At 67.0% G+C, this 105555-nt stretch carries 97 protein-coding genes and 1 tRNA gene (1 of these 98 cut by a window edge); 48 read left to right on the forward strand and 50 right to left on the reverse strand.

The features are described from left to right. Positions 1-1447 carry the 5' portion of an FAD-dependent oxidoreductase gene (locus EH231_RS34700; protein ID WP_124712263.1) on the reverse strand. Its footprint begins 104 nt before the window's first position, so only the first 1447 of its 1551 coding nucleotides appear in the window; its start codon is at positions 1445-1447; its stop codon lies beyond the left edge, outside the window. A gap of 48 nt (positions 1448-1495) precedes the next feature. On the opposite strand from EH231_RS34700, the gene EH231_RS09080 reads away from it, so the two are divergent. After that, entirely contained in the window at positions 1496-2077 is a 582-nt protein-coding gene (locus EH231_RS09080; RefSeq protein ID WP_090431322.1) for a type II toxin-antitoxin system RelB family anti-toxin, read from the forward strand. Between the two features lies 1 nt (position 2078). Here EH231_RS09080 and EH231_RS09085 read toward each other — a convergent pair whose 3' ends face one another. From EH231_RS09085 to cobC, 4 genes are read right to left on the reverse strand one after another with little or no spacing between them, the layout of a single operon-like run. After that, the gene (locus EH231_RS09085) at positions 2079-3188 is read right to left on the reverse strand and encodes a bifunctional RNase H/acid phosphatase (protein ID WP_124712264.1); all 1110 of its coding nucleotides are present in this window, start codon (positions 3186-3188) and stop codon (positions 2079-2081) included. Next, a complete protein-coding gene (locus tag EH231_RS09090) occupies positions 3185-3913 on the reverse strand; it encodes a zinc ribbon domain-containing protein (protein WP_090431327.1) in 729 nt (242 codons plus the stop codon). The genes EH231_RS09085 and EH231_RS09090 overlap by 4 nt, the downstream gene beginning before the upstream one ends. Before the next feature lie 52 nt (positions 3914-3965). Continuing rightward, complete coding sequence (locus EH231_RS09095) at positions 3966-5099, reverse strand: Nif3-like dinuclear metal center hexameric protein (protein ID WP_124712265.1); 1134 nt, start codon at positions 5097-5099, stop codon at positions 3966-3968. Continuing rightward, positions 5096-6130, reverse strand: a complete 1035-nt coding sequence (gene cobC, locus EH231_RS09100) for an Rv2231c family histidinol phosphate aminotransferase CobC (RefSeq protein WP_124712266.1) — start codon at positions 6128-6130, stop codon at positions 5096-5098. Before cobC ends, EH231_RS09095 begins: the two co-directional genes overlap by 4 nt. Before the next feature lie 74 nt (positions 6131-6204). On the opposite strand from cobC, the gene EH231_RS09105 reads away from it, so the two are divergent. From EH231_RS09105 to EH231_RS09115, 3 genes are all read left to right on the forward strand, one after another. Then, on the forward strand, positions 6205-6882 hold the full coding sequence (locus EH231_RS09105) for an HAD-IA family hydrolase (protein WP_124712267.1): 678 nt from the start codon (positions 6205-6207) through the stop codon (positions 6880-6882). Between the two features lie 64 nt (positions 6883-6946). Continuing rightward, entirely contained in the window at positions 6947-7384 is a 438-nt protein-coding gene (locus EH231_RS09110; RefSeq protein WP_234940484.1) for an arsenate reductase/protein-tyrosine-phosphatase family protein, read from the forward strand. Beyond that, positions 7384-8214 (forward strand): SURF1 family cytochrome oxidase biogenesis protein, encoded by an 831-nt coding sequence (locus tag EH231_RS09115; RefSeq protein ID WP_124712269.1) that lies wholly within the window; start codon positions 7384-7386, stop codon positions 8212-8214. The genes EH231_RS09110 and EH231_RS09115 overlap by 1 nt, the downstream gene beginning before the upstream one ends. On the opposite strand, the gene EH231_RS09120 is transcribed toward EH231_RS09115, so the two are convergent. After that, complete coding sequence (locus EH231_RS09120; RefSeq protein WP_124712270.1) at positions 8168-9139, reverse strand: cobalamin biosynthesis protein; 972 nt, start codon at positions 9137-9139, stop codon at positions 8168-8170. The two genes, EH231_RS09115 and EH231_RS09120, sit on opposite strands and share 47 nt — an antisense overlap. Positions 9140-9175: 36 nt before the next feature. On the opposite strand from EH231_RS09120, the gene EH231_RS09125 reads away from it, so the two are divergent. The 3 genes from EH231_RS09125 (at position 9176) to EH231_RS09135 (ending at position 10985) form a co-directional block, all read left to right on the forward strand. Next, positions 9176-10012: an oxygenase MpaB family protein gene (locus tag EH231_RS09125; RefSeq protein WP_124712271.1), complete on the forward strand. Its 837-nt coding sequence runs from the start codon at positions 9176-9178 to the stop codon at positions 10010-10012. A 13-nt stretch (positions 10013-10025) separates the two neighbouring features. Next, positions 10026-10418 carry a VOC family protein gene (locus tag EH231_RS09130; protein WP_090431343.1) on the forward strand — a complete coding sequence of 131 codons (393 nt, stop codon included), beginning with the start codon at positions 10026-10028 and terminating at the stop codon, positions 10416-10418. A gap of 63 nt (positions 10419-10481) precedes the next feature. After that, positions 10482-10985 carry a hypothetical protein gene (locus EH231_RS09135; RefSeq protein ID WP_090431345.1) on the forward strand — a complete coding sequence of 168 codons (504 nt, stop codon included), beginning with the start codon at positions 10482-10484 and terminating at the stop codon, positions 10983-10985. A gap of 15 nt (positions 10986-11000) precedes the next feature. Here EH231_RS09135 and EH231_RS09140 read toward each other — a convergent pair. The 4 genes from EH231_RS09140 to EH231_RS09155 form a co-directional block, all read right to left on the reverse strand. Then, positions 11001-11075 (reverse strand) — tRNA-Val (locus EH231_RS09140). A gap of 66 nt (positions 11076-11141) precedes the next feature. Then, positions 11142-11603, reverse strand: a complete 462-nt coding sequence (locus tag EH231_RS09145; protein WP_090431347.1) for a peroxiredoxin — start codon at positions 11601-11603, stop codon at positions 11142-11144. A 28-nt stretch (positions 11604-11631) separates the two neighbouring features. Next, entirely contained in the window at positions 11632-12072 is a 441-nt protein-coding gene (locus EH231_RS09150; protein ID WP_090431349.1) for a DUF3052 domain-containing protein, read from the reverse strand. Positions 12073-12219: 147 nt separating this feature from the next. Next, positions 12220-12792, reverse strand: a complete 573-nt coding sequence (locus EH231_RS09155; protein WP_234927195.1) for an Rv2240c family protein — start codon at positions 12790-12792, stop codon at positions 12220-12222. Positions 12793-12937: 145 nt separating this feature from the next. Between EH231_RS09155 and aceE the strand changes: the two genes are divergently transcribed. The 7 genes from aceE (at position 12938) to EH231_RS09190 (ending at position 22668) form a co-directional block, all read left to right on the forward strand. Beyond that, positions 12938-15727, forward strand: a complete 2790-nt coding sequence (gene aceE, locus EH231_RS09160; protein WP_124712272.1) for a pyruvate dehydrogenase (acetyl-transferring), homodimeric type — start codon at positions 12938-12940, stop codon at positions 15725-15727. Positions 15728-15846: 119 nt separating this feature from the next. Next, on the forward strand, positions 15847-17130 hold the full coding sequence (locus tag EH231_RS09165; RefSeq protein WP_090431353.1) for a PucR family transcriptional regulator: 1284 nt from the start codon (positions 15847-15849) through the stop codon (positions 17128-17130). Between the two features lie 172 nt (positions 17131-17302). Beyond that, positions 17303-18232 (forward strand): ACP S-malonyltransferase, encoded by a 930-nt coding sequence (locus EH231_RS09170; RefSeq protein ID WP_090431355.1) that lies wholly within the window; start codon positions 17303-17305, stop codon positions 18230-18232. A 107-nt stretch (positions 18233-18339) separates the two neighbouring features. Further along, positions 18340-18636 (forward strand): meromycolate extension acyl carrier protein AcpM, encoded by a 297-nt coding sequence (acpM, locus tag EH231_RS09175; RefSeq protein ID WP_003884427.1) that lies wholly within the window; start codon positions 18340-18342, stop codon positions 18634-18636. After that, complete coding sequence (gene kasA / locus EH231_RS09180) at positions 18633-19883, forward strand: 3-oxoacyl-ACP synthase KasA (RefSeq protein WP_090431357.1); 1251 nt, start codon at positions 18633-18635, stop codon at positions 19881-19883. Before acpM ends, kasA begins: the two co-directional genes overlap by 4 nt. A 78-nt stretch (positions 19884-19961) precedes the next feature. Next, positions 19962-21215 (forward strand): 3-oxoacyl-ACP synthase KasB, encoded by a 1254-nt coding sequence (kasB, locus tag EH231_RS09185; RefSeq protein ID WP_090431359.1) that lies wholly within the window; start codon positions 19962-19964, stop codon positions 21213-21215. A gap of 31 nt (positions 21216-21246) precedes the next feature. After that, positions 21247-22668, forward strand: a complete 1422-nt coding sequence (locus tag EH231_RS09190; protein ID WP_090431362.1) for an acyl-CoA carboxylase subunit beta — start codon at positions 21247-21249, stop codon at positions 22666-22668. 88 nt (positions 22669-22756) lie between these two features. Here EH231_RS09190 and EH231_RS09195 read toward each other — a convergent pair whose 3' ends face one another. After that, positions 22757-23506, reverse strand: a complete 750-nt coding sequence (locus tag EH231_RS09195) for an SDR family oxidoreductase (protein ID WP_090431364.1) — start codon at positions 23504-23506, stop codon at positions 22757-22759. Positions 23507-23593: 87 nt separating this feature from the next. Between EH231_RS09195 and EH231_RS09200 the strand changes: the two genes are divergently transcribed. Beyond that, positions 23594-24472 (forward strand): LysR family transcriptional regulator, encoded by an 879-nt coding sequence (locus EH231_RS09200; protein ID WP_206429642.1) that lies wholly within the window; start codon positions 23594-23596, stop codon positions 24470-24472. On the opposite strand, the gene EH231_RS09205 is transcribed toward EH231_RS09200, so the two are convergent. From EH231_RS09205 to EH231_RS09215, 3 genes are all read right to left on the reverse strand, one after another. After that, a complete protein-coding gene (locus EH231_RS09205) occupies positions 24469-25593 on the reverse strand; it encodes a T6SS phospholipase effector Tle1-like catalytic domain-containing protein (protein ID WP_124712273.1) in 1125 nt (374 codons plus the stop codon). The genes EH231_RS09200 and EH231_RS09205 overlap by 4 nt on opposite strands. Before the next feature lie 80 nt (positions 25594-25673). Then, positions 25674-27221 carry a glycerol-3-phosphate dehydrogenase/oxidase gene (locus EH231_RS09210; protein WP_164480816.1) on the reverse strand — a complete coding sequence of 516 codons (1548 nt, stop codon included), beginning with the start codon at positions 27219-27221 and terminating at the stop codon, positions 25674-25676. Next, positions 27218-27805 carry a TetR/AcrR family transcriptional regulator gene (locus EH231_RS09215; protein ID WP_124712274.1) on the reverse strand — a complete coding sequence of 196 codons (588 nt, stop codon included), beginning with the start codon at positions 27803-27805 and terminating at the stop codon, positions 27218-27220. Before EH231_RS09215 ends, EH231_RS09210 begins: the two co-directional genes overlap by 4 nt. Before the next feature lie 50 nt (positions 27806-27855). Between EH231_RS09215 and EH231_RS09220 the strand changes: the two genes are divergently transcribed. Both EH231_RS09220 and EH231_RS09225 read left to right on the forward strand, forming a co-directional pair. Beyond that, positions 27856-29436, forward strand: coding sequence for an FAD-binding oxidoreductase (locus tag EH231_RS09220; RefSeq protein ID WP_124714225.1), 1581 nt, complete (start codon positions 27856-27858; stop codon positions 29434-29436). 26 nt (positions 29437-29462) lie between these two features. After that, positions 29463-30332: a diacylglycerol kinase gene (locus EH231_RS09225; protein ID WP_205868071.1), complete on the forward strand. Its 870-nt coding sequence runs from the start codon at positions 29463-29465 to the stop codon at positions 30330-30332. Here the strand turns inward: EH231_RS09225 and EH231_RS09230 are convergent. Both EH231_RS09230 and EH231_RS09235 read right to left on the reverse strand, forming a co-directional pair. Beyond that, positions 30242-31198, reverse strand: coding sequence for an alpha/beta hydrolase (locus EH231_RS09230; RefSeq protein ID WP_164480818.1), 957 nt, complete (start codon positions 31196-31198; stop codon positions 30242-30244). The genes EH231_RS09225 and EH231_RS09230 overlap by 91 nt on opposite strands. 130 nt (positions 31199-31328) lie before the next feature. Continuing rightward, positions 31329-31976, reverse strand: coding sequence for a TetR/AcrR family transcriptional regulator (locus EH231_RS09235; RefSeq protein ID WP_090431374.1), 648 nt, complete (start codon positions 31974-31976; stop codon positions 31329-31331). Positions 31977-32082: 106 nt separating this feature from the next. Between EH231_RS09235 and EH231_RS09240 the strand changes: the two genes are divergently transcribed. From EH231_RS09240 to EH231_RS09260, 5 genes are all read left to right on the forward strand, one after another. Further along, positions 32083-32967, forward strand: coding sequence for an SDR family oxidoreductase (locus tag EH231_RS09240; RefSeq protein WP_241177917.1), 885 nt, complete (start codon positions 32083-32085; stop codon positions 32965-32967). Beyond that, on the forward strand, positions 32964-33893 hold the full coding sequence (locus EH231_RS09245) for a patatin-like phospholipase family protein (RefSeq protein ID WP_090431378.1): 930 nt from the start codon (positions 32964-32966) through the stop codon (positions 33891-33893). The genes EH231_RS09240 and EH231_RS09245 overlap by 4 nt, the downstream gene beginning before the upstream one ends. Next, positions 33890-35344: a flavin-containing monooxygenase gene (locus EH231_RS09250; protein WP_090431380.1), complete on the forward strand. Its 1455-nt coding sequence runs from the start codon at positions 33890-33892 to the stop codon at positions 35342-35344. Before EH231_RS09245 ends, EH231_RS09250 begins: the two co-directional genes overlap by 4 nt. 121 nt (positions 35345-35465) lie before the next feature. Further along, positions 35466-37730 (forward strand): DUF4185 domain-containing protein, encoded by a 2265-nt coding sequence (locus tag EH231_RS09255; protein ID WP_090431381.1) that lies wholly within the window; start codon positions 35466-35468, stop codon positions 37728-37730. A 3-nt stretch (positions 37731-37733) separates the two neighbouring features. After that, the gene (locus EH231_RS09260) at positions 37734-38258 is read left to right on the forward strand and encodes a hypothetical protein (RefSeq protein ID WP_090431382.1); all 525 of its coding nucleotides are present in this window, start codon (positions 37734-37736) and stop codon (positions 38256-38258) included. Positions 38259-38262: 4 nt separating this feature from the next. Here EH231_RS09260 and EH231_RS09265 read toward each other — a convergent pair whose 3' ends face one another. The 3 genes from EH231_RS09265 to EH231_RS09275 all read right to left on the reverse strand — a co-directional run bounded on the left by EH231_RS09265 (position 38263) and on the right by EH231_RS09275 (position 40646). Next, positions 38263-38775: a DUF3145 domain-containing protein gene (locus tag EH231_RS09265; protein WP_029108676.1), complete on the reverse strand. Its 513-nt coding sequence runs from the start codon at positions 38773-38775 to the stop codon at positions 38263-38265. Between the two features lie 113 nt (positions 38776-38888). Beyond that, positions 38889-39719, reverse strand: coding sequence for a serine hydrolase domain-containing protein (locus tag EH231_RS09270; protein WP_164481178.1), 831 nt, complete (start codon positions 39717-39719; stop codon positions 38889-38891). Between the two features lie 42 nt (positions 39720-39761). Further along, complete coding sequence (locus EH231_RS09275; protein WP_090431384.1) at positions 39762-40646, reverse strand: chemotaxis protein CheY; 885 nt, start codon at positions 40644-40646, stop codon at positions 39762-39764. Between the two features lie 101 nt (positions 40647-40747). Here EH231_RS09275 and EH231_RS09280 point away from each other — a divergent pair, with 101 nt between their 5' ends. From EH231_RS09280 to EH231_RS09295, 4 genes are all read left to right on the forward strand, one after another. Then, entirely contained in the window at positions 40748-41836 is a 1089-nt protein-coding gene (locus EH231_RS09280; RefSeq protein WP_090431386.1) for an S-(hydroxymethyl)mycothiol dehydrogenase, read from the forward strand. Next, positions 41833-42465, forward strand: a complete 633-nt coding sequence (locus EH231_RS09285) for an MBL fold metallo-hydrolase (protein ID WP_090431388.1) — start codon at positions 41833-41835, stop codon at positions 42463-42465. The genes EH231_RS09280 and EH231_RS09285 overlap by 4 nt, the downstream gene beginning before the upstream one ends. 213 nt (positions 42466-42678) lie before the next feature. Beyond that, the gene (locus EH231_RS09290; RefSeq protein ID WP_164480819.1) at positions 42679-43821 is read left to right on the forward strand and encodes a beta-mannosidase; all 1143 of its coding nucleotides are present in this window, start codon (positions 42679-42681) and stop codon (positions 43819-43821) included. Positions 43822-43886: 65 nt separating this feature from the next. After that, a complete protein-coding gene (locus EH231_RS09295; RefSeq protein WP_164480820.1) occupies positions 43887-45260 on the forward strand; it encodes a styrene monooxygenase/indole monooxygenase family protein in 1374 nt (457 codons plus the stop codon). Positions 45261-45275: 15 nt separating this feature from the next. On the opposite strand, the gene EH231_RS09300 is transcribed toward EH231_RS09295, so the two are convergent. Further along, positions 45276-46016 carry an SHOCT domain-containing protein gene (locus EH231_RS09300; RefSeq protein WP_124712276.1) on the reverse strand — a complete coding sequence of 247 codons (741 nt, stop codon included), beginning with the start codon at positions 46014-46016 and terminating at the stop codon, positions 45276-45278. A 46-nt stretch (positions 46017-46062) separates the two neighbouring features. Here EH231_RS09300 and EH231_RS09305 point away from each other — a divergent pair, with 46 nt between their 5' ends. After that, positions 46063-46305: an LPXTG cell wall anchor domain-containing protein gene (locus EH231_RS09305; protein WP_124712277.1), complete on the forward strand. Its 243-nt coding sequence runs from the start codon at positions 46063-46065 to the stop codon at positions 46303-46305. A 2-nt stretch (positions 46306-46307) separates the two neighbouring features. After that, positions 46308-47345 carry a class I SAM-dependent methyltransferase gene (locus EH231_RS09310; protein ID WP_090431394.1) on the forward strand — a complete coding sequence of 346 codons (1038 nt, stop codon included), beginning with the start codon at positions 46308-46310 and terminating at the stop codon, positions 47343-47345. 19 nt (positions 47346-47364) lie between these two features. On the opposite strand, the gene EH231_RS09315 is transcribed toward EH231_RS09310, so the two are convergent. After that, positions 47365-48915, reverse strand: coding sequence for an acetolactate synthase large subunit (locus tag EH231_RS09315; protein WP_090431396.1), 1551 nt, complete (start codon positions 48913-48915; stop codon positions 47365-47367). A 187-nt stretch (positions 48916-49102) separates the two neighbouring features. On the opposite strand from EH231_RS09315, the gene EH231_RS09320 reads away from it, so the two are divergent. After that, positions 49103-49930, forward strand: a complete 828-nt coding sequence (locus EH231_RS09320) for an SDR family NAD(P)-dependent oxidoreductase (RefSeq protein ID WP_124712278.1) — start codon at positions 49103-49105, stop codon at positions 49928-49930. Next, on the forward strand, positions 49927-50577 hold the full coding sequence (locus EH231_RS09325) for a TetR/AcrR family transcriptional regulator (RefSeq protein WP_090431400.1): 651 nt from the start codon (positions 49927-49929) through the stop codon (positions 50575-50577). The genes EH231_RS09320 and EH231_RS09325 overlap by 4 nt, the downstream gene beginning before the upstream one ends. Before the next feature lie 241 nt (positions 50578-50818). Here EH231_RS09325 and EH231_RS09330 read toward each other — a convergent pair whose 3' ends face one another. Continuing rightward, a complete protein-coding gene (locus tag EH231_RS09330) occupies positions 50819-51613 on the reverse strand; it encodes an MBL fold metallo-hydrolase (RefSeq protein WP_090431402.1) in 795 nt (264 codons plus the stop codon). A gap of 535 nt (positions 51614-52148) precedes the next feature. On the opposite strand from EH231_RS09330, the gene EH231_RS09335 reads away from it, so the two are divergent. Continuing rightward, entirely contained in the window at positions 52149-52790 is a 642-nt protein-coding gene (locus EH231_RS09335; protein WP_124712279.1) for a hypothetical protein, read from the forward strand. Between the two features lie 256 nt (positions 52791-53046). On the opposite strand, the gene EH231_RS09340 is transcribed toward EH231_RS09335, so the two are convergent. Beyond that, complete coding sequence (locus EH231_RS09340) at positions 53047-54834, reverse strand: Hsp70 family protein (protein ID WP_124712280.1); 1788 nt, start codon at positions 54832-54834, stop codon at positions 53047-53049. A gap of 63 nt (positions 54835-54897) precedes the next feature. Further along, entirely contained in the window at positions 54898-55971 is a 1074-nt protein-coding gene (locus EH231_RS09345; protein WP_164480821.1) for an NAD(P)H-dependent amine dehydrogenase family protein, read from the reverse strand. A 125-nt stretch (positions 55972-56096) separates the two neighbouring features. Here EH231_RS09345 and EH231_RS09350 point away from each other — a divergent pair, with 125 nt between their 5' ends. Beyond that, a complete protein-coding gene (locus tag EH231_RS09350; protein WP_124712281.1) occupies positions 56097-56843 on the forward strand; it encodes a 3-oxoacyl-ACP reductase family protein in 747 nt (248 codons plus the stop codon). 3 nt (positions 56844-56846) lie between these two features. On the opposite strand, the gene EH231_RS09355 is transcribed toward EH231_RS09350, so the two are convergent. Both EH231_RS09355 and EH231_RS09360 read right to left on the reverse strand, forming a co-directional pair. Next, positions 56847-57917, reverse strand: coding sequence for a glycoside hydrolase family 183 protein (locus EH231_RS09355; RefSeq protein ID WP_124712282.1), 1071 nt, complete (start codon positions 57915-57917; stop codon positions 56847-56849). Positions 57918-57935: 18 nt separating this feature from the next. Continuing rightward, complete coding sequence (locus EH231_RS09360) at positions 57936-58460, reverse strand: hypothetical protein (RefSeq protein ID WP_164480822.1); 525 nt, start codon at positions 58458-58460, stop codon at positions 57936-57938. Between the two features lie 143 nt (positions 58461-58603). On the opposite strand from EH231_RS09360, the gene EH231_RS09365 reads away from it, so the two are divergent. From EH231_RS09365 to EH231_RS09390, 6 genes are all read left to right on the forward strand, one after another. Continuing rightward, the gene (locus EH231_RS09365) at positions 58604-60133 is read left to right on the forward strand and encodes an ABC transporter substrate-binding protein (RefSeq protein WP_164480823.1); all 1530 of its coding nucleotides are present in this window, start codon (positions 58604-58606) and stop codon (positions 60131-60133) included. Between the two features lie 41 nt (positions 60134-60174). Then, positions 60175-61116 (forward strand): ABC transporter permease, encoded by a 942-nt coding sequence (locus EH231_RS09370; RefSeq protein WP_124714229.1) that lies wholly within the window; start codon positions 60175-60177, stop codon positions 61114-61116. Then, entirely contained in the window at positions 61113-61994 is an 882-nt protein-coding gene (locus EH231_RS09375) for an ABC transporter permease (protein ID WP_124712284.1), read from the forward strand. Before EH231_RS09370 ends, EH231_RS09375 begins: the two co-directional genes overlap by 4 nt. After that, entirely contained in the window at positions 61991-63556 is a 1566-nt protein-coding gene (locus tag EH231_RS09380) for an ABC transporter ATP-binding protein (RefSeq protein WP_124712285.1), read from the forward strand. The genes EH231_RS09375 and EH231_RS09380 overlap by 4 nt, the downstream gene beginning before the upstream one ends. A gap of 3 nt (positions 63557-63559) precedes the next feature. Further along, positions 63560-64300 (forward strand): SDR family NAD(P)-dependent oxidoreductase, encoded by a 741-nt coding sequence (locus EH231_RS09385; RefSeq protein WP_124712286.1) that lies wholly within the window; start codon positions 63560-63562, stop codon positions 64298-64300. Positions 64301-64399: 99 nt separating this feature from the next. Further along, positions 64400-64639 (forward strand): DUF1918 domain-containing protein, encoded by a 240-nt coding sequence (locus EH231_RS09390; protein WP_090431420.1) that lies wholly within the window; start codon positions 64400-64402, stop codon positions 64637-64639. A 121-nt stretch (positions 64640-64760) separates the two neighbouring features. On the opposite strand, the gene EH231_RS09395 is transcribed toward EH231_RS09390, so the two are convergent. Genes EH231_RS09395 through EH231_RS09410 form a run of 4 tightly spaced genes read right to left on the reverse strand, consistent with a single transcriptional unit; the run spans position 64761 to position 69622 of the window. Continuing rightward, positions 64761-66293, reverse strand: coding sequence for a purine-cytosine permease family protein (locus EH231_RS09395; RefSeq protein WP_124712287.1), 1533 nt, complete (start codon positions 66291-66293; stop codon positions 64761-64763). Between the two features lie 7 nt (positions 66294-66300). Further along, the gene (locus tag EH231_RS09400; RefSeq protein ID WP_124712288.1) at positions 66301-66978 is read right to left on the reverse strand and encodes a gamma-glutamyl-gamma-aminobutyrate hydrolase family protein; all 678 of its coding nucleotides are present in this window, start codon (positions 66976-66978) and stop codon (positions 66301-66303) included. Continuing rightward, positions 66975-68357 carry a glutamine synthetase family protein gene (locus EH231_RS09405; RefSeq protein ID WP_090431427.1) on the reverse strand — a complete coding sequence of 461 codons (1383 nt, stop codon included), beginning with the start codon at positions 68355-68357 and terminating at the stop codon, positions 66975-66977. Before EH231_RS09405 ends, EH231_RS09400 begins: the two co-directional genes overlap by 4 nt. Next, a complete protein-coding gene (locus EH231_RS09410) occupies positions 68354-69622 on the reverse strand; it encodes a YlbE family protein (protein ID WP_124712289.1) in 1269 nt (422 codons plus the stop codon). The genes EH231_RS09405 and EH231_RS09410 overlap by 4 nt, the downstream gene beginning before the upstream one ends. Before the next feature lie 249 nt (positions 69623-69871). On the opposite strand from EH231_RS09410, the gene EH231_RS09415 reads away from it, so the two are divergent. After that, positions 69872-70918: a LacI family DNA-binding transcriptional regulator gene (locus tag EH231_RS09415; RefSeq protein WP_090431429.1), complete on the forward strand. Its 1047-nt coding sequence runs from the start codon at positions 69872-69874 to the stop codon at positions 70916-70918. Next, complete coding sequence (locus EH231_RS09420) at positions 70915-71556, forward strand: flavodoxin family protein (RefSeq protein ID WP_090431431.1); 642 nt, start codon at positions 70915-70917, stop codon at positions 71554-71556. Before EH231_RS09415 ends, EH231_RS09420 begins: the two co-directional genes overlap by 4 nt. 40 nt (positions 71557-71596) lie before the next feature. On the opposite strand, the gene EH231_RS09425 is transcribed toward EH231_RS09420, so the two are convergent. Next, positions 71597-72424, reverse strand: coding sequence for a universal stress protein (locus EH231_RS09425; RefSeq protein ID WP_124712290.1), 828 nt, complete (start codon positions 72422-72424; stop codon positions 71597-71599). Between the two features lie 156 nt (positions 72425-72580). Here EH231_RS09425 and EH231_RS09430 point away from each other — a divergent pair, with 156 nt between their 5' ends. Further along, a complete protein-coding gene (locus EH231_RS09430) occupies positions 72581-74176 on the forward strand; it encodes an adenylate/guanylate cyclase domain-containing protein (RefSeq protein ID WP_234927200.1) in 1596 nt (531 codons plus the stop codon). A gap of 207 nt (positions 74177-74383) precedes the next feature. On the opposite strand, the gene EH231_RS34085 is transcribed toward EH231_RS09430, so the two are convergent. From EH231_RS34085 to EH231_RS09490, 12 genes are all read right to left on the reverse strand, one after another. Beyond that, positions 74384-77005, reverse strand: coding sequence for a PLL family lectin (locus tag EH231_RS34085; protein ID WP_206429643.1), 2622 nt, complete (start codon positions 77003-77005; stop codon positions 74384-74386). Positions 77006-77116: 111 nt separating this feature from the next. Continuing rightward, entirely contained in the window at positions 77117-78688 is a 1572-nt protein-coding gene (locus EH231_RS09440; RefSeq protein ID WP_124712291.1) for a serine/threonine-protein kinase, read from the reverse strand. A 115-nt stretch (positions 78689-78803) separates the two neighbouring features. Beyond that, positions 78804-80060 carry a formamidase gene (fmdA, locus tag EH231_RS09445; protein WP_090431437.1) on the reverse strand — a complete coding sequence of 419 codons (1257 nt, stop codon included), beginning with the start codon at positions 80058-80060 and terminating at the stop codon, positions 78804-78806. 43 nt (positions 80061-80103) lie between these two features. Beyond that, positions 80104-80328: a zinc ribbon domain-containing protein gene (locus tag EH231_RS09450; protein ID WP_164480824.1), complete on the reverse strand. Its 225-nt coding sequence runs from the start codon at positions 80326-80328 to the stop codon at positions 80104-80106. 218 nt (positions 80329-80546) lie between these two features. Then, complete coding sequence (locus EH231_RS09455) at positions 80547-81728, reverse strand: PucR family transcriptional regulator (protein WP_241177918.1); 1182 nt, start codon at positions 81726-81728, stop codon at positions 80547-80549. A 93-nt stretch (positions 81729-81821) separates the two neighbouring features. Continuing rightward, on the reverse strand, positions 81822-82763 hold the full coding sequence (locus EH231_RS09460) for a PDR/VanB family oxidoreductase (protein WP_090431443.1): 942 nt from the start codon (positions 82761-82763) through the stop codon (positions 81822-81824). Positions 82764-82777: 14 nt separating this feature from the next. Beyond that, the gene (locus EH231_RS09465; RefSeq protein ID WP_124712293.1) at positions 82778-83836 is read right to left on the reverse strand and encodes a Rieske 2Fe-2S domain-containing protein; all 1059 of its coding nucleotides are present in this window, start codon (positions 83834-83836) and stop codon (positions 82778-82780) included. A 12-nt stretch (positions 83837-83848) separates the two neighbouring features. Then, a complete protein-coding gene (locus tag EH231_RS09470; RefSeq protein ID WP_090431447.1) occupies positions 83849-84736 on the reverse strand; it encodes a polysaccharide deacetylase family protein in 888 nt (295 codons plus the stop codon). Next, on the reverse strand, positions 84733-85707 hold the full coding sequence (speB, locus tag EH231_RS09475; RefSeq protein WP_090431449.1) for an agmatinase: 975 nt from the start codon (positions 85705-85707) through the stop codon (positions 84733-84735). The genes EH231_RS09470 and speB overlap by 4 nt, the downstream gene beginning before the upstream one ends. A gap of 12 nt (positions 85708-85719) precedes the next feature. Beyond that, a complete protein-coding gene (locus EH231_RS09480) occupies positions 85720-86421 on the reverse strand; it encodes an SDR family NAD(P)-dependent oxidoreductase (RefSeq protein WP_124712294.1) in 702 nt (233 codons plus the stop codon). 2 nt (positions 86422-86423) lie between these two features. Next, complete coding sequence (locus tag EH231_RS09485; protein WP_090431453.1) at positions 86424-87125, reverse strand: SDR family NAD(P)-dependent oxidoreductase; 702 nt, start codon at positions 87123-87125, stop codon at positions 86424-86426. Then, on the reverse strand, positions 87122-88582 hold the full coding sequence (locus EH231_RS09490; RefSeq protein ID WP_090431455.1) for an APC family permease: 1461 nt from the start codon (positions 88580-88582) through the stop codon (positions 87122-87124). The genes EH231_RS09485 and EH231_RS09490 overlap by 4 nt, the downstream gene beginning before the upstream one ends. A 191-nt stretch (positions 88583-88773) precedes the next feature. Between EH231_RS09490 and EH231_RS09495 the strand changes: the two genes are divergently transcribed. From EH231_RS09495 to EH231_RS09510, 4 genes are all read left to right on the forward strand, one after another. Further along, on the forward strand, positions 88774-89403 hold the full coding sequence (locus EH231_RS09495) for a cysteine hydrolase family protein (protein ID WP_124712295.1): 630 nt from the start codon (positions 88774-88776) through the stop codon (positions 89401-89403). Positions 89404-89491: 88 nt separating this feature from the next. Further along, on the forward strand, positions 89492-91426 hold the full coding sequence (locus EH231_RS09500) for an ABC transporter ATP-binding protein/permease (RefSeq protein ID WP_124712296.1): 1935 nt from the start codon (positions 89492-89494) through the stop codon (positions 91424-91426). Positions 91427-91566: 140 nt separating this feature from the next. Continuing rightward, a complete protein-coding gene (locus tag EH231_RS09505; protein ID WP_090431461.1) occupies positions 91567-94419 on the forward strand; it encodes an MMPL/RND family transporter in 2853 nt (950 codons plus the stop codon). A gap of 140 nt (positions 94420-94559) precedes the next feature. Next, positions 94560-95495, forward strand: coding sequence for a type IV toxin-antitoxin system AbiEi family antitoxin domain-containing protein (locus EH231_RS09510; RefSeq protein WP_124712297.1), 936 nt, complete (start codon positions 94560-94562; stop codon positions 95493-95495). A gap of 69 nt (positions 95496-95564) precedes the next feature. Here EH231_RS09510 and EH231_RS09515 read toward each other — a convergent pair whose 3' ends face one another. Beyond that, the gene (locus tag EH231_RS09515) at positions 95565-96125 is read right to left on the reverse strand and encodes a TetR/AcrR family transcriptional regulator (RefSeq protein ID WP_124712298.1); all 561 of its coding nucleotides are present in this window, start codon (positions 96123-96125) and stop codon (positions 95565-95567) included. Positions 96126-96204: 79 nt separating this feature from the next. On the opposite strand from EH231_RS09515, the gene EH231_RS09520 reads away from it, so the two are divergent. After that, the gene (locus EH231_RS09520; RefSeq protein ID WP_124712299.1) at positions 96205-97380 is read left to right on the forward strand and encodes an FAD-dependent monooxygenase; all 1176 of its coding nucleotides are present in this window, start codon (positions 96205-96207) and stop codon (positions 97378-97380) included. A 4-nt stretch (positions 97381-97384) separates the two neighbouring features. On the opposite strand, the gene EH231_RS09525 is transcribed toward EH231_RS09520, so the two are convergent. From EH231_RS09525 to phoA, 6 genes are all read right to left on the reverse strand, one after another. After that, positions 97385-98002, reverse strand: coding sequence for a TetR/AcrR family transcriptional regulator (locus EH231_RS09525; RefSeq protein ID WP_205264023.1), 618 nt, complete (start codon positions 98000-98002; stop codon positions 97385-97387). 10 nt (positions 98003-98012) lie between these two features. Next, positions 98013-99086 carry an NAD(P)H-dependent amine dehydrogenase family protein gene (locus EH231_RS09530; protein WP_206429644.1) on the reverse strand — a complete coding sequence of 358 codons (1074 nt, stop codon included), beginning with the start codon at positions 99084-99086 and terminating at the stop codon, positions 98013-98015. A gap of 9 nt (positions 99087-99095) precedes the next feature. Then, positions 99096-99953, reverse strand: a complete 858-nt coding sequence (locus EH231_RS09535; protein ID WP_090431472.1) for an SDR family NAD(P)-dependent oxidoreductase — start codon at positions 99951-99953, stop codon at positions 99096-99098. Positions 99954-100049: 96 nt separating this feature from the next. After that, positions 100050-100190 (reverse strand): hypothetical protein, encoded by a 141-nt coding sequence (locus EH231_RS33775; RefSeq protein WP_162563219.1) that lies wholly within the window; start codon positions 100188-100190, stop codon positions 100050-100052. Between the two features lie 74 nt (positions 100191-100264). After that, positions 100265-100606, reverse strand: a complete 342-nt coding sequence (locus EH231_RS09540; protein WP_090431474.1) for a hypothetical protein — start codon at positions 100604-100606, stop codon at positions 100265-100267. Between the two features lie 171 nt (positions 100607-100777). Next, positions 100778-102277 carry an alkaline phosphatase gene (gene phoA, locus EH231_RS09545; protein ID WP_090432161.1) on the reverse strand — a complete coding sequence of 500 codons (1500 nt, stop codon included), beginning with the start codon at positions 102275-102277 and terminating at the stop codon, positions 100778-100780. 254 nt (positions 102278-102531) lie between these two features. On the opposite strand from phoA, the gene EH231_RS09550 reads away from it, so the two are divergent. Both EH231_RS09550 and EH231_RS09555 read left to right on the forward strand, forming a co-directional pair. Beyond that, positions 102532-103020, forward strand: a complete 489-nt coding sequence (locus EH231_RS09550) for a hypothetical protein (RefSeq protein WP_124712301.1) — start codon at positions 102532-102534, stop codon at positions 103018-103020. A gap of 174 nt (positions 103021-103194) precedes the next feature. Continuing rightward, positions 103195-105555, forward strand: a 2361-nt coding sequence (locus tag EH231_RS09555) for a penicillin-binding protein (protein WP_164480825.1), incomplete at its 3' end; no start/stop codon positions are given.

The following is a 105555-nucleotide window of genomic DNA, read 5'->3' on the forward strand; positions in this document are numbered from 1 at the left end:
CCGCGTCATCGAGGTTCAGTGAATCGACGACGTCATCGGCGCTGGGGAAGGCGAACTTCCGGACATGCTCGGGGGCCCAGGGCGGGGCGGCACCGTGATCGACGATGACCAGCAGGCCGCCGCCGGCCACCGCGCCGGCGGCACGGCGCAGCAACGCGGCGCGGTCCATGGCGATCGGTGACTGCAGGAATTGGGCCGACACCAGGTCGAAGCGGCCGGACGGCAGGCTCTCGGACAGATCGTGGCGCTCGAACGTGATGCGGTCCGCCACGCCTCGTTCCCGCGCCTCGGACGCGGCCCGCGCGAGCGCGGTGTCGGAGACGTCGACACCCGTCACCTGCCAGCCCCGCTCGGCCAGCCAGACGGAGTCACCGCCCTCGCCGCAGCCGAGATCCAGCGCCCTGCCCGCCGGCAGGTCCGCGGCGATCTTGGCCAGTTGGGCGTTGACCCGTCCACTCCAGATGCGGCCCCGCTGCCCGTAATGCCGCTCCCAGTACTGGGCGGTGACGGCCGTTTGGGCGGGCCACGGCGGCACCGGGAGCCCGACGTCTTCACCGAGCAGGTGCTGCACGACGGCGGCGCCGGCCTGGCTGCCCGATGCCACCGCCGTGGCCACCTGCGGCATCTGGGCACCCAGGTCCCCCGCGGCGAACAGTCCGGGCACCGAGGTGCGGGCGAACGCGTCGACGACGAGGGCGTCCGCGGCGATCGGCCCGGGAGCAGACACGGCACCGAGTTGCGCCGCCAGCGGCGAACGTTGATGCAGGGTGGCAGCGACGAGCGCCCCACGCCTGGCCAGTCGGGTGCCGTCGGTGAACTCGACGGCCCCCAGTTCGCCGTCGTGTGCGACGAAGCGGGCGATCAGACGCTCGTCGACGCTGATTCCGGCCGCGTCCAGCTGCTTGACCTGAGCGTCGTCCAGCCCGGTGTCCCCATTGGTGAGGACCACCAGATCCTCGGTCCAGCCGCGCATCATCAACGCCGAGTGCACGGCACGGTCACCCTGGGCGATCACCGCGACCGGCGCGTCGCGCATCTCCCAGCCGTGGCAGAACGGGCAGTGGAAAACCGAAGCACCCCACAGCTCTTCGAGCCCGCCGATGTTCGGCCCCCGGTATTCCATTCCGGTGGCCAGCAGCACCGTCCTGGCCTGCTCGCGGGTTCCGTCGGCCAGCTCGAGCGCGAATCCCGGCTCCCCGCGCACGACTTCACCCGTGCGCACCTCCACCGTGGGGTAGGCGGCCAACTCGGCGCGGCCGGCGGCATAGAGGTCGGCGGGCGGACGGCCGTCGCTGCCCAGCAGGCCGCCGATTCCGTGTGCGGCCAGGTTGCTCTGATTCCCCGCGTCGACCAGCAGTACCCGTCGCCGGGCCCGGCCCAGTACCAGCGCCGCACTCAGACCGGCCGCCCCGCCTCCGACGATGACGCAATCCCAGATGTTTTCCATGCCTTCGAGCTTGCCCAATCACATGGCAAAGTGCCAAGCTGTTTTGCCATGGAGGCAAACGCTGCCGAACCCGCCGACATCGACGCCCTCGTCCGCGGTCGCCTGCGGGAGTTGCGGGCCCAACGGGGGCTCACCCTGGAAGACGTCGCGCGCCGCGCCCAGATCGACGTGTCGACACTGAGCCGGTTGGAATCGGGCAAGCGCCGACTGGCCCTGGACCACCTACCCCGGTTGGCCGCCGCCCTGTCGGTGACCACCGACGAGTTGCTGCGCGCGCCGCAGGCAGAGGACCCCCGGGTCACCGGCAGCTCACACACCCACCACAACATCACGTATTGGCCGTTGACCCGGCAGGGCCCGGCGGCCGGGTTGCACGCCTACAAGATCCGGATCAGCGCGAAGCGCCGCAAGCCTCCCGCCGAATTCCCCGTCCACGAAGGACGCGACTGGATGTACGTGCTGTCCGGACAACTGCGCCTGATCCTGGGCGAGCAGGACTTCGTCGTCAATCCCGGTGAGGCCGTGGAATTCTCGACCTGGACACCGCACTGGTTCGGGGTGGTCGACGGACCGGTCGAGGCGATCACCATCTTCGGTCCGCACGGCGAGCAACTACACCTGCACGCCTGACCTACAGGTACGCGGTCTGGTTGACCAACCGGACCGAAGATCCTCCGTCGGCGTAGAACTCGGCGATCGACAGCGATGCCAGGTCCAGATGCAGCCGGTACAGGATTCCCTCGCCGGCATCGAGCGCCAGCCGCAGGATCGTCTTGATCGGGGTCACGTGGGAGACCACCAGAACCGTCGCCTCGCCGTACTCGGAGATGATCCGGGTGCGGGCCCGGCGGACCCGATGGGCCACCGCGTCGAAGCTCTCGCCCCCGGGTGGCTCGACGCTCGTGTCCTGCAGCCAGCGCCGGTGCAGTTCCGGATCCCGTTGCGCGGCTTCGGCGAACGTGAGCCCTTCCCAATCGCCGAAGTCCGTCTCGATCAGGTCGTCGTCGACGCGGACATCAACGCCGAGCGCCTTGGCCGCAGCTGTCGCCGTCTCATACGCCCGCTCCAGCGGCGAGGTGACCACCGCCGCAACGCCGCCGCGTGCACCGAGATAGCGCGCGGCAGCGTCGGCCTGCCTGCGCCCCTCCTCGGTCAGCGCCGGGTTGCCGCGCCCCGAATACCGGCGGGCGATCGACAATTCGGTCTGACCGTGACGCAACAGCAACAGCCGGGTGGGTGCCCCGGTGGCACCCGTCCACCCAGGTGCCGACGGTGCGGCCTGCTCTGCCTGGACGGGTTGTTTGGCCGGTTCGACGGCGGGCGTGTCGCTGACGATGCCCGCGGCCGCGTCCATGGCCTCGTTCGCCAGCCGGTCGGCGTGGCTGTTGCGTTCCCGCGGGATCCACGCGTAGCTGACCCGTTCGAAACCAGCGGCAAGTTCGGCAGCCCGGCGCTGCAGAGGAATCAGATCGGGATGCTTGACTTTCCAGCGCCCCGACATCTGTTCCACGATGAGTTTGGAATCCATCGACACCGCCACCTCGGCAGCCCCCAGCTCGGTGGCGGCCTCCAAACCGGCGATCAGTCCGCGATATTCGGCCACGTTGTTGGTGGCCCGGCCGATCGCTTCCTTGCGCTCGGCCAGCACCGCGTCGTGGTCGGCGTCGAGCACGACGGCGCCGTAGCCCGCCGGTCCGGGATTGCCCCGGGAGCCGCCGTCTGCTTCGACAAGTACCTTCACTGCTTGATCCGCAAGAGGATTGCCCCGCACTCGGGGCAACGCAGCACGTCGTCCTCAGCGGCCGCGGCGATCCGGGCGCTCTCCCCGCGGTCGATCTCGATCCGGCAGGCGCCGCAGCGCCGGCCCTGGAGCAGCCCGGCCCCCGCGCCGCCCCGGGCCCGCTGACGTTCGTAGACACTGACCAGTTCGGGATCGATGACGCTCACCAGCCCGTCGCGGCGAGTCACGGCCTGATGCTTGGCCTGGTCGATCTCCACCAGCGCGGCATCCCGGGCCCGCTGCGCCGCGGACAGAGCGGTCTGCAGGTCGTCGATGCGTTGCAGCGCCTCGGCCTGCTGATTCGACAGTTCCTCGCGCCGTTCCATGAGCTCCAGCAGCGAGTCCTCCAGGCTGGATTGCCTGCGCTGCAACGTTTCCAGTTCGTGCTGGATCTCGGCGACCTGTTTGGCGCCCACCGTGCCGCCGTCGATCAGCCCGCGGTCGCGGTCCTCACGCTGACGTACCGAGTCGATCTCGCTCTCAAGCTTGGTCACCTGGGCTTCCAGGTCTTCCAGCGCGATGCCGAGGACGCCTACCCCGTCGCTGGCCGCGGCGTGCGCGGCCTGCGCCTCGTCCACCTGCTGCTGTTCGGCCAGGTTCTTGGCGCGGTGCGCCAGGCGCCCGAGTTCGGCATCGACCTCGGTCAGCGCGAGAAGCGAACGTTGTTGTTTTACTTCGGCTTTCATGCCCTGACTTTCATGTAGCTGTGGTTTCCTGCGTTCATTTCGTCCGCTGCGGTCAGCACTCGACGTTCCACGGGTCGGTGCGCACCGACGACACCCGCACCTGCAGCGCATCGCCGAACTGTCTGTGCAGCACCCCCGCCGCCTGGGCGCACCAGGGGAATTCGGTGGCCCAGTGCGCCACGTCGACCAGCGCGACCGGTGAGGCCCGGCGGTGCTCGTCGGCGGGGTGGTGCCGCAGATCCGATGTGACATAGGCCTGTACGCCGGCCCGGGCCACCGTGCCCAGCAGTGAATCGCCCGCTCCCCCGCACACCGCGACCCGCGACACCATCGCGTCGGGATCACCCGAGGTCCGCACGCCCCATGAGGTCGCCGGCAGTGCCGCTCGCACCCGGGATGCGAAGACCGACAACGGGACCGGTCGGTCCAGCTCGCCGATCCGGCCGATTCCCACGTCACCGGGAATCGGGGCCAGGGCGAAGATGTCGAAGGCAGGCTCCTCATAGGGATGCGCGGCCCGCAGGGCGGACAGGACGGTCGCGCGCAGCCGTGAGGGGGCGATCACCTCCACCCGGTCCTCGGCCACCTGCTCGACGGTGCCCACCTCGCCGATGGCCGGGGTGGCCCCGTCATGCGGCAGGAACTGCCCGGTTCCGGCCACGCTCCAACTGCAGTGCGAGTAGTCGCCGATGCGCCCGGCGCCCGCGTCGAACAGCGCCTCTCGCACCTTCGGCGCGTCCGAGGCCGGCACGAACACCACCCATTTGTCCAGATCGGGACCCGACGCCGCCGGCGACAGCACCGCGTCGACAGTCAGGCCCAGCGCCTCGGCCAGCGCATCGGACACCCCGGGCGAGGCCGCATCGGCATTGGTGTGCGCGGTGAACAAGGCCCGCCCGGTGCGGATCAACCGGTGGATCAGCGCGCCCTTGGCGGTGTCGGCCGCGACGGTGTCCACGCCGCGCAGCAGCAGCGGGTGGTGGGCCAGCAGCAGTCCACGTTCGGGTACCTCGTCGACCACGGCCTCGGTCGCATCGACTGCGATGGTCACCGATTCGACCGGCTCGTCGGGATCGCCGCACACCAGCCCCACCGAGTCCCAGTCGTGGGCCAGCTGCGGCGGGTACGCCGCGTCCAGTGCGGCGATCACGTCGGTCAACGGCACCCCGACCGGTCGCGCGCTCATTGCAGCACCTCCGTCATGGCGTCGATCAGCGCGGGCCATTCCGGCCGCACCGCGGCGCGCAGGTAATTTTCCGGCAGGCCCACGAAAGTATCGCAACGGCGTACCGCAATGCTTTTGCTTTCCAGATGTTTTCGCATCAACTCCGCGTCGGGCACCGTGAACAGCACAAACGGCGCGTCGCCGGCCACCACGTGCAGGCCGAGCCCATCGAGCCCGGCGACCATCGCACCCCGGAGTTCGGCGAGGCGCCGTGCCCCGGCATCGGCCTCGGCTACCGCCTCCGGACTGCTGGCCGCAGCGATCGCCTCCAGTTGCAGCGTGCCCAGCGGCCAGTGCGGGCGGCGCGCGGTGAGCCGGGCCAGCACCTCGGGCGCACCCAGGGCATAGCCCACCCGCAGCCCGGCCAGTGACCAGGTCTTGGTCAGGCTGCGCAGCACCAGCACGTCGGGCAGCGATTCGGAGGCCAGCGTCTGCGCCTCACCGGGGATGCCGTCGGCGAACGCCTCGTCCACGACGATGAGCCGGCCCGGCCGGCGAAACGCCAGGATGTCCTCGCGGCGGTGCAACACCCCGGTGGGATTGGTCGGGTTGCCGACCACCACCAGGTCGGCCTCGTCCGGCACCGCCATGCCGGCGAGGGTGAACGGTGCGGGCAACACCACGTGGTGAATCCGCACCCCGGCCTCGGCCAGGACCGCTTCGGGTTCGGTGAACGACGGGGCGATCAGGGCGGCGAGCTCCGGCCGCAGTCCCGCCAGCAGGGCGAATCCCTCGGCCCCGCCGGCCAGCAGGGCCACCTCGTCCGCGGCGCGGCCGTGGCGGGTCGCGACGGCGTCGACGGCCCGGCGCTGATCGGCCTGGCTCGGGTAGCTGCCCAGGTCGGGCAGCCGGGACGTCAGCCGGTCGGTCAACCAGGCCGGAGGACCGCCGGGGCGCACGTTGACCGCGAAGTCCAGCATGCCCGGCAATGCGGCCTGGTCGCCGTGGTAGCGGGCGCCGGCACGGGCCCCTACACGGTTTCGACTCGACACAGCACGACCCTAGTGGTCGGGGTGCTCAGCTGGGCATCCGGAGGACTGCCAGCGGCATACGGGAGAATGGGCACGTGACTGACACGCTGGAACGCACCCGACCGCAGCTGGTGCTGTTCGACCTCGACGGCACCCTGACCGATTCGGCGGCCGGGATCGTGTCGAGTTTCCGCCACGCGCTGGCCCAGGTCGGTGCCGGTGTCCCCGATGGTGACCTGGCGGGACGCATCGTGGGTCCGCCCATGCACGAGACGCTGCAGTCGTTGAGCCGCGGTGAGACGAGCTTCGACGCCGACGCCGCGATCGCCGCCTACCGCGCCGATTACACGAGCCGCGGATGGGCGATGAACAGCCTGTTCGACGGCGTCGAGCCGTTGTTGGCAGATCTGCGCGCGGCCGGGGTGCGGCTGGCCGTCGCGACCTCGAAGGCCGAGCCCACGGCGCGGCGCATCCTGGAGCATTTCGGCCTGGACGGCTATTTCGAGGTGATCGCGGGAGCCAGCCCCGACGGCGTCCGGGCGGCCAAGGCCGACGTGGTCGCCCACGCGCTGGCCCAACTCGAACCCCTGCCGCAGCGCGTCCTGATGGTCGGTGACCGGATGCACGATGTCGAGGGCGCGGCCGAGCACGGCATCGACACCGTGGTGGTCGGCTGGGGCTACGGCGCCACGGACTTCTCCGGTCCCACCGCGGTGACTGCGCACGCTCACGTCGACACCGTCGCCGCACTTCGGGAGGTGCTCGGTGTCTGACGTTTCCACCGAGCCGGTTCTGCACGTCACGTTCGTGTGCTCGGGCAACATCTGCCGCTCCCCCATGGCCGAGAAGATGTTCGCCCACCAGATCAGCGAGCGCGGCCTGGCCGACGTCGTCCGGGTGAGCAGCGGCGGCACCGGCGGCTGGCATGCCGGTGACGGCGCCGACGCGCGTGCCTGCCTGGTGTTGCGCGAGCGCGGCTATCCCAGCGATCACGTCGCGGCCCAGGTCTCCGACGACCATCTCGGCGCCGACCTGGTGGTCGCGCTCGGTCGCAACCACCTGCGCATCCTGACCGATCTGGGGGTGCCGGACGAGCGGCTGCGGATGCTGCGCTCGTTCGACCCGCGCTCGGGCGCGCATGCTCGAGACGTGGAGGACCCCTACTACGGCGCCAAGACCGATTTCGAGGATGTGTTCACCGTGATCGAAGCGTCCCTGCCCGGGCTGCACAGCTGGGTCGATCAGGCACTGACCGCCCGAGGAATCGTGGCCTGATGAAGCGGCTGACCTTCCTGCTGCGGCCCCAGTGGATAGCGCTGTTCATCGTGGTGGCGGCATTCGCCTACCTGTGTTTCACCGTGCTGGCGCCGTGGCAGTTGGGCAAGAACACCAAGACCTCGCGGGAGAACAACCAGATCAGCCATTCGCTGCAGGCCGATCCGGTTCCGGTCACCACCCTTCTGCCGCAACAGGATTCGATCGCACCCGACGCCCAGTGGCAGCGCGTCACCGCCACCGGCCATTACCTGCCCAAGGCCGAGGTGCTGGTCCGGCTGCGGGTGGTCGACGGCGAGCCGGCCTTCGAGGTGCTCACCCCGTTCGCCGTGGACGGCGGGCCGGTGGTGCTGGTCGATCGCGGCTTCATCACCCCCATCGACGGAAACAAGGTGCCCGAGTTCGCGGCCGCACCGGCGGGCCAGGTGACCATCACCGCGCGTCTGCGTGATGCGGAAGCCCGGGTCGTGGGCAAGGAGCCGTTCCGCGGCGAGGATGGCGCGCAGCAGGTGTATTCGATCAACACCGAGCAGATCTCCTCGATCACCGGGGTGCCACTGGCCGGGTCGTATCTGCAGTTGGTGGCCGACCAGCCCGGCGGGCTCGGGGAGATCTCGCTTCCCCACCTCGACGCCGGACCGTTCCTGTCCTACGGCATCCAGTGGATCGCGTTCGGCATCGTCGCCCCGTTGGGACTCGGCTACTTCGTCTACGCCGAGATACAGCAACGTCGGCGCGAACGGGCCGCCGCCCAAAAGGCGTCCGACGAGCCCGCCCGCGAACTCACCAACGAGGAGAAGCTCGCCGACCGCTACGGGAAGCGCCGCTGAGCGCCAACAGCACCGCCACCGCGGCCGCCGAGGCCTGCACGGCGCGCGAGAGCCGCACCGCCCGGGCCACATCGACCACCTCGGGGATGCGCCCGTCGCCCAGGGTCGGCCGGATCTCCAGCTGATGCGCGTACTGCGTCGGGCCGCCCAGACGCACCCCGAGCGCCCCGGCGAAAGACGCCTCGGCCACCCCGGCATTGGGGCTGGGATGGCGGGATGCGTCGTGCCGCCAGGCGCGCAACGCCGCGGCCGGCGACCCGTCCACCACCGGGGCACACAGCACCGCCAGCACCCCGGTCAACCGGGCCGGCAGATAGTTCAGTACATCGTCGAATCTGGCTGCCGCCCAACCGAAGTAGTTGTAGCGCGGCGAGCGGTGCCCGATCATCGCGTCCAGCGTGTTGGCTCCCCGGTACACCAGCACTGCTGGTACCCCGCCGATCGCCGCCCAGAACAGCGGTGCCACCTGGGCGTCAGAGGTGTTCTCGGCCAGCGATTCCACGGTGGCCCGCGTCAGGCCCGAGACATCCAGCGCGGCGGGATCCCGCCCGCACAGGGAGGGCAAAAGTCGACGGGCTCCGGCCACGTCGTCGGTGGCCAGCAGCGTCGCCATCTGATGCCCGACCCGGTTGAGCGATGTGCCGCCGAGTGCGACATAGGTGGCCGCCGCCGTCACCCAGACCCGGTCACCGCGCCCCGCTGCCCAGCCCAGCCCGGCCAGCCCGCCGAGCAGCAGCCCGGTGTGCAGGACGCCTGCCCCGCGATTGTCGGCGTAGGTCAGCTTTTCCAACCGTGCTGCGCCAGTGCCGAACCCGGCCACCGGATGTCCGCGGGTCGGGTCCCCCAGCAGCAGGTCGGCCAGGAATCCCACGGCGATACCAGCGGCCCGACCTTGCCAGGCTCGTCGGCTTCTACGCGCAAACACCTCGGCAGCGTCTCACAAAGTGGTCTACTCGAATTCATGAGGCTGGGTCCGGCACCACGCCCGCGACGGGTCACCGATCTGCTCAACCCGGCGGCGGCGCTGCTGCCCGCGGCCAATGTCATCATGCAGTTGTCCGCCCCGGGTGTCGGTTACGGCGTCCTGGAGAGCCCGGTGGACAGCGGCAACGTCTACAAGCATCCGTTCAAACGGGCCCGCACCACCGGCACCTACCTGGCCGCAGCCACCATGGGCACCAATGCCGACCGTGCGCTGCTGCGCGCGCAGATCGACAGGGTGCACGCCATAGTCCGCTCACGGGAGTCAAGCCCGGTGTCCTACAACGCTTTCGACCCGCGGTTGCAGCTGTGGGTGGCGGCCTGCCTGTACCGCTACTACGTCGACATGCACGAGTTCCTCTACGGGCCGCTCGACGAGGAATCCGCCGACGCGATCTATGCCGATGCCCGCACCCTGGGCACCACTCTGCAGGTGCGCGACGAGATGTGGCCCGAGGACCGCAACGCCTTCGACTCGTATTGGAAGCAGTCGCTGCAGGACCTGCGGATCGACCCGCCGGTGCGCGAGCATTTGTATGGAGTGGCCACTTTGGCGTTCTTGGCGTTTCTGCCCGCGCCGATACGGCTGCTGGCCGGGCGGTTCAACCTGTTCGCCACCACCGGGTTCCTGCCCGCGGAGTTCCGCGGTCATATGCGGATGAGCTGGACGGCCGATCAACAGCGGCGGTTCGAGCGGTTGTTGACCGGGCTGCGGGTCGCCGATCGCGTGATCCCCCACGAGGTGTGGTTGCTCGGCTATCAGCTTTATCTGTGGGACATGCGGATCCGTGACCGCTTCGGCAAACGGGTGGTCTGATCGAGGAGGCGAAATGACGTTCCCAGCGCTCGCTCATGTGGCGGTCACCGTCCGCGATCTGGCGGTCAGCGGCCCGTGGTACCGCACGCTGTTCGACGCCGATCCGGTGCTCGACGAGGACACCGACGCCGGCTTCCATCACCTGGTGTGGCTGCTGGAGGGCGGCACACTGTTCGGCATCCATCAACACCGGAATCCCGCGCCCGACGAGCGTTTCAGCGAGTTCCGGGTGGGCCTGGACCACGTCGGCTTCGGCTGCGCGTCGCGTGCGGAACTGCAGGCCTGGGTGGACCGGCTCGACGGGCTGGGCATCGCCCACGGCGGGATCGTCGACGCGCCGTACGGGTCGGGGCTGAGTTTTCGCGATCCCGACGGCATCGCCCTGGAGTTCTTCGCCGGGAACTGAACTCCGGTGGTACCGCAGAGTATCGAGGGTTGGCGCGGATATGATCCGTCGCGGAGGTCCCTTTTGAAAGACGCCATTGTCCTGGTTGCTGTTTCGCTGGCAATCGGATTCGCGCTCGGCGGCCTGCAGTCATCCGGCCCGCCGGCCGCCGCCCCTGAGCCACCGGTTCCGCCGCTGCCCCGGCCGGGCGTCTACACCGTCACCGAGACCTCGGGCAACGCCGCGCCGCACCCCTACGACTGGACCCTGACGGGCTGCGGGCCCGAATGTCTGCGCGTGCACTCGCCCGCGCCGGAGGGCGACTGGCAGCTGGACCTGTCGTGGGATGCCGCCGCCGACCGGCACAAGGGCGCCTGGGTCGGTGAACGCGTCAACCCCGGCGTGCAGTGCCGGCCCGGCAGCTCCCAGCCGAAGACGGGCCCGGTCGCGTTCAAGTACGTCATCAGGCGCGATCTCACGGGGTTCGTCAACATGAAGTACTCCCGGGAGAGCCCTTCGTGCTGGGGTGAGACCGTCATGCGCGGCCAGGAACTCGCACTGAAACGCGCGAAGCCGGTGTGGTCCTAGGACCGGGGAATTTGATGGTGGGCGCGGACGGTATCGAACCGCCGACCGCTGGTGTGTAAAACCAGAGCTCTACCACTGAGCTACGCGCCCCGTCGCAGGCACGGTACACGCCGATACGCCGTGACCGGAAATCCCGCAAAGGAAGGACAGACTACTTCACCCTTTCAGCGCGGCCAGTGCCTCCCGCCACACGGCCTGATCGCGTGCCTGACCCGGGTCCATCATCTCGGCGAAGCGGATCTGGCCGGCCCGGTCGACGACGAACGTGCCCCGGTTCGGGTATCCGGCATCGGAGTTGAACACGCCGTAGGCCTGGGTGACCGCGCCGTGCGGCCAGAAATCCGACAGCACCGGGAACGTGAATCCGCTTTCGATCGACCAGATCTTGTGCGTCGGAGGCGGTCCGACCGAGATGGCCAGCGTCGCCGTGTCGTCGTTCTCGTACAACGGCAGCTTGTCGCGGATCTCTCCGAGTTCGCCCTCACACACGCCGGTGAAGGCCAGCGGAAAGAACACCAGCAGCACGTCCTTGGCGCCGCGGTACCCGCTGAGGGTGATCGGCCTGCCGTTCTGGTCCCGGAGCGTGAAATCGGGCGCCGGGGCGCCGACAGCGAGCATCACCGTTTGTTCTTCGCGCGAGCGCTCATCACGGCGCCCGCTTGCCCGCTGCCTTCGATTTCGGCTGCACCAACCGACTCGCCGCCCAGTCCCCCAAGGTGGCCGACGAGGTCTGCATCAGACCCGCCGTCGGCGCCGATTCGGCGATCTCCGCGGGCTGCACGTGCCCAGGCTTACCGGTCTTGGGGGTCACCACCCAGATCACGCCGTCCTCGGCGAGTGGAGTGATGGCGTCCATGAGCCGGTCGACCAGATCCCCGTCGTCGTCTCTCCACCAGAGCAATACGACATCTACGACTTCGTCCGAATCCTCATCGAGCAGCTCGGAGCCGCACGCTTCCTCGATGTCGGCCCGGATGTCGTCGTCGCTATCCTCGTCCCAACCCAGTTCCTGGACTATCTGATCCTTCTGGATCCCCAGGATGTGGGCGTAGTTCGGGCCTGAGTCCGTCCCCGCCGCCGCGACCACCGTCGTCCTCCTTAACCTTTCTTCGAGCCTCTCTCAAGACCTGTCCGTTGCCCGCCTCATTCGCGCGTGCGATGCGTGTTGTGCCCTATCGTCGCACGCCGACCCACCGGTGCGGGTGTCCGGCGGGCGAGTTTGTCCGCCCGCCGGTCAGTAAGCCTTGTCGCATCGGGTCAGTGCGTTCTCTCGGGCGGTGTTCGATCGGTTGGACGCCGCGTTGAACTGATCCGGGCCGACATGGCCCGAAATGGCGGCCACAAGGGCTCGCGCCGAGTCGATCCACTCGGTCAGCGCGGTGCGCAGATCCGGTGACAGCGCATCTGACAGGCCGGAACTGACCAGATCGGCGCTGCGATTCAGCCCGTCGATCGCGGGGCCCGCCTTGGCCGCGGTGTCGCCATTGTTGTTGACGGCCTCGACATAGCCGTTGACCGCATTGACCGCGTCCACTGCCGAGGTGCTGAGGTCCTCGCACACGGTGTGCACGGCGCGCGTGGTCAGGGAGGCCTGCCGTTCGGATTCGCGGGTCACCGAGCTCGCCGAGGACTCCTCGATCGACGCCTTCACCGACGCCCGGTACTCGGGCGCCGCGGCGGAATCCACCTGTGCGGTACCGCCGGTAACGGCCGAACAACCCACCACGACCATCGCGATCACCGCGGCACCACCTAGTGCGCGCGCGGCGATCCGCGCCTTTGCCCCAACCCGCCCATCAACCGGCACGATCTGCAGACGTTACCGGTTCAGAAAGCAACTGATGGGTAACTTCCGCAGCGCCACCCCCAGCGACACCGAGACGGCAAGATGGGTGGACGATAGAAGGTGCCACAAGCACTGTCAGTTGTTACCGCCTAACAAGGAGCGGAAGTTGACCACCGAGTTCGTGCGCCAGGATCTGGCCCAAAACTCCTCTACCGCAGCCGAACCCGACCGGGTCCGGGTGATTCGCGAGGGAGTTGCCTCCTACCTTCCGGATATCGATACCGACGAGACCGCGGAATGGCTGGAGTCGTTCGACGAATTGCTGGAGCGATCCGGTCCGGCGCGGGCCCGGTACCTGATGTTGCGGCTGCTGGAGCGCTCGCGCGAGAAGCGCGTCGCGATCCCGGCACTGACGTCGACCGATTACGTCAACACCATTCCCACCGAGCTGGAGCCCTGGTTCCCCGGCGACGAGGATGTCGAGCGACGCTTCCGCGCCTGGATCCGGTGGAACGCGGCCATCATGGTGCACCGCGCCCAGCGCCCGGGAGTCGGTGTGGGCGGCCATATTTCGACGTACGCATCGTCGGCGTCGCTGTATGAGGTCGGCTTCAACCACTTCTTCCGCGGCAAATCCCACCCAGGCGGTGGCGACCAGGTTTTCATCCAGGGCCACGCCTCCCCCGGCATCTATGCACGCGCCTTCCTCGAAGGCCGCCTGACGACCGACCAACTGGATGGTTTCCGCCAGGAGCACAGCCATCCCGGCGGTGGCCTGCCGTCCTACCCGCACCCGCGCCTGATGCCGGACTTCTGGGAATTCCCGACGGTGTCGATGGGCCTGGGTCCGATGAACGCCATCTATCAGGCCCGGTTCAACCACTACCTGCATGACCGCGGCATCAAGGACACCTCCGATCAGCACGTGTGGGCGTTCCTCGGCGACGGCGAGATGGACGAGCCCGAGAGCCGCGGCCTGATCCAGGTGGCCGCCAACGAGGCGCTCGACAACCTGACCTTCGTGGTGAACTGCAACCTGCAGCGCCTGGACGGCCCCGTGCGCGGCAACGGCAAGATCATCCAGGAACTGGAGTCGTTCTTCCGCGGCGCCGGCTGGAACGTCATCAAGGTGGTCTGGGGCCGCGAGTGGGACGCCCTGCTGCACGCCGATCGCGACGGCGCGCTGGTCAACCTGATGAATACGACGCCTGACGGTGACTACCAGACGTACAAGGCCAACGACGGCGCCTACGTGCGCGATCACTTCTTCGGCCGCGACCCGCGCACCAAGGCTCTGGTCGAGCCGATGACCGACCAGGAGATCTGGAACCTCAAGCGCGGCGGTCACGACTACCGCAAGGTGTATGCCGCCTACCGGGCCGCGATGGAGCACAAGGGCCAGCCGACCATCATCCTGGCCAAGACCATCAAGGGCTACACGCTGGGCAGCCACTTCGAGGGCCGCAACGCCACGCACCAGATGAAAAAGCTTGCGCTGCAAGACCTCAAAGACTTCCGCGACGTCACCCGGGTGCCCATCACCGATGAGCAGCTCGAGCAGGACCCCTACCTGCCGCCGTACTACCACCCGGGGCCCGAGGCACCCGAGATCCGCTACCTGCTGGACCGCCGCCGCGCCCTTGGCGGCTTCGTGCCGGCACGACGGAACAAGTCCACGCCGCTGGCGCTGCCCGCATCCGACGCCTACTCGGCGTTGAAGAAGGGGTCGGGCAACCAGGCCGTTGCCACCACCATGGCCACGGTGCGCACGTTCAAGGAACTGTTGCGGGACAAGAACATCGGTCCGCGTCTGGTGCCGATCATCCCCGACGAGGCCCGCACCTTCGGTATGGACTCGTGGTTCCCGAGCCTGAAGATCTACAACCGCAACGGGCAGCTGTACACATCGGTGGACTCGACGTTGATGCTGGCCTACAAGGAATCCGAGATCGGCCAGATCCTGCACGAGGGCATCAACGAGGCCGGGTCGACGTCGTCGTTCACCGCGGTGGGCACGTCGTACTCCACCCACAACGAGCCGATGATCCCGATCTACATCTTCTATTCGATGTTCGGGTTCCAGCGGACCGGCGACGGCCTGTGGGCGGCGGCCGATCAGATGGCCAAGGGCTTCGTGCTCGGGGCGACCGCCGGACGCACCACGCTGACCGGCGAGGGCCTGCAGCACGCCGATGGCCATTCGCTGCTGCTGGCGTCGACCAACCCGGCCGCGGTGACCTACGACCCGGCGTTCGCCTACGAGATCGCCCACATCATCGAGAGCGGCCTGCAGCGGATGTACGGCGAGCACGCCGAGAACGTGTTCTTCTACATCACCATCTACAACGAGCCCTACGTGCAACCCGCGGAGCCGGCCGATCTGGACACCGAGGCGCTGTTGCGGGGTATGTACCGCTACCGCCGCGCGCCCGAACAGCGCACGAATACCGCCCAGATCCTGGCCTCGGGCGTGTCGATGCCCGAGGCGTTGCGCGCGGCGGACATGCTGGCCGCGGAGTGGGACGTGGCCGCCGACGTGTGGTCGGTGACCAGCTGGGGTGAGCTCAACCGCGAAGGTGTGGAGATCGAGCGGCACCGGCTGCGGCATCCCGATCAGCCCGCCCGGACTCCGCACGTGACCAGCGCCCTGGCCGACGCGGCGGGACCGGTGGTGGCGGTGTCGGACTGGATGCGTGCGGTACCCGAGCAGATCCGGCCGTGGGTCCCGGGTACCTACATCACGCTGGGGACCGACGGCTTCGGCTTCTCCGACACCCGCCCGGCCGCTCGGCGCTACTTCAACACCGACGCCGAGTCGGTCGTGGTGGCAGCGCTGGAGGGGCTCGCCCGCGACGGCGAGATCGATCCCTCGGTGGCCATCGCGGCGGCCAAGCAGTACAAGATCGACGACGTGTTCGCCGCCGCGGTGTCCTACGTCGATACCGGCAGCGCCTAGTTTCTTTGGCGCGAGCAGACGCCGAGGTACCCCGAATCGCGACAAATCGGGTACCGGAGCGTCTGCTCGCGCAGGGGTGGTTGGAGGAATCCACCAGAATATTGGCGTAGCTTTTAGGGATGGCTGACAACCGGTTCGTTCCGCCGAAGTCGACGGTCGAGGTCCTTGAGACCGTGCCCGACTCGGTGCTGCGCCGGTTGAAGCAGTATTCCGGCCGGCTGGCCACCGAGGCGGTGCACGCCATGGCCGAGCGCCTGGACTTCTTCTCCGATCTGGACGCGTCGCAACGGGCCAGCGTGCAGTTGGTCGTACAGACCGCCGTGGTCAACTTCGTCGAATGGATGCGGGACCCGGAAAGCGACGTCAGCTACACCGCCCAGGCCTTCGAGGTGGTGCCGCAGGACCTGCGGCGTCGCATCGCCCTGCGGCAGTCGGTCGAGATGGTGCGGACCTCGATGGAGTTCTTCGAAGAGGTGGTGCCGCTGCTGGCCCGCTCCGAGGTCCAGCTCAACGCGCTGACGGCCGGCATCCTGCGCTACAGCCGCGACCTGGCGTTCGCGGCGGCCAGCGCCTATGCCGATCAGGCCGAGGCCCGCGGGGCCTGGGACCTCCGGATGGAGGCCAACGTCGTCGACGCGGTGGTGCGCGGCGACACCGGGACCGAACTGCAGTCCCAGGCCGCGGCGCTGAACTGGGACGCCACCGCGCCGGCCACGGTGATCGTCGGCCTACCGCACCCGGACCGGCTGGATCTGGCCCGGGACGACATCCACGACGTCACCAAGCGCCACAACCGGGCGGCCCTGTCTGATGTCCACGGAACGTGGCTGGTCACGATCGTGTCGGGCCCGCTGTCAGCAACCGATCGCTTCCTGGTCGACGTGCTGTCGGTATTCGCCGACGGCCCGGTCGTGGTCGGGCCGACAACCCCGACGCTGACGGCCGCCCACCGCAGCGCCACCGAGGCGATCTCGGGCATGAACGCGGTGGCCGGATGGCCCGGCGCACCCCGCCCGGTGTCGGCGCGCGAACTGCTGCCGGAACGGGCCCTGCTGGGCGACGCGACGGCGATCGCGGCGTTGGAAAGCGAGGTCATGCGCCCCTTGGCCGATGCCGGACCGGCGCTCACCGAGACCCTCGACGCGTTCCTGGATTCCGGGGGCGCCATCGAAGCTTGCGCACGCAAATTGTTCGTTCATCCAAACACGGTGCGTTACCGGCTGAAACGGATCGGCGACTTCACCGGCCGCGACCCCGCCGTGCCGCGGGACGCCTACGTGCTGCGCGTTGCGTCCACGGTGGGCAGACTGAGCAAACAGGCGTACCAGCCGAGCACGCCAAATGCCGGAACCGTCGTGATACCGGCGATTCGCCCGCCACATTCCGCCAGACAGCGGGCCTGAACTGGCCCCACCGGACGTCGGAGCGGCTGTGACATATTTCGCTGCGGTGAAGGCAATGTCGCATCACATGCACTTTTGTGGGGAACCTACAAAAACATAAGACAAGGTTCATAATCTCTTACACCCCACAAAACCGTCTTCACAGTGTTCTCTTAATGACGTGCCTCAACCCGTGCTCGCATTGCTTGCTCCCGGACAGGGATCGCAGACCCCCGGCATGCTCTCCCCTTGGTTGGAGCTGCCCGGTGCGGCCGATCGCCTCGCCACGTGGTCGCAGATCAGCGGCCTGGATCTGGCACGTCTGGGAACCACCGCCACCGCGGAGGAGATCACCGACACCGCGGTGACGCAGCCGCTGGTGGTGGCCGCCACGCTGCTGGCCTATGAGGAACTGGCCAAGCGCGGCGTTCCCATCGCCGCCGATCCGGCCGCGACACTAGTCGCCGGCCATTCGGTCGGTGAGATCGCCGCCTACGCCATCGCCGGCGTCATCTCCGCCGACGACGCGGTCAAGCTGGCCGCCACCCGTGGCGCCGAGATGGCCAAGGCCTGCGCCGTCGAGCCGACCGGCATGTCGGCGGTGCTCGGTGGCGACGAGGCCGAGGTGCTGGCCCGGCTGGAGTCACTGGACCTGGTCCCGGCCAACCGCAACGCCGCCGGCCAGATCGTGGCCGCCGGTGCGATCGCGGCGCTGGAGAAGCTCGCCGAGGATCCGCCAGCCAAGGCCCGCGTCCGTCAGCTGGCGACCGCAGGCGCGTTCCACACCCATTACATGGCTTCCGCGCTGGATGGCTACGCCGCCGCAGCCGCGTCTGTAACGACCTCCGAGCCCACCGCGACACTTCTGTCGAACGCGGACGGCCAGCCGGTCGCCTCGGCTTCCGATGCGATGGAGAAGTTGGTGTCCCAGCTGACCAAGCCGGTGCGCTGGGATCTGTGCACCGCCACCATGCGGGACCGTTTCCAGGGCGCCGAGCGCGCCGGGATCGTCGAATTCCCGCCGGCAGGCACCCTGGTCGGCATCGCCAAGCGTGAACTGAAGGGCACACCCACCCGCGCGGTCAAGGCCCCCGCAGACCTGGATGGCTTGGACGAGCTGTAAGTCCAGCAAAACCGAATAACGCAGTAACGAATAACGCAGTAACGACCGAACGTCCCGAAATGTCCTCCGCACCCGGAGGGCACTATCAACAACAAGAAGGAGCCATTGTGGCCGCCAGTCAAGAAGAAATCATCGCCGGTCTCGCAGAGATCATCGAAGAGGTCACCGGCATCGAGCCGTCTGAGGTGACCCCGGAGAAGTCGTTCGTCGACGACCTGGACATCGACTCGCTGTCGATGGTGGAGATCGCCGTGCAGACCGAGGACAAGTACGGCGTGAAGATCCCCGATGAGGATCTGGCCGGCCTGCGCACCGTCGGTGACGTCGTCTCCTACATCCAGAAGCTCGAAGAAGAGAACCCCGAGGCTGCCGCCGCCCTGCGCGAGAAGTTTGGCTCGGAATGACCAGACCTTCCACTGCTAACGGAGGCTTCCCGAACGTCGTGGTGACTGCCGTGGAGGCCACCACGGCGCTCGCTGCTGACATCGAGAGCACGTGGAAGGGCCTCCTGGCCGGAGAAAGCGGCATCCGTGAGTTGACCGACGACTTCGTCACCAAGTGGGACCTCCCGGTGCGTATCGGTGGTCACCTGGTCGATGACGTCGACAGCCACCTGACCCGCATCGAGCTGCGCCGCAATTCCTATGTGCAGCGCATGTCGTTGGTGCTGGCCCGGCGGCTGTGGAAGAACGCAGGTGCACCCGAGGTCGATCCCGACCGGTTCTCGGTCGTGATCGGCACCGGCCTCGGTGGCGGCGAGAAGATCGTCGAGACCTACGACGCGATGAACGAGGGCGGGATCCGCAAGGTCAGCCCGCTCGCCGTTCAGATGATCATGCCCAACGGTGCCGCTGCGGTCGCCGGCCTGGAGCTGGGCGCCCGCGCCGGGGTCATCACCCCGGTGTCGGCGTGTTCGTCAGGGTCCGAGGCCATCGCCCACGGCTGGCGGCAGATCGTGATGGGTGACGCGGACTTCGCCGTTGTCGGCGGTGTGGAAGGCGGCATCGAGGCACTGCCCATCGCGGCGTTCTCGATGATGCGTGCCATGTCGACCCGCAACGACGATCCCGCCGGAGCGTCGCGGCCGTTCGACAAGGATCGCGACGGCTTCGTGTTCGGTGAGGCCGGCGCGATGATGATCATCGAGACCGAGGAGCACGCCCTGGCCCGTGGCGCCAAGCCGCTGGCCCGCCTGTTGGGTGCAGGTATCACCTCGGACGCGTTCCATATGGTCGCTCCCGCGGACAACGGTCAGCGTGCCGGTGCCGCGATGAAGCGGGCGATGGAAACCGCGGGTCTGGAAGCCAAGGACATCGATCACATCAATGCCCACGGCACGGCCACCCCGATCGGTGACACCGCCGAGGCCAACGCCATCCGCGTTGCCGGATGCGAGAACGCCGCGGTCTACGCGCCCAAGTCGGCGCTGGGTCACTCGATCGGTGCGGTCGGTGCGCTGGAGTCGGTGTTGACGGTGCTCGCGTTGCGCGACGGGGTAATCCCCCCGACGCTTAACTATGAGACACCGGATCCTGAGATCGATCTCGATGTGGTTGCGGGCGAGCCTCGTTATGGCGACTACAAGTACGCCATCAACAACTCGTTCGGATTCGGTGGCCACAATGTGGCTCTGGCGTTCGGGAAGTACTGACATCGGGTAGAAGAACCCGATAGGTAACCCCGGACGACACCCACCGAGGGAAAGCACGGAAGGAAGAACACAGCAAATATGGCGGGATTGTCCACTGGGAATGGTCTTCCCAATGTGGTTGTCACCGGCGTAGCCATGTCAACGGCGCTGGCAACCGATGCTGAAAGCACCTGGAAGAAGCTGCTCGACGGTCAGAGTGGCATACGCACTCTCACCGATTCGTTCGTCGAGGAGTACGACCTGCCGGTTCGCATCGGCGGGCATCTTCTCGAGGATTTCGATCACGAGCTGACGCGGGTCGAACTGCGCCGGTTGTCATATTTGCAAAAGATGTCGACGGTGATCGGCCGCCGGGTCTGGGCCAACGCAGGCTCCCCGGAGGTCGATACCCGTCGCCTCATGGTGTCCATCGGCACCGGCATGGGTTCCTCCGAGGAACTCGTGTTCGCCTACGACGGCATGCGGACCAAGGGCCTGCGCGCCGTGTCACCACTGGTCGTGCAGATGTACATGCCCAACGGTGCGGCAGCGGCTGTCGGGCTGGATCGCAAGGCCAAGGCCGGGGTGTGTACCTCGATCTCGGCCTGCGCCTCCGGTTCCGAGGCCATCGCCAACGCCTGGCGCCAGATCGTGCTCGGCGAGGCCGACATCGCGATCTGCGGTGGCGTCGAGACAAAGATCGAGGCCGTGCCGATCGCCGGCTTCGCGCAGATGCGCATCGTGCTGTCGAACACCAACGACGATCCGGCGGGCGCGTGCCGCCCGTTCGACAAGGACCGCAACGGTTTCGTGTTCGGCGAGGGCGGTGCCCTCATGGTCATCGAGACCGAGGAGCACGCCAAGGCGCGCGGCGCCAACATCCTGGGCCGTCTGATGGGTGCGAGCGTCACGTCGGACGGCTACCACATCGTCGCGCCGGACCCCAACGGCGAGCAGGCTGGTCACGCCATGACCCGCGCCATCGAACTGGCGGGCCTGCAGCCCACCGACATCGATCACATCAATGCGCATGCCACGGGCACCAGCGTCGGCGATGTGGCCGAGGGGAAAGCGATCAACAACGCGATGCGCGGCCACGTGCCCGCTGTCTACGCGCCCAAGTCCGCTCTCGGACACTCGGTCGGCGCGGTCGGCGCGGTGGAGTCCATCCTGACGGTCATGGCGCTGCGGGACGGCGTCATTCCGCCGACGCTCAACCTGCGCAACCTCGATCCGGAGATCGATCTGGACGTGGTGTCCGGTGACCCGCGGCAAGGCGACTTCAAGTACGCGATCAACAATTCGTTCGGATTCGGTGGGCACAACGTCGCGCTCGCCTTCGGAAAGTACTGAGACCCGGCGCTTTCCATCAAAGGAGACCTTTATGACGATCATGGCCCCCGAAGCTGCGGCTGAATCGCTAGACCCCCGCGATCCACTGCTGCGCCTGCAGACCTTCTTCGACGACGACAGCGTCGAGCTGCTGCACGAGCGGGACCGGTCCGGCGTGCTGGCCGCGGCCGGCACCGTCAACGGTGTCCGCACGGTGGCGTTCTGCACCGACGGCACCGTGATGGGCGGTGCCATGGGCATCGAGGGCTGTGCCCACATCGTCAACGCCTACGACACCGCGATCGAGGAGCAGAGCCCGATCGTGGGTATCTGGCACTCGGGCGGCGCCCGGCTGGCCGAGGGCGTCAAGGCGCTGCATGCGGTCGGCCTGGTCTTCGAGGCGATGATCCGGGCGTCGGGCTACATCCCGCAGATCTCGGTGGTCGTCGGCTTCGCCGCCGGCGGTGCGGCTTACGGTCCCGCCCTGACCGACGTCATCATCATGGCTCCGGACAGCAAGGTGTTCGTCACCGGTCCGGACGTGGTGCGCAGCGTCACCGGTGAGGACGTCGACATGGTGTCTCTCGGCGGCCCCGACGCCCACCACAAGAAGTCCGGTGTGTGCCACATCGTCGCCGACGATGAGCTCGACGCCTACGAGCGCGGCCGTCGCCTGGTCGGGTTGTTCAGCCAGCAGGGCCATTTCGACCGGAACAAGGCCGAAGCAGGCGACACCGACCTGGCCGCGCTGATGCCCGAGTCGGCCCGCCGCGCCTACGACGTGCACCCGATCATCGAGGCGCTGCTCGACGAGGGCGTGCCGTTCGAGGAATTCCAGGCCAAGTGGGCACCGTCGATCGTCGTCGGTCTCGGTCGGCTCGCCGGCCGGTCGGTCGGCGTGATCGCCAACAACCCGCTGCGTCTAGGCGGTTGCCTGAACTCCGAAAGTGCCGAGAAGTCGGCACGTTTCGTGCGGCTGTGCGACGCGTTCGGCATTCCGCTGGTGGTCGTCGTCGACGTCCCGGGCTACCTGCCCGGCGTGGACCAGGAGTGGGGCGGTGTGGTGCGCCGCGGCGCCAAGCTGCTGCACGCCTTCGGTGAGTCCTCGGTCCCCCGCGTCACCCTGGTGACCCGCAAGATCTACGGCGGCGCCTACATCGCGATGAACTCGCGTTCGCTCAACGCCACCAAGGTGTTCGCCTGGCCGGACGCCGAGGTCGCCGTCATGGGCGCCAAGGCCGCCGTCGGCATCCTGCACAAGCGCAAGCTGGCCGCCGCTCCGGATCACGAGCGTGAGGCGCTGCACGAGGAGCTGGCCATCGAGCACGAGCGCATCGCCGGCGGTGTGGATTCCGCGATCGAGATCGGCGTGGTCGACGAGAAGATCGATCCGGCGCACACCCGCAGCAAGCTGACGCAGGCGCTGGCCGAGGCCCCGCACCGGCGCGGCCGCCACAAGAACATCCCGCTGTAACTCTTCAGCACGGAGTTTCCTCCGCGAGCAGACGCAAATGTCCCCCAAAACCACGGTTTTGGGGGACATTTGCGTCTTGTCGGCAGATCTAACGAGTGGTGTAACCGCCGTTGGCGAAGAGGGTCTGCCCGTTGATCCAGTGCCCCTCGTCGGTGAGAAACACCACCAGCGGGGCGATGTCGGTGATCTCGGTCAGCCGGTTACCCATTGCCTGCGACTTGTGGAACTCGACCCGCTCCGGGGTCTCCTGCGGATAGAAGAACGGTGTGTCCATCGGACCGGGCGCCACGTTGTTGACGTTGATGCCGCGGACGCCGAATTCCTTGGATGCGGCCCGGGTGAAGTGTTCGACGGGGCTCTTGGAGCCCGCGTAGGTCGAGTAACCGTCGGTGTATGCCGCCAGCAGCGCGGTCACGATGGTGACCACCGAGCCGTTGTCGTTGAGCCGCTTGCCCGCCTGCTGCAGGAAGAAGTAGGCCGCCTTGGCATTGATGTCGAACATGGAGTCGTATTCGGCCTCGGTGGTTTCCACGAACGGCTTCCGCAACACCTTGCCCACCGTGTTGATCGCGATGTCGACGCTGCCGAACGCGTCGACGGCGGTGTCGAAGAGCCGCTCGACATTCGCCGGCACCGTCAGGTCGCCCTGCACCTTGACGGCCTTGACGCCCGCGTCCTGCACTGCGGCGACCGTCTTGTCGGCATCCGCCTCGCTGGCAGCGCTGTTGTAGTGAACGGCGACGTTGACACCCCTCGAAGCCAACGTCGTGCTGATCAGGCCGCCGAGGTTCTTGGCCCCGGCAGCAACTATCGCTGATTTGCCTTCCAGTTTGCTCATAGGTCGCAGCGTAGCTACATGATTCACACATGAATAACGCAAAATTCCGATGTTTCCACAAGCCATACTTGTAGATAGATTTGAAGGATGTCATCGAACATCCCTGATCTGCGACGTTTACGTCAGTTCATCGCGATCGGTGAAGCAGGCAGTGTCACCGCTGCGGCGGCCGCCCTGCACGTTAGCCAACAAGCTCTCAGCAGCTCGATGCAGCAACTTGAGAAGGAACTCAACGCCAGGCTGTTCCGGCGCGAGGGTCGTCGCCTGACGCTCACCCCGGCCGGCGAACTGCTTCTCGCCGAAGGCCGAACACTGCTGGCAGCGGCGCATACGGTGGCCGACCGGGTGGAACAGACCGCCGGCGGCGCCGCCGAGGTTTTTGTCGTCGGCCATACCCCGGCACTCAGTGGCAGCGAAGCCTATACCCGCCTCGAACCGGCCATCACCGCGTTCCCGGAGACCTCCTTCACCTTCCGTCAGCTCTACCCCGATCAGCTCGCCGCCGCGGTGCTGGGCGGCGAGGTGCACCTCGGCCTACGCCGCGGAGTCGTCCCCACCAACGAATTGGCCACGGCCGTCCTGGGTTACGACCGGGTACGGCTGGCCCTGCCCCGCGAGCACCGGCTGGCCGGCGCGCCCACCGTCGACATTCACCAACTCGCCGGGGAGCGCATCGCTCTGTGGGCACCCCCGGGCGGGTCGTACTACAGCGACTTTCTGATGGGCGCGTGCCGCCGTGCCGGTTTCGAACCCGACTATGTCGTGAGCCGGGTCCAGGGGGCGGCCACGGTCGCGGCCCCGCTCACGACCGGCGCCGTCACGTTCGTCACCTCTCCCCCTGGCCCCGCCATGGACGGACGGGTGGTGATCACCGAACTCGAGCCACCATTGCTCGTGGGCGCCCAGGCAATGTGGCAGCGCCACACCGGTTCAGCGGTGCGCGACGCGCTGCTGTCGCAGGTCTAGCCGACCCGGGTCAGGTCGTTGCCCAATGCGACCTGCACGATCCGGCGCTCCGGATCGTCGTTGGGGACGGGCGCTCTCCACCAGCCGCGTGACCGCTCTTGCCGGCACACCGTCGAGGCGATGTACTCGTTGCCGCCTTTTCCGCCCTCGCGCGAGTGTGGTGGCAGGAAGCGGTAGATGCCCTTCCGTGAAGGGTCCACCTCCTGCGCGGGATTCGGGTTGATGCGGGTGTACTCCTCGACGATCTCGTCGCCGGAGACCGGCTCTCCACCGGCGGGCGGCTCACGCAGGAACGATCTTTCGACGAACGCCAACCCCGCGCCGCGGGCCTTTTCCAGCATCCAGCACAACGCGATGTCGCTGAGCCCATGTTGACGGTTGCCGCCGCCGACATCGGAGTGCGATCCGGTGAACCACACCTGTTCCAGACGTTGCGTGGGTGGAGCCATGTCGGATTTGGACCAGATCGTAGGCACGAACGGACCGCGCCGCTCGTCGATCGCGAGTGCCTGGTAGGCCTCCCCGACCTTCGAACTCAGAGTGGTGTCGTGAAATTCGTACCTCCGGTTGAATCGGCGGGCCAGCCACCCGCCTGCTGACGGAATCCCCAGGGCGCCAACGGTATCCCAGACCCCGATGAACCGGATGTCGGTTTCGTAGGAGTACATCTTCCGGAACAGCGCCGCCGCGACACTGCGCGGATTCGTGTTTGTGTTGCCGCCTCGGTACAACGCGTACGCCTGTCCGATCTGATCGGCATTGTCACGATGCAACACTCCCGAGTTGCGGATCAGCCCCGCGGTGCTGCGTGCGGTGAACGCCCCGCGGCTGAATCCGAAGAAGTACAGTTCGTCGCCGGGTTGGTAGTTCTGGACGACGAATCGGTAGGTGTCGCAGACATCGCGAAACAGGCCGGCACCGAAGGCCCCGCCGAGCAGGCGGTCCGACCGGGTGGTGCCCACCCCCCGGTGGTAGAACAGCCGCTGCTCTCGCCCCTCGTCGTCTTGGGAAGCCAGCGCCATCGCCACTTTGGCGACATTGGTCGGCGTGGGCTTGCCCTCCGTTGTCTGATCAGGTGTGTTCCACGTGCCGTCGCAGCACACCACCAGTCGCTTCGCCATGATCGGTCTCCCTCGCCGCACAGGTTTGCGCCTCTCGGGTCAGTGTGCTCGCGGCGACCGGCCACGCCATGCGTAGTGAACTACTCGACTTCCCCGAATTCGCCGATCATCTCGGCAGCCGCCTCGGCCGCGAGGTCCCGGTCGCCGCTCACCAGCCCGATCCGGGTGCGTCGGTCGAGGATGTCATCGACGGACAGCGCGCCTTCGTGGGTGACGGCGTACTCGAACTCCGCTCGCATGACGTCGAGTCCCTCGGCCACCGGGTCGGTGGGGCGTGCGCACCGGGCCCGGGCGATCACATTGGGCGCCTCGGACCCGTACCGGGCGACCAGCGAGGACGGCAGTGCATGCTCAGATCGCAACGTGGACACCGGATTGGCCGGGGCGCCGACGAGCGGCAGGTTGGCCGTGCGGCAGCCCGCGGCGGACAGCCCGCGCAGGTTCAGCGCCCGGTCCAGGACGTCCTGGGCCATGTACCGGTATTCGGTGAGTTTCCCGCCGATGATGCTGATCACGCCGCTCGCCGACTCCACCACCGCGTGCTCTCGGGAGACATCGGCCGTGCTGCCTTCGCCGGTGTCGATCAGCGGCCGCAACCCCGCGTAGGCGCCCCGCACATCCGCGGTGGTCAGATCGGTGGCCAGGGCGGTGTTGACGGTGTCGAGCAGGAACGCGACCTCGCCCGGAGTCGGTTGTGGCACATCGGGAATCGGCCCCGGGGCATCCTCATCGGTCAGCCCCAGGTAGACGCGACCGAGCTGCTCGGGCATCGCGAAGACGAACCGGTTCAACTCCCCCGGTATCGGAATGGTCAGTGCCGCGGTGGGATTGCCGAACGCCGCGGCGTCGAACACCAGATGTGTGCCGCGGCTGGGCCTCAGTGTGATCGCCGGGTCGAGATCGCCGGCCCATACCCCGGCAGCGTTGATGACCACCCGCGCGGTCGCGTCGAAGGAGTCCCCGGTGAGTTCGTCGGTCAGGCGCACCGAGGTGGCGCCGGCTCCGCCGGCGGAGACTCGCGTGAGGATGCGGGCCCCGTGTTGCGCGGCGGTGCGGGCGACGGCGGCCACCAGCCGGGCGTCATCGACGAGCTGACCGTCGTAGGCGAGGTAGGCCCCGTCGAGGCCCTCGGTGCGCACCGTCGGGGCCAGCTCGACCGCGCATCGCGCGTCCACCCGACTCGACCGCGGCAGGGTCGACGCACTCGTGCCCGCCAGCCTGCGCAGGCCGTCGCCGGCCACGAATCCGGTGCGTACCAACGCTCGCGACGCGCGTCCCATCGACGGCAGCAGCGGTACCAGCTGCGGCATGGCCGTGACGAGGTGAGGCGCGTTGCGGGTCATCAGGATTCCGCGTTCGATCGCGCTGCGGCGGGCAATCCCGATATTGCCGGTGGCCAGGTAGCGCAGACCGCCGTGGACCAGTTTCGAACTCCACCGGCTGGTGCCGAAGGCGAGATCGTGTTTCTCCACCAGTGCCACCTGCAGGCCGCGGCTGGCGGCGTCCAGCGCGATGCCCGCACCGGTGATCCCGCCGCCGATGACGATCACGTCGAGCTGTTCCCCATCGGCCAGCGCGGCCAGTTCGGTTGCGCGCCTGGCGCGGTTGAGAGCTGTCGGTCCGGTCACGAGGCGAGGTATCCGTTCAATGCGTAGGACAGTTCCGTGGCCAGCGCATCGGCGTCGAGAATCGGCTCGACCATCTGGGCGGACTGGATGGCGGACTGGGTGATCAGCAGGCACATGGTGGCCAATTGCCGGGGATCCCCGGCCCGGACGCGGTTGTCCCCCAGGCCGGCCTCTTGGGCGAGCTTGAGTTCCCCGGCAAGCGCATCGATCAGGATTTGCTGGCTGGTGCCCAGCCGCTCGGCGATGTACACCATCGCCACGTCCGGAGCGGAGTGCAGGACCGCCATGATCACCTCGTCGTCACGCAGCCGCGCGGCGACCGTCACGATGCGGCTGACCAGGGCCGCACGGCCAGGACCGCCGACCTCGGTGGTGTCGAGAACGCCGACGACCCGCGCGGTGAGCAGCGCGGCCAGGATCGACTGGGTGTCGGGGAAACGCCGGTATACGGTCGGGCGGCTGACCCCGGCCCGCCGGGCGATCTCGGCCAGTGTCACCCGGTCCACGCCGAAGGCCAGCACGCAGCTGGCGGCGGCCTCCAAGATCTGGTCGCTCAGCGATCTCTCGTTACTGATTGACATCATGTGTAATACTGTAACGCATGACTCAGCCGGCTGAACAGTTTCTGCCTCCGATGAAGTGGAATGCCTGGGGCGACCCGCATGCGGCCAAGCCGCTGTCCGACGGAATCCGATCCCTGCTGCAGCAGGCCCTGGGCGTCGAAGCCGCACCGGCGGCGGAGCCGACACCCGACCACGTGCAGTTACGGCCGTCCGCCCTGTCCGACGCCGACCGAGACGCCCTGACTGCCATCGTCGGCGCAGCACACTGCGGTACCGACACCATGTCGCGACTGTTGCGCGCGGGCGGCAAGTCGACGCTGGACCTGCTGCGCCGCAATGATTCCGGAATCCAGGACGCGCCCGACGCGGTGTTGCTCCCGGGCTCGGACGACGAGGTGGCCGCGATTCTGGCCCACTGCGTCGAGCACCGGATCGCCGTCGTCCCGTTCGGCGGCGGCACCAGCGTCGTGGGCGGGCTCGATCCGCTTCGCGGCGATTTCGCCGCGGTCGTCGCGCTCGACCTGCGCCGGTTCGACGCATTGCACACCCTCGACGAGGTGGCCGGTGAGGCCGAGCTCGGCGCCGGCGTCACCGGACCGCAGGCCGAGGCATTGCTTGGCGCACAAGGCTTCTCGCTGGGCCACTTCCCGCAGAGCTTCCAGTTCGCCACGATCGGCGGTTTCGCCGCCACCCGGTCCTCAGGGCAGGATTCGGCCGGATACGGCCGCTTCGACGACATGGTCCGCGGTCTGCGCGCCATCACGCCCGCAGGCACACTCGACCTCGGTCGCGCTCCGGCCTCGGCTGCCGGACCGGACCTGCGTCAACTGCTTCTCGGCTCGGAAGGGGTGTTCGGTGTCATCACCCGGGTCCGGGTTCGAGTGCATCCGGTGCCCGAGACCACGCGCTACGAGGCCTGGTCCTTCCCTGATTTCGCCACCGGCGCAGCGGCGCTACGGGCCGTCACCCAGACCGGCACCGGCCCGACGGTGATCCGGCTGTCCGACGAGGCCGAGACCGGGGTGAACCTGGCGACGACGGAAAGCATTGGCGAGCAGAGCATCACCGGTGGCTGCCTGGCCATCACGCTGTTCGAGGGCACCGCGGCCCACACCGAGAGCCGCCATGAGGAGACCCGCGCCGTCATGCAGGCCCACGGCGGTACCTCGCTGGGTGACGCGCCGGCCCGCGCCTGGGAACACGGCCGATTCAACGCACCGTACCTACGTGATTCGCTGCTGGCCGCCGGCGCACTGTGCGAAACCCTGGAGACCGCCACGACGTGGTCCAACCTGACCGTGCTGAAGGCCGCGGTCACCGAGGCACTGACCACCGCGCTCGCCGAATCCGGCACGCCGGCCCTGGTGATGTGTCACATTTCGCATGTGTACCCCACCGGCGCCTCGCTCTACTTCACGGTCGTCGCCGCCCAGCGCGGCAATCCGATCGAGCAGTGGCAAGCCGCCAAGACCGCGGCCTCCGACGCGATGGTGCAGAACGGCGGCACCATCACCCACCATCACGCAGTCGGCGCTGATCACCGGCCGTGGATGCGTGACGAGATCGGCGACCTCGGCGTCGAGGTGTTGCGGGCCGTCAAGGCCACCCTCGATCCGGCCGGAATCCTCAACCCGGGCAAGCTGATTCCGTGAATCAGGTAACCGTCCTGACCAATCCCATGTCGGGGCACGGCAATGCGCCACATGCGGCCGAGCGGGCGGTCGCGCAGCTCCAGCGGCGCGGCATCGACGTGTGCGCGATCGTCGGCACCGACGCCGCGCACGCCCGCCGCCTGGTCGACGAGGCGCTCGACCGTGGCACCGACGCCCTTGTGGTGGTCGGCGGCGACGGGGTGATCTCGTTGGCCCTGCAGGCGCTGGCCACCGGAGATGTCCCGTTGGGCATCGTCCCGGCCGGGACGGGCAACGATCATGCCCGCGAATATCGTCTGCCGACAGGCGATCCCGAGGCCGCGGCCGATGTCATCGCCGACGGCCACACCGAGACGGTCGACCTCGGCCGCATCGAGGATGCCTCCGGTGCGGTCAAGTGGTTCGGCACCGTGATGGCCGCCGGGTTCGACTCCCTGGTCAGCGACCGGACCAACCGGATGCGCTGGCCGCACGGCCGGATGCGCTACAACGTCGCGATGATCGCGGAGATCTCGAAGCTACGACTGCTGCCGTTCCGGCTCACCTTCGACGACGGACCGGAGATCCGCACCGACCTCACCCTGGCGGCATTCGGCAACACCCGCAGCTACGGCGGCGGCATGTTGATCTGCCCCGGCGCCGACCACTCGGACGGTCTGCTCGACGTCACGATGATCACGTCGGCATCCCGCACCCGATTGATCCGCCTGTTCCCCACGGTTTTCAAGGGCACCCATGTCGACCTCGACGAGGTGACCACCAAGCGCGCCAGGACGATCCACGTCGAATGCCCCGGCATCAACGCCTACGCCGATGGGGATTTCGCACTCCCGTTGCCGGTCACGGTGTCCGCGGTGCCGGCCGCACTGCGCTTACTCGTGCCCAAGCAGTCCTGAACGAACTCCACGATGCAGTCGCGGGCCTCCCGGCTCTCCGGCAGAAACGGCAGAAACGCCGGGAAAGCGTGGAGCTGACCGGGCCAGATCTTGAGAGTGCACGACCGCCCCGCATCGGTCAGCACCTCGTGCATGCGTTCGGCGTCGCAACACAGCGCCTCCGATTCCGCCGCGATGATCAGGCTCGGCGGAAAGGTGTCGAGCACGCCGTTGACCGGTGACAGGGCGTGACCGTCCGAGTCCTTGGGGCCGACGCATCCGACGACCATCGGCAGGACCAACCCGATTCCCATCCGATCCGCGGCGAAGTTGGGATGACCGGAGCGGCGTTCATTGTCGAGTTCGAGTAGGGGGCTGATGCCGACGACGCCGGCCGGCGCCTCGACCCCCTGCGCCTGAGCGGCGAGAACGGTTGCGAAGGCGAGGAATCCGCCTGCCGAATCGCCTGCCACCACGGTCTTGGCAGGCTCCACGCCCTGGTCCGACAGCCAGCGATAGGCGCGCAGGCAGTCCGCGATGGACTCGTCGACGGTCACGTCCGGGTGCTGCCGGTACTCGACGTGCACCACGGGAAGTTGGGTCCGCCGGGCAAGGGCGATCACGACGTGCTGGTGGGTGTCGAAGCCACCGAGGACGAACCCGCCACCATGTAGGTAGAGGATGGCGCCGTCGGCGAGCGGACGGTGAGCTGATTCGACCGTACGGATGGTCTCGACGGTGACTCGACCGAGCGTGATCCGGCTGACCTGCAGGCCCCTCCGCGGGCGGAGGCGCTGAAGCCGCGCGAGCCCGTTGATGCGGCGACCGATCGTGGTGAGGCGATCCTCGACGGATCGATCTCCTTGGTAGGCAACTGATCTGCGCACCTGGACGAGGAGAGTTCGGCGGGCGATGGCATAGCACGCGCGGGATCTGCGACTGGGACGTCGTGTCGACAGTGCGGCGGCCGGTAATACCATCCCAACTCCTTCGGTCCTCGGATACGACATTGTGGTTTCAGTCGACTGGTTGCTTCGGCGATCCCAGGGCGGCAAGCAGTTTCACCAGGTGGCCGAAGGCGTCGGTGAACGGTCGCGCGGGCACCGACGGATCGATGGCCCGCTGGATGCCGAGGCCGATGCCGGCACTGAGCAGGAGATTGCCGAGATCCTCCAGGCTCGATGCGACGTCGCTGTTCGCCAGCTGCGCTTCGGTGAGGCCGAGTTCCACCGACATCGACTGCAGCACGTCGATGACCATCTGCGCGGCCTCGTTGCGCAAGCTCGTGATCATCTGGCCGAGCTCGGGATTGTTCCGTGACAGCACCGCGAACTCGAGTTCGAGCATGGTCCAGCCGACATCGCCTGCCGTGCGCTCCAGCCACGCGCTCAAGGCCGCTACCCGGCTGTCCAGCTCGGCGTCGGACATCGCGAGTTCGGCCATCTCGGCGAACTTCTCACGGTGGATCAGCTCGAGGACATCGCGGCACAGGTTGGGCTTGCTGCCGAAGTTGGAGTACACGGCGCCCTTGGAGAAACCCGCGTCGTCGGCGATGTCTTCGAGGCTGGTGGCGGCGTACCCGTGGGCCAGGAAGCGCTGTTTGGCGGCCTCCAAGAGTTCGGCCCGCGTCCGTTCCTGGCGTTGAGCCCTGGTCAGCCGCGGCATGCGCTGATGATAGTTCGGAGTGGACTTTGGGTATTGAATTAACTCAAAGTATTCAGATACCGTCAGTATGCGAAAGGTCGCGAGACGACTCCAGGGGAGGCATGACGTGCGGTTTTCACATCAACAGACGTCGGCGAACGGGGCGGTGGTCATCGTCACCGGCGGGGCGCGTGGCATCGGCGCCAAGACGGCGGAGCTGTTCTCCGCCCGCGGCGCCACGGTATGGATCGGCGACGTCGATGCCGATGTGGCCGCGACGACCGCGGCCGGCATCCCCCGCTGCCGGGCGGCATACCTCGACGTCACGCAGCGGTCTTCGTGGGAGCGCTTCGTCGCCGAGGCCGTCCGCGAATCAGGCAGCATCGACATCCTGGTCAACAACGCCGGGGTCATGCCACTCGGCGCGTTCGACGCCGAATCCGAGGCCACCACCGACCTGATTCTCGACGTCAATGTGCGTGGCGTCCTGAACGGCATGCGGGCCGTGGTCCCGTCGATGGTGGACCGCGGACACGGTCACGTCGTCAATGTGGCGTCGATGGCGGGCATGATCCCGATCCCCGGCATGGTGACCTACAACGCCAGCAAGTTCGCCGCACTGGGCGCCTCGCTGGCGGCCCGGCGCGAGTACGCGGGCACCGGGGTCTCGGTGTCGGCTGTGCTGCCGTCGGCGGTACGCACCGAGCTCGCATCGGGTGTGCAGCTCGGAAATGGCCTTCCCACCGTGGATCCCGACGACGTCGCGCGGGCGATCCTCAGGACCCTGCACACCCGGGCTGCGCGCACGTCGGTCCCCGGTTGGGTCGCGCCCGGGTGGGCCCTTGTCGACGCCCTGGTACCCGAGGCGATCCAGCGCGCGGTGCGAGACAGGATCGATGACCGCCGTGCCCTGACCGCCCTCGACGAGCAGGGCCGGTCCACATACCTGCAGCGCATCGCTCGCCAATCGAAAGCTCATGCCGCGCAGCCCGATTCCGGGGTGACGCCATGACCACGGCATTGGCGATCGGCTGCGGTGGCACCATCGGAGGCGCTTGGACAGTCGCGGCGCTACACGCGCTGGCCGAACAGACCGGATGGGATCCGCGCGACACGGCCGTGCTGCAAGGAACCTCGGCCGGTGCTGAACTCATCACGATGCTGGGCGGCGGTGCCACGGTGGACGATCTCGTCGCGATGCACCGCGGTACCGCCACCGATGAGCGCCTGCGTCGGCATATCGCGGACACCCCGTCCAGCATGCCGCCGATCCCGGCGCCCCGCCTGCTCAACCCGCGCCTGCTCGGGAGTCAACGGGGCCTCGCCGCCGCCACCGGCATCGCTCCGGTGGGACGAGGCAACGCGGACTGGTTGCAGCGCCTCGCCGACGGATTCTCCGATCCCGATGGGTGGTCGGCACACCCCGGTATCCGGATGGTCGCCTTCGACTACCGGCGCGGCGAGCGTGTCGTGTTCGGGGCGCCCGGCGCGCCGAAGGCCTCCGCAGGCGAAGCGCTACGCGCATCCTGGGCGGTGCCCGGCTGGATGCCACCGGTCACGATCGGCGGCAGGCAGTTCGTCGACGGCGGGGCCGCATCGACCGCGTCGGTCGATCTGATCGCCTCCGACGAAGCCGAGATCATCTACGTGATCACCCCCATGGCCTCCGAACCAGGCACGCGTGCACCGGGACTGGGTGGAAGGCTGGAGCACCGGCTGCTGCGCCGGCCGATGTCGGCCGGACTGGACCGCGAAGTGGCCGAGGTGCGGGCGCGGGGAACGCAGGTCGTCGTCATCCGTCCCGACACCGCAGATCTCGCGGGCCTCGGTTCACATTTCATGCGGCGCGGCCGACGACAGTCGGCATTCGAGGCATCGATGCGCACAGCACCTGCCACGGTCCGACGTGCGCTCGCCGTCAGTGAGGAGGCACGATGAGCCGCGAAGTCCGCATCGTCATCATCGGCGCGGGGATGGCCGGTATCGCCACCGCGTACACGCTCAAACAAGCCGGGTTCACCAACTTCACGATCCTGGAAAAGGGTTCGGACGTCGGCGGGGTCTGGCACTGGAACCGCTACCCGGGTCTCACCTGTGACGTGCCGTCGCAGATCTACCAGTTCTCGTTCGCACCCAAACCGGACTGGAGCCACATCTGGGCCAACGGCGAGGACATCCAGAGTTATCACCGCGACGTCATGGAACGTTTCGGGCTCGACGCCCATCTGCGGTGCGACACCGAAGTCGTCGACGCCCGTTACGACAGCACTACCACGTCGTGGACGCTCACAACAGGCGACGAAGCCACCCTGACAGCCGATTTCGTCATCTGCGCCACCGGCGTGTTGCATCACCCGTCGATCCCCGAGATTCCCGGCATGGACACGTTCGCCGGACAGATCGTGCACACAGCACGGTGGGATCCGGAGGTGGTGACCGACGGCAGGTGCATTGCCGTGATCGGAACCGGATCGACCGGTGTCCAGGTGGTTTCGGCCCTCCAACCGAAAGCCCGCACCCTGATGCACTTCGCGAGGTCACCGCAGTGGATCCTGTGGGCACCGATGTCGCTGAGGCAGTCGTCGATCCTCGCCAAGGTGCTGAACCGGAAGCCGGGGTGGCACGACTTCCTCTACCGACGGCTGCAGTGGGGGGCCGGAATCCTCGCCGATGTCGTCACCACGCCGTCGTGGCGGCGCAAGCTGGTGCAGTCCTATGCCAGGTGGAGCCTGGCCGCCCAGGTCCGCGACCGTGCGCTCCGCGCGAAACTCACCCCGGACTACGAGCCGCTGTGCAAACGGCAGGTGGTCTCGGGCTCGTACTACCGCGCCATCAAGCGTCCCAACGCGAGCCTGATCGACGACCCCATCCAGGAGTTCACCGCTACGGGCATCCGCACCGCTGACGGCACGCACCACGACGTGGATGTCGTGGTGCTGGCCACCGGATTTCAGGCGCACAACTACATGCGCCCGATGAACATCGTGGGCCGCGACGGCATCACGCTCGACGATGCATGGGTCAAAGGCCCACGGGCGTACCGCATGACGGCGATTCCCGGGTTTCCCAACCTGTTCACCGTGTTGGGTCCGAACTCGCCGACCGGGTCGATTCCGCTGCAGTACTCCGCCGAACTCACCGCCGGCTACATCGTGGCCTGGCTCAAGCGGTTTGAGAACGCGGAACTCTCCGAGGTCGAGGTCACCGAACAGGCCACCGACGAATTCAACGCCGCGGTCGCCGACGGGCTCGGTCCTACGGTGTGGAACACCGGGTGCAACTCGTGGTACTTCACCGACGCCGGAACCATCGACCTGTGGCCGTTCGACCGGGCCACCCTCACCCGCATGCTGTCCGAACCGAACCCCGCGCACTACCGGATCCGGTGACGGCACGCCACGCATCGGGCCCTCTTCCTGCGATTCGGCGTGTTTGCCCGACACCGTGAACGGCACACGGTACGTTGCGTCTGGGCCGGGGTTGTGACTGAGTGGACTGGTACGGAGCGTCATGGAATCGACCAAATACATCGGCCGCGTCGGCGCACTGGCCGTTGCTCTCGGCATCGGCACGGCCCTGACCTCCGGGACCGGAATCGCCTGGGCCGAAGGCGGGTCCGGCGATCCTGGCAAATCGACAGCGGGAAGTCCCGGGGGCCCCACCGCGAGCTCGGGGACGAAGAAGAATTCGGGCAAACCCTCCGACACCAAGAAGCCGGCGACCACTCCGTCCGGCGCGCTGTCGAAGATCGGCGAGCGGATCCGCAAGGACGTCGAGTCGGGCCTGAATGACGTCGGTGACGCGATCAAGCAGACGCAGAACCGGCTGGACTCCGCGCGGACCCCGCTGCGGACCCGGACGACCAAGGCCCGGAGCAAGATTCAGGGCACACTGACCAATGCCCCCGAGACGGGCAACAAGGCCGACGCCGGCGAGAAGACCGATACCACCCGGATCGTCCCGGAGGCCGTGACCACTGCGCCTGATCTGCGGCGCGCGCAACGGCCCAACACCGTTGTCGTCCGGATGCGGGACGCCGCCGAGGACATCGACCAACGCAGCCGCGAAGCCCTCTCGACGCTGCGAACGGAGGTCACGTCGTTCGAGGTTCCCGCCGTCGTGAAGGAGAGCGTCATCCCGGCGGCGCCGGTCCCGACGCCCGAGCCCACCGCACCCAAGGTCGCCGCTGCGCCGGTGGTCTCGGCGCTGCTGGGTGTCGCCGGGCTGGCACCGTTCGGCGCGGGCACCAGCCCGGTCGCCCCCGGCCAGTCCCCCGCCCTGTGGGCCATGATGGCTTGGACCAGAAGGGAATTCGAGCGGACGATCAATCCGTTGAGTTCCCGGGTCACCTCGGCCAAGGACGCCGCCTCGGTGGTCGCCGAGGGTGAGATCCAGCCGATGGCGGCCGCCGCCCCCAACGCCGCTGTGCAGACTGATGACCTGACGCCCAAGCCCCAGGTCCCGTCCTCCCTGGCCGGCGCCACCACACCGCTCGGGTGGGTGACCGGAGTCGGCATCACCGACCACTGGTATGTCGCGGGCACGGATCTGGGCATCATGTGGAACAGCGGCTACACCGATCCCGTGACCGGAAAGCCGATCATCTACACGTTGTTCGGCGACACCTACAGCGAGCCGGGGATGGCCGGCGACTGGCGCAACAACGTGTTGTTCCGCACCATCGACACCGATCTGTCCGACGGCCTGCAGTTCAACGGTGCGGTGATCAACGCCGGAGCGCAATATCCCGGCGATCCCAACGGGGTTCATCAGTGGTACGGCACCGGAGGCGCCCCGGCAGGCGCCACCCAGATCATCTACGACCCGGGCGGCCTCAACGGACTGTTCGGCACCACCTACACGATGATCCCGACCTCGGCGATCGCGATCGAAAACCCTGATGCCGAGGGCGGTTACACGCAGTACGCCACCGTGATGTCGATCCGCACGTGGGACAACCCGGGTAGCTGGACCACCAACTACTCGGCCATCGCCTACTCCAACGACGGCGGCAAGACCTGGACCGTCGACCCTGACACCGTGCGCTCGTCGGGGTGGTTCCGTGCGGGCCCGGCCTATGTTCCCGGCGACGAGCATTTCCAGCAGAACGCCCTCGTCATGTCGGACGACCCGACCGACCCCTACGTCTACGTGTACGGGACTCCGTCGGGCAGGCAGGGTTCGGCGTACGTGGCCCGCGTGGAAAAGGACCAGATCACCAACCTGGATGCCTACGAGTACTGGTCGGGTGAGAATTCCAGCGGCGCCGGGCAGTGGGTTACCGGTGATCCGTCGGCGGCGGTTCCGGTGTTCGGCTCCAGCAGCACCGATTTCCTGCCGACGCTCTACAAGGTCGCGGACTTCTTCACGTTCGGGTTGTTCACCAAGATCGCGAACGGCATCTGGGTCGGCGGACTGCCCACCAACGGCAATGTCAGCGAGATGTCCGTGCAGTACAACCAGTATCTGGGCAAGTACGTCGTGCTCTACACCGATGGCGGCAACAACGTCGTGATGCGGGTGTCGGATTCACCGCAGGGCACATGGTCGGATACGACGACGCTGGTGAACAACAACCTGACGACCAACACCGGCATGTACGCGCCCATGATCCATCCGATGTCGGGCACCGACTACTTCAACAAGGTCGACGCCAACGGCAATGTCGTGCAGGACAACTCGCAGTACCTGTACTACAACCTGTCCTACTGGGGTGACTACAACGTCCGGTTGATGCAGACCGACCTGTCCACGATGAAGACAGTCTCGGTGTAGTCCATGCACCGCGTGTTTGCATCGACCGCGGCAGCCCTCACCGTGGCCGCCGCACTCTCCACCAGCGCCTGCGCACACGCCGATCCCGAACCGGTGCCGCAGGGGCCGTCCGAAACCGCGGCTCCTCAACCTGACTCGTCATGCACGGAAAGTCTTGCCGGGGCGCTGACTTCCGCCGATCCCAAGCAACTCGGCAACAACCGGCTGCTGCTGCAATGTAAGGACGACATTTGGCAGCGGTTCGCCGAGGCCTATCCGTCGTCGGACCGCTGGCTGACCACGGGCCCCGAAATGATCCTGCACGGGCAAGGCCGGCGGAACCCGGAAGCCGCGGCGGGCACCTGGACCGGCACGCCGCGGACTGCTGAGGCCCATTGTGGCGCCGAGGTCGTCGACGTCCTGGGCGCCGGCAAGACGTCGGAGCCCGAGACGTTCAGCGCCGAACCGGGTCGACCACTGACCTTTGAGGTCAGCGATCACATGTTCACGACGAAGCTCAGCGGCTATTGCCTCTGGGCGCGTAGCTGACGAGCTACCCCACGCCCCGGTTCAACCACGACACCTCAGCGCCGTCACCGCCGTTGCGGTAGGGCTCGAGGGACTCGTCCCACGCGGTGCCCAGCACGGTGTCGAGTTCGGCTGCCAACATGTCGGCGCCGCCGGCCATCAGGGAGCGCAGCCGCATCTCGCCGACCATCACATCGCCGTTGGCACTCATGGCACCGCTCCACAGACCGAGCTGAGGGGTATGGCACCAGCGGTGCCCGTCCACTCCGGCACTGGGGTCCTCGGTCACCTCGAAGCGCAGCACGGACCAGGAACGCAGGGCATTGGCCAACTGCGCCCCGGTGCCGACCGGCCCAACCCAGTTGGTGACCGCGCGCAACTGGCCAGGCATGGCCGGTTGCGGGGTCCACTTCAGGTTGGCCCGCGCCGACAGGGTCGACGACAACGCCCACTCAACATGCGGGCATACCGCCGCGGGTGAGGCATGGACATACACCACGCCCGTCGCCGCGTCGGCGAACTGGTTCGACGCACGCATCTGCTACTCCTTCGGATACGAGGGACGTCTTCCCCAACGGCCTGGTATTCCGATCGAGCATGCAGTTGTGTGTGCCGCGCGTGTCTATTGTGCCTTGTGTGGCCAGTGTTGCGCTAGTCTGTCCCGCTTTCTCTCAGCACTCCATCAGATATCGCCGGCCACAGCGGGTAGGTCCAGTCCCCGAAGTCGCGGTCGGTGAGCACCACCAAGGCCAGGTCAGCGGCCGGATCAACCCACAGAAACGTCCCCGACTGACCGAAATGTCCGAACGTGCGTGCAGAGTTTGCCGAGCCCGTCCAGTGCGGGGATTTACCGTCGCGAAGTTCGAAGCCCAGTCCCCAGTCATTCGGCCGCTGCACACCGAACCCAGGCAACACCCCATCCAGCCCGCGAAACTGCACCGTCACGGCCTCGTCGTGCAGTTGCTGAGACACCAGTGCCGGCCGCAACAACTCCCGGGCGAACACCGCCAGGTCGGCAACGGTCGACACGCCGCCGAACCCGGCCGCCTCCGCCCCGCCCAACAGCTTGGACGCCGACATCTGCAGCGGCTCGAACACCGCCTCGGTCAGATAGGTACCGAACTCGATGTCGGCGGCGTCCTCGACCGCACGGGCCAGCAGTTCGAATCCGTAGTTGGAGTAGATGCGACGCTGACCCGGCTGCGCGAGCACCTCAGCCGAACGCATGGCCACCCCCGACGCGTGCGCCAACAGGTGACGGATCGTCGAACCGGGCGGGCCGGCCGGGGTGTCCAGGTCGACCGCGCCTTCTTCGATCGCGATCTGCGCGGCCCGCGCCACGAGCGGTTTGGTCACCGAGGCCAACGTGAACGACTTGTCCGTATCGCCGCGGCTGGCCAGCACCCCAGATGGGCCGACCACCGCAGCGGCCACCGAGTCCACCGGCCAGGTATCGATAATGTCGAGAACGTCGGCATCCATCAGGACCGTCCGCTCTTCGCGCAAGCGCTCATCCCGCAAAATCTATCGGGCGCGCCCCACACTCCGGGAAAGCAACTCCTCGACCATGCCCGCTGCCACCGCATCCACGTCGGCGACCAGGCGACGCAGACCGACCACCTGCCGAACGAGATCTCGCGGATCGGCGTCGGTGACCGCGGAGAGCCGGTGTACGTCGCAGACCGCCCGATATGCCGACTGGGTCGATTCCGGTTCGGTGGCATCACACCACCGCTGCATGGACTGCGCCCAGGACCTCACCCGGTCGTCCGCGTTCTGCCGGTGCGCCAGGCTCAACGCCCGCCGGTACACATCGGCCGCCCACTCCACCGGCACGGGTTCGTCGAGCACCGGCATCAGGACATGGTCGAGAGTCTGGTACCCGGCAGGGTCGCCGGCGACGACGGCAGCTGTGCCGGCGAGCGCTCGCGCCAGCGCGACCAGGGCGGCATCGTCCAGGTTCTCCGCGATGGCGGCCAGTTGTCGTGTCGCAGATCCGAATTGCTCGCGATCTCCGGCGTCGGCCGCAGTCACCGCGAGCAGATAGGCCAGGTAACCGTGTGCAGCGGTCTCGGGGACACCGTCGAGCAGCACCTGAGCTCGCTGCGCCCAACTGCGCGCCAGCGCGAGGTGGCCGCGGGCCAGCCACGCCAAGCCGAGTTCGGCGGCCTTCATCGCCGCCTGCACGGGGTCGGTGCGCAGCAGACGCGTGTGCACCTGTTCGTTGATCCGTACGGATTCCCGACCGTGCCCCTGGCGCCAGGCCGCCGAGGCGTACACGGCAAGATCGTCGGTGTCGAGGGTCTGCACCCCGTCGACGAGGCTGAAGGATTCGTAGCTGGTGCGCCAGTCATTTCGGCGATACGCCGTGCGGGCCACCACCAGCAATTGGGTTCGATCGTCGGCCACAACTCACCGTATCCCGGAGATGGGTGAGCAGACCGAGATTCGGCGCCGACGATATCCGACCACTAATTGGACACCTGTCCGGTTTGCATTAAGTTATAGGCATGCCTCAGACAGTGCGTGGTGTGATCTCCCGGAGCAAGAAGCAGCCCGTCGAGTTGGTCGACATTGTCATTCCTGATCCGGGTCCCGGTGAGGTGGTGGTCGACATCATCGCCTGCGGCGTGTGCCATACCGACCTGACCTACCGCGAGGGTGGGATCAACGACGAATACCCGTTCCTGCTGGGCCATGAGGCCGCGGGCACCGTCGAATCGGTCGGCGAGGGCGTCACCCACGTCGAGCCCGGCGATTTCGTGATCCTGAATTGGCGCGCGGTGTGCGGGGAGTGCCGCGCCTGTAAGCGGGGTCGCCCGCATCTGTGCTTCGACACCCACAACGCCACCCAGAAGATGACGCTGACCGACGGCACCGAGCTGACCCCGGCGCTGGGCATCGGCGCGTTCGCCGACAAGACACTGGTGCACGAAGGGCAGTGCACCAAGGTCGATTCGGAGGCGGACCCGGCGGTGGCCGGTCTGCTGGGCTGCGGTGTGATGGCCGGCATCGGCGCAGCCATCAACACCGGCGCGGTGACCCGCGACGACACCGTTGCGGTGATCGGCTGCGGCGGTGTGGGCGATGCCGCGATCGCCGGTGCCGCACTGGTCGGCGCCAAGAAGATCATCGCCGTCGACACCGACAACAAGAAGCTCAATTGGGCGCGCGACTTCGGCGCCACCCACACCATCAACGCCCGCGAACTCGACGCGGTCCAGACCATCCAGGACCTGACCGACGGGTTCGGCGCCGACGTGGTCATCGACGCGGTCGGTCGCCCCGAGACCTGGAAGCAGGCGTTCTACGCGCGCGATCTGGCCGGCACCGTGGTGCTCGTGGGTGTGCCGACCCCGGACATGAAGCTGGAGATGCCGTTGGTCGACTTCTTCTCCCGCGGCGGGTCATTGAAGTCCTCCTGGTACGGCGACTGCCTGCCCGAGCGCGACTTCCCCACCCTGATCTCGCTGTACCTGCAGGGTCGGCTGCCGCTGGAGAAGTTCGTCTCCGAGCGCATCGGCCTGGACGCGATCGAGGACGCGTTCCACAAGATGCACTCCGGTGAGGTGCTGCGTTCGGTGGTCGTCCTCAAATGACCGCGGCATCCAACATCCAGCGGGTCGTCACCAGCGGCACCTTCGAACTCGACGGCGGCAGCTGGGACGTCGACAACAACATCTGGATCGTCGGCGATGACTCCGACGTCGTGGTGTTCGACGCCGCCCACACCGCCGCCCCGATCATCGAGGCCGTGGGCGGTCGCAACGTCGTCGCGGTGGTCTGCACCCACGGCCACAACGACCACATCACCGTCGCGCCCGAACTGGGCAAGGCGCTGGACGCGCCGGTGCTGCTGCATCCCGCTGACGAGATGCTGTGGCGAGTCGTCCACCCCGACAAGGAATTCCGAACCGTCGAGGACGGCCAGGTGTTGCGCGCCGGCGGCATCGAGTTGCACGCCCTGCACACCCCCGGGCACTCCCCCGGATCGGTCTGCTGGTCGATCCCCGAACTGAACGCGGTGATCTCCGGCGACACCCTGTTCCAGGGCGGCCCGGGTGCCACCGGACGGTCGTTCTCGGATTTCCCGACCATCCTGGATTCCATCTCCAAGCGCCTGGGACTGCTGCCCGGTGAGACCGTGGTCTACACCGGTCACGGTGACACCACCACCATCGGCGATGAGATCGTGCATTACGACGACTGGGTTGCGCGCGGTCACTGACGATGAGCCGCGAGGGACGAGCGGCGAGGAGGAAGGGACCCAACCAGCCCGGTCACTGACGATGAGCCGCGAGGGACGAGCGGCGAGGAGGAAGGGACCCAACCAGCCCGGTCACTGACGATGCGCCGCGAGGGACGCGCGGCGAGGAGGAAGCGGCCGCACACGCCCCGGCATTAGCGCTTGCGGCCGCGCCTGAGTGGCTAACCTGGGGCAATGGTCGGCAGACCAGTTCGCACCGTGGTGTCGCTTTGTGTGGCACTGCTGGTCTCGACGGCCTGTTCGCCATCCACGCCCGAGCCGATGCCGCCGCTCACCACTCCGGCCGCCTCACCGACCGTCGGTCAAGCAGCGCTGCCCAAGTTCGGCGTCTCAGGGACGTCGTTGACGCTCGATGGCAGGCCCTGGTGGCCGATCGGTATCAACGCCTACCAACTGGCCACCAACTGGTCCGTCAATGCCGGGTGCGGTGCACAGGTCGATCTCGACTCGTATTTCGGCAGCCTGCCGCCGCACTCGCTGACCCGTTTCAACGCCTATTCCAGTTTCGCGGTGAACAAGTACACCGGGCAGCTCGATTTCACCTCGCTCGACGCGGTGTTCCGGGCGGCCGAACGACACGGGCAGCTCCTGATCGCGGTGCTCACCAGTGACGACGGCGGTTGCGAGAACGACTATTTCAAGGACTACGACTGGTACGCGGGTGGCTGGCGCAGCGACGTGTCACACGGTCTGCCGATGACGTTCGCCGCGTGGCTGGACACCGCGGTCAAGCGGTGGGGTGGCTCTCCATCCCTTGTCGGTTGGACGGCGGTGGGCGAACCCGAGCCGTCCTACTGTCTGGATCACACCTGCCATTGGACCAAGCGCAGTTGCCATGCCACCGCGCCGGTGACGCTGCGCGCGTTCCTGGATGTCGCCGGCGCCCGGATCCGTGAATTGGACCCTGGCACCGTCATCTTCAGCGGTCACGCAGGCGGTGGGCAGTGCGGGTCGGCGGGACACGAGTTCGAGACGGTGGCCGCGTCCCCCGGTGTGGATGTGCTTGAGTACCACTTCTACGAGGAGACCGACTATCTGCCCGGAGACGTGTACGACGGCCTACAGCGCCGCGTCGCGCAGACACGTTCTGTGGGCAAGCCGTTGTTTGTCGCCGAGATCGGGATGGAGGCCGGTTCCTGCGATTCGCTGGAACAGCGGCGGAAATTCCTCGGTGATGCCATCGCCCAGATGCGCACGATGGGCACCGCGGGCGCGATGTTCTGGGCCTTCGTGCCGGATCCTCGGACCCACGAATGCACCCTCGACATCGGTCCCACCGACCCGTTGTTCTCCATGATCGGGGCCGCGGCAGCCTGAGGGCATTGCGATCACGCTGAGCAAGTTCCTTAACGCGAGGTCACCGGGCGCCCATAGTGGCAGCCATGACGAGTTCGGATGGGCGTACCGCGGCGGTGATCGGCGCCGGCCAGACCGGGGTGACCGCGGCTCTCGGGCTGTTGGACAACGGGTTTGACGTCACCCTCTACAGCGACCGGGACCAGCGCAGCCTGCGCGACGACGTTCCGGCCACGGGTACCGCGCTGATCTTCGGCGAGGCGCAGCGGGCCGAGGAGTCCCTGGGCCTCAACACCTACCTGGCCACCGCGCCGACCTCGACCGGCCAGAGCGTGCGGGTGCTCGACGGCTCCGGTCCGGACCGTGCGGAGGAGATCGCGTTCGACGCCGACTTCGACGGGTTCGTCGGGGTTGCGGTGGACACCCGCCTCAAGGCCGACGACCGGCTGACACTGTTCTTGCAGCGGGGCGGCCGGTTCGTGGTCGAGGCCGTCGACCCGGCCCGGCTGGACGCCATCGCCGCGGGTGTCGATCTGACGCTGGTGGCCACGGGCCGCGGCGGGTTGTCCAGCCTGTTCCCGGTCGACGCCGCGCGCTCCGCCTACGACCGTCCCCAGCGCAGTCTGCTGACCGTCACCTTGGCCGGGTTGCCGTACGGTCCCGATGTTTTCGCCCATCGCGGCGGTGCGGGCGGGCGCCACAACGCATTCACCGTGGTCACCGATCAGGGTGAGTCCTGGTGGGGTGGCTACCTGCACAAGGATGCCGGGCCGACGTGGACATTCCTGGGCTGGGCCCGCCCCGGCAGCGATTGGGAACGCCGTTTCGCCGGTGCCGACAGCGCGCAGTCCGCACTCGACGTCGTCACCGCGCTGCACCGCGACTACATCGACTGGGACCTGCCGGAGGTGGGTGCGCTCCGGATTCTGGAGGACGATCCGCACTCCTGGCTGAAGGGCGCCGTCACCCAGGTGGTCCGGTCCGGGGTGGGCCGCACCGCGAGCGGTCATCCCGTGGCCGCGCTGGGCGATACCGCGGTGTCGTTCGACCCGATCGCCGGCCAGGGCGCCCAGGGCGGGCTGGTCCACGCCGCCGCCTTCGTCCGCAGGGCCGCCGCACACGACGGCCGGTTCGACGAGGCCTGGCTGCGCGGCGCATTCGAGGACTTCTATGACCACCGGGCTCGGTCCGCGCAGCTGGTGACCCGGTTGTTCCTGTCCGATCCCGAGCTGGCCGAGTACGGCAACCTGTTCTTCGCGGCGGCGCAGGGCAGCCCCCGGTTCGCCTCGAAACTGTTTGGCCTGCTGGATGATCCACGACCGGTCGAATCACTCACCTCACTAGCGGCGGCCAAACAGCTGATCACCGAATTCGCCGGCGAGCCCGCCGACGCCCTGTTGGAGAGATTCGTCCCGGCCGGGTCCTTCCGACGGTCCGACTGGGCAACCCAGGCGGCGTAGCGGGCTGCGGCTTCCTCAGTTCTCCAGGATGCGGCGCTTCTCCGCCTCGAACTCCGCCTCGGTCAGTGCCCCGGTATCACGCAGGGCAGCAATCGTTTTGAGCTGTTCGAGCCTGACCGCCTGGTCGGTGGGCTGGTAGCTAGTGGGCTGGTAACCGCCGGGCACCGCTGGTTGTGGCGGTATCGGCCCCAGCCCCACGGCTGAAATGGGGCGGGCGCGCTTGCCCTCCCGCGCCGACCACGTCACTCCGGCGATCAGTCCCAGCACGCCCAGTGCGGTCAGTCCGCCGAACAGCCAGAGCAGCCAGCCGTATTGGCTGCCGTGCCCGAAGGCCAGCCGCGGATTGATGTAGCCCTGGACCTGGCCGTCGACGCTCATCTCGTAGACACCCGCGGTGGACACCTGCATGACCCACACCCGCACCCGGGCGTCGTTGTTCACTGTGGTTGTCCCGCCGATGCTTTCGGTCAGCACCGGATCGGCGGCGCCGTCGGGCGCGGACACGTGCAACCGCAGCGGCGGCACCGGCAGCCCGCTTCCCGATCCGGTGACCATGGTGTGGAGGCTGACGGTCACCTCGCCCTGTGGCAACTCCAGGCCGGCGCTGCCAGGGATGGGTACCTCGCCGTAGGCGTCGTACTCGTCCAGGACGAACGCGTTGAGGAACACCATCACGAACAGGCCGACAGCGCCGATGACGAGGGTGCAGATCGATGTCACGATCGCGACGCGCGGTGCAGACCGACGGCTGTTCATAGCCGAAGTTTGTCATGGCCGACGACTCACGAGCTACCGTCGGGGTATGCCTCGCGACGAGACCGACGCCCCCGCGACCACCGGCCCGGTCCGGCGGTTCGCGCTGCGCTATTGGGTGGCCCTGATCCTGGTCACCCTCGCGGCGATCTTCGTCGCCCAGAACCGTGATCGGGTGGGCGTGCACGTGCTCTGGGTGACCGTCGAGTCGCCGATGTGGTTCATCTTGGTCATCATCTTCGTCATGGGTCTTCTCATCGGACTGCTGCTGCGCCGGCGGCGGCGCAACTAGCCATGCCCGCACCACGCCGGACGACGCCCCGCCCCCATACCGCCGGAATCAGTTCGGCGATCAAGCTTCTGGAGCTGGCGGCGCGCACCGTACCGATCCCGGACCCGCCACTGCCCATCGTCATCGCCGATTACGGGGCGGGTACCGCACAGAATTCGATGCAGCCGATCAATGCCGCGATCACGGCCGTTCGCGGCCGCACCCGTCCCGAACACTCGGTCCTGGTGACACACACCGATGTCGCCGACAACGACTTCTCCACGATGTTCCGGATCCTCGAAGAAGATCCGGAGTCCTATCTGCACAAGGATTCGGCCACGTTCAGTTCGGCGATCGGCCGGTCGTTCTACAGCCAGATCCTGCCGTCGAACAGCGTGCACCTGGGTTGGTCGGCCTGGGCGGTCGTACGCTTGGGCCGGGTGCCGATGCCGGTCACCGACCACGTCGTCGCGGCGTGCAGCCGCGATGACCGGGTGCGCACCGCCTATGCCAGGCAGGCGGCTCACGATTGGCACGAGTTCATCGCTTTTCGCGGCCGCGAGCTGTACCCGGGTGGCCGCCTGGTGGTGCTGACGACCGCGCTGGACGACGACGGTGACTTCGGTTATCGACCGCTGTTCGGGTCCGTGGCCAGCACGCTGGCGGAACTGGTCACCGATGGTGTGGTCAGTGCCGACGAGGTCGCCCGGATGTCGCTGCCGATCGCTGGGCGGCGTGCCGCCGATTTCGCCGCACCGTTCGCCCCGTCGGGCCGGTTCGAGCGGCTGGAGGTCCAGCATGTGGAGGTGTTCGACGCCGAGGACCGAATCTTCAACGCCTACCGCTCTGACCGCGACGCACACGCTTTCGGCACCCGCTGGGCCGATTTCTGCCGGTTCACGGCGTTCGCCGACCTGGGCGCGGCCATCGGCGCCCCCGACCGGTTACCGGCGTTCTACGACCGGTTGCATGCCGGCATCGCGGCCCGGCTGTCCTCTGAGCCCGAGGAGATGCGGATACCGATCGCGGCGGTGGTGCTGGAGAAGCGCCGCCCGAAGTAGTGATCGGCCCGGCCGCCGGTCACCCGGGTGACCACGTCGGCAGTGCGGCATCGATCAGGTGCGGCCCAGGCTCGGCCAGCGCCGCGCGGAATTGCTCGGCAAGTTCCTCCGCGGTGCCGGCCCGGGTGGCCGGAACCCCGAATCCCTGTGCGATCGAGGCGAAGTCGATGTCGGGCCGACTCAGATCGAGCAGGGAGCGCGACCGTTCCCCATCGGCGTGGGTGCCCACCCGCAGCAACTCAAGCTGCAAGATCGCGTAGGCGTGGTTGTTGAGGATCACCACGGTGACGTCGAGTTGTTCACGGGCCATCGTCCACAGTGCCGAAATGGTGTATGCGGCACTGCCGTCTGACTGTAGGGCGATAACCGGGCGGTGCGGCGCGGCGATCGCGGCTCCCACTGCCACCGGCAGGCCCTGTCCGATCGCGCCACCGGTCAGGGTGAGGACATCGTGCACCGCCGCACCTGCGGTGGCGGCCGGCAGGAACATCCCGCTCGTGTTGGCCTCATCGGAGATGATGGCGTTCTCGGGCAGCAGCGTGCCGATCACCTGTGCCAGGTTCTGCGGATTGAGCGGCCCCGTCGGCAGGGCGGCCGGATCGGGTTGCGGTGCTGTCGGCACGACCCCGCCCAATTCGTCTGCGAGGCCGGCCAGGCCGTCGACGGCCAGGGATCGGACTTCGGCTCCGTCGGGTACCAGCACGCTCGGCTTGCCCGGATAGGCGAAGAACGACACGGGCGATTTCGCGCCGACGAGCACCAGATACGTTGCCCCGGAGAGCTGTTGAGTGGCCTGTTCGGCCAGGTAGCCGAGGCGTTCGATGGCGGGCACCCCCTGCCCGCGGGTCAGCCGGGCCGGGAAGGTTTCCACCAGGACACGCGCCCCGGTGGCCGAGTGGATGCGTGCCGCCGCCTGTAACCCGTCGGCGCCGGTGGCCGCGCCGCCGAGCAACACCACCACCCGCTCCCCCTGTGCGCGAAGCAGTTCAGCGGCGCCGGCCACATCGATGTCATCGCCGGAGGCCGTCTCATGGGGAGGCGCTTTGTGCGGCAACGGGTTCTGCGGTGCGCTGCCCCAGGAGTAGTCGGCGGGCAGAATCACCGTGGCGACCCGTCCGGGCGCGCCGGTCGCGCTCTGCACGGCGCTGTGGACTGCCGCGTCGAGATCGGCGGCCGATTCCGGTCGGTGCACCGAGCCGTGCGTCCAGTACCCGAGCGCATCGATGTCGGATTCCAGTGGCGCGTCCAGGGGCTGGTGGTAGGTCGCATGGTCGCCGACGACATTGACCACGGGGCTGAACGCCCGCCGGGCGTTGTGCAGGTTGGCCAGGCCGTTGGCCATACCGGGTCCGAGGTGCAGCAGTGTCGCCGCGGGCCTACCGGCGATGCGGGCGTACCCGTCGGCGGCTCCGGTGGCGACGCCTTCGAACAGGCACAGCACCGGGCGCATGTCCGGAGCGGAATCCAGCGCGGCGACGAAGTGCATCTCCGAGGTGCCCGGGTTGGCGAAGCACACGTCGACGCCCTCGGCGAGCAGACGATTCACCACCACTTCGGCGCCGGTGCTCATGCGCGCCTGGCCATCACGGGCCTGGTGATTTCGAAGCTGTGGTCATGTTTCTGCCAGCCGTTGTGCACCCGTCCATATTGATCGGCCGCAGGCCGTGATGCCAGTACCGGCTCCCATCGATAGTTGACTGATTATCAGTCAGTCTGTCACTGTTGACCTGGCCACAACGCACGGAGCGGAGCCACGCATGCGAGACCGGGAAATGGACCTGTCCAGCAAGAAGGTGGTGCTCACCGGGGCATCGAGCGGGATCGGCCGCGAGTTGGCCCTGGCCCTCGCCCGCCGGGGAGCAGTGCTCGCACTGGCGGCGCGCCGTGTAGACCTGCTGCACGCCCTCGCCGACGAGATAGCCAACGAGGGGACACCGCGCCCCACAGTATTCCCCGTTGATCTGGCCGAACCGGGTTCGGCGGCCGAACTGGGCCACCAGGCCCTGGAGACCCTCGGCGGGGTCGACATCGCCATCAACAACGCCGGCAACAACCTGACTGGGGCTCAAACGGTCGTGTCCGACTCGTCAGCCGCCCGGCAGGTGTTCGAAGTCAACCTCTGGTCCCCTCTCGCCCTCATCGCAGCAGTGCTGCCCGCGATGCGTGCCGCGGAGACCGGCGTCATCGTCAACGTCACCTCCACCGTGCAGGCGGTGCCGCTGCCCTTGCTCGGCTACTACGCCGCTTCCAAAGCCGCACTGGCGCAGGCCACGAGATCGCTGCGGCTCGAGCTGGCCGGCACCGGCATCCGGGTGTTGGAGGTGGTGCCCGGCGCCACCGATACCGCACTGCGCGATATCGACGAGCTGCCGTGGAAGACCACGCCGCCACCGACATTTCCACCGGTCACACCTGCCTCCACCGCGTCAGCCATCGTCCGCGCACTCGACCGCGGTGCGAGACGCGTTGTCCACCCTCGCTATTCGCTGCTTCCCCTGGAGATTCCGGCGCTGGGACGACTGGTCGCCGCACTGGGTGGCCGACGGATCGATACTCACAGCGCACTGGCCGGGCCGAACCGATGAGCACTCGAACCAAGCCGGTCGACCGGCGTCAGCTCATCGTCGACACGGCCCGAAAACTATTCGCGACAAGGCCGTACGACCAGGTCACCACCGCGCAGGTCGCCAAGGACGCCGGCGTGGCCTACGGATTGATCGCACACCACTTCGTCAACAAGCGTGGCCTGTACCTGGCGGTGATGAACGAGATCGCGGCGCAGATCGCCGCTGCGCAGACGGCCCCGGCACCCCCGGATGCGCCGCTGGCCGACCAATTACGATATGCGCTGCGCGGCCACATCACCCACATCGATTCGCACTCCGACAGTTTTGTCGCGTTACTGCGCGGCACGCTCGGGGCCGATGCTGAACACCAGGCGGCGATCGAGCATCTCCGTTGGCTGGGCGCCCAACGAATTCTGTTGGCACTGGGTGTCGTCGATCCCATCGCGCCCACCCTGCGCACCGCCATGCACGGATGGATCGGCTTGCTCGACGAGATGATGATCGACCGCATCACCCATCGCGATGTAGACGTCGATGCCCTGGTCGAACTCGCCTCCGCGGCGTTGGCCACAGCCTTACGCACCGCGGCCACTCTCGACACAACGATCAACTACGCGCCCGAGGCAGTAGAGGCGCTGGAGTCCATCGCGATCGCAGCGAGGTGATTTAGCCTGGGCGACAGGCGGTTTTTGGTTGTCTGCGCGCTTCCGGCCGAGAGTTTGTGTGTCGCCCCGGTCTGCAGGATCTGATGCTCAGGATCCTATCCGGCATCCCCCAACCACACCTCGAACGGGCTGGTTGAACTACCCGTCGACATCACGCCTACTTCGCTACTCAAAAAGACTGATGCAATACTTGCCGTGATTCGGGCAACAAGTTTCGGTTGGTCGCGGTGCATTCGGGGGCTCAGACTGCCACGAACCGACGCTGGCCACCCGCCTTGATCACGCGCCCGAACCGCATGCCGGGGAAGTGCGCGGCGACAAGGAAATCACCTGTGTCGGCCGCCTCGTCGGCGATTCGGTTCCGTGCGGCTGACGCCGCTGACGGGTCGAGATCCCAGATCACCTGCCAGTCCCTCTCGCTGAACTGGACGACAGAGTGCGCGATGTCGCCGAGAAGCAGCGCCCGCTCGCCCCGTGACGACACTACGTACATCACCGAACCGGGTGTGTGTCCAGGCGTATGGATTGCGTCGATCCCGGGTGCCACGGTGAAATCGGTATCGAACAACTCCAGTTGCGATTCAATCGGGGTGAGCTTCTCGATAGCGGCGTCGGTCGCATCCGGACCGGTTACGAAATACTCCCAGTCGGCACGATGTACTCTGAAAGTCGCTCTGGGGAAAACGATCTCACCCCGATGACTCGCCCAGCCGACATGATCAAAGTGTAGATGAGTGAAGACGACGTCGGTGACATCGTCCGGCGCTATTCCGCGATCATGCAGACTGTCCAGCAGTCCGCCGCCGACATACTTCCCGTCGTCGTACGCACCTACCCCTGCGTCGACAAGGACCACCTGATCGCCGGTCGTGATACAGAACCCACCCAATGGAAGCTCCAGGGTCCCATCTGACCCGACTTCATCAGGGTGACACGCCCATGCATCAGCGACGTCCGGGCGACTGAGGATCTCGGCCGCGACTTCGACCCCGATGCCGTCGTGAACGGGCAGAATCCTGAGTTCACCGATTTTCACCTATGGCCCCGCTTGCTTGCCGGGCTGGGACGCTCAGATCCCGCCGACGGCTGAATACCGAGATTCGGTGAACGGTCCGACGTAGCCACTGTCGCGTTGCGCGAAGAGGTCACCGCCGTTGGGGTCGAATTGCTTTCGTGGACGACTGGCACGCCTCCACGAACCTGGTTGGTGCGCGCCTTATTCCTCCCGCCGGAGTCAGAGATGTCCCTTCGTGTTCTTTCAGCCCGGACATGTTGCTCCACAGCACAACCCCGTTTCCGCGAAAGCCGGTGGACCTGTGGTCGGGTGTTCTCCGCACAGCCACGTATCACCGCAACGGTGGTGGATTGCGATTGTCACACCCGGACTCGAACGCGGCCCGCCGACAGCTTCGCGCGACGGGGTCCGAAGCTGGCCGGGTAACGTTGCTCAGCAAACCATGATCCACTACCCTTCCACCTGTTAGCAAACAAACCAAGCCGCTCGTGCGGCTTGGAGGAGACTTGAGTTCGAGATTCGGGGACAAAGCATGAAAACTCGTACGACCTGGGTAGTGTCCGCTGTTCTGGCTTGTATCACGCCGATCGCCGCCGCGTGCGGCAGCGAGGCCGCCAGCAACGAGCAATCGATCCCCGCAGCGTCAACTCCGCAACAAGCAGCCCTGCCACCCAGTACAGCAACCGTGTCTGCGCCGGAAACCGATGAGCAGCAAATACGTGGACTGTATGCGCAAATGAGCTCGGTCTTTGGATCCTGGGATGGGCAACAAGCCGCGAATCTGACATGTGCGAAGTTTCGCGAGAAGGCGCTGCACGTTTTCGACAACGCTGCGCCCCCGATCAGTGCATTCGGGTCGCCAGAACAGCTCAAGGCCACCGGTGTCGATCAGCTCACAGTCAATCTCGCCCCGAAGTTCAGTCCCGCTTCCGAACCCGCAGTCCGCCAGGTCGCCCAGGCCCTCGTTGCCAATGACACCAATGCCTACTCCGCCGCGATGCGGCAGGTAATGAAGGAAGGCAGCTCGATCACCGTCGATAAGGTCGACAACATCGTCATCAACGGTGACACAGCCACTGCGGACTCCACCACCACACGCAAAGCGTTCACCCAACCTGCCCAGACCCAGATCTCTCACGACCAACTCGTTCGCGAAAACGGTCAGTGGAAGGACTGCTCCCCACCTGAAAGCCAGTAGCGTGGAGCGCAACTCACGGGTCGATGGCCTGTTCGCTCAGTATCGGTTGCCCGAGCTCGAGGTGGTTGTAAGGCGCGATCGATGCCCCTGTATCCATCACTAGGTACGGCAGGGGCCACCCGTCACGGGTGATCGGTTGTCAACAGCCGGTCCTGCAGCCAAAGACGAAGCGAGACAAGCTGATCGAGGGCTGTGGAGCTCACCGTGCAACGGCAGCACCGAGTCGGCTCCCCGGTGACCATCGAAACTGAAAGCGTCAACCCCCGGTGTGACCGCCACCAGGCGCCGGAACCCACGGCAGGCCTGGGATCGTCGGGTACGGGGCGGCGGGGCTCCACGGCGCCTGAGTGGTCGTCGGCGCCTGAGTGGTCGTCGCCGGAGCTTCGGTCGTCGTGGTCGGCGTCGGCGTCTCGGCAGGCGGCGGGTTCTCGGTCACCGGCGGAGCCGCTGGGGCCGGTTGCTCCACGGTCTGCGTCACGGTGTGCGGGGCCGGAGCCTCATGCGTGACGGTCTGCGGTGCGTCGACGGTCGCGGGTTCGTCGACCGGCGCGGCAGGTGCGCTCTCGTCCGGGGCCGCGGTCGTCGACGGGACCGCCTTGGTGTTGGACGCCGGACGGGTGGGCTCATCGCTGCCGGTGATGGTGATCAACACCGCCACGACGGCCACCAGTACCGCCGCGGCTCCGGCACCCAGGATCACCGGGGGCCGGCGGTACCAGGGCAGCGCCGCGATCTCGTCGCGTTCGGTCAGCTCACGCTCGCCGAACTCGAGCTGGGGACGCGCCGTGGTGCGCCCGCCCGCTGGTTCGAATCCGGTGTCGAAGTCGGTGCCGTAATCGTCGCCGTACCCCTCGGGGCTGTAGTCATCGACCGGTGCGACATCGGGAACGTTCTGGGCATCGGACCAGGCCAGCGCCTGAGGCGCGGCCGGAGGCTCGGGCGCCACCAACGCCGCCGCAGCGGTCGGCGGGGGCCCGGCTGAGGCAGGCGCCATCGCGGTCATGCCGTCATCGGTGGTGCCGCGGACCGCGATCAGGCCACCGCCGATGGCCGGGGTGAGCTCTGGCTGCGGCGCGGTGATCACCGGCACGCGCAGGTGCTCGGACAGCGATGTGGTGATCGCCGGGATCCTGGCCCCGCCGCCGGTGGTGGCCACCGCCACGAGCTCACCGGGGCGCAGGCCGGCACGTTCCACCGCACCGTGCAGCACCGACACAAATTCGCGCAGCGGTTCGGCGATCACGTCGTCGAGTTCGTTGCGGTTCAGCCGGACATCGCTGCGATGCCCGGGCAATTCGGCGACCAGGGCCGTGACGGACTCGGTGGACAGGCGCTCCTTGGCGCGCCGGCACTCAGCGCGCAGGCGGCCCAGGGAACCGATGGCCGAGGTGCTGGCCAGGTCGATCGTTCCGGCCGCGGACAGGTCGTTGACCACATGGGTGAGCAGCCCCTGGTCCATCAGGTCACCGGACAGGTCGGGGTGCCGCATCGTCGGCGCGATCGGCTGATACCCGTTGTCCGCGTCGGCGAGGGTGATGCTGGTGCCGCTGCCCCCGAAGTCGCACACGGCGATCACACCGCGCGTGGGCACCCCGGGGTTGTCCTGCAGCGCAACCAGCGCTGCCTTCGCGTCGGGCACCAGGACCGGATCACCGAAGCCGCCGACGGCGGCCAGTTCGGCGCGCAACGCCTCGACCTGGTTGGGCCGCCAATGCGCGGGATGGGTGACGGCGATCGGATCAACCGGCGGGCGTCCCCCGGTCAGCGTGCGCAGCAGCGCCGCCAGGGCGTCGGCCAGAACGGTCTCGCCCCGGTGCGACGAGCCGTCAGGGGCCAGCATCCCGACGGGGTCCCCCACCCGCTCGACGAAGTCGGTGAGGATCAGACCGCGCTCGTTCAGGTTCGGGTTCTCGCTGGGTACACCCACTTCGGCGGGCCGGTGCGGGAAGAGCGTCAGCACCGGCGACCGTGTCAACGCGGTGCGGCCCACCACTACCGCTGTGAGGTTCGTCGATCCAATCGACAACCCGATCCCGTCAGCCATGTCACCCCGTTTCGAGAAGAACCCTATCCGGTAGTCCATCTCGATTGACGGGGCTGGCGTTACCTAGCGAATGGTGCCGAAACCTGGAATCAGAGGTAGATCGAGTGCCGTCACCCATCCTGGCGAATGTTCGTTGACCGCGGGCACGGCGTTGAGCGCGCGCAATCCGGTGGCCAGGCAGCCCGCGGCGGCCGCATCGCGACCGGAACCGTCGGTGAACCGGAACGCGGTCTCCTGAGAGATGCTCGGGGTGCCCTCGATGTCGACGCGGTACACGTCGTTGTCGTTTCCGGACGGCCAGTCCGGCGCGGCGTCCAGACCAATCCGGTTGACGTGCTCGAGCTGGATCCGGGTCTCGCCGCGGTACACGCCGTTGATCGTGAAGCGGACGGCGGCGACGTTGCCGGCCGGGATGATGCCCTTGGCCGATTTGCGTTCGTCGGGGGTGATCCACTTGTCCCACGTGGTGGTGATCTCGTCGAGCTCGATGCCCGCCGCGTGGGCGATCATCGGAACCGTTGCACCCCAGGCGAAGATGAGAATGTCCGGAGTTTCGAGCAGGGCACGGTGCTCGGGCGGTTTACCGATACCCATCTCGAATTCGTAGTCGCCGGTGTAGTTGGTGTAGTCCAGCAGTTCCGAGGCCCGCACGCGGCGCACCTCCGCGCACAGGCCCATCAAGGTCATCGGGAACAGGTCGTTGGCGAAGCCCGGGTCGATTCCGGTGGTGAAACACGACGTCCCTCCCGCCTCGCAGGCCTCGGTGATCGGATCGATCCAGGCCGGCGGGTTGAGGTGCATCTTGGGCCAGACCCACGGCGTCATCGCGGTAGAGCAGACATCGATACCGGCCCGTAGGAAACGGGTGATCACGTCGATGTTGACGTCGGCGTGGGCGGCCGTCGGCCCGTAGTGCACCAAGGCGTCGGGCTTCAGCGCGATGAGCGCCTCGATGTCGTCGGTGGCCCGGACACCGACGGCGGCACCGAGGCCGCAGATCTCGCCGACGTCGCGGCCGACCTTCTCCGGATTGCTGACCCCCACCCCGACGAGTTCGAACAACGGATGCTTGATGATCTCGGCGATCACCATCTGTCCGACGAAACCGGTACCCCAAACCACTACGCGCTTGACCATCCGAACACCTTGGCACAGAGTGAGGCCGGTCACACCGGGAATCTCCGCTCGAACACGGCCCTTTACCAAGCGTGGCCCGCGGTCGATCAGACCGGAAAAGCCTTGAATGCGTGGAAGGAAACCAAATGACATCTGCAACCCTGGCCGGGCGGCGCGCACTGGTGACCGGAGGATCGCGCGGTATCGGCGCGGGCATCGTTCGACGGTTGGCGGCCGACGGCGCCGCGGTGGCGTTCACATACGGGTCCTCTGCCGCTGAGGCTGACAAGCTGGTCGCGGAACTGACTGCCGATGGGGCGAAGGCGGTGGCGATCCAGGCCGACAGCGCCGACCCGGTGCAAGTAGCCAACGCCGTCGAGCAGGCGGTGTCCGCCCTCGGCGGCTTGGACGTGTTGGTCAACAACGCCGGAACCGCCTACCTGGCACCGATCGACGAATTCCCGCAGGAGGAGTTCGATCGCGTGGTCGCGATCAACATCGGTGGGGTGTACTCGGCGATCCGCGCTGCGGTGAGCCACCTCGGTGATGGATCACGGATCATCAACATCGGCAGCATCAACGCCGACCGAGTTCCGACCGGTGGAACCGCGGTCTACGCGATGACCAAGGGGGCAGTCTCTTCCCTGACTCGCGGCCTGGCCCGCGAACTGGGACCCCGCGGCATCACCGTCAACAACGTGCAACCAGGTCCCATCGCCACCGATATGAACCCCGACGAAGGCGAATTCGCCGATGCCGTAAGGCAAACCACTGCCTTGGGCCGTTACGGGCACACCAGCGACATCGCCGCCGTGGTGAGCTTCCTGGCTGGCCCGGAGTCGGGGTACGTCACCGGGGCGAACTGGAACGTCGACGGCGGATTCACCGCCTGAGGGTCACAGGTTGATGCGGTCGGGCCGGCTCTGCGCCTTGGAGGTGTCCTTCAGCCCGGCTTTGAATTGCATTGCCCGGTAGGGCCATCCGGTGTCTGTGCGCCATTGCGAGACCACTAGCCCGACGCCACCGGTGATGCCGAAGCGCGAGCCCGGCAAGAGGTAGCCGCCGTAGAGCTGGGCGACCTTGCTGCCGGCGTGGTCCTCGGCCTCCCACGACGACCCGACGATGGGCGTCTGGATCGGGGTGGTGTACATGTTCGCCACCGGGGAGGACACCACCCGGTAGCCCAATGCGTATGAGGACGCCAGGAATCCGCCCAGGACCCATCTTCCGGGTCCGGTGCGGCGGAACGTCAGTTCACCCCAATGCTCGTCCGGTGGGGTGATTGGCGTGGCCTGCCGCCCCCACTCCCAGCGTCCGTTGGTGAAACCCCAGCTCGCGTATTGCGACCGTCGGCCGATCTGATCGGGACGGACCCGCATCAGGATGATGCCCTTGTCACGCTGAAATCCCGTTGCCACCACGTACACCCAGCCGTCGTGCGCATCGAAGTCCCACGACCAGCACTGAGCGTGACCGTCGTGCAGATCGGCCGGGAATTTCGCCTCTTCACCCAGATGGGTCCAGGTCACCCCGCTGTCGTCGGAGCGCCAGATCTCGGTCCAGATGACCGTGCCGAAGCCATGATTGACGATCGCGTGCAGGTACAGCGAGTCGCCCACCCGTAGCAGATCCGACGGGATCACGGTGCTGATGCCGCCGCGCCGCCACCCGGATGCTTCGTCATCGTGGATGTAGTGCCACAGTTGCCGCGCGTAGTCAGGGTCGGCTCCCCCGGCGGATTCGTAGACGATCTCGTGGTTGGCGTCGCCGGTGCCGATCAGCACCACCGGCGAGCGCCAGTCGCCCTTACCGACCCGGCTCCCCGAGAACGTGTCGCCGAAGACCGATACCAGCTTGCCGTTCGGGGCGATGATCGACGCGCCGAGGTCGGTGGCGGTGACCCCGAACCGGTCGGTACGGCCCGGCCCCGTGATGTCGACGACCTTGCCGTCGATCAGCGGCAGCACCCCCCTGCTCCTTCGGGCCTAGGTGCACCACCGCAATCCGCCCGGCTCGCAATCGAGCGGGTACACCTTCACCTGGGTCTTCAGTGGCTCCTTGTAGGCCAGCGTGAACGGGAAAGTGTGGATCGCGGGCGCCACTGTGCCGCCGCAGGCCTCGTTGTTGGACACGTTGCGGGTACCCCTCAGCGCGATGTCGTCGAACTTGTAGGTCTCGGTGATCGGCGCCCAACTACCGTCGGCGCACTGGAAACCTTCCTTGACGCTCGTCGAATACGTCCACTGCCCACCGACCAGCCTGGCGTCACCACCGACGCTGACGCGCTGGGTCTCCACATGCAGCCGGCAGGCCACCGCCAGCTCCAGCGGCTCACGCAAATCCCCGACCGTCGGGACACAGGACGGCCACACGCCCCAGGTGTCGGTCCTGCCATCCTCCTGGGTGTAGGTGTAGATGCCCAGCATGACGGGGTCAGCCTGCGCCGGGGTGGCAATCCCCAGGCTGAGTCCGATTCCGACCGACGAGAACAGGGCGGCTGCAGAGGCCATGCGCTTGAACGTCACAATGGGTGAGTATCGCAGTCTTCATCAGCGTCGTCACCGGTATGGGTCGGTATCCCTCAGACCAGCCCCCGTGACGGCCCCAGCGGGTGAGCGTACGGCGGATCACCCGCGGTGATCCTGGAGTAATCGTGACCACACGACCAGCGATAAAAACGTTGGCGGCAGTCCTGGTGTTCGTGCTGGCGGCCTGTTCCACCGGCAGCCGGGTAGACCTCGGCGACGAATCGTCGGGCAATCTCATCGCGGCCATCGCGGGGGAACCCGATCAGCTCGACCCGCACCGGACGAGTGCCTATTTCTCGTTCGAGGTGTTGGAGAACGTCTTCGACACCCTGGTCGAGCCCGACGAGGACCTGCAGATGCGCCCGGCGTTGGCGCAGTCCTGGGAGGTCAGCGATGACCAACTCACCTGGACCTTCCACCTGCGCGACGGCGTGCGCTGGCATGACGGCACTCCGCTGACCGCCGACGACGTGGTGTATTCGTACCGCCGCATCATCGACGAGCAGCTGACCAACGTCGACAAGTTCAGTGCCGTCAGCAGTGTCACCGCGCCCGACCCGGCGACCGTGCGGATCACCGTCCGTCAGCCCACCCCGAACCTGCTGACCAACCTCGGCGGGTTCAAGGGCATGGCGATCGTGCAACGCGCCAACGTCGAAAGCGGGCAGATCGCCACCCATCCGATCGGCACCGGCCCCTTCTCGTTCGCCGGCCGCCGCAGCGGCGACTCCATCACCCTGACGGCCAACCCGCACTATTGGGGAGGTGCTCCCCCGGTGTCCGGGGTGACGTTCCGGTTCATCTCCGAGCCGACGACGGCGTTGTCGGCGCTGCAGGCCGGCGAAATCGACTGGACGGATTCGGTGCCGCCGCAGCGGGTGGCCCAGTTGCGCGACGACGACTCGCTGACGCTGGCGGTCACACCGGGCAACGACTACTGGTATCTGGCGCTCAACGAAGCCCGGCCGCCGTGGAATGACCCACGGGTTCGCGAGGCCATCGCATACGGCATCGACCGTGACGCGATCGCCGCCGCCACCAGCTACCGCACCGCGGAGGTCAATCAGCTGGCGATCCCGCGCGGCAGCCCGTGGTTCACCGATTATCAGCGCTACCGCTACGACGTGAACGAGGCGCGAAGCCTCCTCCAGGCGTCCGGCGCCGCACCCCAGGACCTCGACATGCTGGTCACCAGCGAGTACCCCGAGACCGTCACCGCGGCTCAGATCATCGCCGACAACCTTGCGCCCCTTGACATCACGGTGAACATCCGCACCGTGGACTTCGCCACCTGGCTCGACGAGCAGAACAACGGCCACTTCGACATGCTGATGATGGGCTGGCTGGGAAACATCGACCCGGACGACTTCTACTACGCCCAGCACCACACGCACGGCCCGAGCAACGCGCAGAAGTTCTCCGACCCCGAGGTCGACCGCCTGCTGGACGCGGGCCGCACCGAAACCGATGTCGCCGAGCGAAAGGACATCTACGCCAAAGCCGCGACGCGGATCGCCGATCAGGCCAGCTACATCTACCTGTACAACCCGTCGGTGATCCAGGCCTGGGCCAACAACCTGTCGGGGTATCAGGTGCGCCGCGACGGCGCCGTCCGGTTCCGCACCGCCGACCTTGATCGAGGTGAAAACTCTTGACCCAACAGGCTTTGCGCACGATCCGCGACAAACATCCGATCATGGAGTTCCTGGCCCGGCGGCTGGTGTACTCGGCGGTGGTGCTCATCGGGGTCCTGATCGTGGTGTTCGCCCTGGTGCACCTGGTGCCGGGCGACCCGGTCCGTATCGCACTCGGCACCCGCTACACACCGCAGGCCTACGACGCTCTGCGTGCGGCCAGCGGCATGGACCGGCCCATCGTCGAGCAGTTCTTCTCCTACCTCGGCTCGGCACTGACCGGCGACCTCGGCGTCAGCTTCCGCAACGGCGACCCGGTCACCGTGACCCTGCTGGATCGGTTGCCGGCCACGTTGTCCCTCGGGGTGGTCGGCATCCTCATCGCGCTGGTGATCGCGCTGCCCGCCGGGATCTTCTCGGCGCTGAGGGAGGGCCGGGTCAGTGATGCGATCGTGCGGGTCGCCAGCCAGTTCGGGGTGTCGGTGCCGGATTTCTGGTTGGGCATCCTGCTGATCGGCGTGTTCGCCTCGACACTGGGCTGGCTGCCCACCTCGGGATACCGCCCGCTGCTGGGAGATCCGGGCGGCTGGCTGCGCCACATCGTCCTGCCCGGGCTGACGGTCGGCCTGGTGGCCGGCGCCATCATGACGCGCTACGTGCGCTCGGCGGTGCTGGAGGTGGCCGCCATGGGCTACGTCCGTACCGCGCGGTCGAAGGGCCTGGCGCCACCGGTGGTCACCTTCCGGCACATCGTGCGCAACGCGTTGCTGCCGGTGTTGACCATCACCGGGATCCAGCTGGCCACGATCCTGGGCGGGGTGATCGTGGTGGAAGTGGTGTTCGCCTGGCCGGGCCTGGGCCGGTTGGTGTTCAATTCGGTTGCCGCACGGGACTATCCGGTGATCCAGGGTGCGGTGTTGTTGATCGCCGTGTTGTTCCTGCTGATCAACCTGCTGGTGGACCTGCTGTATGCGATCGTCGACCCGAGGATCCGGCTGTCATGACCACCACCGAGGATTCCAGGGTCGCATCCTGGCGGTTGCTGTTGTCGAATCCGGTGACCGCGATCAGCGCCGCGGTGCTGATCGCGGTGCTGGTCGTCGCGGTGTCCGCATCGTGGATCGCCCCGTACGGCATCAACGACGTCGACGTGCCCAGCGCGCTGCAGGGCCCGGGTACCGCGCACTGGTTCGGCACCGATGAGCTCGGCCGCGACGTGTTCTCCCGCGTGCTGGTGGCCATCGCGGCCTCGCTTCGGGTCGCGGTGGTCTCCGTCGCGCTGGCCGCGGTGATCGGCGTGCTGGTCGGTGTGCTCGCCGGTTATCGGGGCGGCTGGATCGACACCGTGGTGATGCGCGTCGTCGACGTCATGTTCGCGTTCCCGGTGTTGCTGCTCGCGCTGGCGATCGTGGCGGTCCTCGGCCCCGGCATCACCACCACGATGCTGGCCATCGGGATCGTCTACATCCCGATCTTCGCGCGGGTCGCCCGGGCCTCGGCGCTGGGCGTGCGGGTGGAGCCGTTCGTCGCGGTGTCGCGGAGTATGGGCACCGGCGACGGCTACATCCTGATTCGGCACATCCTGCCGAACATCGCCGGGCCGTTGATCGTTCAGCTCTCGCTGTCGCTGGCGTTCGCGATCCTGGCCGAGGCCGCGCTGTCGTTTCTGGGGTTGGGCATCCAGCCACCGCAACCGTCGCTGGGCCGGATGATCTTCGACGCCCAGGGATTCGTCACGCTGGCCTGGTGGATGGCGGTGTTCCCGGGTGCGGCGATCTTCGTGATGGTGTTGGCGTTCAACCTGTTCGGTGACGGTCTCCGCGACGTGCTCGATCCGAAACAGCGGACCTCGATCGAGGCGAGAAGGGCGGGCCGCGGATGAATCAGCCGGTGCTGAAGGTCGATGACCTCCGGGTGACGATCGGTCGCCGCGAGATCGTGCGGGGTGTGTCGTTCGAGGTGCACCGTGAGCAGACCGTCGGCATCGTCGGCGAGTCCGGGTCCGGCAAGTCGATGACGGTGCTGTCCGCCACGGGGCTTTTGGACGCGCCGGGGGCGGTGGTCGCCGGGAGCAGCCTTCTGACCGGTGGCACCCAATTGGTCGGGGCCTCGGCCCGGGCTCTGCGGGCCGTGCACGGCAGCCGGATCGGGTTCGTCTTCCAGGATCCCGGGACGTCTCTGAACCCGCTGCTGACCCTGGAACGCCAGATCACCGAAACCCTTGAGACACACCGCAAGATGACACGGCGGCAGGCCCGGGTGCGGGCCGGTGAGCTGCTCGAGGCGGTCGGGCTCTCCCCTGATCGGCTCGATGCGTACCCACATCAACTGTCCGGCGGGCAGCGCCAGCGGGTGATGATCGCGATCGCCCTGGCCTGCGATCCGGAACTGCTCATCGCCGACGAACCGACGACCGCGCTCGATGTCACCACCCAGGCCCAGATCATCGACCTGGTGGCCGATCTGCAGCGGGATTTCGGTACCGCGGTGGTGTGGATCAGTCACGATCTCGGGGTCATCGGCCAGGTGGCCGACGAGGTGACCGTGCTGCGTGACGGCGAGGCCGTCGAGCAGGCGCCGATCCTGCAGGTGTTCGACCACCCGCAGCACTCCTATACCCGCGAGTTGCTGGCGGCCCGCCCGTTGCTCGACGGCGCGGGACCCGAACCCGCGCCGGCTGATGCACCGGTTCTGTTGCAGGCCAACGGTCTTGATGTTCGGTACGGCCCGGTGCATGCCGTCAAGGGCGTCTCGTTTCAGCTCCGGCGCGCGACAACGCTGGGGATCGTCGGCGAATCGGGCTCGGGCAAGTCGACGGTAGCCGCCGCGCTGACCGGGCTGGCCACACCATCGGCGGGCACCGCCACCCTGGACGGCGAAGACGTGCTCGCCGGCGGGCGTGCACTGCGCCGACGGATCAGCTTGGTGTTCCAGGATCCGTTCGCCTCGCTCGATCCGCGGGCCCGGGTCAGCGCCGCGATCGGTGAGCCGCTGCGCGTGCACCGGCTGGCCGCAGGGGGCCAGGCGCGCGCCGCGCGGGTGGCCGAGCTGCTCGAACTCGTCGGCCTGCCTGCCGATTTCGCGTCGCGCTATCCGCACGAGCTGTCCGGAGGTCAGCGTCAGCGCGTCAGCATCGCCCGGGCGCTGGCCACCGAACCCGATGTGCTCATCCTCGATGAGTCGACGGCGTCCCTGGATGTGTCGGTGCAGTCGCGAGTCCTGGACCTGTTGTCCGGGCTGCAGCGCGAGCTGGGGTTGACCTACCTGTTCATCGCCCACGACTTGGCAGTCGTGCACCGGATGTGTCACGACGTGCTGGTGATGCGGGCCGGTGAGGTGGTCGAATACGGCCCGGCCGCCGAGTTGTTCACCGCCCCCGAGCACTCCTACACCCGCACCCTGCTGGCCGCGGTTCCGCCCGCGAGGCCGCGTGAGAAGGTGTGAGCCATGACTGCTCTGAATGGAAAGGTCGCGTTGGTCACCGGTGCCTCATCGGGTCTCGGCGCGGCGGTCGCCCAACTGTTCGCCGCCCGCGGCGCCTCGGTGTTCGGTGTCGCCCGCGACGCCGAACGGATGGCGACGGTGTTCGAGGACGTGCCCGGCGGGGCCTACGCCTCGGTGGACATCTCTTCCTCGGATGCCTGCCGCGACGCGGTGGCGCAATGCGTCGAGAAGTTCGGCCGCCTCGACGCCTTGATCAATGTCGCCGGGTTCCACCAGATGCGCCACACCGCGTCGGTGACCGACGAGGACTGGGACAAGGATCTCGCCGTCAACCTCAACGGGCCGTTCTTCCTGTGCCGGGCGGCCCTGCCGCACTTGCTGGAGGCCGGCGGCAACATCGTCAATGTCGCGTCCATCGCCGGAATCGAGGGCGAGGTCTACTCGGCGGGATACTGCGCCGCCAAGCACGGCCTGGTCGGTCTCACCCGTGCCCTGGCCATCGAGTTCACCTCGGAGCGGCTGCGCGTCAACGCGGTGTGCCCGGGCGGCATGCTCACCCCGCAGACCACCGAGTTCGCCGCACCGGAGAACGCCGACTGGAATCTGATCATGAGGATCGCCGCGCCTCGCGGAATGATGGACGTGGCCGATGTCGCCAAGACCATCGCCTTCCTGGCCAGCGACGACGCCGCCGCCGTGCACGGCGCGGTCTACATCGTCGATGCCGGCAAGACAGCGGGATGAGCGCGGGCATTCCCGTGTGAATCTCCCCGCACGGTTCCTTCCGCGGCCCGACGCGCGCACGATAGGAGTGTCCGCCGGGTACGGCGAAGGGAGCGGACGATGAAAGCCCATGTCGGCGATTTCCTGGTAGTCAAAGGCACCACCACCGACCAGCACGAACAGCACGCCGAGATCCTCGAGGTGCGCACCGAGGACGGATCCCCACCGTTTGTGGTGCGCTGGCTGGTCACCGGCCACGAGGCGACGGTCTATCCCGGCCCCGACGCGGTCGTGGTGTCGGCCGCCGAGCACTCCCGAGCGGCCGAACGCGCGGCAGAGCGCCAGGGCCGCCGAGGCTGACCGCCCGGCACCACCGGGTCCGGCTGCGACCCGCGGTTGGCCACGTCCGGCCATCGAGAGCGCGCACGAGATCAGGCGGGCTACGCAACCGTGCGTAGCCCGCCCGATCGGTCCGCGGCGCTCAGCTGGGTTCGAGCGCCGCGGCGGGAGCGCCCTCGGCCGGAGGCTGCGCCAGGAGGGGTTCAGGCGCATAGACTTCCGGGCCGTCCGGCCAGAGCCGATGGATGATCGGGCAGCCGATCAGGGCCACCAGGCCTGAGGCGATCAGGCCACCGTCGATGCCTCCGATCCAGGGCGCCAACAGCCCGGTATAGGCGTCGTTCACCGAGAACAGCATGCCGACCAGCGCCGCGACGGACCACAGGGCGAGCGTTCGTGGATTCAATCCGCCCTTGTACCAGTAGATTCCGCCACGCAACCGACGGTTGAACACCTGCAGGTCGTCGACGTCGTAATACCCGCGTCGCTTCACGTGCCCGTAGACCACGATCACCACCCACGGGATGGAGAAGCACACCAGCAGCTGCAGATAGATCGACATGCCGCTCTCGATCTTGTCGTAGAAGTGCCCGACGTAGACCAGGACGGTCGCCAGCCCGCACGCCAACAGCGTGGCCTGGACGCGGTTGAACCGCGGGATGATGGCGCTGGTGTCCAGCCCGGTGCCGTAGGTGTTGATGACGGCTTGCGTGGTTCCCGAGGCCAGACCGAGGTAGAGCAGGGCCGGGATGTACCACAGCGGCACCACGTTGACGATGCCGAACACGAACGGTGTGCCGGCGTCGGCGAAGCCGGCGTTGAAAGCCGCCGCCGAGGTGAACGCACCCCACAGGAAGCAGACGCCCATTCCGAAGATGCCGCCGAGGAACAGGGTGAGCACGATGCGGCGGTCGGAGTACTTCGCCGGGGAGATATGGCGGGTCCAGTCGCCGGCATAGGCGGCGTACGACGACACCGTCGCCGCGCACAGCAGCGCCGACACCAGCCAGGTGCTCAGGTGCGAACCGAACGCGTAGTGTCCGGTGCCGGCGTACGACGCACTGAAATCGCGGCTGTAGACGAACAATCCGACGATCATGCACAGCCCGGCCGTCGGCAGGATGAACTTCAGCGAGGCCATCATGCTGTGGTGTCCGTAGACGGAGATGACGGTGACGATGATGCTCAGCACCGCATAGGCGATCAGCCGCACGACCTCGTTGTCGGGCATGTCGAAAAACCGGATCAGTGCCGATGCCAGTGCGTCGCCTCCGGTCCAGATCGAGATGGCCGCGAAGGCCAGACTGGCCGTGCCCTCGAGAATCGATCCGATCAATCGACCGGCCACCCCGAAGTACGCGCCGCTGGACACCGGATTGTTGGTACCCGAGTGCGGGCCCATCAGACCGGACAGGCCGAGGAACACCGCCCCGACCGCGGATCCGGCCATGATGGCGGTCGCAGCCGACCACCACCCCAGACCGAACGCGATCGGGTACCAGCCGATGATGAACAACCCGAACGTCATGCTGCCGCCGAGCAGCAGAATGTAGAGGTTTCTGGGCCGCGAGCGTCGTTCGCCCTCGGGGATGAAATCGATGCCATGTTGCTCCATGCGCGGGAGCGAAAGGCGGGACGCAGTGGCCAGGCCCTTGTCAAAGTCCTTGTCTACCATGCGGTTGTCACTTTCGGACGAGCCATTCGAATGGCTTGAGATGTGCTGGGTTTTCGGTGTAGATGAGCTCGGGGTGCCATTGGACCCCGAAGCAGTTCTCACCTTCGATTGCCTCGACGACACCGTCGGGGCTCCACGCAGTCGCCGTGAGCGATCCGGTGTCAGAAACTGCCTGGTGGTGTTGGGAATTCACCTCGATCAGGTTCGGGAACAACTCGCCTGCCAGTGATCCCGGCTTGATCTCGACGCCGTGCCGGATCGAGGCGTATCCCCCGTCGACGGTGTCGACCATGTGCTTGCGCACACCGTAGGCACGCAGATCCTGGTGCAACCGCCCGCCGTGGGCCACCGCGAGCATCTGTGCGCCGCGGCAGATTCCGAACGTCTTGATGCCACGCCGGATCGATCGTTCGAGGATCGCGAGTTCCACCTGATCTCGCTGCTCGTCGACACCCATGAGCGTGGCCCGGGTGGTTTCGCCGTAGCGGCGGGGATGGATATCCCCGCCGCTCAGCAGCAACAGCGCGTCGATCCGATCGGCCAGCCGCAGCGCCCGCGCGGGCTCGAGCGTCGCGGGGATCAGAACTGGTACACCTTCGGCCCGCACGACTGCGTCGATATGGGTCCGGTGGCTCGCCAGGAAGCCATCGGGACCGAGGCCACAGACAACGCCGACGACTGTCATAGTTCCAGCAGGTACCTTGCGCGTTCAGCGTCGGAGACCAACAGGTGGTCGGACTCCCACTCCTTGAGTTTCATCTCCGTGTACTCGCTGACGAACGCCGGTGAGAACGTCTTGTGCACCAAGGGATCCGCCTGGAAGGCCTCGACCGCCTCCAACAGCGTGCGGGGTAGTACCGGCGCATCGGAGTTGTGCGACGCCTGCTCGAGCGGTTTCCCCGGATCCAGGCCTTCCCGGATGCCTTCCAGGCCGGCGGCGATCATGAGCGCCGATGCGAAGTAGTAGTTCGCGGCGCTGTCCGCGGCCCGGTATTCGATGCACGCCCGGTTCTGCGGCAGCCGCACGGTGCACGAGCGGTTGTTCGATCCGTAGCTGACGCGCGTCGGAGCCCAGGAGATCTGGCCGTCGGCCAGCCGCGGTGTGAGCCTCCGATAGGAGTTGGTGGTGGGGTTGCCCAGCGCGGTGAACGCGGGCGCGTGTTTGAGGACGCCCGCGATGAACTGGTAGGTGGTCTGCGTCCACTCCCCCGCGGTGTCACCGAGCCGGAACGCATTGCGTCCGGTCTCAAGGTCCACCAGGCTCATGTTCAGGTGTGCACCCGATCCCCACATGCTGGCGTACGGCTTGGGCATGAAGCTTGCGAGCAGGCCGCATTCCTTGGCGATCTGCTTGACCGCGAAGCGGAACAGCGTCATCCGGTCGGCCATCTCCAGGACCGGGGCGTGGCCGATACTGAGCTCGTACTGCCCGTCACCGCCTTCGTGGCCGAACGCGTAGACACCGAAATCGAGCTCGCTGAGGTAGCCGACGAGCTTGTCGAGAAACTCCGAGGCATCCAGGGTCGCCTCGACGTCGTAGGCCGGTGAGGGCTTGAGCGATCCACTGCGCGCGACCGGAACCAGCCGGTCACGCTGCCCCTCGAGGGATTCCGGCCGGAACACGTAGAACTCGGGCTCCACACCCAGGTGCACCGAATAGCCCTGCGCGGCAGCCGCTTCGACCTGCCCACGCAGTGCGTTGCGCGGACACAGCGCGAAAGGTTCGCGGCCGCCATAACTCATGTCGGCGATCATCCATGCATACCGGCGATCCCACGGCAGGATCTTCAGAGTGCTCAGGTCCGGCACCCCGACCACCTCGTCCTCGGTGGGGTTCATGTTGCCGATACCGCCGAATCCGCGGGGCGTGTACCGCTCGGCGCCGGCGACCAGATCAGCGAAGTGCGTCATCGGGACGACTTTCGACTTGGGCCGGCCGAGGACGTCGATCCAGTTCGCCATGGCGTACTTGACACCTTGAGCACCAAGCTCTTTCGCAACACGCGAATGCTCGGGATCGAGGCTGTACAAGGTGTCGTTGCGTTCGAAGATGGTGTCGGTCATGCGTTTCTCTCCTTTGTGATGTGGATGAGGGCTTCGGCTGCGCGCAGGAATGGTTCCAGCGGGGCACGCGCGACCCCGCCGCCGATCTGTCCGCCTCCGGCACCGGCGATACCGATGTCGAGGTAGGGGGTGATGCCGGTCGCGGCGATGCGCCGCACGTCGAATCCGACGGGGGTGCCCCGGTAGTCCAGGGCGGGGATGCGCAGGTCGGGATGTTCGCCCGCACAGATGTCGTACATCTCGACCGTGCGCGCGATCATGGTCGCGGCGTTGCCTCCGCTGGAACGTTGCAGTGGCAGGGCGGCGGCCTGCGCCACGCCGCCGAGTCCGACGACCTCGGTGATGACGCTCTCGCCACCCATGAACTCCATGTCCTTCTCGGTGAATCCCGGGTACAGCCGCGCAGCCTCGAAAGTCGGCAGCGGACCGCAGAACCAGCGGTCCCCGAGGCCGGCCACTTGGACACCGAACTCCTTGCAGGAGAAAGCCATCGATGTGACCAGGCTGCTGGCGCCGCTGCCTCGCATGGCATCCGCCATCACCTTCGCCGCGGCCATCGCCAGACGCAGGAAGAAGTAGTCACCGCCGGAGAGGTAATCGGCCAGCACCCGGGCGTCCTCCGCATCGGCCGCGGTGATCGCCGTCAGAAGCGCGCGGGTGAACAGCGTCGTCGCCGCGGTATTGCGGCTGTGCAGCTCGTCGCCCATGGTCAACGCCCGCTGGATGATCGGCTTGAGCAGGACGCCGCCGTGCGCCCGTACCACCCGGTCCAGCGCTGGGCCCACGTGGTCACGCAGGAAGTCCAGGTTGATGCGGGTGTCGTCGCTGTAGGTGCCGTAGTTGAGCCGGTCGGCGGTGTCACCCTCGTACAGCGTGCAGTACGCGCGGTTGCCGGTGCCGGCATCCTCGACGACAAGGACCGGCATCGACGCGGTGGTCACGCCGGCCAGTGAGCCCACCACACCCAGCGTTTGGCAGCCGGCGACGACGACCTCGCCGCGTTCAAACGCCCGTTCGGCGCCGGCGCGGTCGGTGGCGAAACCCTCGTAGATCGCAGCACCGAGCAGGCCGTCACGCTGGCCACCGGTGTAGGCGGCGAAGGGCAGGGTCGGACCCGAAGTCAGGATGAGATCGCGCCGCATCCCGGCGACCTCCTCGATCGCGGGACGAACTCCCGTCAGCCGCGGTTCGGCGGTGAACAGGTTCTCCAACGCCGCGGCGTTTGCGTCCGTGGTGGTCACCGATGGGTGAGCGGTCTGGCTCATGCGGTCGTCCCTTCTCTGGATCCGGCGGAACAGCTGGTGTGCAAAAACCTTTTGGCATATGTTGGGCACAACGAGCTGAACAAACGGATCTTCTGAGCTTGCTGCCCGACATGAGCGGAAGTTCCGTTTGACAAAACGTTTTGGCTTATGCTGGTATGGAACCGTAGCGCAGTGGCTCGCGACGGGTCAAGGGTCAAATGTGATCGCAAGCACAACAAGGTCAACCGACCGGGAGATGGAGCAGCGCAAGTGGCAAACATCAAGGACGTGGCGCGCTACGCCAACGTGTCCCCAACGACGGTGTCGCACGTCCTCAACGGCCGCGGTCGCGTCGCACCGGAGACCAGGGACCGGGTGCTCGAGGTCGCCCAGCGGCTCGGCTACACGGCCAGCGCCCATGCCCAGCAACTTGTCACGCGCCGCAGCAGGATCATCGCGATCCAGATGCCCGACCTCGACGCGAACGGGCGGGGTACCGCACTGGTGCCCAAGTCCGAGTCGGAGTACTTCCTCGAATTGATCAACGGGGCCGCCGCCGCGGCCACCGACGCGAAGTACGCGCTCATCGTCGTGTCACCCGGGGTGGACGCATCGTCGATGCGAAGCTTCGGTGTCGACGGCATGATCATCGTCGACCCCAAGGGCTCCGAACAGTTCCTGCAGTCGTCCTTCGCCGACCAGTACCCGGTGGTCACCACCGGTGAACCGGTCGTCGCGGCGGGCCGGCCCTGCTTCGTCGTCGACAACGATCACGAGGCGGCCGCCCGTGAAATCTTCGATCACTTTGCCGCCCAGGGACGTTCGCAACCCGCCATCATCACCGACACCACGTCGCGGTCCTACATCCGCGATATTCAGCACGCCTACGGGGAATGGTGCAACGCCAACAACGTCCGGCCGGCGTCGGTCGCGGTGGCCGAGGCGTCACCGACCGAAATGGGTAAGGCGCTGGCATCTCTGCGCAACGGGCCCTCCCCCGCCGACGCCATCTACACGAGCTCCGACGAGTGCGCCATCGCGCTACTGGACGCGGCCCGCGAAGCGGGGGTGTCGGTGCCGGGCGAGCTGGCGTTGGCCAGCGCCGTCGACAGCTCGATCCTACGAGTCACCAATCCTCCGGTGACCGGAGTCTTCCTGCACCCCAGGGACATCGGGGCGCGGGCAGTGGAAAGCCTGACCGATCTGATCGCACGAAAGGACCCCGACTGCCAACTGCCACCGTTGGACAGCACACGAACCCTGATCCCGACGCGTGTGGTGGTGCGCGCGTCCACAGCCATGGAAGCGAGTCGATGAAAGTTCTGGTGATCAGCGCGAGCCCGCGCGAGGACGGCAACTCCCACCTGCTGGCCGAATCCGCCTGCGCCGGTGCGGAATCAGTGGGCCACGAAGTGGAGCATGTGTTCCTCGACCAATACGTGGACCGCATGTTGGACAACTGCAGAAGCTGCCGAACGGCAGCCGGCTTCTGCTCGCTCGCCGACCGTTACGAATCGCTCCTCCTAGACAAGATGCTGCCTGCCGACGGCATCATCTATGCGATGCCCCTGTACTTCTACGGCATGCCGGCACGGCTCAAGACGGTCTTCGACCGGCTGTTCTGCTATACCGCCAACAGTGCGCCGCAACAGGAGCAGGTGGTCGGAGGCATCACCGACAAGACCGTCGGCGTGCTGATCTCCTGCGAAGAGAGCTACGTCGGGGCCACGGCGGGAGTCATCGCCCAATTCCAGGAGCTGACAAGGTATCTCGACCAGAGCCTGGCCGGAGTGGTGGTGGGCAATGCCAACAGCCGCGGAGAGATCGCATGCGACCCGACCGATCCCCTGTCCCGCGCGCGGGATCTGGGTGCGCGACTGTTCGACATCAGAGTCACCGACTACCGGCTGACCACTGTGCGGTCGAACAAGGTGTGGGATCCAGTGGGTTGCTGAACTATCGGGACGGTGACCCCCGGTGCCGCCGGGTGAGCCGCTAGCCGCCCGGCACCACCAGGACCGGCCGGTACGTGCGCTGCAGTGTCGCGGCAGCCACACTGCCGAGCAGCACCTTCTTCAGCGCCGACCGGCCGCGCGAGCCCACCACCACAACCCCGGCCCGTTGATCTTCGGCGAAGGCGACCAGCGCATCAGCGGTGGCACCGGCACCGGACCCGCGGAACCTCGGCACGCGATGTGCCGGCTGGTCTGCGGCAACGTCGACCGCACTGCCGTCATCCACCCCGACAGTGACCACCTCGCGGGTCGGGAACAGGGTGTGGGCCGCGCTCAGCGCCCGCTCCGCACCGGCTGAGCCGTCCACACCGACCACGACGGGCCCATCGGCCAACGCGTCGTATTCAGCCGAGATCATGTTCTGGGACACCACGAGCACCGCGCGGGCCGCATGGTGCACCACGAGGTCCGAGACACTGCCCAGCTTCGAGTCGCTCGCACCGAGCCCTCGGGCGCCGACGATCAACACATCGGGTCCGAGTTGTTCGGCCACCTGCGCCAACCCCAGGCCCTCTCCCGCCCAGGTGCGCTTGACCAGCGGCTCGGGATTCCAGCCTGCGGCCCGCGCCAGGGTGACACCGGTATCGACCAGCCGGGCGGCCTCACCGTCGCTTTCCCGGTCGACCAGATCGATCAGCTCGTCGACGTTGCGCGCCGAGTGGCGCAACCGGGCGCGCAACCCCTTGCTGCCGAACGGCGGTGTGCACAGATAGACGACCACGGCATCGGCGGCTGGGAACAATGCGGCACCACTTCTGATCGCCGCATTGGCCGCGAGCGACCCGTCATAACCGAGCACTACCTTCATGCGTGTCCCCTTGCTCCGTTCGTGCGTCCGATTCCAGACTAAAGGGCCGCTCGCAGTACCCATCAGGGGTTCGCGCCGACGGCTCACGGCGCCGAGCAGGAAACAGGTAGCGCGCTACCCTATCGAGCGCCCTGCTTATGCGCGCAAGCTCTGCTCATGGACGCCACCGTCAACGGCTTGGCACACCTCGACACACCCGTCGCAGTCGCCCCCGCAACCGGCACCCCCAATGCCGGGGCCGAACTTCGTGATCAGACGTTCAAACGTTGGGTGTGGGGTGCGGCCGTGGTCAGCGCGGGTGGCGGAGGGATCGTCGGCGCCTTTCTGGCCTTCGCGGCCCCCATCGTGTTGACCCCAGCCGATACCCATCGCCTGCTGATCCGGGGCGGCACGGTGCTGATCGTGTTTCTGGCGGTCGCGGTTCCGGTGATGCTGCGGGTGCGGCGACACCGGTTCGCGGCCAGCACGGCCTGGCTCACCGAGGGCCGCCCACCGACCGCGGAGGAACAGCGGATGACCCTGGGCGCCCCAGGTGAGGCGGTGCGGTTGTCGGCAGCGGTGTGGGGCGTCGGTGCGGTGATCTTCGGGTCACTGGCACTGAGCCAGCAGGTGTCCACGGCGGTGTACATCTTCAGCGTGGTGGCGCTGGGTGGCATTTCGACGAGCGCGGTCTGGTACCTCATCGTCGAACGGGTCATGCGGCCGGTGGCGGCCCGGGCTCTCGGCGGCGTAACTCCCGACCGGCGATTCAGACCGACGATCGGGCGCAGGCTGGTGACGGCATGGCTGCTGGCCACGGGGGTTCCGCTGTTCGGCATCGCGGTGCTCGCGGTCGGTTATCTGGCCGATGTCGGCTTCCGGGCCCAACGCACCTTCGCGGCGATCCTGATCCTGGTGACGGTGGCGATCGTGGTGGGGTTGTTCGCGATCCTGATCGCCATCCGGTCGGTCACCGAACGGGTCACCGCGCTGCGCCGGGCCCTGGCCCAGGTGCAGGCGGGTGACTTCAGCGCCCGGGTCGAGGTCGACGACGCCAGCGAGATCGGACTGCTACAAGCCGGTTTCAACACGATGACAGCCGGCCTGGCCGAACGTGAGCGAATCCGCGACACCTTCGGCACCTATGTGGATCGGGATGTCGCCGAACACATCCTGTGTGCCGCCGGATCGTTGGAAGCCCAGGAGCTGGAGGTCACGCTGATGTTCGTCGACGTCCGCGGATTCACCACGCTCGCCGAGCGGTTACGGCCCACCGAGGTGGTCACCACACTGAACCGGTTGTTCGAACGGATCGTCCCGATCGTGCACGACCACGGTGGCCACGTCGACAAGTACGCGGGCGACGGCCTGATGGCGGTCTTCGGGGCACCCCGGCGCAAGGACCGTCACGCCGATGACGCACTGGGTGCCGCACTGCAGATCGCCGACGCGGTGCACGATGAGTTCAGCGGTACCCTCACGGTAGGGGTCGGCCTGAACTCCGGACCTGTGGTGGCCGGAAATGTCGGTGGCGCAGGGCGTTTGGAGTTCTCGGTGATCGGCGATGCGGTGAACGTCGCGGCGCGGGTCGAGACCGCGACCCGCCAGACCGGCGACACCGTGCTGCTCACCGGCGCCACGTTGAGTCAACTCACCGGGGACCGCGGCGATTTCGAGCCAAGGCCCGGCCTGGCCCTCAAGGGTAAGACGAATCCGGTCGCGGTGTACGCCCCTGTTCCGGCAAAAGCCCGCTTTGTGAAAGCGGCCTCCTGACGAGAAGATCCCGCCCCAGCGATACCCGCCGGGGCGGGACCGGATCCGCGCAGCGACGAGTCAGATCACCGTGCGGCGAACCCGTAGGTAGAGCTCGTGCAATCCTGCGATGGTGATGTTCGTGTCCTTGTCTACTTGATGGCCGCGTAACCGGCTACCCCGATTCACAAACGCCCGTTCGTGATTGAGGTAGCCGGCACGTCGCGGTCACACCGCGGGCACGAGCAGGTCGGCGAACTTCGTCACCGCCTCGTCGTAGCGGACATTGTGGCCTTGCACCACTGCGGCTTCCAGTACCGGCACCCGTACGTCCTGCCCCCGGCGCGGAGACGGAACACCCGGAGTGGACTCATAGTTGAAGACGATCACGTCGAGGTACACCGGTTTGCGAAGACGCTTGCCGCTCAACAGTTTCTGCAGCGCCTCGGAGATCGCCGGGTATGGGGTGAACTCAGGGTTCTGCAGCCAGTCGGCCAGATCACTAGCCGGCACGCTGAAATCGACACCCAGCGCGTCAAGACGATCCACCACCGCTTCCGGGGCCGGACCTGCCGGCGGAACGGCGGCGACACCCGGCGGTGTCACCGCGAACGGTTGATGGTTCCATCCCTGATCCGGTGCGGCATCCCACCACTGGGTCCCGATCGCACCGTCGGGCCGCACCCAGAACACGTCCAGGTGCAACGGGAGCCGTCCGACGGAGGCGAGCGCCGACCCGGGCGCCGCCGACCCGGCGGGGGCAATCGCGAACGGGGCGTGGTCAGCCCAGCTGTGTCCGACCGCCGCATGCCACCACTGTGTTCCGATGGATCCGTCGGGCGCGACCCAGAACACGTCCAGATTGTTCGGGGTGCGAGAGGTTGCGGTGATGCCGCCGCCGGCCGCCACCGCCCCCGGTGCCGTGATGGTGAACCAGCCGTGGTCCGCCCAGCTTGCGCCCGGGGCGCCGAACCACCAGTTGGAGGCGACCGCGCCGTCGGGGGTCACCCAGTACACGTCGAGGTTGTCCGGCGTGCGGGCCACGACGGTCAGCGCTGACCCGGGCCGCGCGGATCCGGCGGGCGCGAGTCTGAATGACCCGTGATCGGCCCAGCTCGTTCCCGGGGCCGCAGTCCACCAATTCGATCCGACCCCACCGTCTCTGGTCACCCAGAACACATCGAGATGATCGGGCATGCGCGCCACGACGGCGACCGCCGAACCTTTCTCCGCCGAACCCGGCGGCGCGACGTTGAACGCTCCGTGGTCAGCCCAACCCGCTCCGGGCGCGGCCGCCCACCATTGGCTGGCGACGGCGCCGTCGGGCCGCACCCAGAACACGTCGAGGTTGTCGGAGGTCCGCGCGACCGCCGCGATCGGCGCTCCGGGACTCGCCGAGCCGGCCGGTGCGATCGGGAACGCGCCACCGTGCTCGGTCCATCCGCCGTCGGGTGCCGCCGCCCACCACTGCGTCATGACCGATCCGTCGGCCGCGACCCAGAACACATCGAGATTGCCCGGCGTGCGGGCGACCGTGGTGACCGCCGCACCGGGCGCGACCGCTCCGGGCGCCACGACATCAATCGGAGTGTGATCGCCCCAGCTGTCTCCCGCCGCACCGGTCCACCACTGCGATCCGATCGCCTTGCTGGTGTTCGCCCAGAACAATTCCAGGCTGAACGGCTCCCGCGAAACGACATTCAGAGCCGAGGACGCGGTGGCCCGCAGATTCGCCCGGGCTTCGTCGGGCGGCAGATGGTTGATGACGTCGTTCCAGATGTAGCGGTAGTACGGGTTCTCCTGGTCGGCCTCTTTGTACCGGGAGCTGAGTCCGGTTCCGCCGAACCACTGATCGACGATCGCACCCTGTTGTTCGGCGTTGAACTCTGACCAGCCCCGCCCTGGCGGGCCGTACTGATACACGTTGTCGCCCAGGATGAAATTCGCCTGATTCACCATGCCGCTGCACATCAGGCCCGGCAGCGAACCGGTATGCGCGATCTGCCAGGCGTGGGTGAGTTCGTGAATGAGGAGCTGACCCGGCCGGGGATAGGCATCGCCACCGGTACCCAGCGGATTGTCGAAGGCCCGGCCGATGTTGAGGTACGTCTTGCCGTCAACGCCCGGAGCGGTGAAGGCGCGATCGCCGAGTCCGGCGAGATTGGTGATGATCACGTCCTGGTACGGCAGTGAGTTGCCGAAAACTTGTCGGGCAAAAGCGATTTCGGTGGAGTTGAGCGGCCGGAACTTGATCAGCGCGTTCGTGACGGCGCCGATTGCCACCCCCGCCACCACGCCGAGGATGAGTGCGGTGCCGATCCCCGCACCCGCCACAGCCGACACCGCGAACACCACGACTCCCCCGATGACCCCGAGCGTGCCGCCGGGCCCCAGGGTGGCGCCCATCCAGTCGATCGCCTCGCGGGTGGCTCCGATCACCACGCCCAGTGCACCGCCCACGGCACCGGCAGCCACATCGAGGATGTCGCCGACCAGTTCGGTGAGCGTGCCGACGACCCCGCCCCACTTGTATTCCTTGGCGACGCCGTATGTGGCCTGGTTGTCCAGTTTGGACCAGTAGAGCGCCAGTAGCGGGCTGTGGCCGTTCTCCTCGTGATTCCAGCTGTCGACGCCGGAGACGTGTCCGCTCTTGATGAACGCCATCGTCGGGAATCCCGGGGCCGTCAGGTAGGCGCGCAGATTGAAATCGAAGTCGCCGAGGATGCTGCTGCTGTGCATATGGAACTTCACGTGGTAGTCGCCGTTGTCGCTGACGTCGACATCGACCCATCCACCCAACGGCGTTCCGGACGGTGTGGTGACGACTCCGTGGAAGGTACGAGTTGCCATGTGCGCGAACCCCTTCGCCTGTGTGATTGCTGACCTGCACAATCGTTCAGGGGGGCAGCCGCGGTCGGTAGCGTAGCGCGCTACTCGAATCCCGGCGTCAAGCGTTGCTTTTCAGCGCTCGCCGTACTCCAGTGGCGGTTCCGACGAATCGACCTTGCCGTAGCTGCTGATGGTGAGACCGTCGGGTCCCACCTCATAGCGCGCACCGTCGGCAGGGTTGACGGCCACGAAGCCGTTGCCGGACCGCTCGGCGGTGGGGATCTGGAGGTTGGCGCCGTCGCTGAGCCGCTCACCGCGGTAGGAGAAGCTGTCGGAGCCGGTCTGGCAGATCACCGCCAGTGAGGACGCGGTCCGGATCACGGCGGCCGGGGTGCTGCCCGCGGGGCACCGCGCGGTGTGGTTGACGAAGCCCTGGTCGTCGGTGCCGTTCACGTTGGCCGTCGCCGACCCTGCCGTGGTCGTGGTCGTCGTCGGCGCCTCGGATATCGCGCTCGGCGGGGTCGGCGCGGTCAACGTCTCATGGGTGGAGGCGCCGTCGCCACCGCTGGCCAGGACCGCGGCCAGCACAGCGGCGATTCCGAACAGGCCCACCGACACCAGGATCAAGGTGAGCTGGGCCCGGCTGAACCGCGGTTTGCGCGCCGGAGCCTGCGGTGCCTGTGGCGGGGGCGGTGGGTACGGCGTGTAGCCGGTGTGGTTCGGGTTGGGGTAGATCGACGAGAACTCTCGGGTGCCCGGTGACGGCGACTGAGGCTGAGGCTGCGGTTGCGGAGTGAGCCGCGGCGGGGCGGGCGCGGGCGCCGGAGTGGGTGGCAGCACCGGCGGGGGCGGTGCGGGAGCCGCACCGGAGCCGGCCGCGTCGCGGGCGGCCTTGGCCAGTTCACCGGCGCTGGGATAGCGGTCGACGGCGTCCTTGGCCATGCCCTTGGCCACGACGTCGTCGAATGCGCGCGGGATGCCGCGGCGCATGATGCTCGGCCGGGGTGCCGGGGAGAACATGTGGGCGCTCATCAGCTGGCGCAGGTCGCCCGTCTCGAACGGTGGCCGGCCGATCAGCATCTCGTAGAGCAGGCATGTCAGGGCGTACACATCGGCGGCCGGTCCGACCGGGCCGCCGGAGAACCGCTCCGGTGCCATGTAGGCGCTCGACCCGATCAGCACGCCCGTCATCGTGACGCTGGCCTCGCCCCCGACGTGGGCGATGCCGAAGTCCACCAGGTAGGCGAAGTCGTCGGAGGTGAGCAGGACGTTCTCGGGCTTGATGTCGCGGTGCACCAGGCCGTCGGCATGGGCGGCGTCCAGCGCCGCGGCCACCTGCGTGACGATCGCGGTGGCCCGCGCCGGGGTCAGAGGGCCGTTGGTCCGCAGCAGCTCCTTGACGCTGGCGCCCTCGACCAGCCGCATGTCGATGTACAGCACACCGTCGATCTCGCCGAAATCGTGCACCGGGATCACGTGCGGTTCCTGCAGCCGCGCCGCCACCCGGGACTCACGCCGGAACCGCTCCTGGAAGTTCGTGTCCGCGGCGATCTCGGTGCGCAGCAGTTTGACCGCCACCATGCGTTCCTTGACCGTGTCGTAGGCGCGGTACACCTCGCCCATTCCACCGACACCGATCAGCGATTTCAGCTCGTAGGGTCCGAACCGGGTGCCTAGGCGCGAGGCACCAGGGGGCGGGGTCATTGCGCGATCCTTTCCGGTTGCACCATGCCCCCGGGGTGGGGCGGGCACACGGTCGTCTCGGAGACGAGGATAGTTCGACCGTGGCCCGGCCCGCCGTGAGCGGTGTCCGGAGTCGTCAGTTGAACGACGAGTGCGGGGCCCCCATACCCGGATCGATCTGCACGGGCCCGGTGGCCGACGGCGCGACCGGGAAATCGAAGATCGCCGTCGGGATGTACACCGTCGCACAGGCATTCGGGATGTCGACGACACCGGACAGGCGGCCCTCGATGGGTGCGGCGCCCAGTAGCAGGTACGCCTGCTCGGGGCTGTAGCCGAACTTGGTCAGGTAGTCGATCGCGTGCAGGCAGGCCCGCTGGTAGGACAGGTGCGAGTCCAGGTAACGCTGCTCACCTTCGAGGGTGACCGAGGTGCCGGAGAAGGCCAGCCACTCGGAGTACTGGGGATCGGTGTTGCCGGGCATGAATATGGCGTTCTCGCTCACACCGTAGGTCTCCATACCGCCCGGGATAACGTCGACGCGCAGGTCGATGAAGCCGCCCATCTCGATGGCGCCGCAGAAGGTGATCTCGCCGTCGCCCTGGGAGAAGTGCAGGTCGCCGACCGAGAGGTTCGCCCCGTCGACGAACACCGGGTAGAACACCCGGCTGCCCTTGGTGAGGTTCTTGATGTCCTGGTTGCCGCCGTTCTCCCGCGGCGGCGCGGTGCGGGCCGCTTCCGCGGCGGCTTTGGTGAAGGCATCCCCGGTGAGTCCGCCGAGGATCGCGTCGCGCGGTTCGGGCGGCAGGGCCAGCGGCGGTACCCGATCGGGGTCGGTCGCGATCAGTGCGGCCTCGCGGGTGTTCCACTTCGCCAGCAGCCCGGTCGAAGGCGCGGTCCCCATCAGCCCCGGGTGCACGATGCCGGTGAACTCCACGTGCGGTACGTGCCGTGAGGTGGCCTTTTGACCCGAGAAGTCCCAGATCGCCTTGTAGGCGTCGGGGAACTGATCGGTGAGGAAGCCGCCGCCGTTGAGCTTGGGGAAGATGCCGGTGTAGCCCCAGCCCTGGCCGGCCAGCGGCCCGGAATCCTCCTGCGGGATGGGTCCGACGTCGAGGATGTCCACGATGAGCAGATCGCCCGGCTTGGCGCCCTCGACGGCGATCGGGCCGGAGAGCACGTGCACCGTCGTCAGCGGTGCGTTGAGGATGTCGTCGGCCGAATCGTCGTTGACGATGGCACCGTCGAACCATTCGCGACAGTGCACCCGGAACGAGTCGCCCTGCTTGACCGTCACCGCGGCCGGGATGTCAGGGTGCCACCGGTTGTGGCCCAGCTTCTCCTGATCGGTGAACTTCTTGGTCGAGTCGAGCGGGAATACGACGTCAGGCATTGATCCTCCTTCGCAGACTTCAGGACTTCAGGACTTCAGGACTTCAGGGACGGGGCAACTTCTGATGGAGCGGGTTCGTGGTGACTTTCTGCCGCCGGCCGCCCGGCGGCGGTCCGGCAACCACGGCGGGACGGTCGGCCGACGCTCGTGTGGTGTCCTGCAGCGCCATGGCGGTCGAGCCGCCGCGGCCCAGGTTCGGCGCCGCGATGGTCCTGCGTGCCGGCCCCCTGCAGTCCGGGCAGTCGATCACGTCCGGACGAACACTCATCGAGAACATCTTCTTCGTGACGCCGCAACCTGACGCACACCGAAATTCGTAGAGAACCAACAGGTTTCCTTAACGTTGCCGGGAGCTGCTGTGTCGACAAACGTCACACTACCGACGAACGTACGGCTCGGCAGAGCAGTTGGACAACAAAACACCGTTGCTCAGTCAGGCTGTAGATCTCTACAGTCCGGCCGCCGACCCAGCCGGCGCCGGGGGGATCACGGCCGGGCTTGAGACGCTCGCGTGAGCTGAACCACCTTGTCGTGCACCGGCTTAGCCGTATCAGCGACGCCCATGCCCATGTTCCGAGCCGCCCACAACGCGATCCGGAAATTGGTCCGGTCGGTTTCGTCGAGGGGGTTGGCACCGGTGAGCTCGGCGACCTTGGCCAACCGGTTGCGCAATGTGTTGACGTGCACGTACAACTGGCTCGCGGCCGTCGAGATGTCGTTGTCCGGTGCCAGGAAGGCCTCCAGGGACGAAACCAGGTAGCCGTTGTTGAGCTTGTCGTGGTCGACCAACGGCACCAGGAGCCGGTGGACGAACGGCACGAGCCGAACTTTCGGCACCGCCGCCAGCAGTCCGTCCAGCGTGGCGATCTCCTCGATGTGCACCGAGCGCCGCCAGCGAATCCCCTCTCGCAACGCTTCGAGCGCCTCGGGGATCGCATACACCATGGACTGTGGATCTGGCGCGATGGCCACACCGCACACCAGATCGGAGGCGGCCAGTTCGGCGGCGAACTGCTCGGTCTGGGCGCACAGCGCGACGATGCGGTCATCGAGCACCGCGACCGTGCCGAGGTGCCGGTCGACGAGCTCGTGCACCCGGGTGTGGACATCGGTGGTGAACGCGCACACCGCCACCGGGGTCCCGGCCAGGCCACACTCGGCGAGCGCGGTTTCGACCGGGCCGACGCCCAGGGTGCCCGCCACGAACCAGCGCAGAATCGACCCAAGGTCCCGTTCGCGTGTTCCGACCTCGCGATCGGCGATCCGCATGGAATCCGCCCAGTCCACGATCCGCCGGAAGGGCACCGCGGCATGCTGGGCCAGCAGCGGAAGGTCCAGGTCGAGGCAGGCCCGCACCAGTGCGGCAGGGGGTTCGTCGAACAGATCCCCCAGCCCCACCAGCAGCGCGGTGACCCGCCGCCGGCTCAAGGTCTCGACGTAGCGCCGGATCGAGTCGTCCGGCTGATCGGCTACGGGCACCCCGATGCTGAGGATCAGCTCCTCCCCCGACAGATACTGCGACGGGTCGACGAGTTCGGTGGGGTACACGTAGCGGATCGGCCGGTCGAGATCGCGGATCGGTGTCAGGGTGTCGACGTGCAGGCTCGGCTGGGCCAGCAGTTCCCTGAGCAGGACGGTGCCGTCGTGCGGCGTCACCTCTACGGTCATACAGCCTTCGTCCGTTAGCGGGTCATTGACGGACATCGGAACACTTCTGCGGGGACGTTCATGGCTGCGGAGTTTAGAGCCATGAACGTGTTCTCACAGGTCGAGCGTGATCTTCCCACCGAGAGAACGGGATACGCAGATCATCATCGAGGTGTTGGCCGCGCGCTCGGCCTCGGTCAGCAGATCGTCGCGATGATCGACCTCGCCGGCGAGCACCTTGGTCTCACACGTCCCGCAGAATCCACTCGTACAGGAGAACGCGGTGTCGGGGGCGATATCGAGCACCGCCTCCAGCACGCTCTTGTTCGGCGGGACCACCACCGTGGCACCGGTGCGCGCCAACTCCACCTCGAAGGCGCCGTCACCGAACCCTCCGGTGGGGGCCGCGGTTGCGGCGGCGAACCGCTCGACATGGAGTTCGACATCCGGGTAGCCGGCGCTGAGGTCGGCGACGGCGGCCAGCATCGGCGCAGGGCCGCAGCAGTAGACATGGGTCCCGGCCGGACTGGCGGCGAACACCCCGGCGAGGTCGGGCAACCCCATCTCGTCCTGCGGAATCAGCGACACCCCGTCGATACCGGCCAGGCGGTCGGCAAAGGCCATGGCGGCCCGGCTGCGGCCCCCGTAGATCAGCGTGAACTCGGGACTGACCGGGACGCCGCGTAACTCATCGATCATCGCCGCGATCGGGGTTATCCCGATACCGCCGGCGATGAAGACGTACCGCGGCGCCGGGCTCAGCGCGAAGGCGTTCTGGGGCACCCCGACTTCGACCACGTCGCCGATGCGCAGGCTCTCGTGCACCTCGCGGGAGCCGCCGCGGCCGTCGGCGACCCGCAGCACCGCGATGGTGTACCGGTACGGGTCGTCGCGCGGACCACACAGGGAGTACTGCCGGACGCGTCCCGACGGCAACGTGATGGGGATGTGCGCACCGGCTGCCCATGCGGGCAGCCGGTCGCCGGTGGGGCTGGCGAGCACCACCGAGATCACCTCGGTGGCTTCCAGCCGCAGTTGAATGACGTGAAGTTTCATACCGGGTTGTCGGCTCAGACCCGGGCGTGGCCGTTTTCGGCGGGAACCTCGGTCTGCGCCGCGATCAGGTCCCGCTCCTGCTGAATCGTCTGCACCGCATGCTGGGTGGCGCGCCGGTAGTTCAGCGTGTAGATGTCCGCCGGCGCCGACACCTCGAACGCCTGCCCGGCAAGCGGAACCTCCTTGGGCTCAAGACCTTCGAGCACCGGGGTGTCCTCGGTGAACACCTTCGTCTCGATCTCCAGGATCTCGTCGACAGTTCCGCCGCGGAAATCCTTGTCGGCGGCCACACCCCAGAAGATGATGCACTTGTCGTAGCTCACCGGCGAGGGGAAGTCCACCAGATAGCGCTTGCCGAGCGTCTCGCCGAAGTCGTACAGGATGGTCGCGATTCCCGGCGCGTACGAGTGGTAGTGCATCCAGGCATCGCCGACATCGGAGAAGTCCGAATCGGGCACCCCTGGGTAGAAGTAGGACGCCCACACCTCACGACCGTCACGCTTGACGGCCAGCTCGTCCACCACCGGGTTCACCTCGCCCATCGACGGCGCATGCACGAACGGGAAATGCGCCATGTCCCGGAAGTTCTCGGTGGCCGCCATGAATCCGCACTCGGCGTGAATGGGCTCCGCCGCACGCCACTCCAGCTCCAGGCCGCCGATCTCGGGAGGATGCGGCAAGTCGAACACCGGGTCGCCCAGGCAGGTCCAGACGTGTTCGAATCGCTCGATCACCGGATAGGACTTGATCTCCGCCTTCGGCGGAATCCGTTGTCCCTCGGCCAGAGACGGGATGTGACTGCACTGCCCACTCTGCCCGTCGAACTGCCATCCGTGGTAGGGGCAGGCGATGCTGTCGCCGACGACCTTGCCATCGGCCAGGTTGCCGCCCCGGTGGATGCAGCGCCGGTCGGTCACCCGGGCCGCACCGGTGGAATCACGGAACACCACCAGCTTGTGGTCGAGCAGGGTGGCCGACTGCGGGGTGTCGATGTCCTGGGACCGGGCCACCACGAACCACACATGCTGGTAGGCCTCGCGCAGCTTTTCCGGGGTGAGGGCTTCGCGTTTCATCGAGAATTCTCCTTAAGGTTCGGCGGGGATGTTCAGCTCGGGGCGGGTCAGAGTGCGCGGCGTCAACGCCTGTTCGCGGACATATCCGGCGATCTCGGCCATGCCCGCGACCCAGACGTCGTCCATGGCACACACTTCGGCGATGAACTCGCGCAATGCCGCCGCGCGGCCCGGGCGTCCGCTGAGGAACGGGTGGTTGGTCAGGATCCAGGCACCGCCGACATCACGCATCGCATCCAGTTCGGCGCGCCACAGCTCGATGGCTTTGGCCGGCGTCTCGATCAGGCCGGTCCCGGAGAAATCGGGAACGAAGCAGTACTGCTGCCAATCGTCCAGCGCCCAGCTCACCGGGAGTTCCACCAGCGCGGACTGGTCATCGACAGCCAGCTCGTACGGGTGATCGGAATCCATCAGGGTGGAGTCGTAGAGGAAGCCGAATTCGGCGAGCAGTTTCGGTGTGTGCCAGTTCATCTCCCACATCGGCGCGCGATAGCCGACCGGCGTCACCCCGACCACCTCCTGCAGCGCCCGGAGCCCGCGGTCCAGAATCTCGCGTTCGGTCTGTTCGTCGACGCCAACCAGCGACTCGTGCAGGTAGCCGTGGTGGGCGATCTCGTGCCCGGCCGCCGCGATCGACCGAATCGGCTCCGGATGCCGGTGTGCGGTGTAGCCCGGCACGAAGAACGTTGCCGGAACCTGCAATTCGTCGAGTATCGACAGCAGGCGGGGAACCCCGACCAGCGGGCCGTAGGCCTGGTGCGACATCGCGCCCATGCGGTCGGCGAACGCCGGATCGGTGGTCAACAGCGGAGATTCGGCATCCACGTCGAAGGTGAATGCGACGGCGCAACGCTTTCCCTCTGGCCAGGTCACCGGCCCGGCAGGCGTCAAGGGGATCATGATCGAGCCTTTCTTCCGAATACGGACAGGAATTCCCAGGTGACGTTGGCGGCGGCGATCGCGGTGATCTCGGCATGGTCGTAGGCCGGTGATACTTCCACCACGTCGACGCCGACCAGGTTCACGCTGTCCAGCCCGCGCACGATCTCGAGCAGTTCACGGCTGGTCATGCCGCCTGCCTCGGGCGTGCCGGTGCCCGGCGCATGCGCCGGGTCGAGCACGTCGATGTCGACCGAGACATACACCGGCGCGTCCCCCACCCGCTCGCGGATGCGCTGGATAATGCCGTCGGTTCCGAGCGCGCCGATCTGCTTGCAGGTGATCACGGAGAAGCCGAAGTTCGCGTCCTCGACCAGATCCTGCTTGTCATAGATGGATCCGCGCACCCCGACGTGCAGGCTGCGATCGAGCAACAGGCCTTCCTCGAAGGCTCGCCGGAACGGTGAGCCGTGGGTGATGTCGGCCCCGTAGTAGCTGTCCCAGGTGTCCAGGTGCGCATCGAAATGCACCAGGGCCACCGGGCCGTGCACCGCGTGGACCGCGCGTAACGACGGCAGCGCCACCGAGTGATCACCGCCGAGGATCACCGCGCGCGTCCCCTCGGCCTGAAGTTCGGTCAGCTGCGCCGCGATCTGGTCCACCGCCTCGCCGATGTCGAACGGGTTGCACGCGATGTCGCCGGCGTCGGCGAACTGGCAGACCTCGAACGGTTTGATGTCGAGTTCGGGGTTGTAGCCACGGATGAGGCGGGATCCTTGACGAATCGCGTTGGGGCCGAATCGGGCTCCGGGCCGGTAGGTCACCGCGCTGTCGAACGGTACGCCCACCACCACGACGTCGGCCCGTGCCACATCTGACAGGCGGGGCAGCCGGGCGAAGGTCGTCCACCCTGCGTAGCGCGGCTGCACCTGGGGGTCCGCCGGGCCCACGATCGCGTCGCGGGCGTTGCCCCCGGGTATTGCTTGGTTCATTGAATGCCTTTCCTAGACACGATTTCGGGACACCCCGCCATCGACATTGACGATCTGTCCCACGGCCGCACCGAGTTGACGCCGGCTCAACAGTCCGATGACCGCGGCAGCCTGCTCGACGGTGCCGGTCCGGCCGCCCGGCGGCTGCCCGACGGCGCTGTCACAGACCGACCATTCCGAATCCAGGGCACCGATGGCGACGGCGTTCACTCCGACCCCGAAGCCACCAAAGTCGCGGGTCAGCGATTTGGTGAGCGCGACGATCCCTCCGGCCGCCGTGGCGACCGCTGCGAGGCCGTCGCCGCCGACATGCCAGCGCGAGGTGGTCAGCACGATGCGTCCACCGGTCCCGCTGTGCCGCATGTGATCCGCGGCGGCCTGCGCGTAGAGGAAGCTGCCGGTCAGGGTGGCGTCGACATGCGCCCAGAATTCGGCCATCGGCTGATCGGCGAGCGGCGCCACCACGGGCAGGCCGTGTGCCACGACCAGTACATCGACTCCACCCATGTGTGCGGCAGCCTTGGCCACCACATGGCCCACCTCGGCCCGGTCCGCCGGGTCCGCGGTCAGCGTCAGCTCCTCGCCCGGCCCCGGATCACGTTCCGCGGTGACCGTTCCCACCGTCAGTGCACCTCGTCCGGCGAAATGATCACGCACCGCGGCGCCGAGCCTGGTATCGACACCCGTGATGAGCACCCGATCGATTGAGGTCATGGTCAGATCACCGTTCCGCTGTTGACCGACAACACTTCTCCGCACAGGAACAGGTCCTCCTCCAGCAGGCCGCGGACCAGTTCGGCGACCTCGGTGGGCAGTGCGATACGCCGGGCCGGCAGGGTCGAGACGAATTCCTCGGCACGTTCCCATGATTCGGCTTCCAGCAGCGGGGTGTCGCACGGCCCGGGTGCCACGGCGTTGACCCGGACCCCGTCGGCGGCGACCTCCACGGCGATGCTGCGCAGCAGGCTCAGCGCCGCCCCTTTGGCCGCGGCGTAGTGGGCGTCGTTGCTGCCCCCGCCGATGGCCCGCTCCGAGGCGATACCGACGATGCGCCCGCTGCCCCGCCGGCGCATGTCGGGCAGCACGGCCCGGCACACGTGGGCCAGACCGCCCACGTGCACACGCAGCATCCGCTCCCAGGCCGGTTGATCGATCTCCAGGGCCGGGGTCTCCGCGTAGTGCCCGGCGCAGATGACCGCGGCGTCGATCCGGCCGAAGGCCTTGCGCACCTGGGTGATCGCCTCGTCGACGGCGGTTTCGTCGGCGACGTCGGCGACGAGCCACAGGTCGGTGTCGGGCGCGGGTTCCCGCGAGATGGACGCGACGGCCCAACCCCGGTCCTGCAGCAGTGCGGCGATCGCCGCCCCGATGCCGCTGCCGGCACCGGTCACCACGGCCACGGGCCTGTCGGCGTTCACACCGGCTCCTTGGTCAGTTCCGGTGCAGCTGCGGCGGGCTCACCGGTCTTGGGCTGCCCCACCTTTCGGGCCTTCACGATGACGCTGCCCAGTGCCAGGATCACGCCCATCGCCACGAAGAACGCCCAGTTGATGTACCAGGAGTCGGACACGGTGCGGGGCCAGACGATGTTCGTGAACTCGAAGCCCACCCACAGCACCGCCAGCACCGCCACCGGGGTGCCCCACCGGCCGAGGTTCCACGGCCCGGGCTCCCATTTGCCTCGCAGCCTGGCGACCAGCCCGGTCAGCAGCGGGAACAGGAAGGCCAGGTAGTAGCCACCCGCGGTGAAGGTGACCAGCACCGAATACACGTCGGTGGCCGAGATCAGGTAGACGAAGGCACCGATGATGGTGGTGACGATGATCGCGTAGATCGGCTGAGCCTCGGCCTTGGACAGCTTGACCAGGATCCGCGACGCGGGCAACACCTCGTCTCGCGCGAAGGACCAGATCACCCGGGACGCCGACGCCTGCAGGGCCAGAAAGCTTGCCAGGAAACCGATCACGAAGGCGAACAGGATCGGCTTGACCGCGGCATCACCCAGTGCGCTGCCGAGCACGTAGGTCACCGGGTCGGAAACCTCACCCGAGGTGACCTTGTCGAAGTCGGGCACCGCCAGGGTCACGGCGAGCGACGCGTACGCGATCACCAGGGCGATGAAGGCGATCGAGAACAGCATGGCCTTGGGCACATTGCGCCGGGGCTCCTTGACTTCCTCGGCGATCGCGCCGGCGCTCTCGAAGCCGAGGATCGACCAACCGGTGAAGGCCAGCGCCGCCAGGAACGGGCCCGACGCGTATGCCCAGGTCCAGCCGCTGTTCAGGTCGATACCGTGCAGCACCGCGTCGAATCCGTGATGCCGGTGGAACAGCAGCAGGTAGGTACCCAGTCCGACGGAGGCCACGATCTCGGCGATGATGCTGCCGACCATCAGCGCCTTCAGCAGCCCGCGGCCCAGGATGTTGGCTCCGGTGCCGGCGAGCAGGATGAGCAGCGCGATGGTGCTCTGCTGGACGGCGCTGGGGCTCTCGATGCCGATGAGCTGGGCCAGGAATCCGGCCCCGGCGTAGGCGACGGTGGCCATGATGATCACCAGGGCCCACATGTACACCCAGCCGGCGAACCAGCCGGCCACTTCCCCGGCCAGGCGCTTGGTCCACTGATAGATGGACCCTTCGAACGGCCATCGTGACACCAGTTCGGCGAACGCCATGGCGACGATGAACTGGCCCGTCCCGACGATGACGAACGTCCACCAGAAACCGGGGCCGGCGGTCGACAGCGACAGACCGTAGATCCCGTACATCGCAACGATGGGAGAGATGAACGCGAACGCGAACGCAAACGCCGACCACAGCGAGAACTCGCGCTTCAATTCCACTGGCGCAGAATCTATTTGGCTGCCAGACGCCATATGTACCACCTTTCGCCGCCACCAAGACACCGAAGTATGGACATGGGCGGCGGCCGGCGGCACCCCAAAGTGGCAATACCGGGTTGGCCCTACAGTCGCACCGTCGCGGACTGTAGAGACGTACAGCGACCACACCGGCGCCGAAACATTCCGGCCTTGTGGACGTCACGTGGGTGCGTTAGAGAGAACTGATGACCGATGCGAACTTCGCCGCCTCCAGCACTGGCCTGGTGGTGATCGACCCGTACAACGACTTCATCTCCGAGGGCGGCAAGGTCTGGGACCGCCTGCGGGACGTCGCGGAGGCAAACCGCTGTGTGCCGCACATGGCCGAGGTCCTGGCGGCTGCCCGGGCGGTCGATATCCGGGTCTTCTATGCCCTGCATCGGCGTTACCGTCCCGGCGACTACGAGACATGGCAGCACGTCGCCCCGGTCCAGCGGGCGGCATGGTCGCGACGCACCTTCGAGTACGGAACGTGGGGCGGCGAGATCCGCGCCGAGCTCAGCCCACAACCCGGCGACATTGTCGCCCAAGAGCATTGGTGCTCAAGCGGATTCGCCAACACCGACCTCGATCTGCTACTCAAGCGGCACGGCATTCACCAGCTCATCGTCATGGGACTGATCGCGCACACCTGCGTGGAGGCCACCGTGCGCTTCGCTGCCGAACTGGGCTATCACGTCACCCTGGTCAAGGACGCCACTGCGGACTACTCAGACGTGGAGATGCGTGCCGCCCTCGAGGTGAACCTGCCCAACTACGCAAGCTCGATCGTGACCACAGACGAAGTGGTGAGCGCGCTCTCGGTGTTGCACTGAGGCAGGACAGACCGGCTGCGGTAGCTTCCACGCAGGCGCCTCTGGAAATCCGGCCGGCAGGTCCGTCGGCACCTCAGGAGGGATCCCGGTGAATGACGTCAAACCGTTCTCGCCCTCGATCGACTGGAGTTCGGAGCTGCTGCACTCCCTGTGGTGGCTGGCGCAGGCCTGGACCATCACGGCGGTGTGCACCCTGGCGGTACTGATCCTGCTCGCCAGGTTCACCACCTGGGGCCGGCAGTTCTGGACCGTCACCGGCGCGTACTTCACCGGGCGCCACAGCCTCAAGCCGTGGCTGACACTGGCTGCGATGTTGCTGTCGGTGATCATCGGCGTGCGGCTGGCGGTGTTGTTCAGCTACCAGAGCAACGACCTGTACTCCGCGGCACAGGTCGCGGTGCAGGGCCTGGCCACCGGCAACGACGCGGTCAGAGACTCCGGGATCCGGGGCTTCTGGATCGCACTGCTCATCTTCTCGGTGCTGGCCGCCATCCTGGTCACCCGGGTGCTGGTGGACCTGTTCATGACCCAGCGCTTCATGCTGGCCTGGCGCACCTGGCTGACCGACCGGCTCACCGGCGACTGGCTCGACGGCCGCGCCTACTACCGGTCCCGGTTCATCGATCAGACCATTGACAACCCCGATCAGCGCATCCAGTCCGACATCGACGTGTTCACCGCGCTGTCGGGCCCGCAGCCCAACACCCCGCACCAGACCAGTAACGGCACGCTGCCGTTCGGCGCCATCTCGTCGGTCGTGTCGGTCGTCTCGTTCACCTCGATCCTGTGGAACCTCTCGGGTGACCTCAGCGTCTTCGGGCTCCAGATTCCGCGCGCGATGTTCTGGTCGGTGTTCGTCTACGTCGCCTTCGCCACCGTCATCGCCTTTGCCCTCGGCCGCCCGCTGATCCGGCTGTCGTTCAACAACGAAAAGTTCAACGCGGCGTTCCGCTACGCGTTGGTGCGCCTGCGCGACGCCGCCGAGTCGGTCGCGCTGTACCGCGGCGAGAAGGTCGAACGATCGCAGCTACGCGAACGTTTCGCCGCGGTGGTCGCCAACTACAAACACTTCGTCAACCGGACCATGGTGTTCACCGGGTGGAACCTGTCGATGAGCCACATCATCATCCCGCTGCCCTGGGCGCTGCAGGCCCCGCGGTTGTTCAGCGGCCAGATCCAGCTCGGCACGGTCAATCAGTCGGTGGCCGCCTTCGGCGCGATCCAGGATGCGCTGTCGTTCTTCCGCAATTCCTATGACACGTTCGCGGGTTACCGCGCCTCGATCATCCGCCTGCACGGCCTGGTCACCGCCGATGAGCAGAGCCGCGAGCTGCCGAAGTTGGAGGTCGCAGAACTCCCCCAGGGCTCCACCAGCCTCGTCGAGCTCGGTGACGTCGAGGTGCGCAACCCGGCCGGCGAGCAATTGATCGACGATCTCAGCCTGTCCCTGGCCGCCGGCGAGGCGATGATCATCACCGGCAAGTCGGGTACCGGCAAGACCACCCTGTTGCGCAGCATCGCCCAGCTGTGGCCGTACGCCTCGGGCACGGTGCAATGCCCGCAGGGTGACAACGAGACGCTGTATCTGTCGCAGGTTCCCTACGTTCCGTTGGGCGATCTGCGGACCGTGGTGTCCTACCCGCACCAGCCCGGGGAGCTGCCCGACAAGGCGCTGCAGGATGCCCTCCTCGCGGTCGCACTGCCACGCTATCTCGACCGGCTCGACGAGGACGGCGACTGGGCCAAGGTGCTCTCACCCGGTGAGCAGCAGCGCGTCGCATTCGCCCGGGTTCTGCTGACGAAGCCGAAGGTGGTGTTCCTCGACGAGGCGACCTCGGCGCTCGACGAGCCGCTCGAGTTCATGATCTACAGCCTGATCCGGCGCGAACTGCCCGACACCGTGTTGGTGAGCGTCACCCACCGCTCCACGGTGCACCGACACCACAACACGCACCTGGAACTGCTCGGCGAGGGACAGTGGCGGCTGGGGCCCGTCGACGAGACCGAACCGGTCGGCGTGTAATGCCTGCTGAAGCATGCTGGCAGCCCACCTCTGTCCCACGTCTGGTAGGACGGTGGCACGACAGTACGTAGTAAGGTAAGCCTTCGCACAATGCCCGACCGTTGCATCGTGCTCCCCTCACCGACCACCAAGGGTTCCTGATGGCCGATTCCAGAGCCCCCCACACGGGGGTTGCTCGATGGATCCGTCGATTCGCCATTCCGGTGATTGTCGGCTGGATCGCACTGCTCGCATACCTGAGCGCCACCGTCCCTCCGCTGGAGGTGGTGGGCCAGATGCGCTCGGTGTCGATGAGTCCCAGCGACGCACCGTCGGTGATCGCGATGAAGCGCGTCGGCACGGTGTTCGACGAGTTCCACTCCGACAGCTCCGCGATGATCGTGCTGGAGGCCGAGGACAAGCTCGACGACGACGCCCACCGGTTCTACAACGACATGGTCGACAAGCTGGAAGCCGACAAGAAGCATGTCGAGCACGTCCAGGATTTCTGGGGTGACCCGCTGACCGAGGCCGGCGCGCAGAGCAACGACGGTAAAGCGACCTACGTGCAGGTCTACCTGGCCGGCAACATGGGTGAGGCGCTGGCCAACGAATCGGTGGAGGCCGTCCAGAAGCTGATCGCGGGGCTGACCCCACCCCCAGGTCTCAAGGTTTACGTCACCGGGCCGACCGCCCTGGCCGCCGATCAGCAGATCTCGGGCGACCGCAGTGTCAAGATCATCGAAGGCGTCACCTTCGTCGTCATCATCACGATGCTGATGCTCGTCTACCGGTCGATCATCACGGTGATCCTGGTGCTGGCGATGGTGGTGATCGAGCTGTCGGCGGCCCGAGCCGTGGTGGCGTTCTTGGGTTATCACGAATTGATCGGCCTTTCGACCTTCGCGACACAGCTCCTGGTCACGCTCGCGATCGCCGCGGCCACCGACTACGCGATCTTCCTGATCGGCCGATATCAGGAAGCCCGAAGCGTGGGCGAGGACCGCGAACAGGCGTACTACACGATGTTCCACGGCACGGCGCACGTGGTGCTCGGCTCCGGTATGACGATCGCCGGCGCGACGTTGTGTCTGCACTTCACCCGGCTGCCGTATTTCCAGACTCTCGGCATCCCGATGGCCGTCGGCATGACGGTCACGGTCTTGGCCGCGCTGACGCTGGGCCCGGCGGTGATCACAGTGGCCAGCCGGTTCGGCAAGGTGCTCGAGCCCAAACGCGCCATGCGCATCCGCTTCTGGCGGCGACTCGGGGCGTTCGTGGTCCGCTGGCCGGGAGCGGTTCTGCTGGGCACCATCCTGCTCTCGCTGGTCGGCCTGCTCACGCTGCCGGGCTACCGGACCAACTACAACGATCGCAACTACCTGCCCACCGATCTGCCTGCACAGGAGGGGTTCGCGGCGGCGGACCGGCATTTCTCGGCGGCCAAGATGAACCCCGAGTTGCTGCTCATCGAAACCGACCACGACGTCCGCAATTCGGCGGACTTCCTGGTGATCGACCGGATCGCCAAGCGAGTTTTCGAGGTCCAGGGGGTCGGCAGCGTGCAGGCCATCACCCGCCCGCAGGGTGAGCCGCTGGAATTCAGCACCATTCCCGCCCAGATGAGTATGGGCGGGGTCATGCAGACGATGAACCGCAAGTACATGCTGGACCGCGCCGATGACATGCTGCTGCAGGCCGACGAGATGCAGAAGACCATCAACACGATGGATCAGATGATCGCGTTGATGCAGGAGATGAGCGGCATCACCCACAACATGGTCGGCAAGATGGACCAGATGGTGGTCGACGTCGCCGAATTGCGGGACCACATCTCGGATTTCGACGACTTCCTGCGTCCGCTGCGCAACTACCTGTACTGGGAACCGCACTGCGCCAACATCCCGGTGTGCTGGTCGATGCGTTCTGTGTTCGACGGCCTCGACGGTGTTGACACACTGACCGACAGCATCCAGCAATTGATGCCCGACATGCATCGGCTCGACGAACTGATGCCGCAGATGGCGACGATGATGCAGCCGCAGATCGAGACCATGCGGACCATGAAGACGATGATGCTGACCATGTATCAGACCCAGAAGGGTCTGCAGGATCAGATGGCGGAGATGCAGGACAACCAGACCGCCATGGGTACGGCATTCAACGACTCGAAGAACGACGACACGTTCTATCTTCCACCGGAGACCTTCAACAACGCCGACTTCAAGCGCGGCATGAAGAGCTTCATCTCTCCGGACGGAAAAGCCGTGCGTTTCATCATCTCTCACGAGGGTGATCCACTGACGCCGGAAGGCATCGGCATCATCGACGGCATCAAGCTGGCCGCCAAGGAAGCCATGAAGAACACTCCGTGGGAGGGTTCCAAGATCTACATGGGCGGTACCGCCTCGGCGTTCAAGGACATGCAGGAGGGCAACAACTACGACCTGCTGATCGCCGGGATCTCGGCGCTGTGCCTGATCTTCATCATCATGCTCATCATCACCCGCAGCCTGGTGGCGGCCGCCGTGATCGTCGGCACGGTGCTGATATCGCTGGGAACGTCATTCGGTTTGTCGGTCCTGGTGTGGCAACACCTGATCGGGATCGAACTGCACTTCATGGTGATGGCGATGGCGGTGATCGTGTTGCTGGCCGTCGGCGCTGACTACAACCTGCTGTTGGTGGCACGACTCAAAGAGGAACTGCCTGCCGGTATCAACACCGGCATCATCCGGGCCATGGGCGGCAGCGGGTCCGTGGTGACCGCGGCCGGTCTGGTGTTTGCCTTCACCATGATGGCGATGGTGGTCAGCGAGATGATCGTGGTCGCCCAGGTCGGTTCGACGATCGGGCTGGGTCTGCTGTTCGACACGCTGGTGATCCGGTCGTTCATGACACCATCCATTGCGGCGTTGATGGGTCGCTGGTTCTGGTGGCCACAGCTGGTGCGCGAGCGGCCGGCGCGCGGCGTGGTGGCGCGGGCGATGGATCGGGAACGGTCGAACGCTTAGAGCGTGTCTGACAATTGACGCCGAGCCGTCACTGCGGCGGATTGCAGTCAGTATCGAGCAGCGATCCGCCGCCTAGGGGTTATCCACAGATCGCCGAATGGCTCTGGTTAGGATCGCGCCGGTCGACGAGCATCGATTCTGTGGACGTCGGTGATGTTCTTCGGCAGCAGGATGGGGTGATCTCGCGTCGGCAGGCGTTGGATGCGGGGCTGGCTGAGCATGAAATCCGACGATTGCTCAGGCGCAATGAGTGGGCGCGGGTGCACGCCGGCGTCTATGTAGAACACACCGGCCCGCCGAGCTGGATGCAAAGAGCATGGGCTGCAGTGCTTTACGCGGCCCCGGCCGCGCTTTGCTTCGAATCGGCGTTGGGTGCGCAATCGTTGCCGATCCATGTCGCCGTCGATCGGCAACGGTCGACATTGGCTGAGCCGGTCGGCGTCCGCATTCACCGTGTCGCCCACCTCGACGATCGTGTGCTGTGGAACGCGGGCCCGCCGCGGACACGATACGAGGAAGCCGCTCTCGACGTCGCCGGCCGTTCTGCGCGCGAACTCGATGCCATAGCCGTCCTGGCCAATGCCTGCCAATCTCGGCGCACCACTGCGCGGCGGCTGCTGAAAGCCCTCGATTCGCGTGGTCGGCTGCGGCGTCGTCGCTGGTTGCGGGCGGCGCTGGTCGACATCGCCGAGGGCACCTGCTCGGTTCTTGAGCACGGCTATCTTGTCCGCGTCGAGCGTCCTCACGGTCTGCCGCGAGCGACTCGCCAGAAGCGGTCCGCCTCATCGCTCGGCGTCTGCTATCGCGACGCCGAGTACGGAGAACGGCTCGTCGTCGAGCTCGACGGCAGGGTGTTTCATGATTCGGCGACCAGGCGAGATGCGGATTTCGAACGGGACCTGGATGCCGCGGTCGACGGCCGTTCGACCGTCAGGCTGTCCTATGGGCAGGTCTTCGACCGGCCGTGTCAGACCGCAGGCAAGATCGCTCAGATTCTGCACCGGCACGGGATCGCGGTGGCCGGTCGCCCATGCGGGCCTGGGTGTGCGTTCACGCGACTCGACCGCGCCGCGTAGCCGTCTAAGCGGCGGATTGCAGTCAATATCAAGCAGTGATCCGCCGCATTGAATATTCGCGGCCGAGGCCTAGGCGACTGATGCCGCTATCAAGAGCTCGGCAGCGGCGTCGACCCGCGGCCGGTCCGCGGTGACCAGGCCGTCCTGGCACAGTCCACGCAGGCCGGAGACCACCAATGTGGCACGCGCGCAGGCGCTGTCAGCGGGATACCCGATCACGGACAACGCCTCCGCGATCGGGGCGATCATCACGTCGACCGCGTCTCGGGCGGCCTCGCCGTAAGTCTGGGGGTCGGTGACCGCCAGGCTGAGGACCTGCAACAGCAGGCGCACATTGCGGCGTTCGCCGCCCCGGGTCAGTTCCCGCCACAGGGTCCGTGCCGCATCCACGAATTCGTCTGCAGTGGTGACACGGGCGAACATCTCCCCCAGCTGCGGACGGCTCGCGTCCAGGGCCTGTGCCAGCAGCTCGGCCCGGTCGCCGAAGTAGTACAGCAGCATGCGTTTGCTCGTACCCAGGGCCTCGGCCATCGGCGCGAGCGACATCTCACCGATGCCGTGCCGTTCGAGATACCCCACGACACCGTTCAGCAGCTCTTCACGCTTGACGGGATCTGCTGTGCGGGCCACCTCTTGACTGTACCGATCGGTACATTTATAGTCAATAGCGTACCGATCGGTACATTTGTTGCGGATTGAGGAGGGCCTCATGACCGGACTTCGAGTTGCCGTCGTGGGTGCGGGTATCGGCGGGTTGACCGCCGCAATTGCTCTACGAGCCAATGGAATCGACGCGACCGTGTACGAACAGGCGCACGAGCTCAAGGCGCTCGGCGCCGGGGTCGCCATCGCCACGAACGGATCCCGCATCCTGAACAAGCTCGGCGTGGGCGATGCAGTGGCAGCGATCGCCGGTCCGGTCACGCACTATCAGTTCCGTACCTGGCAGGCCGAGCCGATCGCCGGCGAACCGTCGACGCTCGGCTTCGGGGACCCGGCACGTACCTGGTGTCTGCACCGCGGCGAGTTCCAGAAGGTGCTGGCCGACGCGCCGCCCGCCGATGCCCTGCAGTTGGGCCGCTCCTGCGTCGGGGCCACCGAGCACGGCGACGGGGTCCGTGTCGAATTCTCCGACGGCACAACGGTCGACGCTGACCTTCTGGTCGGCGCCGACGGCATCCACTCGCGGCTGCAGGGCAAGGTGACGCGCCCGGCCGCACCCGTGAGCGAGGGAATCATGGCCTACCGCGGGCTGATTCCCGCCGACCGGCTGCGCGGCGTGGTCGATATGAATGCCAGCTCGATGTGGCTCGGTCCCCGGCAGAGTTTCCTGGCCTACCCGGTGTCCGGCGGTGAGCTGATCAACATCGTCGCGTTCGTCCCCACCAATCTCACCGTGACCGAATCGTGGACCGCCCCTGGCGATGTGGCCGAACTCGCGGCTGCCTACCGGGGCTGGGATCCGACAGTGTCATCGATCATCGACGCGATGGATTCCACGTTCCGGTGGGGAATCTACGACCGGGAACCGTTGGACCGCTGGTCCACCGAACAGATCACCCTTCTGGGCGACAGTGCCCATGCGGTCACGCCGCACCTCGGACAGGGCGCCAACCAGGCCATCGAAGACGCGATGACATTGGCCGTCGTCTTGCGCGACGCGCGGCCCGGCGAGATCGGCACGCGGCTGCGGCACTACGAGAACCTGCGTATCGACCGCACCGGCCACGTGCGCCGGCAGGCCCGAGCCGCAGGACACATCTACCGTTCGACTGAACTCACCCCGCATGCACAGGCAGAGCAACTGCAAGCGATCCTCGACAGCGTCGCCATCAACACCTATGACGCCGAGCGGGTCGCCGAGAACGCAGGCCAGGCCGCCTGAGCAGTCAGGAAGGCTGTTCCGTCTCGATGTAGGCGGCGAGGACGTCGACCAATGTCTCCAGCTCCTTCGACGAGTCGACCGGCGTCGGCCACACCATCTGCGCCACGACCAGACCCCGCAGGGTTGCCCAGATCAGGTTTCCGATCCCGGCACCCTTCGGCGCGGACAGTCCTTCGGCCAGATGGGAGCCAAGCCGGTTGAGATGCCGCATCAGTTCGGCCAGGTGGGTGTTAGCCGAACTGTCACGCATCCCCCGCGTGGAGATCAGGATCTCCAGGGCCGCCATCGACACCGGACTGGAGAATGCGCGCCAGACGATGTCGACGATCAGCTCGGTGCGTGTCCGGGTGCTCATCCCCTCATCGAAGGCGGGTAGGTCAGCCAGCGTTTCGGCCAGATCGCCGAATCCCTTGTCCACCACGGCCATCAGTAGTCCGTCGAGGTCGCCGAAGTGGTACTGGACCACACCCCATGTCACCCCGGCCCGCCCGGTGATGTGGCGGACGCTGGGTGGGGTGAATCCTTCGTCCAGGATGCAGCGCACCGTTTCGGCGATCACCGCCTCACGGGTGCGTTCGGCACGCGCCTGGCTTCCGGTGGCGGGCCGACGGGGCGCAGTCATGGTCGCGATGTCACCACATCACCCCGCGGAGGTGATCCAGCGGGCGCAGGTCGTGCGCGGCGAGGATGCCGCTCGGCGCGGAGCACACCGTGTCGATCGCGTTGATTGCGCGCGCCGCAGTGGCGATCACGCCACCCTCATTGTGGTCGACGCCCGACCCACCGACGTGGGTGTTGATCTCGACGCCGGGACTGCCCTCGATGACGACGCGATGCACACCGGGGTGGCCGTCGGGCGGGTACGGCCATTCCGGCGCCGCCGCCTCGGTCAATCGGTTGACGTGCTCCATCGTGATGACGGCCGCGCCGTCGCGCATCCCCTCGACGCCGAACCGGACCGCCGCCACCTGCCCAGGGGCGACATTCATCATGGTGCACGAGATGGGCGCAGTGGTGGCCCAGGGCTCCCAGCGCTCACGGACCTCGTCGAGCGTCACGCCCAGGTCGTCGGCCAGGGCGCGAACCTGCGCGCCCCACATGGAGGCAAGCACGCCCGGCAGGGACATCACCGGGCGGTGATCGGCGGGCTCTCCGAAACCGAAACTGGCACCGGTGAATTCGGCGTCGTCATAGGAACCGTAGTCGAAAATCTCCTGCACGGTGATGGCGGTGGCACGCGCCGCCAGACTCAGGGCGGTGTAGACAAGCGTGTCCCCGGAGAAACCCGGATCGATTCCGTTGATGTACAGCGTCGAATTCCCCGCGGCACAGGCTTCCCGCAGCGGCCCGCTCAACCATTCCCCTGCCTGATCGGGTGCGACCATCCAGACGAAGGAGGTCCCGACGACGTTTGTGCCGGCCCGCAGAAAACGGGTGATGTCGGACAGCGCCTCGGCCGGGCGGGTTTCGGCTTGTGACGTGTAGACGACACAGTCTGCGTTCAGGCTGACCAATTGGTCGATGTCGTCCGTGGCGATCACCCCGGTCGCTCCGTCCATGCCGCACAGTTCTGCCGCGTCGCGCCCGATCTTGCCGGTACCGGACGCGTGCACTCCGACGAGCTCGAGATCGGGGCGTTCGATGAGGCTGCGCAGTGCGTGCCGACCCACGTTGCCGGTGGAGAACTGGATGACGCGACGGGACAAGGGATCTCCTCAGAGCAGGTCGGTGATGGTCTTGAGGCCGGCCTCGTAGAGGACACCGGGGAGCATGCCGCCGTCGATCTCTATGGTGGTGCCGTTGATGAAATCGGCTGCGCCGGAGGCGAGGAAGACACAGGTCCGCCCGACCTCGGCGGGTTCGCCGCCGCGCTTCATGGGGACGGCGTCGAAGTACTTCGTTCCCGTCGGATCATCTTTGGGCAGTACGAAGGACCGGAAGTTCTCGGTGATCGTCGGCCCGAGTGCGACGCAGTTCACCCGTGCTGTGGGGCCCCACTCCTCGGCCAGGGAGCGGGTCAGCTGATTGAGGCCGGATTTGGCCGCGCCGTAGGACACCAGGGTCGGCGATCCGGCCGGGTGTCCCGCACCACTGGAGATGTTGATGATGCAACCGGTGCCGTCCTGGGTCTTCATCTGGCGAAAGACTCGCACGGCGAACCACAGCGGACTGATGAGGTTCATCTGAACGGCGAACGCGTGGAACAGCGCGGTGCGCTCGAAGTCGTCATCGGAGGACGGAGCACCCTGAATCTTCGACACCAGGGCCGGAACGTCCTCGGCGTGCGGGGAGGGAACGGTGCCGCCGGCGTTGTTGATCAGGATGTCGATCCGGCCATAGGTGTCGGCCACCTGCTCCACGAAGGCATCGATCGCGCGGTAATCGCCTTGGTCGCAGACCAATTGGGCAGACCGGTCCCGCCAGGCGTCCTCGATCCCAGGAATTTCCGGCAGCGCCGATCGAGAGCACCCAACGACGGTCGCCCCGGCGCGAAGCAGTTCATGCGCGATGCCGACGCCCACGCCACGGCTGGTTCCGGTGACGATGGCGACTTTGCCTTCGAGTGTGGCCACGAGCCAGAAAATTACACGCTTAATGTTTTGGCGGCAATGACCTCGGCTGCGGCGGCCTGACCATGGAGCGGGACGGTCTCGCGGCGCCGTCCTGAGTCACCGCGCCAGCAGCGCCGCTTCCTGCGGGGTGACCAAGCGCTCCTGCTTGGCGGGATACCGCCGGCTCTTGATGGGGCAACGGATCAGAGAGAGGGCGATCCGCGCGGTGCGCGCGTCAACTGTTCGGCTGATGTACACGGCGGTTCACTCCGTTCCTCTGGTTGACCGTTGTCGGCTTGGTATCGGATACACGGTGCGTGGAGGCATTGGGTTCACGGCTCCCCGGGCAACATCGGTACCCCGGGGATCATCGGGTAGGCGCCGGCCGGTTGTTGCACGATGCCCGTCGGTTGTTGGACGGTACCTACCGGGCCGAGACCGGGTTGAGCCTTGTGGCCTCCGGTCAGTATCGACAGCAGGGATGCGTAGTCATCGATGGCGTTGACCAACGCCCCGGGGTCGAACGGCACCGCGGGCGCCTGGTCGTCGGTGGCGAGCGGCGTCCGCGGCGCCGCTGCTGCCGATGCGTTGCTCACCGCCAGGACCGCCAACGGACCCGCGAGGATCAACGCCGCGTACCCGAGTCGTCTGCCGAAGGTGGTGTATGCAGACATGCTGGCCTCCCCGATCTGACGTGCAGTGCATTTGTTGCACTTGAGTCACTTTGGAAACACTGGTCCGCAACGGTCACATTTGGGGCACGACACCGTCACAAATCGCACCCTATGGCGTGGCTTTGTCTTTGCCAGACAGCCGCTGTGAGAAGCTGCCGCGCTCCTGGGAGGTCAGTTCTCCTTCAGGCCCAACGCGCGGACCATCGTGAAGAACAGGTCGGTCTGATCACTCAGACCGACGATGTTGGTTGCGCCGGGGCCGTAGGCGGCGATGCGCAGCTGGGATCCGGTGTGGCCCTGGTCCATCGCGTCGAGGTTGTCCGAGGTGCCGTAGGAGACGGTCAGGTTCTGGCCGTCCTTGCTGCGCAGGACCCGCGTCAGGCCCGGGTAGATGGCGTCGCGGGTGACCTCGAAGGGCAGTTTGGCCTCGGTGGCGGCGTCATGGACATCCTCGACGTTCATGGATTCCACGATCTGGCTGCTGTGCGCGTGGTCAGCGGTGACGATGACCAGGGTGTCCTTGTTCTCCTTGGCGAAATCGAGGGCCACCTTGGCGGCCTCGTCGAGATCGACGGTCTCGCCGATCTGCCCACACGGGTTGGCGGCATGGTCCTGCTTGTCGATCGAGGCGCCTTCGACCTGCAGGAAGAAGCCGTCTCCGTCTCCCTTGAGCAGATCGATGGACTTCTTGGTCATCGCTGCCAGCGTGGGCACCGAGGCGCCGCGGTCCGGGTTGTCCTTGCACTCGGCGGCCGGTTCCAGGTAGCCGCCCTTGCCTGCGACCGGTCCGCTCCAACGGGTCGGCATGTTGCCCTCGGCGAACAGGCCGAGCAACGGCGCGTCCTGGTCGGCCTTGTCCGCCTTGTCGAGTTCGTCGGCGTTGCGCACGATGGTGAAGCCGCGCTCCTTGGCCTGAACTTCCAGCGTCTTGCCTTGGTAATCACCGGCTTTGGCGACCTGTGCGAAGGTTTCGGCACCGCCGCCCATCACCACGTCGGCGCGCGTTGCCAGCAGCTGTTCGGTGATCGAGCCGTTGCCGCCTTTCTCCAAGGCGTTCGACGGGCAGTCCTTGGTCGTCTCGTCAGGTCCGTAGCAGTCCCGTTCGGTGACGTGGGCGACCTGAACGGCCGGGGTGGCGTCCTGGATCTCGGAGGTGGTGATGTCGCCGGTGGCCTTGCCCGCCTCCTTGGCCAACTGCAGCAGCGTCTTCTGATCCTTGCCGTGGATGTCCACGGCGATCGCACCGTTGTAGGTCTTGGTGCCGGTGGCCCAGGCCGATCCGCTGGCCGCCGAGTCGGTGACGTATGTCGGCTTGCCGCTCTTGTCCAGGGAGTAGTGGGTGTACTGCCCCGTCAGCGGGAACGCGTCCAGCCCCGGGAAGGCGCCGCCGGCGCCGTGGGCGTAGTTGCGGGCCACGGTGATCTCCGAGTCACCCATGCCATCGCCGATCAGCAGGATGACGTTCTTGGCGCCGGTGTTCTTGATGGAGTCGGCGATCAGTGCCGAGCGATCATCGCCGGCGCGGGTCGCACCGCCGTGCTCGGACAACGTGCCCTTGGCAGCGGGGTCGAGCAGCGGCAACGATGCGTCGTCGTTCTTACCTCCCCCGCAGGCCGCAGCCAGGGCTGCCGTACACACCAACGCCGCCACCACGTACCGCCTGCGCGTCATCCATGTCTCCGTATCGTCGTCATCTCCATCAAGCCCACACATGGTTGAAGCCGCATGTGAACCGATGTTTGCCCGACAGTCGACACCCGGGTAACGGCAATCAAACAGATAGCCGGCCTATCGGGACCGACAGTTGCCGCAGCAGGCGCGACACGTTTTTGCGATAGGAACTACCTGGCAATTGGTCGCGTCGATATCGTCCAACCCCCTTTGCCCGCGTTGATACCGTGCGGCAAAGAGGAACGGGGATGTCCATGACGAAGCGCATCACAACCTGCCTGATCGGGGCGATGGCGATCGGTCTGGCCGCCACGGCGTGCAGCCCGGTGACCGAGAAGGCCGAGGCTACGACCACGACAGCGCCGCCGGCCACCACTGTCACCACCAGCGCGGCCGCGGGCGGTGAGTCACTGACGTCACTGTTGCCGACACCGGCCGACGTCCAGCAGACCAAAGGTCCCGACGACATCGCCGACGGCGGAATCCACCTGCACTACCAGGTCAACGGCGCGCCGGATGCCGTGATGACCGCGTACAAGAACGCGCTGCAGGGCAAGGGCTGGGCGCTCACCACGATCATCTCCTCGAGCGGTGGCGGAGGCGGCGGGGCGACCTATACGGGCACGCACGGTGACGCCTACGGCGTATTCGACGGCGGCGGATATGCCAACAGCACCTACATCGACGTGTGCACCTGGCCCGCGAAGCCGGCGAATCCCAACTGCAGTCGCAGTGATCGTTAGCGACGCGCTCTCGCGCCAGTTGCGCGGCAGATTGCCGCGACACCGATAGCGGTGGATTACAGCCGCCGGTAGCACATCAGGATCGTTGTTCCGGCGTTCTGAAATCACAACGTAGCCAACGTGTTGCGTGCGATCTATACATCGACCACGGTTGACGGCCCTACGCTAGAGGGCATGTCCGGCCCGTCTCCGCGGTCGCGGCCTACGGTTGCCAACCTGGCCATGCATTGTGTGCTGGCCGGATTGCTTGCGGCGGTGTTGATGTTCCCCGTCGTCGGCGGTGTCGGGATCATGACGGCGCGGTTGTCCGACACGGTGGCACAGGATTCCGCGGAGGTCCTCAAAGGGGACGCGCCGATCGTCACCACCATGGTCGACTCCTCGGGCCAACCGATCGCATGGCTGTACGAACAGCGTCGATGGGTGGTGCCCATCGACCGGATCGCCGACACCATGAAGCTGGCGATCGTGTCGGTCGAAGACAAGCGCTTCGCCGAGCACAACGGGGTCGACGTCCAGGGGACGCTGAACGGGCTCTTCGGCTACATGCGGGGCATCGACGACGTGCGCGGCGGATCGACCATCGAGCAGCAGTACGTCAAGAACTACAACCTCCTGGTCAAGGCGAAGACCGATGCCGAGCGGCGCGCGGCCGTCGAGGTCAGCCCCGCGCGCAAGCTGCGGGAGATCCGGATAGCACTCGCGATGGACAAGACACTCCCGAAGGGCGAGATCTTGGCCCGGTATCTGAACCTCGTGTCGTTCGGCAACGGCGCATACGGGGTTCAGGATGCGGCGCGCACCTACTTCGGTGTCGACGCCGCGGATCTGACGTGGCCACAGGCCGCCCTGTTGGCCGGCGTGGTGCGATCCACCAGCGCACTGGACCCCTACACCAATCCGGACGGTGCCCTCGCCCGGCGCAATCTCGTGCTCGACACCCTGATCGACTATCTGCCGGACCGGGCCGAGGAGCTGCGCGCCGCGAAGGCGACACCGCTGGGCGTACTCCCCCAGGCCGACCCGCTTCCGCAGGGCTGCATCGCCGCGGGCGACCGCGCCTTCTTTTGCGAATACGTCCTGAATTACCTGGCGCGCGCAGGCCTGACCATGCAGGACGTCGCGCGCAACGGGTATCTGATCCGGACCACGCTGAATCCCAAGGTTCAGGACAGTGTCAAGGCGGCCATCGAGAAGTACGCGGATCCCAACGCCCCCGGAGTCGCCAGCGTGATGAGTGTGATCACGCCGGGCAAGGACACCCACCGGTTGATCGCAATGGGCGACAGCCGCACGTACGGACTCGACCTTGATGCCAACCAAACCGTGCAGCCCCAACCATTTTCGTTGGCCGGTGACGGTGCCGGGTCGATATTCAAGATCTTCACCACGGCCGCCGCGCTCGACATGGGAATGGGCATCAACGCTCAACTCGATGTTCCCGGAACATTCATGGGCAAGGGCCTGGGCAGCAGCGACACCCCCGGTTGCCCGAGGGAAACCTGGTGTGTGCGCAACGCGCACGGTTTCAAGAGCCCGCTGAGTGTCACCGACGCCCTGGCGCAATCGCCCAATACCGCGTTCGCCAAACTCATCTCACAGATCGGGGTGCCGCGTGCGGTGGACATGGCAGTCCGATTGGGATTGCGGTCCTATGCCGAACCCGGCAGTGCCCGCGATTACAACCCCGACTCCAACGAGAGCATCGCCGATTACGTCAAGCGGCAGAACATCGGATCCTTCACCCTCGGCCCGCTCGAGCTCAACGCGCTCGAGTTGGCCAACGTAGGCGCGACCCTTGCCTCCGGCGGCACCTGGTGCCCACCGAACCCGATCGACAAGATCTTCGATCGGAACGGCCGTGAAGTGGGTGTGCAGACCGTCCCCTGTGACCAGGCCGTACCCGAAGGCCTGGCCAACACGTTGGCCAACGCGCTGGGTAAGGACCACTCGAGCGGAACCGCCGCCGGCGCAGCGAGTTCGGTCGGCTGGAAACTGCCGATGTCCGGGAAGACCGGCACCACCGAGGCCCACCGGTCATCGGGCTTCCTCGGTTTCACCAACCAGTACGCGGCCGCGAACTACATCTTCGACGACTCCTCCTCACCGTCGGGGTTGTGCTCGTACCCATTGCGCAAATGTGGCGACGGCACTCTGTTCGGCGGCACCGAGCCCGCCTTGACCTGGTATGCCGCAATGAGTCCCGTCGCCGACGACTTCGGCCCCATCGCCCTGCCTCCCACCGACCCGCGCTATGTCGACGGTGGCCCGGGTGGCGAGGTACCGAGCGTCACGGGGATGAAGGTCGACGAGGCCCGTAAACGCCTGCTGGACTCCGGTTTCCGCGTCGCCGACAGAACCACTCCGGTCAACAGCAACGCAACCAAGGGTTCGGTGATCGGGACGACGCCGAGCGGCAGGACCATTCCCGGCTCGATCATCACGATCAACACCAGCACCGGATATGTGCCGCCGCCTCCGCCGGTGTATGTGCCCGGACCCGAGCTTCCGCCGCCACCAACGCTCAACGAGTTG

The sequence above is a fragment of the Mycolicibacterium nivoides genome (assembly GCF_003855255.1).
Taxonomy (GTDB): Bacteria; Actinomycetota; Actinomycetes; order Mycobacteriales; family Mycobacteriaceae; genus Mycobacterium; species Mycobacterium nivoides.

Excerpts from the sequence above, each read along its gene's own strand:
- EH231_RS09505 (WP_090431461.1), top strand. The coding sequence starts at position 91,567 with ATGGCCGATTCCAGAGCCCCCCACACGGGGGTTGCTCGATGGATCCGT.
- EH231_RS09195 (WP_090431364.1), bottom strand. The coding sequence starts at position 23,506 with ATGAGCAAACTGGAAGGCAAATCAGCGATAGTTGCTGCCGGGGCCAAG.
- EH231_RS09130 (WP_090431343.1), top strand. The coding sequence starts at position 10,026 with ATGACGTTCCCAGCGCTCGCTCATGTGGCGGTCACCGTCCGCGATCTG.
- EH231_RS09480 (WP_124712294.1), bottom strand. The coding sequence starts at position 86,421 with ATGACCTCAATCGATCGGGTGCTCATCACGGGTGTCGATACCAGGCTC.
- EH231_RS09305 (WP_124712277.1), top strand. The coding sequence starts at position 46,063 with ATGCCTCGCGACGAGACCGACGCCCCCGCGACCACCGGCCCGGTCCGG.
- EH231_RS09455 (WP_241177918.1), bottom strand. The coding sequence starts at position 81,728 with ATGACCGTAGAGGTGACGCCGCACGACGGCACCGTCCTGCTCAGGGAA.
- EH231_RS09465 (WP_124712293.1), bottom strand. The coding sequence starts at position 83,836 with ATGAAACGCGAAGCCCTCACCCCGGAAAAGCTGCGCGAGGCCTACCAG.
- phoA (WP_090432161.1), bottom strand. The coding sequence starts at position 102,277 with ATGACGCGCAGGCGGTACGTGGTGGCGGCGTTGGTGTGTACGGCAGCC.
- EH231_RS09125 (WP_124712271.1), top strand. The coding sequence starts at position 9,176 with ATGAGGCTGGGTCCGGCACCACGCCCGCGACGGGTCACCGATCTGCTC.
- EH231_RS09340 (WP_124712280.1), bottom strand. The coding sequence starts at position 54,834 with ATGGCTGACGGGATCGGGTTGTCGATTGGATCGACGAACCTCACAGCG.
- EH231_RS09225 (WP_205868071.1), top strand. The coding sequence starts at position 29,463 with ATGTCGGGGCACGGCAATGCGCCACATGCGGCCGAGCGGGCGGTCGCG.
- EH231_RS09540 (WP_090431474.1), bottom strand. The coding sequence starts at position 100,606 with ATGTCTGCATACACCACCTTCGGCAGACGACTCGGGTACGCGGCGTTG.
- EH231_RS09550 (WP_124712301.1), top strand. The coding sequence starts at position 102,532 with ATGACGAAGCGCATCACAACCTGCCTGATCGGGGCGATGGCGATCGGT.
- EH231_RS09400 (WP_124712288.1), bottom strand. The coding sequence starts at position 66,978 with ATGACAGTCGTCGGCGTTGTCTGTGGCCTCGGTCCCGATGGCTTCCTG.
- kasA (WP_090431357.1), top strand. The coding sequence starts at position 18,633 with ATGACCAGACCTTCCACTGCTAACGGAGGCTTCCCGAACGTCGTGGTG.
- EH231_RS09520 (WP_124712299.1), top strand. The coding sequence starts at position 96,205 with ATGACCGGACTTCGAGTTGCCGTCGTGGGTGCGGGTATCGGCGGGTTG.
- EH231_RS09270 (WP_164481178.1), bottom strand. The coding sequence starts at position 39,719 with ATGGATGCCGACGTTCTCGACATTATCGATACCTGGCCGGTGGACTCG.
- EH231_RS09325 (WP_090431400.1), top strand. The coding sequence starts at position 49,927 with ATGAGCACTCGAACCAAGCCGGTCGACCGGCGTCAGCTCATCGTCGAC.
- EH231_RS09320 (WP_124712278.1), top strand. The coding sequence starts at position 49,103 with ATGCGAGACCGGGAAATGGACCTGTCCAGCAAGAAGGTGGTGCTCACC.
- EH231_RS09370 (WP_124714229.1), top strand. The coding sequence starts at position 60,175 with ATGGAGTTCCTGGCCCGGCGGCTGGTGTACTCGGCGGTGGTGCTCATC.
- EH231_RS09495 (WP_124712295.1), top strand. The coding sequence starts at position 88,774 with ATGACCGATGCGAACTTCGCCGCCTCCAGCACTGGCCTGGTGGTGATC.
- EH231_RS09375 (WP_124712284.1), top strand. The coding sequence starts at position 61,113 with ATGACCACCACCGAGGATTCCAGGGTCGCATCCTGGCGGTTGCTGTTG.
- EH231_RS09280 (WP_090431386.1), top strand. The coding sequence starts at position 40,748 with ATGCCTCAGACAGTGCGTGGTGTGATCTCCCGGAGCAAGAAGCAGCCC.
- EH231_RS09490 (WP_090431455.1), bottom strand. The coding sequence starts at position 88,582 with ATGGCGTCTGGCAGCCAAATAGATTCTGCGCCAGTGGAATTGAAGCGC.
- EH231_RS09525 (WP_205264023.1), bottom strand. The coding sequence starts at position 98,002 with ATGACTGCGCCCCGTCGGCCCGCCACCGGAAGCCAGGCGCGTGCCGAA.
- EH231_RS09460 (WP_090431443.1), bottom strand. The coding sequence starts at position 82,763 with ATGAAACTTCACGTCATTCAACTGCGGCTGGAAGCCACCGAGGTGATC.
- EH231_RS09110 (WP_234940484.1), top strand. The coding sequence starts at position 6,947 with ATGGCCGAGAAGATGTTCGCCCACCAGATCAGCGAGCGCGGCCTGGCC.
- EH231_RS09255 (WP_090431381.1), top strand. The coding sequence starts at position 35,466 with ATGGAATCGACCAAATACATCGGCCGCGTCGGCGCACTGGCCGTTGCT.
- EH231_RS09190 (WP_090431362.1), top strand. The coding sequence starts at position 21,247 with ATGACGATCATGGCCCCCGAAGCTGCGGCTGAATCGCTAGACCCCCGC.
- EH231_RS09245 (WP_090431378.1), top strand. The coding sequence starts at position 32,964 with ATGACCACGGCATTGGCGATCGGCTGCGGTGGCACCATCGGAGGCGCT.
- EH231_RS09410 (WP_124712289.1), bottom strand. The coding sequence starts at position 69,622 with ATGAGCCAGACCGCTCACCCATCGGTGACCACCACGGACGCAAACGCC.
- EH231_RS09215 (WP_124712274.1), bottom strand. The coding sequence starts at position 27,805 with ATGATGTCAATCAGTAACGAGAGATCGCTGAGCGACCAGATCTTGGAG.
- EH231_RS09425 (WP_124712290.1), bottom strand. The coding sequence starts at position 72,424 with ATGAAGGTAGTGCTCGGTTATGACGGGTCGCTCGCGGCCAATGCGGCG.
- EH231_RS09200 (WP_206429642.1), top strand. The coding sequence starts at position 23,594 with ATGTCATCGAACATCCCTGATCTGCGACGTTTACGTCAGTTCATCGCG.
- EH231_RS09430 (WP_234927200.1), top strand. The coding sequence starts at position 72,581 with ATGGACGCCACCGTCAACGGCTTGGCACACCTCGACACACCCGTCGCA.
- EH231_RS09090 (WP_090431327.1), bottom strand. The coding sequence starts at position 3,913 with ATGAAAGCCGAAGTAAAACAACAACGTTCGCTTCTCGCGCTGACCGAG.
- fmdA (WP_090431437.1), bottom strand. The coding sequence starts at position 80,060 with ATGCCTGACGTCGTATTCCCGCTCGACTCGACCAAGAAGTTCACCGAT.
- EH231_RS09115 (WP_124712269.1), top strand. The coding sequence starts at position 7,384 with ATGAAGCGGCTGACCTTCCTGCTGCGGCCCCAGTGGATAGCGCTGTTC.
- EH231_RS09350 (WP_124712281.1), top strand. The coding sequence starts at position 56,097 with ATGACATCTGCAACCCTGGCCGGGCGGCGCGCACTGGTGACCGGAGGA.
- EH231_RS09285 (WP_090431388.1), top strand. The coding sequence starts at position 41,833 with ATGACCGCGGCATCCAACATCCAGCGGGTCGTCACCAGCGGCACCTTC.
- EH231_RS09345 (WP_164480821.1), bottom strand. The coding sequence starts at position 55,971 with ATGGTCAAGCGCGTAGTGGTTTGGGGTACCGGTTTCGTCGGACAGATG.
- EH231_RS09385 (WP_124712286.1), top strand. The coding sequence starts at position 63,560 with ATGACTGCTCTGAATGGAAAGGTCGCGTTGGTCACCGGTGCCTCATCG.
- EH231_RS09390 (WP_090431420.1), top strand. The coding sequence starts at position 64,400 with ATGAAAGCCCATGTCGGCGATTTCCTGGTAGTCAAAGGCACCACCACC.
- EH231_RS09440 (WP_124712291.1), bottom strand. The coding sequence starts at position 78,688 with ATGACCCCGCCCCCTGGTGCCTCGCGCCTAGGCACCCGGTTCGGACCC.
- EH231_RS09205 (WP_124712273.1), bottom strand. The coding sequence starts at position 25,593 with ATGGCGAAGCGACTGGTGGTGTGCTGCGACGGCACGTGGAACACACCT.
- EH231_RS09290 (WP_164480819.1), top strand. The coding sequence starts at position 42,679 with ATGGTCGGCAGACCAGTTCGCACCGTGGTGTCGCTTTGTGTGGCACTG.
- EH231_RS09220 (WP_124714225.1), top strand. The coding sequence starts at position 27,856 with ATGAAGTGGAATGCCTGGGGCGACCCGCATGCGGCCAAGCCGCTGTCC.
- EH231_RS09145 (WP_090431347.1), bottom strand. The coding sequence starts at position 11,603 with ATGCTCGCTGTCGGCGCCCCGGCGCCCGATTTCACGCTCCGGGACCAG.
- EH231_RS09165 (WP_090431353.1), top strand. The coding sequence starts at position 15,847 with ATGGCTGACAACCGGTTCGTTCCGCCGAAGTCGACGGTCGAGGTCCTT.
- EH231_RS09315 (WP_090431396.1), bottom strand. The coding sequence starts at position 48,915 with ATGAGCACCGGCGCCGAAGTGGTGGTGAATCGTCTGCTCGCCGAGGGC.
- kasB (WP_090431359.1), top strand. The coding sequence starts at position 19,962 with ATGGCGGGATTGTCCACTGGGAATGGTCTTCCCAATGTGGTTGTCACC.
- EH231_RS09405 (WP_090431427.1), bottom strand. The coding sequence starts at position 68,357 with ATGACCGACACCATCTTCGAACGCAACGACACCTTGTACAGCCTCGAT.
- EH231_RS09250 (WP_090431380.1), top strand. The coding sequence starts at position 33,890 with ATGAGCCGCGAAGTCCGCATCGTCATCATCGGCGCGGGGATGGCCGGT.
- speB (WP_090431449.1), bottom strand. The coding sequence starts at position 85,707 with ATGAACCAAGCAATACCCGGGGGCAACGCCCGCGACGCGATCGTGGGC.
- EH231_RS09470 (WP_090431447.1), bottom strand. The coding sequence starts at position 84,736 with ATGATCCCCTTGACGCCTGCCGGGCCGGTGACCTGGCCAGAGGGAAAG.
- EH231_RS09395 (WP_124712287.1), bottom strand. The coding sequence starts at position 66,293 with ATGGTAGACAAGGACTTTGACAAGGGCCTGGCCACTGCGTCCCGCCTT.
- EH231_RS09235 (WP_090431374.1), bottom strand. The coding sequence starts at position 31,976 with ATGCCGCGGCTGACCAGGGCTCAACGCCAGGAACGGACGCGGGCCGAA.
- EH231_RS09295 (WP_164480820.1), top strand. The coding sequence starts at position 43,887 with ATGACGAGTTCGGATGGGCGTACCGCGGCGGTGATCGGCGCCGGCCAG.
- EH231_RS09300 (WP_124712276.1), bottom strand. The coding sequence starts at position 46,016 with ATGAACAGCCGTCGGTCTGCACCGCGCGTCGCGATCGTGACATCGATC.
- EH231_RS34085 (WP_206429643.1), bottom strand. The coding sequence starts at position 77,005 with ATGGCAACTCGTACCTTCCACGGAGTCGTCACCACACCGTCCGGAACG.
- EH231_RS09450 (WP_164480824.1), bottom strand. The coding sequence starts at position 80,328 with ATGAGTGTTCGTCCGGACGTGATCGACTGCCCGGACTGCAGGGGGCCG.
- EH231_RS09080 (WP_090431322.1), top strand. The coding sequence starts at position 1,496 with ATGGAGGCAAACGCTGCCGAACCCGCCGACATCGACGCCCTCGTCCGC.
- EH231_RS09380 (WP_124712285.1), top strand. The coding sequence starts at position 61,991 with ATGAATCAGCCGGTGCTGAAGGTCGATGACCTCCGGGTGACGATCGGT.
- EH231_RS09360 (WP_164480822.1), bottom strand. The coding sequence starts at position 58,460 with ATGGCCTCTGCAGCCGCCCTGTTCTCGTCGGTCGGAATCGGACTCAGC.
- EH231_RS09260 (WP_090431382.1), top strand. The coding sequence starts at position 37,734 with ATGCACCGCGTGTTTGCATCGACCGCGGCAGCCCTCACCGTGGCCGCC.
- EH231_RS09310 (WP_090431394.1), top strand. The coding sequence starts at position 46,308 with ATGCCCGCACCACGCCGGACGACGCCCCGCCCCCATACCGCCGGAATC.
- EH231_RS09095 (WP_124712265.1), bottom strand. The coding sequence starts at position 5,099 with ATGAGCGCGCGACCGGTCGGGGTGCCGTTGACCGACGTGATCGCCGCA.
- EH231_RS09420 (WP_090431431.1), top strand. The coding sequence starts at position 70,915 with ATGAAAGTTCTGGTGATCAGCGCGAGCCCGCGCGAGGACGGCAACTCC.
- EH231_RS09265 (WP_029108676.1), bottom strand. The coding sequence starts at position 38,775 with ATGCGTGCGTCGAACCAGTTCGCCGACGCGGCGACGGGCGTGGTGTAT.